Origin of the sequence: Mangrovimonas sp. TPBH4, from assembly GCF_001280505.1 — a bacterium.
GTDB lineage: Bacteria > Bacteroidota > Bacteroidia > Flavobacteriales > Flavobacteriaceae > Mangrovimonas_A.
In genome coordinates this window covers 57,672-173,014 of sequence record NZ_LBIO01000037.1, presented here as the reverse complement: position 1 = coordinate 173,014, position 115,343 = coordinate 57,672, and the positions used below count along the sequence as shown (strand labels likewise).

Here is a 115,343-nt window from a genome sequence, read left to right as displayed (position 1 = left end):
TGCCTATGCTTTTCCAAAGTGTCCAGAATTTTAAGGCATCGTTACGCCTGCCACATTGCAAAGAGATTTTGCCAAGGTTGAATTCGTCCCCATCTGTTTGGTATAAATACTCCGCATCATTTGAAAAGGACAAGTGCAGGTCTTTTGTGTCTTGTGTAACAATAATGGAACAGCTCAAAGGTGTGCCTAACATTTTGTGGGCATTTACACTAAAGGAATTTGTTAGTTCAACCCCATTTACTAGATGTTTGAATTTCTTACTGAAAATTACCGAGCCACAATAGGCGCCATCCAAGTGCAGCCATAGATTGTATCTACTACTAACTTTGTGGATAAGGGGGACATCATCGAAGGCTCCCATGACAGTAGTGCCGGCGGTGCAGTTCACAAAAAACGGATGATTGCCTACTGCAAGGTCTTTTTTGATTTTCATTTCAAGGTCATCTGCCAGCATTTCGCCATGGCTGTTGGTTTTCACCTCTCGTACTTGATTTCGTCCTATTCCCATTAAAGCGGCATTTTTGCTGATGGAATAGTGTGATACTTCTGAGGTGTAAACAATCATTTTGGAATTGATACCTGTATTGCGTGATGTTATATCGTATTTGTCACGGGCCATTACCATGGCCATAAAGTTGCTCATGGATCCTCCGGGGGCAAAAGTGCCATCACTTTGCGGACCGTAGCCTATCATGCTACAGATTTTCTTAAGGATGATTTTTTCTATTCCTATTTGAGGCCCTCCTACCTTATAGGTGTACATGCTATTGTTAAGCATAACGGCTAAAAGGTCTCCTAGGGTTGCTTTACTTATACGGCCACCATATAATTGATTGAAAAAGGCGACCGAAGCCGTTTTTGGCGTGTATTTGATGATTTCTAGAAGTGAAGCCTTAAAGTCTTTGCTTAGTGTTGGTGTATCAGGAAGTTCAAGATCTAAGCTGTCAAATAATTGGTCTGTGTCAATAGGTTTTGCCACAGGTTGACGTTGTTCTTCTTCCAAAAGGATTTCGACCAACTCGTTAAATAGCTTTAAATCTTTCTCCATGAATTGCGTTTTGAAAGCCTGAAAATACAAGCAAGCTTAAAATTATTAAAAAATTAGGTCATAAACCATTGAAATACAGAGAGAGTTTTTTGGTGGGAATTTGAGCTTGGCTAGTTGATGTGTTAAAATACCTCAGTGGTATTATAGTGCACCGAACGTTTATTGAGGGGTTTAATTGGTGATATTCACAGAAGATCCTTCCCCAAATCCGATAAGTTTATCGTAACGCGCTCCCAAATCACGATAATAGACCAACACTTTATAGTTGTTTTCGGTTTGGTAATAATTACCGCAAATGGCACCTTCGTCCAGTTGTCCGTTTTCATCACGAATTACATATTTGTAATTATAGAAACCTTGTTTCATTTTTATTACACTTTCATAAATACCTTTTGTTGGGTTATAAGCCATTTGGTTGCTTTCGTCTGTAATGTAGTTGTTGTAATTTCCGTAGACATAAATGGATTGGCCTGGTGGAAGTTCTGTATGTAAAAGTGAAAAGTGGATATTGGTGTAGTCTGCCTCAATAGATACATTATCGGTATCCAGAGCTGTGATTACAAAATTTCCGTTGATATCAGGGTTGTAAGTATATGGTTGTCCAGCTCTAGCTGTATTGGTGAAGAGGAATCCATGATAAATATCCCGTAGGTCAATAAACTGGACACCTACATTGGCAGCTCGCACGTCTTTGTTCTCAAAAAACAAATATTCATTGCCGCCCCAAAAGCTGGATTCTGTGGTGTATTTGTAGATAAGTTCTTTTCCCATGGTGTATTGGGGCTTAAGATTGGGTATGGCGGTGTTAAGGTTGTTGTTTTGAATAACTAAAGTTTTAATGGTTTCGTTGGGGTTGTTCAGGTTCAATCCTCTGGAATTGATAATAAAATCAACCGACTGCTTTTCGTTAATAACGCTTACATCTCTGGAGCGCTTTAGGGTAATGCCAACACTTACTAAATCTTCATAAACCATAAATTTTCTGGAAAACATCAGTTCTTCGTATTGGTCATAAATAGAAATAAGGTAATTGCCACTCTTTAAAATATCCCCGGTTTGATTATTTGGGATTTCAAGGGTGTAATGTGAATAGATTTGATAGGTGTTAAATGAATTTTCGTAATCGCGTATGCGCTGGTTGTCAAAACCTTTCAAATATTCAGATTTAACAAGCTGCGAAGGCGTCCAATCAAAATTAAAATGTTCGATAACATAGTAGAAATCCTCCTCATCTCCCGTTAGGGCATCAAATTCCAAAACCAAGGGTTGCCCCAAGGGTAAAATAGGAAGTTGACTTTCTTGGGTGTCGCCTTTAAAGGTGATGGTTTTGATGAAATCTGGTGGGGCAACTTCGCTAACTTGTGAGAAAATAATGTAGGGAAATAGAAAAATGTATGCGAAGAGGTTGAGTTTTGATGTCATTAAAGTCTTATTTTGATGTAAATATAGTTAAATTTATAGGACGCAAAATTCAGCTATTTAGAATTGTTATAAATAAATAAGTAGCTATTATTTCAAATATAATTTAGGTATTAATTCGTAAATTTGCGTCGATTTTTAGACAATTAATTTCAATATCAAACATATGTCCAACGACATTAAGATTAAAAAAGGTCTGAATATAAACCTAAAAGGTGAAGCTGATAGGTCCACAGAGAATGCGATCATCAGTAATTTCTGCACCATCAGGCCAGAAGACTTTCACGGCGTTACCCCAAAATTAGTAGCAAAAGAAGGCGCAAAAGTAAAGGCAGGTGAAACTGTTTTTTATGATAAAGCGAATGAACTTGTGAAATTTGTGTCTCCAGTTTCTGGAGAGATTGTTGAGGTACAACGCGGTGCAAAACGAAGAATTTTAGCAATTAAGATCCAAGCGGATAAAGAGCAATCTTACCTAGATAGCGGCAAATTGGATGTGGCTTCTGCGAGTGCGGAGGCAATCAAATCTCATTTGATGGCATCAGGTTGTTGGCCATTTATTAAGCAGCGTCCTTACGATGTGATCGCCAATCCAGACAAAAGCCCAAAGGCTATTTTTGTATCGGGATATGCGTCGGCGCCATTGGCAGCAGATTATGATTATGTGCTACAAGGTAAGGAAACTGAGCTTCAGACTGCGATTACCGCTCTTGGGAAACTTACAGAAAGTACGGTGCATGTCTCTGTAGGAGCTGGTTCTAATTCGCCTTTAGCAGGTCTTTCAGGTGTAACATTACATAAAGTGTCCGGTCCACACCCTGTGGGGAACGTAGGAACACAAATCAATAAAATTGATCCTATCAATAAAGGAGAGGTGGTTTGGACCGTATCTCCTCAAGATCTTGTTATTATTGGAGAAATGTTGCTTACCGGGAAGTTCAATGCGGAGCGTATTGTTGCTTTGGTAGGGTCTTCGGTTAAAAAACCTAGATACTTCAGAACCAAAATTGGTAGTGAAGTAGCCACTATGGTTTATGATAATGGAATTGATAAGAATAGCAATTGTAGAATCATCTCAGGAAATGTACTTACAGGAAACCACGTAAAGCCAGACGGATGTTTGGATTACTACAGTAATACAGTTACTGTAATTCCTGAAGGAGATGACTATGAGCTTTTTGGATGGAATAAACCTGTTTTTAACAAAATATCAACGTCTAGAGCAATGACTTTTTCATGGTTGAACCCTAAGAAGAAGTTTGATTTAGATACTAATACTAATGGAGAGCATAGAGCATTTGTGGTAACTGGAAATTATGAGGAAGTATTTCCTTTAGACATCTACCCAATGCAAATTCTTAAGGCTTGTATGTATAAGGACCTTGACGAAATGGAAGCCTTGGGTATGTATGAAGTTGCTCCGGAAGATTTTGCTTTGACCGAATTTGTTTGTGTGTCTAAACAGCCTCACCAAAAGATTATTAGAGAAGGTTTGGACTTAATGATTAAAGAAATAGGATAGCCATGAGTTTGAAAAGTACATTACATAACTTAAAAGAAAAGTATAAAGGCACCAAAATGGCGCCTGCGTTTAACGCATTGCATACCTTTTTATACTTGCCTAACGATACCACTCATGGTGGAACCCATATTAAGGCTGCCGACGACTTGAAGCGTACCATGAATACAGTGATCATGGCATTGGTGCCGTGTTTGATTTTTGGTATGTTCAACGCAGGTTACCAGCATTTTGTTGCCGTTGGAGAGCCTGTAGCATTCTTGTCCTGGGATGCCTTTTCTATTGGATTGATTAAAATATTACCACTACTTATTGTGTCTTATGGCGTAGGACTTGGAATCGAGTTCTTGTTCGCCATCATTAAAGGACATGAAGTAGAGGAAGGTTACTTGGTAACTGGAATGTTGGTGCCACTTATTGTACCAATTGATTTGCCATTATGGATGTTGGCCGTGGCCGTAGCATTTGGTGTGGTAATCGGTAAAGAGGTATTTGGTGGTACAGGGATGAACATCCTGAATCCAGCATTGACAATCCGTGCATTTTTGTTCTTCGCATATCCAACTTGGATGTCTGGAGATAAAGTATGGGTACACGGTGCTGTAGAGCGCGCCAATGAAATTGCTGGAGGAGCTAATGTTGATGTGATTTCCGGAGAAACCATTTTAGGAAGTTTAGCGCAAGGAAATGAGGCAGGCTATTCTGTTGCCGATATGTTCTACGGATTTATCCCCGGTTCTGTTGGGGAGACCTCTACCTTCTTGATTCTGTTAGGGGGATTGTTCTTGATCTTCACTAAAATTGGAAGCTGGAGAATCATGTTGTCTTCTGTAATTGGAGCATTGGTTATGGGATTAATCTTTAACAGTGTTGTAGATGCTGGTTGGATAGCTGAGAGCAGCAAATTCTACGGATTAATGAGCACTGAATTCTGGCATCATTTATTGATTGGTGGTTTTGCCTTTGGTACTGTGTTTATGGCTACAGATCCTGTAACGGCATCTCAAACCAACAAAGGAAAATGGATCTATGGATTCTTGGTAGGATTCATTTCTATCCTAATCCGTGTGTTCAACCCGGCTTACCCAGAAGGTGTAATGTTGGCCATTTTATTGATGAACGTATTTGCACCGACCATTGACCACTATGTGGTACAGGGAAATGTTAAGAAAAGAATGAAACGTTTAAAAGCAAAAACAGCTTAAGATGAGTAATAAAACAGATAGTAACGTATATACCGTATTGTTTGCCATTGGTATGGTAGTGGTAGTAGGAGCCTTGTTGGCCTTTACTGCGGCGTCACTTAAGGGTACAATTGGAAAAAATGTGGAGTTGGAAAAGAAACAAAACATTTTGTACGCTATGGGTGTGAATGAAAATGATGAAAGTAGTGCTGTTTTTGTTGATAAATCTGAAGCTCCAGAATTGTTTTCTAAATATATCACCAAGCAATTGGTAATGCAAGGTGGTGAGGTTTCAGAAGATGAAAACGCTTATTTAATTGATATCAAAAAGGCTAAAGAAGCTGCTGAAGGAGACGCTTCCAAAAGACAGTTGCCAATTTTTGTAGGGGAGAAAGATGGAAAAACTTTCTATATCGCTCCTATATATGGTAAAGGACTTTGGGATGCCATTTGGGGCTATGTTTCTATGGACGAAAACATGGTAGTTCAAGGGGCTTATTTTGACCACAAAGGAGAAACTCCTGGTCTTGGAGCCAACATTAAGGAGCGTTTCTTTATGGACGACTTTATTGGGGAGCATTTATTGGACAGCAACGGAAATTTCAAAGGAGTGGATGTTGCCAAAGGAAATGCCGATCCAAAGAACGAAAACAAAACTGATAACGAGGTAGACGCCATTGCGGGGGCCACTATTACTGGTAATGGTGTAGCTGCAATGTTGAAAAGCGACTTACAGTTGTATAAGCCTTTTTTCGATAACTTAAAAAACAACAAATAAGATATGGGACTTTTATCTAAAAAAGACGCCAAGTTAATTACAGACCCATTAGCGGATAACAACCCTATTACCATTCAGGTATTGGGTATATGTTCTGCCTTGGCGATTACAGCTCAATTAAAAGCGTCTATCGTAATGGCTGTTTCGGTAATGTTTGTATTGGGAATTGGGAACGTCGTTATTTCATTGATCAGAAACATCATCCCTTCTAAAATTAGAATTATTGTTCAGTTAACCGTGGTTGCTGCGTTGGTAATTATCGTAGACCAAGTACTGAAAGCTTTTGCATACGAACTAAGTAAAACCCTATCGGTATTCGTTGGTTTAATTATTACCAACTGTATCATCATGGGACGTTTTGAGGCCTTTGCCCTTGGTAATGGCCCTTGGAAATCCTTTCTGGATGGTATAGGTAATTCCTTAGGATACGGAGTCATCCTTATTATCGTAGGATTCTTTAGAGAACTTTTAGGTTCTGGAACCTTATTAGGATTTAAAGTGTTGGGAGACCCAATCGAGAAAACAGGATTATATGCTTTAGGGTATGAAAACAACGGATTTATGTTGTTATCTCCAATGGCATTGATCGTGGTAGGTATCATTATTTGGGTACAACGTAGCAGAAACAAAGATTTAATTGAAGATTAATCCTTAAGGGTTACTTAAAAAGATAGATTATGTTAGAGCACATAGAATTATTTTTCAAATCGATATTTATAGACAACATGGTATTTGCCACGTTCTTAGGAATGTGTTCGTACCTGGCAGTGTCTAAAAAAGTGTCTACAGCTGTAGGTCTGGGAGCTGCCGTAATATTTGTATTGGCGGTGACTGTACCAGTAAACTGGTTGTTGGACCAATACATTTTGCAACCTGGAGCTTTAAAGTGGTTAGGATCAGAGTATGCAGATTACGACTTAAGCTTCCTGTCGTTTATTATGTTTATTGCCACTATTGCTACCATGGTACAATTGGTAGAAATTGTAGTAGAAAAGTTCTCTCCTGCATTGTATAACTCCCTTGGTATTTTCTTACCGCTTATTGCTGTAAACTGTGCAATTTTGGGAGGATCATTATTTATGCAATCACGTGAGATTCCTACTATAGGTTTGGCACTTAATTATGGATTGTCGTCCGGTATTGGTTGGTTCTTGGCTATTTTGGCCATTGCAGCTATCCGTGAGAAAATTAGATATTCCAACGTTCCTGCACCTTTAAGAGGATTGGGAATCACGTTTATTATTACAGGTCTTATGGCTATTGGTTTCATGAGTTTTGGTGGTATGTTGACTGGAGGTGATGAAGGAGCTAAAGTAGAGGCTAAAACTGCCAAGGTAGAAACTGTCAAGGAAGACACAGAGAATAAGTTAGCTAACAATACAAAAGTAAACGAGTAACATGATATTAGCAGCAGGTACAGTAGGAACCATAGTAGCAACGGTAGCTGCCTTTTTGGTAGTAACACTTTTATTGGTGGCCTTGTTATTGTTCGTAAAACAAAAATTATCTCCTTCAGGACCGGTTAAGATTAAAATTAACGGGGAAAAGGAAATTGAAGTAGCCTCTGGCGGAAGTTTATTGTCTACTTTAGGAAATTCAAAAATCTTCTTGCCTTCCGCTTGTGGTGGAGGTGGAACTTGTATCCAATGTGAGTGTCATGTTTTGGCCGGTGGAGGTGAAGCACTGCCAACCGAGACACCTCACTTTACTCGTAAAGAGTTACAACATGGTGCACGTTTGGCGTGCCAGGTGAAGGTAAAACAAGACATGGAAATCACCATTCCAGAAGAAGTTTTTGGTATTAAGAAATGGGAAGCTGAGGTTGTACGTAACTACAACGTAGCCTCTTTCATTAAGGAATTCGTAGTACGTATCCCAGAAGATATGAACTATAAAGCTGGTGGATATATTCAAATTGAAATCCCTCAGTGTGAAATTAAATATTCTGATATCGACATTACTGCCCACCCAGAAGAGCACGAAACTCCAGATAAGTTTCAAGCTGAATGGGATAAATTTGGTCTTTGGCCATTGGTAATGAAGAATGATGAAACTGTTGAGAGAGCTTACTCTATGGCTTCTTACCCGGCAGAAGGGCGTGACATTATGCTTAACGTGCGTATTGCCACTCCACCATGGGATAGAGCTAAAAATGGTTGGATGGATGTAAACCCAGGGGTAGCATCATCTTATATTTTCTCCAGAAAACCGGGAGACAAAGTAATCATTTCGGGACCTTATGGTGAATTCTTCATCAACGAGTCAGACGCTGAAATGTTATATGTAGGTGGTGGAGCTGGTATGGCGCCAATGCGTTCGCACTTGTATCACTTATTCAAAACTCTTAAAACGGGTAGAAAAGTGACGTATTGGTACGGAGGACGTTCTAAGCGTGAGTTATTCTACATTGAGCACTTTAGAGCTTTAGAAAGAGATTTCCCTAACTTTAAGTTCTTCTTGGCGTTATCTGAGCCACTTCCAGAGGATAATTGGAAAGTGAAGAAAGATATCCATGATGAGGCTGGAGATGGATTCGTAGGATTTATTCACAACTGTGTAATCGAAAACTACTTGGATCATCATGATGCTCCTGAAGATATCGAATTATATTTCTGTGGACCTCCGTTAATGAACAAGGCCGTAGAAAAAATGGGACAAGATTTCGGTCTTCCAGATGAAAACATCCGTTTTGATGACTTTGGTGGATAAATACTTAATAATCATATTTTTAACAATCCGACCCTTATAGGGGTCGGATTTATTTTTTTAACCAACTTAAATTATTTTTATGAAAAAAGCTTTATTATTTGCAGCTGCATTAGCCATGTTTAATTGTTCCTCTGAGGATTCGTCAAATGATAATGATCCTAACAATGGAAATGGAGGAGATGTGCTCAAATCCGTTAAAACTTATTCTTCCGGAATTTTACAGTCTATCATGGAATTTGAGTATAATTCTTATGGCGACATTGTTCAACAAAACTATACTGATGGTTATGGGGAAACGGTGGAAGCAGAATTTTTTTATGATGAGAATAATAAATTAACACATTTTACCGAAGTATATACGGATGCTTGGGGAGATGTCACGAATGAAATTAATGAATTCACCTTTGAGGGGGAATTGATCACTCAAATTTGTATTGAGGAAACTGAAGAGGATGGTGATGTGTATAACGATAAGATTGTTTTTACTTATAACGGAAATGGCTTTGCTACCATGATTGAACATTATAGTAGAGATCTTGCTGAAGACAGTGATTGCTCTACATTAGAGTATGTGGATACTACAGAATTGATTGATTATAATCTGGATGGTAATATGACACAATATCAAAATGATAGTTTTACTTTTTTTGGTGAATTGTATTATACATACACTTATGATGATAAGAATCATCCTTATAAAAATGTTGAGCCTGAAGCGTACAGAAAAATTTTGGGGTATTCTACTAATAATAATATTGTTCAAAATGTGGAGTTCGACTTAAACACAGATGAACAAGAGGGATCGACTTCTTATGAGTATGAATATAATGAGAATGATTTTCCTACTAAATGTACCAAAACATATACTAATGGTAGTTTATCTCAAGAAACTGTTATTAGGTTTGAATATTATTAAAGATTATGAAAGAAAAAAGCCGATTCAATTGAATCGGCTTTTTTTTTTGATGATTCCTAAAATTATGTAAGGATTTCTTGTTGTGACTTTTCAAAGTCAAACAAAGCAGAACAGTTCATCACATTGTCAATTCCATCCAATTCACACAATAATTCCACTACGACACTTAAACCAGTAAATAAAACACTCTTATCAGTGGGGTATTTTGGCTTTTTATGTTTATGATGTAAGGGTAATTTAAAACCACAGGCCTTTAAAAAGGTGGCCTCAATTTGTAATAATTCTAATGGTGTGTATCCATTAAATTTCCGTCCTAGGTTTTGATGTACAATTCCAAGATAATTCAATTGTAATGAACCGTGGTCGTTTGACAAATGCTTCCAAGCATCCTTATTGTCCAAAATGTTTCCTACGGCACATTGCTTACAACATTCAGGATGTAGACGGTCGTTATGAAAGGCCTTATATAGCTTTTTAATAGCCTGCTCAAATCTATAAGTGTTTGCCATGATATTGATATTTCTCTTAAGTTACTAAAAATTAGGTCAATTAATGTCTTTTAGATGTTAATTGGCTTTCTATTAAGTATTTGTTCTCATTTTAGAAGGCAAAGGAATTCTGTAAAGTTTTATTTCTTAAATTAGAATATCCTATTCTGTTTCATGAAGCATTTCTATTGGCATTGGATGTTGGTTTTTGTTCTTACTCTAATTTTTGGAGGGGACGCTTTTGCCCAAGTATCACTAGACACTTTGCGTGTTGGACTTTATGAATCCCCTCCCTTTGTTATGTTTAAAGAGGATGGAAGTATGCATGGGGTAAGTGCGTGGTTATGGGAGCAAATAAGGCAAGATCTCAATCGTCCTTTTAAGTTGGTGCCTTATTCGTCAGGACAGCCCTTAAAAACGCTTTTATATGATTTGGAAACAAGCAAAATTGATTTAGCCATCAACCCTATCACGATTACGAGTGATAGGAACCGTCAAATTAATTTCACCTATCCTTTCTACGTGGGGAATCTTACCATTGCAGAAAGAAAGGGCTCGAGAATGGATTCCATATTTTCAGTGCTTAAAGCTATTTTCAGTATTCGCTTATTGTACTTGGTATTAATTTTGTTTGGCTTGGTAATTATGTTTGGGTTTTTGATTTGGTTGGTGGAAAAGCAAAACAACCATTTTGAAAGAGGGAAAAAGGGTTTGGTAAGTAGTTTTTGGTGGTCTGCCGTAACTATGACAACCGTAGGCTATGGTGATAAAGTGCCTGTTTCCAATCTGGGGCGATTCATCGCTTTAATTTGGATGCTTTGCTCCCTCATTATCATTTCTATATTTACTGCCAGTATCACTTCTAGTCTTACGGTTCATAAGCTTACACAAGTAACAGATAGTTTGGAGAATTACAGAAGAGCCAAGGTAGGTACCGTAGAATCATCAGCAACCGATGGTTTTCTTCAGAGGAATTTTTTTCGTGATGTCCATACATACCCTGAATTCATTTCTGGTCTAAAGGAACTTGAAAACAATAATTTAGAGTATTTTATCTATGACGAACCTTGGCTGGACTATCAGTTAAATAACAATCCGGAATTCAACTCACTGCGATTGCTTCCCATGCGATTTAATGTGCAATTGTACGCCATGCCAATGGCAAAAACACTTTCCGAGGATTTACACGATCAAATTTCCGCAGCCTTATTGCAGTTAACCGAAAGTCATGATTGGGAATTACTTTTGGATGAATACCAGCTCAAGGAATATTAGTTTGGTTTAAAATAGATAGTTGCTCATTTATATAAATTCCTATTTTGTGATACCTTTGCAGCATGAATAAACCATTGTCCACACAAGAACTTCACAACCTTGCCATGAACCATGTAGGAAGGGATTTGGAACAACGAGGATTTGAATTTGTTGCCGTTAATAGTCAACTCAAACGCCATCCGCAATTTGTGTGTATCGATAAAAACAGCCAATATTATTTTGTAATTGTAAGGGCCGTTTTGTTGCCAGATAACCCTAATAATTATGATGTGGTTTGGATGGAGACCTTCAAAAAGCACGCGCGCGAAAAAGATGCCAAGGTGTTATATGCTGGCGTAGGCTTAGGAAATCCCAATGGTGAAGATCTTCCCTTATATTTGAATGAAGAATATTTAATTGAGTACAACGGTATTCAAGTAATCGATACCCATTTAAACTAAACACCCTAACCCTAAATAGCAACCTTATTTATTTCGCCCTATTATGATTAAAAAAGCTTTGGTATTCACTTTATTGATCGCCCTTTGTTTTTCCTGCAGTAAACAGATAAAGAATACAAAACTAACAGGATCCGTTTTCGGAACAACCTATTCGGTGATTTATGATTCCGATGAGAATTACCAACCTCAGTTTGATAGTCTGTTTACCGTGATTAACAAATCGATGTCTACCTATATATCGGATTCAGATATTTCTAAAATCAACAGAAATGAAGATGTGCAGATGGATGAGCATTTTATAAAAGTGTTCAATACGGCGAAAGCCATTTATAGATATACCGAAGGAGCTTTCGATCCTACTATTGGAGCAATGGTTAACGCTTGGGATTTTGGGCCGCAAGGAAAAATAAACCATATAGACAGTCTGCAAATTGACAGCTTGATGCGTGATGTTGGTTTCAATAAATTGGGACTTAGGGACGGGAAAATCCAAAAGCGACCTAATGCCTTTTTAGACTTTAATGCCATTGCCAAAGGTTACGGGGTAGATGTTATTGGTGAATATTTGGAAAGTCAACACGTAGCCAATTATTTGGTTGAAATTGGAGGAGAAGTAAGAGGACGAGGAATGAATATTGAAAAGGAGCAACCTTGGAAAGTGGGGGTAGAGATGCCACATTTTGATGGCACCCAATCCATTTTACAGGCCATAGATTTGGTTGATGAAGCCATGGCGACTTCGGGAACATATAGAAAGTTCAAAATTGATGACAACGGCAATCGCTACTCACATATCATTGATACCAAAACGGGCTACCCAAGTAAAACGAACTTGTTAAGTATTTCTGTAATTGCGGAGGATTGTATGACGGCAGATGCCTACGCTACAGCCTTCAAAGCGATGGGGATTGAAAAAGTGGAAGCGTTTTTGGGAAAACACCCAGAATTAAAAGTGTTCTTGATTTTTGAAAACGACAAAGGCGACTTTGAAACCATGGCTATAAACGGTTTCCCGGCAGAATAAATTTGAGTGCATCTATTTTTTTACCACGGGAATAATTTCTCCCTTGGCAAGGCAATAGGTCTCAATGTCATTTTCTGAAAGTCTTGCTGTATAGTCAACTTCTTCTACGGTAAATCCAATACTTCGGAGTTTATCAAAATAATCCCTGCCGTATACCCTTACATGGTCATACTGCCCAAAGATTTTGGCACGTTCCTTCTTGTCCGTAATGGAGTCGTCTTCAAACGTAACTTCTCGATTAAGGTCTTGCGGGATTTGAAACACTCCAAAACCGCCTGGTTTTAAAATGCGATATAGTTCTTGCATGGCTTTGGTATCGTCCGGAATGTGTTCCAAAACATGGTTGCATAGAATGATATCAAAAGAATTATCTTCAAAAGGCAAGTTGCAGATGTCTGCTTTTACATCGGCCAAAGGCGAATTGAGGTCTGTGGTAGTATAGTCCAAGTTGTCCATGGCTCTAAAACGTTTGTAAAAGGCCTGCTCTGGTGCAAAATGAAGTACTTTATGTTGTCCTGTGAAAAAGTCGGTTTCATTTTTTAAATACAGCCATAACAGTCTATGACGTTCTAGGGACAAAGTGGAAGGTGATAATACATTGCTTCTTTGATTGCCATAACCGTAGGGTAGAAATGTTTTAAAACTTTTCCCGTCAATAGGGTCTGTAAATTGATTGCCTTTAAGGTAAGCGGCCAAAATTGGTCTAACCGCATAACTTAAACGAATAAGTACTGGTCTAGGAACGGTATTTAAAACTATTTTGAAAAGCTTCTTCAAGGGCAAATTACATTTCAATTGGTTGGGACAATGTAATCAATTCCGAAATGCTGTCCCAAAGTTGTATGCGGTGTTGGAGGGCCAATTTGGCCACTTCCAAAGTCTCTTCCCATTTTTGCGAATCGTCACCACAAAGTTCGGCAATCATCTTTAAGGATAAAGGTCCATGCTCGTCACCATCCAATTCAATATGACGGTTCAAATAGTAAGTCAATTTACTACAATCGGTTTTTTCTGTCTCCGATTGATTGATGATTTGGAAGAACATATCAGGAATCACATCTTCACGACCAAAAGTAAAAGCCGATGCAATTTTGTGAGCTTCATTACTGGCAATCACCTCAAAGGTGAAATTGATAAACTTTAAGGTTGCTTCTTGTAGAGACATTTTTGTTGCAGCATCTTGAATAGTAGCTCCTTCACATATATCGTTAACAAAAGCTTCTATTGGTGATGTATTGGCGCCAATTTGAGACATGGCATCCAAGTACATTTCGTAATGGCTTTTAGGTTCTCCAAGTTCATTGACATCGCTTTCCTCTCCCAATACAATTTCATTAATGAATCGTGCAGTAGCTGGATTTTTGGCAGGTACCCAAGGTAATGTTACCGTGGTTAACAGGTTTTGCAATGCCTTTAATAGCGACATAAAGTCCCAGACAGCAAAAACATGCTGCTCCATAAAGATTTTTATGTCTTCAATAGAGGAAAGGTTGCGATATAAATGGTGGTTATTGAGGGTGTCTCGAAGAGGCGTGAGTTCCTGTTCGATTAAATCAATTCTATTCATAAATCTGATTAAAGGACTAATGCTTTTTGTCTGAATTCATTTTCTTCATCGCTTTCGATGCCCAATGCTTCGTAGATATAGGCAAACGTAGAAAGGATTTCAGGTTTTCCGTCAATAATGGCCACGTCATGTTCAAAATGTGCAGATGGTTTATTGTCTAAAGTGGTGATGGTCCAACCATCTCTATGTTGTTTGATACGGTGGGTTCCCATATTGATCATAGGCTCGATAGCCACCACTTGACCTTCAATGAATTTTTTCCCGCGACCGCGTTTTCCATAATTGGGCATTTCTGGATCTTCGTGCATTTTGCGTCCAATACCGTGGCCAACAAGCTCACGAACTACCCCGTAACCATGAGATTCACAAAACTGTTGAATAGCAAATCCAACATCTCCTACGCGGTTACCAATTTTAAACTCTCTAATTCCTATGTAAAGAGATTCTTTGGTAACGTCCAATAGCTTTTGGGTTTCAGGATCAATTTCACCTACAGGAAACGTGTAGGCATGGTCTCCGTAAAAATCATTCTTGATAGCACCGCAGTCAATGGAAATAATGTCTCCTTCCTTTAAAGGTTCGTCGGTTGGAAATCCATGGACAACTTGAGAGTTAGGACTCATACAAAGCGTATTTGGAAAGTCGTATAATCCCAAAAATCCAGGGATGGCACCTTGTTCCCTAATATATTCCTCCGCCATTTTATCCAATTGCAAAGTGGTTACGCCAGGCTTTACTTCCTTGGCCAACATTCCTAAAGTTTTGGATACAATCAAGGCGCTTTCGCGCATCAGTTCTATTTCCTCTCTTGTTTTTGCTATAATCATGATTCAAAAAAATATGTGCAAAGATACTTAAAATAAACTAGCTATCTTACATTGGTTTTTGCACTGACTTTGGTCAGTGTGGGTTACAGTTTTATTTAATTACTTTGCAAAGAGAATTAATGAGAAGCGTTATGTATAAGTCAGTTACAGCAGAAGAAGCGGTTAAAATAGTAAAGTCCAACGATAAAGTATATTTACAGGCAGCAGCAGCAGCACCTCAAGTGTTGATTAAGGCTTTGACGGAAAGACATGAGGAACTTAAAAATGTTGAGATTTGCCAATTGCATACAGAAGGTGAGGCTCCTTATGCCAATCCTGAGTTGAGAGACAGTTTTCATGTGAATTCCTTTTTCCTAGGGAAAAACGTGCGCCACACCCTGCAGGCAGGAAATGGATCTTACACACCTGTATTTTTAAGCGAATTGCCTTTGTTGTTCAAACGGAATATCGTGGACCTGCAAGTAGCGCTTATTCATGTGTCCGTACCCGACAGACATGGGTATTGTTCTTTAGGAGTTTCGGTGGAAGCTACTTTAGCAGCTATTGATAATGCAGACTACGTGATTGCGCAAGTAAATCAGCAAATGCCAAGAACTTTTGGGGATGGGATTATTCACGTTTCTGAAATTGATGCTTTTGTGGATTGCGATGAACCTTTGCCAATTCATCATGTTGCCAAACCTTCCGATTTGGAAAACACCATAGGCGATTATGTGGCTAGTTTAATTGAAGACCGCAGTACATTGCAAATGGGAATTGGTAATATTCCAAATGCGGTGTTGACGCGATTGACGTCTCATAAAGATTTGGGATTGCATACCGAAATGTTCTCAGATGGAGTTATTGATTTAATATTAAGTAATGTCATCACCGGAAATTATAAAGGCATCGATCCAGGAAGAGCCTTGGCTACTTTTTTAATGGGATCACAACGCTTGTATGATTATGTGCATGACAATCCGTATGTGGAATTGCGTTCTTCCGATTATGTAAACGATGTTTCGGTTATTAAGCAAAACCCAAGAATGGTGGCTATTAATTCTGCCATTGAAGTGGATTTAACAGGACAGGTATGTGCGGATTCCTTCGGGACAAAAATGTATTCCGGGGTAGGAGGACAAATGGATTTTATTCGAGGCGCTTCCTTAAGTGAAGGAGGAAAAGCCATCATTGCTTTGCCTTCGGTTACCAAAAGCGGCATCAGTAGAATTGTACCAACACTAAGGCCTGGAGCAGGGGTTGTAACAACACGATCCCATATCCATTACGTGGTAACAGAATATGGGATCGCGAATTTATATGGTAAAACTATTGCCGAAAGGGTGAAAGCTTTGGTGAATATTGCACATCCTGACCATAGGGAGTCTATAGATAGACAATATTTTGAACTTTCAAGAGGCTGTTAGCGTCTTAAGAAAGAAAAAATACCCTTTTTTTGCTTTTCTTTTAATTGTTGAGGCATTTCGTTGGTGATGAGTTGATAGACTTCTCCCCATCCTAAAACACCGCCTATATTGCGGTCGTCTATAAAGATGTCCGCATAAATTTTTCGGCTCTTGGTATAATCAAATTGTTCTTCAGGGAAACTTTTGTTTACGGCATAGAAATGAATGCCGTTTTCTTCACAAAACTGTACAGCTTCTTCCAACCTCACGCCGCTGCGGTAGGTCCACAAGATTAAGCGGTGCCCATCGTTTTGTAGACGCTTTAGGGTTTCAAAAGCGAAAATCCGAGGTTTCCCAATTTTTGGGTAGGCGTCCTCAACGATGGTACCGTCAAAATCAACTGCAATAATTAGCTTTTCCTGAAAATTCATCCGTCAATATTTAGGTCGCTAAAATATACAAAATATATTTCATCAGCCTTATTCAACAAGAGAATGGCGCGTCATAGCTTCAGGTTGTGGCACTCCCATCAGTTTCAAAATGGTAGGTGCAATATCTCCTAAAATACCATCGGTAATTTTAGTTTTATCCTTGTCAATTAAAATAATTGGCACTGGGTTTGTAGTATGTGAGGTGTTTGGAGAACCATCTGGATTGACCATTGTTTCACAGTTTCCGTGATCTGCAATCAAAATGGTGGTATAGTCATTTTCCAAAGCTGTTTCCACCACTTGTTTCACGCATTTATCGACAGCTTCACAGGCCTTAATGGCTGCTTCCATCACTCCTGTGTGCCCAACCATGTCACCATTGGCAAAGTTAAGGCAAACAAAATCGGCTGATTTTTGCTGTAGTTCAGGAACCAATGCATCAGTTAGCTCGTAGGCACTCATTTCTGGTTGAAGGTCGTAAGTGGCAACTTTCGGTGAATTTTTAAGAATTCTCTTTTCGCCTTCAAACGGTGTTTCCCTTCCTCCAGAAAAGAAAAAGGTGACGTGAGGATACTTTTCAGTTTCGGCAATTCTAATTTGAGTTTTGTGGTGTTTTTCCAAAACTTCACCTAAAGTCTCACTTAAATTATCCTTGTCGAACACCACGTGGATTCCTTCAAAAGAATCGTCGTAGTTGGTCATCGTTACATAATGTAACTTTAGTTTGTGCATGTTTTGTTCGTGGAAGTCTGTTTGAGTCAAAGCTTCGGTAAGCTGTCTTCCACGGTCTGTTCTAAAATTGAAAAAGATAATGACATCCCCGTCTTGGATTTTAGCTATAGGCTCTCCCGCATCATTAGTGGCAATGATTGGTTTGATAAATTCATCGGTGACGTCATTTTCGTAACTGTGATCAATAGATTTCAATACATTTTTGGAGTGTTCTCCCGTTCCGTGTACCAAAGCGTTATAGGCTAATTTCACACGTTCCCAACGCTTGTCCCTGTCCATGGCATAGTAACGCCCTGTCACCGTAGCAAGTTTGGTGTTGGTGTTTTCAATATGTTCTTCAAGTTCAGTGACAAAACCGAAACCAGATTTAGGGTCTACATCTCTTCCATCTGTGAATGCATGCACATAGGAGTGCTGTACGCCACAATCATTGGCAGCGTCAATCAACCCTAACAAATGGTTGATATGGGAGTGTACACCACCGTCACTTAGCAATCCAAGGAAATGGATAGGCTTGTTGTTGGTTTTGGCATATTCAAAAGCTTCTACCAGTGCAGGCTCGTTGCGAAGGGTTTTATTTTGGATGGCTAGGTTGATCTTTACCAAATCTTGGTATACAATTCTTCCTGCTCCTAAATTCATATGCCCAACTTCACTGTTACCCATTTGTCCTTCAGGAAGTCCAACATGGAGTCCGTCTGTCCTCAAACTAGCATTGGAATAGGTGTTGTAAAGTGAATCTATAAAAGGTGTGTTTGCGTTGTCTATGGCTGAGACTTTTGGGTCTGGAGATTTGCCCCAACCATCAAGAATCATAAGGATTACTTTTTTGTTCATGGTGCTTTTTATTTTATTCTCAAAGATAATTCTTTCTAATAGGACGTCGAAATTTCAAGGCCATAAATTCCAGTAAAACTCAGTGTTATCTTAAGGTGAGTTGCAAGTGGGAAAATTAATATAACCTTAACAAATTTGTGTTTAAATAGTTAAAAATGTGTTATATATGATTTTTTTGTGTAACAAATCGAAAATTTATCCGTCTATTTACTGTAATCAAAAAACAATCATTAATCAAATCATTAAAATCTTTCATCATGAAAAAATCGGTAATTATTATTGCAGTTGCATTGGGATTTATGGTAAGTTCCACCTATGCTACAACTTCATTCAAAACAATTGACAATTTTAGAACTGTAAAGGTTAACACTTCTGTGAATCCTTTTTGTGTGGCAATCGCTAAAGGGGATATCCAAACAGTTCAAAAACTTATTGAGTTGGGAGCAGATGTTAACGAGAGATCCAACGGAATGACTCCATTGATGTATGCAGCAAAGTACAACAGAGTAGCCATTATTAAACTTTTGGTGGCTAATGGAGCAGATATTAACAAAAAAAGTGAGGACGGTTTAACAGCGGCACATTATGCAGAGCGTTCCAACGCTCAAGATGCCATGTCTGTCATTGAAGACTTAGATAAAGCATAAAAGTAACACTAGTAATTGCTTTTCAGCATTTATTATTAGTTAGTTGGTTAGTTAGTTTAGTTAGAGAAAAAAACTCCCTATATGGGAGTTTTTTTGTATTTGGCAATGGCCGCTTTTATTTTTTCAATCCGGTTATCGGGATTGGGGTGTGTGCTTTGGTATTCGGGAACACTGTTAGGACCTGCAGCTGCTTTTAATATTTCCATCACACCAATCATTTCTTCGGGTTCGTAGCCTGCATCTATCATCAACATAACCCCAAGGTCATCGGCTTCCAGTTCATCCCCTCTACTGTTGGTGAGTAATTTTTGCTGACCAATGCCTCCAATCAATTGACCCATATCGGCCCCAACGGATGCTCCTGTGGTCACGGTTTTCCAGAATTCAGTTTCGGCAATGCGCTCTGCAGAATGCCGTCCCAACACATGGCCAATTTCATGACCTAATACTCCTGCCAATTGAGCTTCATTTTCAAGTCTGGAAAATAGGGCATAGGTAATGAAGACTTGCCCGCCCGGAAGTGCAAAAGCGTTGATAGTATTGGAGTCTCCCAGGAGGTGAAAATGGTAATCGTACGGGGTTTGACTTGCAATACTGCTTTGTACCAATTTGTTGCCCACTTGGGTCACAAAGGCTTGGTATTGGTTGTTGGGATGCAGACCTCCAAATTCTTGTTCCATTTCTGGGGCACTTTGCAATCCAATGGCAATTTCCTGATCGGCTGTCATGTTAATAACCTGATCCTTTCCTGTATAGGGATTGGTTTCCATACTGCTACATCGCTTTATAAACGCAAAGGCAACAATACAAAGCCCTAGTAGGAGTCTTATTTTTAATCTACCGCTTCTCATAATCAAATAGTTGTGAAAACTAAATTTACGAAAATTTTAGCGTAATAATTCAGGATTGATATCTAAAACATGCTCCTTTTTATAGGATGAAAGAAGCTCAGGAGTTAGGAATTCAGCCCCTAATAAGTGCTCATTTTTTAAAACTTCATATAAATCCAATTCTCTGTAGGATTCCAAGTAGGTTTTTGAAAGCGGTTTATAGCTATAATGCCAAGGTTCGTATTTAAACCCTTTTCTGGAAGGATCATTGGTGTATACCAGAAAAAATCCAAACCGATTGGCATTGGCATTCATCCATTGCTTCAGTTTATGAAATGCTCCCTGGCCTTCAAAGTGTTCTTCCAATAATAGGTCTCCGGTAGGCTGAACGGCATTACCGTCAATAATATCAAGGTCAGTTCCCCAATGGTGTCTTGATGTCCCAGGAATAGTAGAATATTCTATAATGGACTTGATAGCTTCTGGTCCAGCCATGCCCCTAGAGGTGAGCAGGTTGTACTTTCGGTTCCAGATACGTTTTTGATGCTCAAAGTCGCGATAACTCGACACCACTTTAATATGGATGCCTGCCTTTAAAGCGTCTGCCGTCATCTTCAAAAAGGATTCATGTGCTTCCTGAAGCAGTTTGTATCCGTTACCGTAAAAGCTAGGGCTACCTTTGCCCATCAATAATTCACATGAAATGGAATTGGTAGCCCATATTGAATGCGGAAAGGTAGAAAGTGCCATTCCTAATAAGGAAGCCGATTTTATGAAATGTCGTCTTTTCAAAGCAATTTATACATGGTGAAATGTAAGCCTATTTTTGGAATATGGAAAGGTTCTCCAATGATTTCGAAGCCATTTTTCTTATAAAAGGGAACCGCTATTTCTCTGGCATTGCACCAAACAGCATCAGCTTTTAAGTTTCTAAGGATAGTTTCCCCATGTTTGGTTAAGGCTGTGCCCAAATTGTGACCTTGCAAATCCTCAAGAACGGCCATCCCGCGCAGTTGGTATTGTGAGGTATTTGACAAAAGAGGCGAACCGTTTTTAAGGTAAGTGACCACTCCAGATAGCTTATTTTTGTGAAAAAGCCCTAGATGGAAGGTTGTATCTAGCTCGTCCTTGTCAAAAATACAGTCTTCAATAGGGCGTCCAGATCTCAAAACCGGGTGCCGAACAGCATGTGTTTCCTGAGCAGTAATAATTTTTATAAAAAAATCTTCTTTTGAAGTTTGAATCAAAATATTTGAAAAATAATGGGTTAGATAAAAAGGGAAACAAACTTAAATAAAAAGTTGAATAAAATGAATTTTTCTCTTTTGTACATTGAATAGTTTGTATATATTTGCGCCAGAATTGCGGGAGTAGCTCAGTTGGTAGAGCGTCAGCCTTCCAAGCTGAATGTCGCCGGTTCGAACCCGGTCTCCCGCTCAAAAAGCTTCACTGAAAAGTGGGGCTTTTTTATTAAATAGTAGTTAGGGTAAAAACGGAGCCAGTTTCTTTTTGGAAATTGTCTCCGTTTTTTATTTGGTGATTATTTCAAATGAGATACATCTGTTCCGGTTGGAACTTCATAAGGTTCTTTTCCATGTTCAAAAATCCTGGCATCCAAACTACCTTTTAAAGTAATCGTGTTTCCCGATACGTGCAGCCAGCTGCCTTCCCTAAGTCCAACCACTGGTTGAGTGTTGAATTTGTGGAATTCTTGAATTCTGGTCTCTCGGGTTTCACCCATATGGGTACTGCTAGGATCTGGATCCAAATAATGCGGATTTAGATTGAAAGGCACAAATCCAAAGGTTTTGAAACTTGGTGGATATACTATAGGCATATCATTGGTGGTGTTCATCGTCAATCCACAGATATTGCTGCCGGCACTGGTGCCTAGGTAAGGCGTTCCATTAGAAACCGCTTCCTTGATAACTTCAATAAGCCCATGTTTGTAAAGTTGGCTCACCAATACAAAGGTGTTGCCACCTCCAACAAAAATGGCTTTGGCTTGCTTAACGGCTTCGGTAGGAGAGTCAAATTCGTGGATGCCCTTTACGGTTTTGTTTATTTTGGCAAAAGGTTCGCTTACTTTGGCAGTATATTCATCGTGCGAAATTCCTCCAGGTCTGGCATAAGGGACAAATAAAATTTCATCTGAGTTCTTAAAAAAGGTGCTTAATTCCTCCAAAAGATATTCCAAAGGACCGCTTCCATGCAGGGTAGAGGTGCTGGCAATAATTATAGTTTTCATCATTCATTAATTTGTTGTAAATTTAAGTAAACATCCCCTTTAACAAAAGTTTATCTAATCATTGAAGTTTATTTAAGACAAGATGTCGTTACTTTATTACATAAAACCAAATTTTATGACTAAAGCTATTTTGCTCATCAGTTTTTTGTTGCTAAGTGTTCAGGTGCAATCGCAGCAGCTTAACAGAATCATGGTAAATGGAAGGATAGTGGTGGATAGCGATGATATTGAAGGGGTGACCGTTTTTAATAGAAACTCCAATAAGGGAACTATTACCAATGAAAAGGGGGAGTTTTCCATAAGAGTGGCTGTAAATGATGTTTTGGTGTTTGAGGCTTTGCAGTTTCAGGAGTTTAAAGTAGTGATAGATAAAGAGGTTATCCAATCTAAGCAGCTAACCGTTTTTTTGGTAGAAGAGGTCAATAAATTAGATGAAGTAGTGGTGTTACCGTATGACCTTTCAGGAAATTTAATGGTAGATATTGAAGGTGTTCGTATTTATAACGCAGACTTAAAGCGACTTGATTTAGGTTTGGAAAATATGGAGGAATTCGAGTTTCGAGACAATGCCGATGTTGGAACCGAAAACCTTGTGAAGCATTCCCAAGCGCAAACCATGAAAAACGGCTTGAACATTAAAAACATTGTAAGCTTGTTGTTGGTGCCTTTGTTTGAATCTCCCAATAATACAAAAGAGGATAAGGTTGATGCAGTGGAGGTTCCTATGAGTACTTTTAAGAGTCAGTATAGTGAAGAATTTCTTGAGCAAAATTTTGGGATTCCCAAAGATCAGGTGGATAGTTTTATCATTTATGTGGAAGACAGTGGCTTGGATTACAGTTTACTGGACGAAGGCAAAGAATTGCAATTCCTTGAATATATCAATGACAAAAGCAAACTATTTTTAAGTACACAGAGTGGTAAAAATTAGGAGGCTTTTTTTACTGTGCTACTTTGCTGGTACGGGAATGCTCTGTGCTCAACAAAAGGTTTTGGAAGGTCTTGTTTCCGCAAATGGTGATGTTGAGGGGATTCATATTATCAATAAAACAGCAAGTAAATTTTCCAAAACAGATGAAAACGGGAGTTTTGTAATTCCGGCAAGCCTTCAAGATACCTTGCAAATCACAGGTGTTAAGTATAAAACCAAGGAAATAATTATCACTACGGAGATTTTCAATTCAAAAACAATTAAAGTCGCTCTAGAAGACCAAATCAATGAATTGGATGAGGTGATTGTCGGCAAGGTCTTGACGGGCAATTTAATGCTGGATGTAGAAAATTCAGAAGCCAAACGCGATATCAATTTTTACGATGTGGGCATCCCGGGTTATACCGGGAGGCGCAAAACCCAAAGTGAACGTAGGCTTTATGAAGCAACGACAGGTGGCGGGATTGTGCCGCTTAACCCAATCATGAATTGGATTTCTGGACGTACCAAAAGGCTTAAATATTTAATTAAGTTGGAACGTCAGGACCAATACATGGATCAAACCATGTCTGAGTTTTCGGAGATGCTTATGGAAATTGATGAGTTGGAGGAATCCCAGAAAATGGAGTTTTTCTATTTTGCTTCGGAAGATGAGCGCTTCATGGAACTCTATAATTTGAATAATGATATGTTGATGTTTGAATTTCTCAATGAAAAATTGGAAGTCTACAGAAAACGTCTTACTGAGAATAAGAATTGACCGTTAAATATTTTTGAAACACTGAGCATCTAAATAAACTACTTAGTATATTTGCATCGTGATACTATCAAGAACATTTTTATTTATAGGGACTACCGAAGTCATGTTCATACTATTTATTGTAGTCATGGTGTTTGGTGCCGATAAAATTCCTGAAATAGCGAGAGGGTTGGGGAAAGGTATGCGCATGCTTCGCGATGCCTCTACCGATATCAAATCGGAGATTACCAAAAGCGCCGAAAAAAATGGGATTGATACCAGTATTACCCAAGATGTCCAAGATGAACTTACCAAAGTTAAGGACGATTTGGAGCAATTCACAGGCTCTGTAAGACGTAAGATGTAAAGTTTTATAGCTGTCCACTAGTTTTCTTTTCTAAAACTTAATGCCCAAATTCATTTTAAAACTATTTTGGTCAAACGTATTGTAGTGATAGACGTTACTTGGTAGCTCATTGAATCGATAGCTGTAGATGAGGTTTAGATATAGATTGTTATTTGGCATATACTCAAAACCGGTAGAAGCATTGATACCGAAACTTCTGTTGCCTGTCCCCAACGAGTCATAGATGTCCAGTTTGGGGCCAATCAAAAAACTGAAAGTATCAGAAAGGGGAATACGTTCGAGAGCACTAAATTCCGTAAGGGTGGTTTCTGCAGAATATGAAACCTCAATTCTGTGATATACGCCAATATTGTCAAGGAGCATCCCTGTTCTAGCCAAGCCCAAACTTGGGTCTTGTTGTGAGCTAAAAGGCAAATTTTGTCCTGCACAAAGACTTGTCTTAAAAAGGAATATCACAATGAAATAATAGCGAAACCTGTATAACATTTTGACGTGAAAAAGGTTATACATTAAAGATAGAAAAAAGAGATTACTTTTTACGGAAAAACAACAATCAGATTAATTGATTGTTCCTACAGCTTTCGGCTTATGGTTAGGCCGTCTCTAATAGGGAGTAATACGGTTTCTATACGTTTGTCTTCTTTCAATAGTTTATTGTATTCCAAAAGTGCCAAGGTTGAAAGGTCATCCTCTTTTACCTGTTGGATCACTTTACCGCTCCAAAGTACATTGTCGGACAATAAAATGCCACCTTTGTTAAGTCGCTCCACAATTAAATGGAAGTAGTTGACATAGTTGGGCTTGTCCGCATCAATAAACACCAAATCGTAAGTAAGGTCCAATTCAGGAATAATTTCCGTAGCATCTCCTAAATGTTGGTGGATTTGAGCGCCATAAGGAGACATGTCAAAATATTTACGTTGGAAATCCACCAACTCTTCATTGATGTCAATCGTGTGTAAAACCCCATGTTCCTGAAGCCCTTCTGCTAAACATAGGGCCGAATAGCCTGTATAAGTGCCGATTTCCAAAATGCTCTTGGGGTTGATAATTTTTGAAATCATACTCAACAATCTCCCTTGGTAAGGGCCACTCAACATTCTTGGCTGCAAAATCTTTTGAAAGGTTTCCCTTGTAAGCTGTTGCAGCAATTCCGGTTCGTCCTCCGTATGGGCAACTACATAGTCGTCTAAGGCTTCAGGTATAAAATGCATTATGATAGAATCTTGTTGATTAAAGCTTGCTTTTTGGATTCGTCGTCACCAAACAGCCATTGTAGGACGTTGTCTTCCCACATGGCGTCTTTTTCCTGTTCGTTGATAATCTTTCTTTCAATGGCCAAATCCAAGATTTTCCCTGGATAGGAAGATTGTGTGGCACTTTCCATTTCTCCCAATGGATAAGGGTCGTCCAAGCCCATTAGCACTTGTTTGGAAGTCTGGTTTTTGATCAAGAGTTCCAAAGAACCCGTGTCATGAACCAAAGTATCAAAGAAAATGTTCTTATGGCCAACGGCTTTTCGTGGATGCACTTTGCCTTCAAACAAATCGTGTCTACCGTCAAATCCTTGAATACGTCTTCCTAGGTTAATTTGTGCCAATTGGCCACCGTGCGCAAAACAAACCCGCATGTTCGGGTACTTTTCATAATAACCATTTAAGGTCAAGAAATGGTAGGCATCCGCACATTGGGCCAGCATCCAAATTAAGTGGAATCTCCAAGACGTGTTTTGTAACTTAATGAATTTTTCTCCATCATAAGGATGGATTTCCACTGCCAAGTTGTACTTGTTGGCCAATTCAAAAATAGGCTCGTTTTCTTCATCAAAAATACAGCGCCAGGTACCAATGGTGTCCATGTAGTGTGTTGGCAAACACAATAGGTTCATGCCCAATTCCTCAACACAACGTTCAATTTCCCAACAAGCACCTCTCACAAATCCTGGGTGTACCACAAATCCACAGGTAAATTTACTTGGATTTTCAGCTTGGATTTTTCCGTTGAAATCATTTTGGAATCGTAAGGCCTGCTTCATTTCTTCCAAGCGCAAACCATTACCGTACAGTTGCGATAAATTTAGTACTACGGCATGATCGATATTAAAACGATCCATCCATTCCAATTTCTCCTTCAAAAAGAAACTAGAGTCCGTAACCGGTCGGCTCCAATCTTTCTGAAGCATATATTTTCGGTCCTTGTCTACCCAAAAAATACCTTTGTCTTTCATAAACTGAGGAATCTCTTCTGGATAGGGAAGTAAATGGGAATGGCCGTTAATGCGAAGTTTGCGTTTTTCCATGGGTGGGTGATGAGCTAGTGTTTTGGTTTGGGGTTATTCTTCGGTTTTTACAGGTGTTGGTGGTTGCATAACGTGCCCGCAATTGTTGCAAGTGCGCTTTTCCAAATCGCCATAATATTTATCAAAAATTACAGGCATATCGGTTTCAATGTTATCCAACGGAAACTCTTCGCGATACAGTTGCTCGTTGCAGTTTTCGCAATACCATTCCAAGGCATCATTCACACCTTCGGCCCTTGGGTATTCAATCACCAAACCAACCGTATTGGCTTTACGTTGAGGCGAATGCGGCACACCCGGAGGCAACAAATAAATGTCTCCTTCCTTGATTTCAATATCTTCTGGTTGGCCATCGTTCATGATGCGCAATACCATATCGCCTTCCAATTGGTAGAAAAACTCAGGTGTTTCGTTATAGTGATAATCTTTTCTACTGTTGGGGCCGCCAACAACCATCACTATATAGTCGCCATTAGGCCATACACATTTGTTGCCAACGGGCGGTTTTAATAAATGACGGTTTTCGTCAATCCACTTTTTAAAATTTAATGGGCTTACCAATTTACTCATTACAATATATTTTGGGCGTGCCCCTTACGGGTCGGGTTTTTCGTGCTACACGGTAGCTTGCTTCAACCCCTCACGCGGGTTTCTATAAAATTACAAACTTTTTGTGCGTCCACCATCAACAGGAAGGTTAATTCCGTTGATATAGCTGGCACATTCACTGGCCAAAAACGTTACGGCATAAGCCAACTCTTCTGGCTGTGCAAAACGTTTTGCAGGAACGGCTTGTTTCATGGCATCGGCAGCTGCTTCTTCACTGGTGCCAGTTTTAGCCGATTTGTTTTTGATGATTTCTGTCAAACGCTCAGTTCCGGTAGCACCAGGCAATACGTTGTTTACCGTAATACCAAATTGTCCCAATTCATTGGCCAAAGTTTTACTCCAGTTGGCAACAGCCCCGCGAATGGTATTGCTCACACCAAGTCCGTCCAAAGGTTGTTTTACCGAGGTGGAAATCACATTGATGATACGTCCAAAACCTTCGGCTTTCATAAATGGAACCGCCGCTTGTGCCAACACATGGTTGCACTTTAAATGATTGGTAAAGGCACTTTCAAATTCTTCCAATTTGGCAGCGAAAACAGGGCCTCCAGCTGGACCACCTGTATTGTTTACCAAAATATGGAAGCCATGATGTGCTGAAATAAAATCAGTCACCTTTTGTTGCAGTGCTTCCGGATTGGAAAAATCGGCAACGATATAGGAGTGGTTTTCGCTGTTTGGTAATTCGGCAAGAACTGCTTTTAATTTATCTTCGTTTCGGGCTACCAAAGTAACTTTGGCACCTTCCTTTGCTAACTCAATGGCTGTGGCTTTTCCAATACCTGCGGTACTCCCACAAACCAAAGCGTATTTATTGTTTAAGTTTAAATTCATGTTTAAATTTATTTTATAATTGATGTCAGGTCTAGCGCTGTAGCGACCTTAAGACTTGTATTTTGAATGTATGATGATTCGACATTTGGATAATATTTGAAGCAATTTAATGGCTTCGTTGACCAAAGCTAATTTCTTTTCAAACTAGATAGCGTGTTCGATATTATTAAAGTTTTGGTGACCCCCGTGTAGGTAAGATTATCTGAGCACAGTAATATGTAAACAAAATACACTTTCATAATTTTAACCTCTCGACTGCGCTCGAGGTGACAGAGTTTCTTTCTAATATTTAATACATACATTCTTGGCTTCGGTAAAGAAACGCAAGGCTTCAAAACCACCTTCTCTACCAACTCCTGAAGCTTTAACACCGCCAAAAGGCGTGCGCAAATCTCTCATCAACCAGGTGTTCACCCAAACGATTCCTGCTTGTAGTTGTTGACTCATACGCATAGTGCGTTTTAAATCGTTGGTCCAAAGGGTAGAGGATAAGCCGTAGGTAACTTTATTGGCCATCTGTAGTACTTCATCTTCCGTGTCAAAAGGCATGATGGTCACCACCGGACCAAAAATTTCTTCTTGGTTTACGCGACATTCGTCAGTAGGGACTTCTATAACGGTTGGTTCTAAATAATAACCATTTTCATAGCCTTCAACAGTTACTTGCTTTCCTCCGCAAAGAATCGTGCCGCCTTCTTCTTTGGCAATGTCAATATAGCTCATAACTTTCTCCATATGGGGTTTGGATACTAAAGCCCCAATATTGGTTGATGATTCAGATGGATGGCCGATTTTAAGGGCCTTTACTTTCGCAACAAAATCGGCTTTGAACTTTTCGTAAATAGGTCGTTCCACAAAAATTCGGCTACCGCATAAACAGATTTGTCCTTGGTTGGCAAATGAAGACCGAACGGTTGTTTTTAGCATATCCTCATAATCGCAATCTGCAAAAATGATGTTTGGATTTTTGCCGCCTAATTCCAGCGAGAGTTTTTTGAACATTGGTGCTGCAACTTTGGCAATATGCGCTCCGGTAGCAGTGCCTCCCGTAAAGGAAATGGCTTTGATGTCTGGATGCTCAATAATGGCTTGTCCAGTTGAGGTTCCCAATCCGTGGACAATATTTAAAACACCTTTTGGCAAGCCTGCTTGGTTACAAATAGCTCCCAAAAGGTAAGCTGTCATAGGGGTGATCTCACTGGGTTTGGCAACTACGCAGTTTCCGGCTGCAATAGCTGGAGCTATCTTCCAAGTGAATAAATATAAAGGCAGATTCCAAGGGGAAATACAGCCTACTACACCAATAGGTTGACGTAGCGTATAGTTCACAGCTTGTTGGCCTACGCTTTCGTGACTTTCACTAGCGAATTGCGTAATGGCATTTCCGAAGAAACGGAAATTGCTGGCCGCTCTTGGGATGTCAATGGATTTGGCTAGACTTAGCGGTTTTCCATTATCGATACTTTCAGCTTTGGCAAGATCTTCCAAATTGGCTTCTATCAGTTCTGAAATTTTTAGGAGAATTCTGCTGCGTTCTTCCAAAGTGGTTTGCGACCACGTAGGAAAAACCGATTTGGCTGCGATATACGCATTTTCTACATCTTCTTTGGACGAGTTTGGAATTTGACCATAGACTTCACCATTGGCTGGACAATAATTGTCTAACCAACTTTCTGAGGAAGGTGGGAGGAATTCACCGTTGATATAATTTTGGATATTCATTTCTTTAACAGATAGAAGAACTAAGTTGAAAGGTTCTATATGATTCTTGGTTGTATGTCTTTATTCCGAAGCCTTTTTATAAGCCGTTACTTTTATTTCAATCAACAAATCCGGATGTGGCAATTGGTGTACGGCCACAGTGGTTCTTGTAGGGCCAGTGCCCTTGTCGAAAAACTCGCCATAGGCTTTGTTGTAGCCTGCAAAGTCATTCATGTTTACCAAAAATGTGGTAACGTCTACCACATCTTTTAAGCTGGCTCCAACGGTTTGTAGGGTTTTATCAATATTCTTTAAAACCTCTTGGGTCTGTACTTCAATATTGAAAATTTTGGTGTTCATTTCATCTACCAATTCTACACCGGCAATGGAGTTGTCTGGTCTTCTGGAACTGGTTCCGGAAACAAAAATAAAATCGCCAACTACCTTTACGTGTGGGTAGGCGCCTCTAGGGGTTACTTTCTTTTCTTCGCTCATGCTTATTGTTTCATTCCCGCTATTCTGTCGTCTTCCAAAATGTTCTCGGTAGCGGTTTTTATGTGTTCTAAGGTTTCTTTAAGTTCTGCTTCGGTCATGTCTTCAACATTGGAAATAATGCCGTCGGCCAACATATTTAAGATGGCCTTGTCTTGGGCTCTTCCACGTAACATGGCTTCTTGATAGCCCAATTCTTCATTGAAGGTTACTAGGGAATATTTTGAGGAATATTCAGTTGGGAAGGTTTTTTCAAGGGCCATTTCCAATTGGCGTTTTTCCCTGAAATTGGCCTTGTTCACGTGGCCTTTCATTTCAAAGAAATTGTCGATGGCCAAATCGGCTATGGCATCGGTATCTTTTTTTCTGTTGGCTTCGTAGATTTTAAAAATGGTTTCCCAATCGGTGTGGCCTTCTTCCAAAACCTTATCCAATTCGGTGACATCTTCAAAAGAAGCATTCATGCCCTGTCCATAAAACGGTACAATGGCATGGGCGGCATCTCCCATCAATAGGGTATTACCTTTGTAATGCCAAGGTGAACATTTTACGGTACCAAGTGGCGCTGTTGGGTTTTCAAAAAACTCTTCAGCTAGATTTGGCATCAATTCCAAAGCGTCCTTAAAGTAGGTTGAGAAGAATTCTTCAACACGCTCTTTTGTGGTTAAATTATTGAAATTGTATTCGCCTTCATCAAAACTTAAGAATAGTGTTACCGTAAAACTACCATCTAAATTTGGAAGGGCGATGAGCATAAAGGCATCACGACCCCAAATGTGAAGGGCGTTTTTGTAGGTTCTAAAACCACCGTCTTCGGTTGGAGGAATACTTAATTCCTTATAGCCATGCGTTAGGTAATTCTGTGAAAAGCTAAATAGGAACTTTTTGCCTAAATAATAGCTTTTTCTCATGGCAGAACCGGCGCCATCCGTGGCGAAGATGACATCGGCATTTGCTTCAAATTCGGTATTGGTATCGTAGTCTTTAAAAAGTGCTGTGGTATTTTCAAAGTCAACCGACTTGCATTTTTTGTTGAAATGAATGGTGACGTTTTCATGCTTTTCGGCTTCGTCCAATAACAAAGCATTTAGGCCTCCTCTTGATATGGAATTGATGTACTCATGTCTTCCACTATAGGGAGAGAAAGACGTGTTGCCTTCCAAGTCGTGGAGCATTCTCCCGTTCATTGGAATACACAAGGGCTCAATTTGGTCTTGAATACCTACCATATTCATGGCCTTGATGCCACGGTCTGAAAAGGCTAGGTTAATGGAGCGTCCAGCACTAATATCTACTTTTCGCAAATCGGGGCGCATTTCATAAACGGTTACCTTATAACCTCTTTGTCCAAGACGAAGGGCTAAAAGACTTCCGCAAAGTCCGGCGCCAATAATCAATATATGTTGTTGTGTGTTATTCATTTTTAGTTGTCAAACGTCAGACGGTGTGTTTAATTTAAAATAGCTTTTAACTTGTCTACCATGTGGTACACATCTTGAAAAGAATTGTAAAGCGGCACGGGAGCGCAACGAATCACGTCGGGCTCTCTCCAGTCGCTAATCACACCAGCTTCGGTTAATTTTTTATGTAGATTTTTATCGGCATTTTTTACTTGAATAGACAATTGGCAGCCACGCTCGTCTGGATTTTCTGGAGTGATGATTCTAATGGTGTCCTCGCCAAGTTCTTTCAACAAAAATTCAAAATAGCCAGTTAGTTCTTTCGATTTTTTAGATAGTTTTTCGATGCCTACTTCTCCAAAGATGTCCAAGGAGGCCTTGATAGCCGCTAAGGAAAGAATAGGAGGGTTGGACAATTGCCAACCTTCTGCTCCCGGTAAGACGTCAAACTCATGACGCATGTTAAAACGTGTTTGTTTATTATGACTCCACCAGCCGGTAAAACGGTTGAGGGTTTTGTCATGGGCATGGCGTTCGTGCACAAAGGCACCTGCCAAACTTCCTGGTCCTGAGTTGAGGTACTTATAGGTACACCAAACGGCAAAATCGGCTCCCGAATCGTGAAGGTTGAGTTGCACATTTCCGGCTCCATGGGCACAGTCGAAACCAACCATACAACCATGTTGATGCCCCATTTGCGTGATACGTTTTAAATCGAAATATTGTCCTGTATAGTAGTTGACCCCTCCAATCATGATCAAGGCAATCTCATCGCCATGGCCGTCCAAAATTGCTTGTAAATCTTCATAGCGCAGCAATTCTTCTCCTTCTCTTGGAGTCCATAAAATCAAACCTTCCTTATCGTCATAACCATGGTGGCGTAGTTGTGACTCTACAGCATACTTATCACTAGGAAACGCATCAGATTCGATGACAATTTTATAGCGTTTTGGGGTAGGTTTGTAAAAGGACACCATCATGAAATGTAGGTTGGCAGTAAGGGTGTTCATGGTCACTACCTCGATAGGTTTGGCGCCAACAACTTTAGCCATGTTTTCCGTTAGGAATTCATGGTAGGGCATCCATGGGTTTTTGGCATCGGTATGGCCTTCAACCCCTAGATTGGCCCAATCTTCCAATTCTTGATCAATGTAAGATTTTGTAGTTTTGGGTTGTAGTCCTAGTGAATTTCCGCAAAGGTAAATTAGCTCGTTTCCTTGTGAATCTTTTGGGATGTGAAACTGGGTTCTGTATTGTGCGAGGTCGTCATTTTGGTCTAGTTCTTTGGCAAAATTCAAACCTGATTTATATGTAGACAATTGTAAAAATATTTTGGGTTGTTCACAAAAATAGGAATTATAAATCTAGGAATGAAGTGTAATTGAGGGTAGATTTCAACATGAAATTTGTATCTTTAAGAAAACCTGTAAGTATGAGTGCTAGAAAGGAATATACCAATGGCGAGGTGACTATCATTTGGGAGGCAGAAAAATGTATTCATTCCGGAATTTGTGTGAAGGGCTTGCCTGATGTTTTCCAGCCTCAGGATAAACCGTGGATTAAGATTCAAGCTGCGAGTACATCAAACTTGGTAAGCCAAGTAAAAAAATGCCCTTCCGGAGCGTTGAGCTTTTATATGAACAATACAGAACAAGATAATAGTACAATTATGGAAACCGAAGTTGAAGTCATGGAAAATGGCCCCTTATTAGTACATGGCACCTTAAACGTGACCCATGCGGATGGGAAAAGTGAAACCAAGGATAAAACAACAGCTTTTTGTCGTTGTGGGAGCTCCAGTAATAAACCGTATTGTGATGGCACCCACAGAAAGATTGATTTTGAGGGATAGTTCTTAAAGGAATATGTAAAGAAAAAGCGCTTCGACCAATGGTAGAAGCGCTTTCAATATATATAGACGCATACAGCGGGATATTTATAATATATACGGTTGAAGCATTAGGTTTGGATGGTTTTAACCCAAATTTTCTTGAAAATGAGCACTTTAAATCGGTGTCTTGTGGCTGTATTCTTCTGAAAATCAGTAAATTAAAGTTAATATTTGTTGTCTAACGGTTTTATTTTGTTGACGCATTTTTTAAAATTAGTTTAGATATATGAAAGTCGAGCTGAACTTAGTTCGCAATTCTTTCCAATAAAATTTTATTAATAGCAAACAAGCACCAACATCTTCTGTGATTGTGTAGAATTTTTGCTATCAATTAAACACTATTTCGAGGTATTTATGTTAGAGGCAAAGCTCCAATAGCTGTTGACTTATATTTTCTTGTGTTTGGTTTTAGAACCTCATTCATCTATCAGGGATTTACCTAGGCATTATTTAATAACCAATTTAATTCTAAGACCAATGAAAACACAAACAACAATTTTTGGTAAAGAGTACTGTGCAATACCGTTACTCGAAAACATTTCTTTTCCTCAATTATTATATTTTATCTTAAAAAGGACAATGTTGATCATCGTTCTTTTTTTTACGACCATTACTTTTGGGCAAGGAGATATCACTTTTCCTCCAGACGATATTTCTTGTACCTCTAAAGATTTGGAATTAGTTGGGGCTGCATTACCCGCACCAGATGAGGATCCTTGTAATTGTACAGGGACAAGATTATTGGAGTTGTCTATTTATAATAAAACAGGATCAACTCGTACATCATTCGCATTTTGGGGCTACTTACATAGGTATGATTCGGAGGGAGACGAAATTGGAGAGCCCGAGCCTATTTTTGCATGTGTGGGACCGATACCTCCGAATTCAACGACAACACTAGTATCTTCAACAGAAATTGAAGTGACTTGTGATACCTCTTTGGAGATTACTGATTTGTATTTAGCCTGGACTTCAGCTAGTCCTAACGCTACCTGTGAATCCTTAGCCAATGATCCAGGAGGAATTAATCCCAAATGTGGAACTTTAGATGCAATAACAGTGGAAACAGGTGTAAACGGAACTTTAAGTGTTGTAGACGCTGATTGTACAACAGGAGGTTCTATTCAAGTGTCTCCTTTTGGTGGGGTTCCACCGTATTCCGTACAATTGAATGGAGGTACAGGTGTTCAGTTGCAAGTAGGAGGGTCGACGACCTATTCTGCATTGGCAGCAAGTACTTATACGGTTCTTATTACAGATTCTAGAGGGTGTACCAATACTTTTATGAGAACCATTAGTCCAGCAATTCAACCAGTGGCAGAGGCAGGTTCTGAAATGGAGCTTACCTGTACAACGACTTCTGTGACCTTGGACGGTAGTGGAACCAGTAACAATCCAAGTGCGTCATTGAGCTATGAATGGAAAGATAGTTCAGATGCTACCATTGGTACCAGTGAAGATGTTACTGTGAACTCCCCTGGGACCTATTCCCTCACGGTGACTGATAGTAACAATGGGTGTTCCGATACAGATTCAGTGACGGTAACTCAAGATGTAGAATCGCCAATGGCAGAAGCAGGTTCAGATATGGAGCTAACCTGTACAACGACTTCCGTGACCTTGGATGGTAGTGGAAGCAGTGACAATCCAAGTGCGTCTTTAAGCTATGAATGGAAGGATAGTTCAGATGCTACTATAGGTACCAGTGAAGATGTTACTGTGAGCTCCCCAGGGACCTATTCTCTTACAGTGACGGATAGTGACAATGGATGTTCCGATACAGATTCAGTGACGGTAAATCAAGATGTAGAATCACCAGTAGCAGAGGCAGGTTCTAATATGGAGCTAACCTGTACAACTACATCCGTGACCTTGGATGGTAGTGGAACCAGTGACAATCCAAATGCGTCATTGAGCTATGAATGGAGGAATAGTTCAGATGCTATCATCGGTACCAATGAAGATGTTACTGTGGATTCTCCGGGGATCTATTCGCTCACAGTAACGGATAGTGACAATGGATGTTCCGATACGGATTCTGTGACGGTAAATCAAGACGTAGTGTCACCAGTGGCAGAGGCAGGTTCTGATATGGAGCTTACTTGTGCAACTACTTCTGTGACCTTGGACGGTAGTGGGACCAGTGACAATCCAAATGCGTCATTGAGTTATGAATGGAAGGATAGTTCCGATGCTATTATTGGTACCAATGAAGATGTCTCTGTGAGCTCCTCTGGTATCTATTTTCTTACTGTGACAGATGGTGACAATGGCTGTTCTGATACGGATATGGTAACCGTGACATCAGATACAGATCCTCCTTCTGCACCAACAATTTGTGTGGTTGAACCTTCTTTGTGTGGTCCAGATACCGGAAGTATTACTTTTTTAAGTCCATTGGGTGGTGATTATGAATATAGTACTGATGGAGGGGCTACATACCAGAGCAGTCCAGAATTTATGGATTTAGCGGCGGGATCTGTATCTGGGATTTTAGTGCGTGACACAACTACAGGTTGTGTGTCCTCAAGTGTTTCATGTGGTGATTCTGATTGTCTAAGTGCGGAAGCTAGAATGGCCAGTACGGCTATTCCTGAAGACACTTCCATAAAACAGCTCCCATCCAAAACCATTATCAAAGCATATCCAAATCCATTTAACGATCAAGTGAACTTTAAGGTTTTGGCACCCGAAGATTCTAAGGGAAGTTTGGAATTGATGAATTTACTGGGGCAACGTGTTAAAATGGTTTTTGAAGGAGATTTAAAGCAGGGTGAAAACTCATATAATGTCAACTTACCAGCCTTGCAAAACAATACGCTCATTTATGTGCTAACAGTGAATGGAGAGCGTGTGACAGGTAAATTAGTTCAATCTAGGCGATAATTGTTTAATAGTATACTGTTATTGCAGCTTAAAGCCCACTTTCTTGGTGGGCTTTTTCTGTTGAATTTAATCTTTATTCATCATCATTTTTGATGAGCATAGGGCATGTGCGTTTGAAATTTTCCAAACGGCGTTGGGAGACATTTTTGATGTAAGGGTGATTGGGGTTTCTCTTTTCAAAATCTTGATGATAGGCCTCGGCTTCCCAAAATTTTTGGAAAGGCATGATTTCAGCAGCAATTTCAGTGTTTAGCTTTTTGGCCCAAGCAGCTTTTTTGTCAATGGCTATTTGTTTCTGTTCATCATTTTGGTAAAAAATAATGGAGCGATATTGGCTGCCTCTGTCAGGTCCTTGCCCGTTAAATTGGGTTGGATCCTGTGAGTTAAAGTAAACATCGATCAAGGTTGCAAAATCTACTACTTTAGGATCGTAAATGACTTCAATAGCCTCGGCATGACCTGTGCGCCCTGTGTTGCTGTCTTCATACGTAGGGTTTTCTGAGTGGCCGCCAGAATATCCGGAAATAGCTTCTTCTACGCCTTTGACACTTTCGTAAATGGCTTCGGCACACCAAAAGCATCCGCTGGCAAAATAGGCGCGGGCCAAACCGTTTTCCATTGGGACTTCAACAGGTTCTACATTCATTAAGGCTTGTTGTTTCGGGTTTATCTGCGCATGGTTGTTGCAACTAAAAAACAAGAGGGCAATGATAAAGGTGCTGATGGATTTCATGGTGTTTTTCTTTTAATAGTCGTGCGATTTTGGAAAACCTTATTTGAAACTATAAGAAAGTGGTCACAAAAAAAATCCCTAACCGATAGGCTAGGGATTTTTATATGAAGTTTTATGATGGTCTAAAGTTTAGAGAACAATTTTTCCATTTTCTCTCTTTGTTCATCGGCTAACTGCGCATCTACCAAAATACGTCCACTGTGCTCGTCTGTAATTACTTTTTTACGAGAAGCAATTTCAACCTGAATTTGCGGTGGAATTGTAAAGAAAGAACCTCCTGAAGCGCCTCTTTCAATTGGCACAACGGCCAATCCGTTCTTTACATTGCTACGGATTCTTTGGTAAGCTTTTACCAATCTAGAGTCAATCTGCTCTTGGTATTCTTCAGATTTTTGAAGTAAAGCTTGTTCTTCTTTTTCAGTCTCGGCTAAAATAGCGTCCAACTCACTGCGCTTGTGCTTAAGGTGGGTTTGACGGTCTTTAAGACGGTCTTTGGTTTCAGCAATGATTTCTTTTTTCTGCTCAATTTGCGCCTTGAACTCTTTAATGTGTTTTTCGGCCAATTGAATTTCCAATTCCTGAAACTCTATTTCTTTAGTCAATGAGTTGTATTCTCTGTTATTTCTAACATTTTTTTGTTGCTCACTGTATTTTTTAATCAAAGCTTTGGCTTCTTCAATTAAATTTTTCTTCCCTTTGATTTCCTCATCAATCATTTCAAGATTTGAACCTAATTTTTCAAGTCTTGTATTTAATCCTTCTACTTCATCTTCAAGGTCTCTTACCTCCAAAGGAAGCTCGCCTCTTAAGTTTCTGATCTCGTCTACTCTGGAATCGATTAATTGTAAATCGTATAACGCTCTTAATCGTTCTTCAACAGAAGCTTCAGCTTTTTTTGCCATAATTATAAATACTTTACTGGATTGGTATTTGTCATCGATAAAACGACTGCAAAATTAGTAATTTTTTTTGATAGATAGTCCGCTAAAAATGTTTTTGTGTGCTGTTCGCTCTCGTAATGACCTATATCTGCCAAAATAATTTGGTTTTCGGCCAAAAAGAAGTCATGATATTTTAAATCTGAAGTAATTAGGATGTCAGCTTTGGCTGCTTTGGCTGCACCAATGGCAAAACTTCCGGAGCCCCCTAACACCGCTACTTTTTTGATAGGTTTTTGTGGGAGTTCGGTATGTCTAATTGCCGATACATTCATTTTTTCTTTGACATAGTTTAAAAAAGGAATGGGATCCATTTCTTTTTCCAATCGCCCAATCATACCTATGCCAATGGTTTGGTTGATATTGTCCAGAGTTTGCACTTCATAGGCTACTTCCTCATACGGATGAGCCGAAAAAAGTGCCTTTAGAGTACTTGATTCGTGATGTTTTTGAAAGGTTACCGAAATTTGGGTTTCTGGTTCGTAATGCAATACTTCCTTTTCTCCTTTGGTAGGGCTGGAGGAGGCATTGCCTTTAAAAGTTCCAGTGCCTTCTGTATTAAAACTGCATTGATCGTAATTACCTATGCTGCCAGCTCCCGCTGCAAATAAAGCTTCCCGTAACTGAACGGCAGATTGTGTTGGAACATAAGTGGTCAGTTTTTTTATGGTGCTTTTTTGCGGAATCAATATTTCTTTGGAATGTAATTCTAATTGATTACAGATAATATCGTTCACTCCCTGCAGAGCATTGTCTAGTGCTGTATGGATGGCATAAATGGCAATATTGTGCTGAATGGCTTTTATGACCACGCGCTCTACATAGCTGTTGCCATTTAACTTTTTCAAGCCTTTAAAAATGATGGGGTGGAAACTTACAATGAGATTGCAGTTGTTTTCAATAGCTTCATCGACCACCGCTTCCAAGGTGTCTAAAGTTACCAAAATACCTTTTAGGGGAGTGTTTTTGTCTCCAACCAAAAGGCCTACATTGTCAAAATCTTCTGCATAGGCCGTTGGGGCCAAATCTTCCAAATGCGCAATGACATCTTTTATCAACATAAAAGTAGAGTTTTTTCAAAGATAAAAATAAAGTGAAACGCTCCACAGTTTTGTAAGGCATAGAAATTGGAAAGAGGCATGATTTAAATATTGATTATATTGCCAAACCAATTCAATGCTGTTTTAAATAGTCATTTATGCACTTACTCCGAAAGCTCTTGTTACCTTTTGTTCCTGTTTACTATGTGGTCACTTGGTTGCGTAATAAATTGTATGATGTTGGTGTTTTTGAATCCACGGAATATAATTTTCCAGTTATAGCAGTTGGTAATTTAAGTGTGGGAGGTACTGGTAAAACCCCCATGATAGAATATTTGGTAAGGTTGTTAGGGAAAGAAAAATCTCTTGCAACTTTGAGTAGGGGGTATAGAAGACAAACCAAGGGCTTTCTTTTGGCCAATGACGACACGAAAGTGGAAGATATCGGTGATGAACCTTTCCAGTTTCATTCTAAGTTTGAAGATCTATTGGTTTGTGTAGACGAGGACAGACGTCATGGGATTGCTAAATTACGCCAGTTAAAAAATGCTCCTGAAGTTATTTTGTTGGACGATGCCTTTCAACATCGAAAAGTAAAGGCTGGGTTCTATGTATTGTTGACTTCGTATTCCAAATTATACGCGAATGATATTTTGTTGCCTACAGGCGATTTAAGAGAGCCAAGATCTGGTGCCAAACGAGCCGATGTGATTGTAGTAACCAAATGTCCAAAGAATTTGGATGAGGTTGAAAAAGCAACAATCATCAAGCAATTAAAACCTAATGAAGGACAGGAGGTGTTTTTTAGTTCCATAGATTATGCTAAAGAACTTAAAGGCAAAAAGGAAGAAATGTCTCTTGATTTGTTAACAGGCAAAACGTTTAGCTTGGTTACGGGTATAGCCAATCCGAAGCCTTTATTGGAATATTTGGAATCCTTTCAGTTAGAATTTAAACACTTAAATTTTAAGGATCATCACGATTTTTCCGATAGTGAGATTGACATGTTGAAAAACGAAGGATTAATCATCACTACGGAAAAGGATTATATGCGTCTATCTCCACATTTTAAAAATCAAGATAACTTGTTCTATTTACCCATAGAAGTACAGTTGGATAAACCAGAATTGTTTAATTCAAAAGTGAACACCTTCGTTAGCCAATTTTAAAATTAAATGGTAGAAGCCTGATTCTGGTTACTTAGGGCGTTGAATAACTTCTTCTCAAAATCTTCCTGCTTAAACGGTTTTGAGATGATATCGTTGAAACCGGCTTCATCAAACTCATGCATTTTGTCTTCCAAGGTTACAGCTGTAAGGGCAAATATGGTAAGTTCTTTGTCAAAAGTTCTTATGATTTTGGTGGCTTCCAATCCGCTAATTCCTGGCATGTGGATATCCATTAAAACAACACTGTAGTTCACTTCTTTTACTCTATCAACGGCATCTTCACCATTGTCCACGACATCGCAATGAAGGTTCATTTTGTTCAAAATCTTCTTCGTGATCATTTGGTTAATTTTGTTGTCCTCGACAACTAAAATTTTAACGTTGCTTAAATCCAATTGATTGATGTTATTTGAATAGTTTGGCTTCGCGATGGTCTCAAGCTTTTCAGCATAAGCCATTGGCACTTCAAAAATGAAGGTAGATCCTTTACCGAGCTCACTCTTCAGGTAGATTTTTCCTTTTAGGATTTCTATAAGGCCTTTCACAATGGAAAGTCCAAGCCCGGTTCCTCCGTATTTACGGTTTATTTGAATGGAGCCTTGAGAGAAACTTTCAAACATGTGCTCCTGTTTTTCTTTGGTGATTCCTATACCGTTGTCCTCCACTTCAAATCTTACACCATAAACACCGTCTTTTTCATTGATTTTGGTAACACGAACCCAAATATCTCCATCTTTGGTAAACTTTATGGCATTACCAATAAGGTTGATCAAGATTTGTGAAATCTTAAGTTGATCGGCCTCAAAGGTGCGAGGAAGGTCTTTGTCGTACTCAAAGTGCATGGTAATGTTATTGTCTACAGCCGAATTGTTAAGGGCAGAAATAACATTGCCAACTTTCTTCTTCAAATCAAAAATTTCAGGGTCTAAATCTACTTTATTGGCTTCAATTTTATTGATCTGCAGAATGTCGTTGATGAAGGTTAAAAGATAATCTCCAGAAAATTTCAAGGATTTCAAGTGAGGTATCTGTTCTGGTTTTGGGTGTTCTTCCAAAAGCATATTGGTTAAACCTGTCACGGCATACAAAGGTGTCCTTAGCTCATGGGTTACGGTTGAAAGGAAATTGGCTTTTGTTTTGGAAGCCAATTCAGCCTTTTCCTTAGCCAATACCAACTCATCATTTTTCTTGTGAAGCATGTTGTTGGTCTTAAGCCTAATATTGTTGTTTTTGTATAGCGAAAGAGTTAATAATGAAAGAATGGTAATAAGGGCAATACTCAAAATAGTGGTGATTTTGGTAAGGTTGCTATCGGCATTCTTTTGCTCCATTTGAGCTTTTAACTGTTGGTTTTCCGCATCTTTATATTCACTTATAAATTGTGTGCGTTTTTCAGGGCTTAAGTTCTCACGCTTGATATCCAATATAGAGTCTGATAACTTGATATGCTTGACAAGAAATTCGTTGGCAAGCTTATAGTTGTTTTCAGATTGGTAAATGTCACTCAATGTAAGGTAACTTTCATTCAAACTTTCAATAAGCTTGTTTTGTTGAGCAATTTTTAATCCATCATTGGTTGCCGAAAGCGCTAAATCGCTATTGCCAAGTTTTTGCAGCACTTTCCCACTGTTGATAAGTGCGCTACTTAAAATATTACTTTGATTGTATTTTTTGGCAAGAACAATGGCTTTTTCCAATTGGGCTTTGGCCTGTTTGTAGTCTTCCATTTTTATGTACACCTTAGCCTCGTTAAGGCATACCTCTGGAATGTATTCTTCTAGATCCTCCTCTTCAAATTTGGTTTTTGCTGAATGGAAATAATCCAAAGCTGTTTGGTATTCTTTATTACTGTAGGAGATAACCCCCCAAACATTGTATGTAATGGCCAAATTGGCGTAATCTTCAATCTCTCTTTGTATCTCGGCAGCTCTTAAAAGAGAGACCATGGCTTCTTGAGGTTCTTGGATGGTATATTGCAGTTTGGCAATCTTTGTGTGGATGATACCTTCGCTTTGTTTATTGCCGATGGTTTTTGCAATTTCCAAGGCTTTTGTAAGATTTTCCTTTGCGCTGTAATAATCACCACGGCTATTATTTAATGAAGCATGGGTGATAAGATTTTCAATGCGCATTTGCAATAAATCACGATCATCAGCATTGTTTTGCGCTCCCAGCTGAAGCCAACAACTGAAGCCTAAAATAAGGATGAAGTACTTAATTTGGGACATATTCAGACCACTTTTATTGTAACAAATATAAATATTTATTCGATAAAAGTTATGATTTGTCCGATAAATTGCAAATTAAATCCAAAATTCTTGAAGAATATCCAGTTTCGTTATCATACCAGCCAACAATTTTTACCATGTTTTCTATCACGGAAGTCATCTGGGAATCGAAGATGCAACTATGGGGATTTCCTACAATATCGATGGATACGATGGGGTCTTCGGTGTATTCTAAAATGCCCTTGAGGTGTGTTTCGGAAGCTATTTTAAACGCTTCATTAATCTGTTCAATTGATACGGTATTTTTTACATTAAAAGTGATGTCCGTCAATGAACCATTGGCAACAGGTACTCTTATCCCACAACCTCCAATAACATTGGAAAGGTCGGGGAAAATTTTGGTCAATGCTTTGGCAGCACCTGTGGTCGTTGGGACAATAGATTGTCCGGCAGCGCGTGCTCGTCTTAAGTCTTTGTGGGGTTGGTCGTGTAGGCTTTGATCGGTGGTGTAGGAGTGAACGGTGGTAATATAGGCCTGTTTAACTCCGCAAAGTTCCTTGATAACTGCCATCATTGGGGCTGCATTGTTGGTAGTACAGGAGGCGTTGGAAATAATTTTCTCAGTGCCATCCAATAAATGATCGTTCACACCCATCACAATGGTCTTGATGCTATCATCTAATGGGGGAACCGATAGAATCACTCGATCTGCACCATTTTTTAAATGCCATTCTAAATCTTCGATGGTTTTAAACTTTCCACTAGATTCAATAGTGAAATCTACATCATATGGACTCCAATCAATTGCTTTGGGGTGCTTGTGATTGAGTAAAGGAATTAATTGACCGTCGACAATGATATGCTTGTCATCCCAAGACACTTCGTTTGGTAATACGCCATGAATACTGTCATATTTTAGCAAATGGCTTAAGGTATGGGCGTCTGCTAAATCATTTATGGCAACTACACTTAGGTTGGGGTGATTTTGTATGAGTCTGAACACGCGTCGGCCAATTCGACCAAACCCATTAATGGCAACCCTAATCATGACTAGTGGATGTGTTTTTGCGCATGGTAGGAAGATCTTACCAAGGCACTACTTTCAACATGTCTGAAACCTAATTCCAAACCTATAGTTTCATATTCCTTAAACTGCTCAGGAGTAATAAATTCTTGGACCGGAAGATGTTTTTTACTTGGCTGTAAATATTGACCAATGGTTACAACATCTACATCATTTGCTTTTAGGTCATGTAGGGTTTCAATAACTTCCTCCCTAGTTTCTCCAAGACCTAACATTATTCCAGATTTCGTGCGACGTTGTCCTTGTGCTTTTAAATATTTCAAAACACCCAAACTACGGTCGTATTTCGCTTGGATGCGTACTTCTCTGGTCAATCGTCTTACGGTTTCAATATTGTGCGATACCACTTCTGGAGCAACGTCAATAATGCGGTCAATGTGTTGTTCGATACCTTGAAAGTCTGGAATCAAAGTTTCCAAGGTGGTTTCTGGGTTCATACGGCGAACTGCCTTTACGGTTTCTGCCCACATGATACTTCCCATATCCTTAATATCGTCACGATCTACGCTGGTCAATACAGCGTGTTTGATGTTCATTAACTTGATGGAGCGTGCCACTTTTTCAGGTTCGTCCCAATCCAAGGTTTCTGGGCGACCTGTTTTTACACCGCAAAATCCACAGGAACGGGTACAGATATTTCCTAAAATCATAAAGGTGGCGGTACCTTCTCCCCAACATTCTCCCATGTTTGGACAGCTTCCAGAAGTACAAATGGTATTCAATTTGTATTTGTCCACCAAGCCTCTAAGCTCTGTATACTTTTTACCGGTAGGCAATTTCACTCGTAACCATTTCGGTTTTGGCTGTCTTTCTGTTACCGTATTTGAAGCAGTTTCTGTGTTCATGTAATCTGTAATTTGCAACCGCAAAGATACAAAGTATAATTGTAATACCTTGCTATATCGTACTAAGATACCACGCGCTAAAACCTATAAGAAAAACAATCCCCAATAGGCTCCAAATATGAATAAAGGTGGAAGGTCGCCATTCTTTTGGTGTATGTTTACTACAGATAAGAACATAATTGGCAATCGCGAAAAATGGCGCCGTTAAAAAGGAAAGTATAGTCGCAATTTGGATAAGCAGACCCATTTCTGAAGCCCAAAAGAAAAAGATAAAAATGGTTCCAAAAAGTAGAAGGAGCATCCAACTAAAATATCCCTTCATCTGCGTTTTCGGAAATAGAAGCTTTATGCTATGTGCCATGGAACGAGGTGAGGCATCCATAGTAGTAAGTGTGGTACTGAACATGGTTGTTAAAGCTGCAATTCCTATGATGGGATAGGTCCATGCTCCCATATGTTTGGAATACATAGTGATTAATTGATTTGAAAATTCACCCGCTTTTGAGCTGAATGAAACTCCGCTTTGGTGCATGACGAAAGCTCCTAAGGCTAAAAATCCCAATCCTATGAGAATGGTTCCCAAAAAACCAATGTTGAAATCAAATAAAGAGGATTTTACGGTTAGTCCCTTAACCTGTTTGTTCTTCTCAATGGTCCATAAGGAATGCCATATGGAAATATCCAATGGAGCAGGCATCCATCCCATAAAGGCTATTAGGAAGCCTATTTCCAAATGGTTTTTTGGGAGTATTTGAAAAAAGGAAATAGATTTTGAATTGTCGGTAAATGCTAGTCCAACAGCAATAAGAGTACTAATAGTTAGGGTGACGACAATTACTTTCATTATCCTGTCTAGAAAGTTGTATCTTCCTTTTAAAAGAATAATAACGCATATTGAAAGAATAATCACAGTCCACATTTCTAAGGAAATAAGGTCTCCAAAGAGGTTGTGGGCCAATCCAGCGGTAACAATTGTTACTGCTGTTTGAATGGTGAACATGGAAGCCAATGTTACCATTGTGTATGTGAAAAGTACACCTTTGCCCAGTTTTTTGTAGCCATCCAAAAGGCTTTCCCTAGTAGCCATGGCATAGCGAGGTCCAAATTGAAAAAAAGGATATTTAAAAAGGTTCACCAACAATAAGGCCCAAACAAGTCCAAAGCCGTAATCGGCGCCAGCTCTGGTAGACTGTACTAAATGTGATACGCCTATTGCTGCACCAGCAAAAAGTAACCCCGGACCTAGCTTTTTAACATCGAAGGGCATTATTTTTTAGTGATGATTTCTGCCAATAGTTTTTTTGCCCGCAAGAGTTTCACCTTAACATTGTTAATGGGCTCTTGAAGTTGTTCTGAAATTTCCTTGTAGCTCAGTTCTTGAAAATATCTAAGGTTGATAATTTCTTGGTAATGAGGCTTTAGCTTTTTTATGTCTCTTAAAAGTTTGGCTAAATTCTGTTCGGTGATAAGCTTATCTTCGGGGGAAGGGGACTCGTCAACTATATTGTAAAACTCATTTTCATCATCATGGGCTGTGGTGCTTGTGATGGATGATTTTCGTTTGCGCAACAAATCAATATGAATGTTTTTTGAAATGGCGATAAGCCAAGTCTTAAACACGTAATTGTCATCATAAGTGTCTATTTTGTCGAAGGCTTTTGAAAATGTTTGAATGCTAATATCTTCAGCATCGTTTTCATTTTCGGTACGTTTCAATTGAAAGCCATATACATCGTTCCAAAAAGTGTCCAACAAAAAATTGAATGCCATTTGGTCATTTTTTTTGGCTTTTTCAATGGCTTCTTTTACTTCCAATGATGAGGTTTTGCGATTAGATTTTTTATAAATATAAAGAATTGTGCCACAATTAAAAACAACTCCAAGAAAGGAAATAGCACTATAAGGTCTGTTTCATTCAACTTTTTTGCAGACAGGCCTAGAATGGTGCTGGTTATCACAAAACGTAAGCCTACCAAACAAGTAACAACAATCCACTCATGTTGAAAAGACAGTAATAGAATGGCTAATAACCAAAAAAGAAATTGAGAAACATAAAATAGACCCAAGGCAATTTTGTGTTCGGTTTTGTAGCGTTGGGCAGTACTTACATGGCGGCGTTTTTGTAAAATCCAACTGCTAAAAGTGGTTTTTGGTTTTGAAAGTGTAAAACTATCAGGGGAGGTACATACAGCGGTATTGTCAGATGTTGCAATTTCATTTACAAATAGGTCGTCATCTCCAGAATTAAGGTCGATATGGCTCATAAAACCTCTGGCTTCGTAAAAGGTGTCGCTTTTATAAGCCAAGTTCCTTCCAACGGCCATATAGGGAATCCCAATTTTTGCGTAAGAAAGATATTGTGTTGCGGTTAAAAGGGTTTCGTACCTTATGAGTTTATTAAGCAGTGACCCTTTAATTTTTTGGTAGCCCCCATAGCCAATCACAATGGTTTTACTATCTGAAAATTGACTGCACATTTCTGTAATCCATTGGTTGGATACCGGCTTACAGTCGGCGTCTGTAAATAATAGATGTTTATTTTTTGCGGCTTTTATACCTAGGGTAAGCGCATATTTTTTGTTGCCCCAAAAGGCTTCAACGTTTTTAACGTCTACAATTTTAATGAAGTCATAGGTGGTTTTGAATGTTTCCATGACTTCCAATGTGTCGTCATTGGAACTATCGTTGATAAGAACCACTTCAAAATTGGGGTAGTCCTGTTGCAGTATGGAAGGAAGGAATTCTCTAAGGTTCTGCGCTTCATTTTTAGCACAGATGATCACCGATACCGGAAAACTCTTCGGGGAGCCTTTTGGTGCTTTTGAAAAAGAAAACTTTTGAAAAATCCCTAAATAATAAAACGCTTGAACAATGATAACTACAATAAAGCTGTAGAATAGGATATCAAATATCAGCATTAAAAATTAGGAGTGTTGAGGTTCGTTGCAGTTATCAAATTGGTCTGGGGTCTTTCCACAAAAACCACAAGCTTCACCACTTTTGTTAAGCATTGGGTTTTGGCTAGCACATGTCCCGGCAAATTTGCCATCCTTTTTAGCCCATATTTTTATGGCAATTCCTGCGATTCCCAATCCTAAAAGGATTAGTGTAATGAGTAACAATTTCATGCGTAAAAAGTTTCTGCAAAGGTAAAGATTTTGATGTAAACTGACTAATTCTACAGGCAGATGTTAACAACTGTTGGTAGTTTGTTTGGGGATTTTGTGTCAAGAGGTTACATGGAAAGAAAAATAATGTTAAATTTAAAACACTAACTATTAACACTATAACTTATGAAAAAAATACTTGCTGAGTTTTTTGGAACCTTTTGGTTGGTTTTTGGAGGGTGCGGCAGTGCCATTTTTGCAGCCGCTTTTCCTGATTTGGGTATTGGGTTTGCAGGAGTGGCTTTGGCCTTTGGACTCACCGTGCTTACCATGGCCTTTGCTGTTGGTCATATTTCCGGGGGGCATTTTAATCCGGCGGTAACTTTTGGGTTGTGGGCTGGAGGAAAATTTCCTGCTCAAGATTTGGTTGGTTATCTTGCTGCTCAAATTATTGGGGGCATTGCTGCTGCGGGAGTGTTGTATATCATTGTTTCTGGACAGCCCAATTTTACAGACGTGGGGAGTTTTGCAGCCAATGGCTATGGAGAGTTGTCTCCAGGAGGCTATTCCAAGCTATCTGGGTTTGTGGCCGAATTTATACTTACCCTATTTTTCTTATTGATCATTTTGGGAAGTACCAATGAGAGAGCTCCTAAAGGATTTGCACCTATAGCGATTGGGTTAGCCTTAACATTGATTCATTTAATCAGTATTCCCATCACCAATACCTCAGTAAATCCAGCCCGATCTACGAGTCAGGCCTTGTTTGCAACTGGGGCTTATATATCTCAATTATGGATGTTTTGGGTAGCGCCTATTTTGGGAGCCGTAGTGGCAGGTTTTATTCATAAAGCACTTTTTGAAAAGCCTGATGTGGAATTGGAATAAAAAATAAAAACCTCGGAACATCCGAGGTTTTTATTTCTGTACAATTAATTATTTAATTGTTTTTCAAAGAGATTTCAGCGACTTCGTTTTCTGCGGAAGCAGTATTGCCATGGCCTTCCTTGGGTTCTATGGTAATGCTAAGTCCTAAGGCATCCTCCATATAAGGAATTGGTTTTAATTTGCGGTCTGAAGCGTCCAAAATACCTAGGTTAACCATTTTTCCCTGTAATTCGGCCCAAATTTGATAGGTCTGGTCTTCCGGTAGTTGTGGAAGGGAGACTACGTCAATCATGGAGGTTTTGTCTACGGCATTAATGTAGGCTACAGTTTTTAAGTCTTTAGCTCTATCATTGCCACGTAACACGTACTTTTCAGTTTCTGGGTTGTTCAGTTTCATGAATTGCCTCATGAGGTTGTCCAGTTTTTCATTGTTATCGTGGATGTCATTTCTCAAATCAAATATTTCATCCACAACCACTTGGTTTTCCTGTTTTAAAAGGATGTTCTGCTGGTACAGTAAAAATGCGGCACTAGCAAAGATAAAGGCTACGATGCTTGCAGCAATACTATAGCGATACCAAGTTTTTTTGCGTCTTACATGGGTGTGTGTCAAACTGATAACAGGTGTCTCCTTTTTGATTTCCTCTTTTTCGATGGTTTTGTGAATGGAATCCAAAATGAACTGGGGAGCTTCAACAGCATTGGATTTAGCAAGGATTTCTAAATTGTCCTGCAATCTAATGTACTCGTCATGGGCTTCTGGGTATTTGGAAATAAAATGTTCTACTTCTAAAATCTCCGAAGCATCAGCTGTTCCTAGGATGTACTTATCCAATAGGTCAGACTTCAAGAAAGATTGTAATGTTGTTTCCATTGCTTTTTGCATTAATGAACATAAAGTTTTTTCAATTCTCTAAGTCCAATTTTTAATCTAGACTTTATGGTACCTAAGGGAATGTCCAGTTCTTCACTGGCTTCCTGCTGCGTCATGCCTTCAAAAAATAAGGCTTTCAATACAATCTGGTACTTCTCGTCCAATCTTCCAACGTGCTCTTTCAAATCAAGGACATCTTGGTTTAAACTTGCTGTTGGTAATATATATACGTTGGATTGATCGATTTGGACTTCCTTTTCAAACCGATTGTTGAAACTTCGCAATTTGTCGATGGCTGTGTTTCTGGCAATTCGGTATAACCAAGTAAACAGTTTTGCTTTTTTGGGGTCGTATTTTTTAGCGTTTTTCCAAACTTTCACAAAGGTTTCCTGGAGGGCATCCTGTGCAAGTTCTTCATCGTTTGTGACCTTTAATATGACACCATAAAGACTATCGCTATAATATTTATAGAGTAAATTTATGGCGGTTTTGTCTTCTTTTTCTAAAAGTTCGACAATATGCTGCTCAATAGATGTGCTCAAAAGGTTTGTGTATTAAGGTTTTAAGAGTACTTCAGTGACATCTAAAAGTCTTCTTTAAAACGTATATAAATAAAGGTAGTAAAAATAGCAAAATATTACTATTACAAACATTGCTGAAAAACCTTTTAAAAGATACTATAGTTAAAATGTTTTCTTTCCTAAACAGATAAAGGTTAATAGCGCAATTACATTTACTATAGAAGGGAAGCCCCGAAAGATCGGGGCTTCTTTTATATAATGTTGACTTCCATCTCTATAGCGATTCCGAAAAGTCTTTGAACAGTGTCCTGAATAAGTTGTGCAAGTTCCAAAATATCTTGGCCCTTCGCACCACCATAATTTACCAAAACCAAAGCCTGTTGCTTATGGACTCCATAGGTTCCAAAGGTTTTTCCCTTAAATCCAGCGGTTTCAATAAGCCATCCCGCAGGCACTTTAACCTTCTCTTTAGAGACAACATAGCTTGGTATGTTTGGGAAGTTTTCCTGTAATTGTTTAAAATGCTCTTTTGAAATCACAGGGTTTTTAAAGAAACTACCGCTATTGCCAATTTCTTTGGGGTTGGGCAGTTTGCTTTCCCTTATGGCTATTACGGCATTGGAAATGTCCCTAATACTTGGCGTTGTAATATTGTCTTGTTCCAATTGCCCTTTAATGGCTCCATATTCAGTGCGAAGATTGTGCTTTTCTTTGGTTAATTTTAAAGTGACACTACAAATGATAAAGCGTCCTTTAGCTTCCTGCTTGAAATAGGATTCGCGATATCCAAACCGACATTCTTCCTTTGAAAAACTTACAAGCTCCTGGGTGTTGATGTCAATAGCTTCGCATCTTTCAAACACGTCCTTTAGTTCTACACCATAAGCACCAATATTTTGAATAGGTGCCGTTCCTATATTTCCCGGTATCAAGGACAGGTTTTCTACACCTCCAAAACCACGGTCTAAACACCATAGTACAAACTCATGCCAGTTTTCCCCAGCATAGGCCTTTACTAAAACATGGTTGTCCTTGTCTTCAACAATTTCTATTCCCTTTAAATTGACATGAATTACCAAATCCTTTATGTCTTTGGTAAGAAGCATATTGCTGCCGCCCCCCAAAATAAATGGTTTGGAATCTTGGTTGTTTACCAAAACACTTTTGAGAGCTTCCAATGAAGCCACGGACACAAAGTGGTGAGCAGAAACATCAATGCCAAAAGTGTTGTAGGGCTTTAGGGATATATTTTGTTCTATAAGCATTTAGCTATTGTAAACTTTTAGGGCTTCTTTCAATATGTTTACAGCCTTGACAAGACTGTTTTCATTAAGTACGTAAGCTATGCGTATTTGGTTAAGACCAACACCTGGGGTAGAATAGAACCCTGCGGCAGGGGCCACCATTACGGTTTCGCCATCAACATCAAATTTTTCCAAAAGCCATTGTGCAAAATTATCGGCGTTTTCTATAGGTAGTTCTGCAATACAGTAGAATGCTCCATTGGGTTTGGCTACCTTTACACCTTCTATTTTTTCCAATTCTCTGATAAGTGTATTACGACGATGTACATATTCTTCATTCACATCATCAAAATAGCTCTGTGGCGTGTTAAGGGCCGCTTCACTGGCAATTTGCGCCAAAGTTGGAGGACTTAAACGTGCTTGGGCAAACTTTAAAGCGGTTTGAATAACGGTTTTGTTCCTTGAAACCAAATATCCAATCCTGGCACCACACATGCTGTAGCGCTTGGAAACCGAGTCGATCATTATGGCATGGTCCTTTATGCTATCTTCCTGCATAATGGAATAGAACGCATTACCGTCATAAACAAACTCGCGGTAAACTTCATCGGCAATTAAAAAGAGGTCATGCTTAATGACTATTTGTGCCAATTGTTGGATTTCTTCCTTTGAGTATAAGTACCCAGTAGGGTTTCCAGGGTTACATATTAAGATGGCCTTGGTTTTTGGAGTGATCAATTTTTCAAACTCCTCAATGGCTGGTAAAGCAAAGTTGTCCTCTATTTTAGAAATAACAGGCACAATATTAATATCAGAAGCCTTTGAAAAGCCATTATAGTTGGCGTAAAAAGGTTCTGGAATAATGATCTCATCGTCTGGGTCCATTATACTTCCGAAAGCAAACATAAGGGCCTCACTACCTCCGGTGGTTACAATGATATCGTCGTGTTTTACGTGAATATTGTTTTTTTCGTAGTAGTCTGCAATTTTTTTGCGGTACCCTTCAGAACCTTCAGAGCGTGTATAGGCCAAAATATCCAATGAATGCACCTTTACGGCATCCAACGCAACTTCAGGAGTTTTGATATCGGGTTGGCCAATGTTTAGGTGATAGACAGTTTTTCCGTCTTTATAGGCTTGCTCTGCGTAAGGAACAAGTTTTCGTATAGGGGATTCAGGCATTTCATGCCCTTTTTTTGAAATAGATGGCATTGTTTTCTTGATTTTAGAGGGCAAAGGTCTGAAAATTATCTTAAAGTTTTTTTAAAAACAAACCATAAAAAATGATAATATCTCAAAAGGTTGTAAATTGTATATAGTCAATTAGTTAATATGCGAATTAGGTGGGTTTTTATATGGTGTTTCTTAACGCTGGGTATAAACCTAAATGCCCAGGGTAATTTTAACATGCCTTCCCGAGATAATGTCAAGGTTAAATTTCAATTAATAAATAACTTAATTATCATTCCTGTGGAGGTTAATGGGGTGGAATTGTCATTTTTGTTGGACTCTGGAGTTAGCAAGCCCATTCTCTTCAATATTTTCAATCTTTCGGATTCTTTGCATATCAATAACGGTGAGCGCATTTATCTTAGAGGCCTTGGGGGAGATGGTGAAATTGAGGCGCTAAAATCCAACCACAATAAGCTTAAAATAGGAGATGCGGTTAACGTGAATCAGGATATTTATGTGGTCTTTGACAATTCCATCAATTTCACTCCGCGATTGGGAGTAAGTATCCACGGTATTATAGGCTATGATGTTTTTAAGGACTTCATTGTGGAAATTAACTATAGCTCTAAATATTTAAAACTTCATAAGCCCGAAACCTATGTCTATAAAAAATGTAAGAACTGTGAGACTTTAGACTTGGTTTTGTTTAAGAACAAGCCATATATAGATGCAATGGTGTGTGTGGATTCCGTTGAAATACCGGTGAAATTATTGGTGGATACGGGAAGTAGTGATGCCTTGTGGCTTTTTGAGGATACCTCTCAACAAATATTGCCCCAGGATGATAATTTCTTTGAGGACTTTTTAGGAAAGGGACTTAGTGGAAATATTCATGGCAAACGCTCCAAGGTAAGACGATTCACCCTCAGCGGGTTTGACCTAAAGAGAGTTAATGTGGCATTTCCCGATTCGGTGGCAATTTCCGAGGCTAGGAATTTTAAAGAGCGTAACGGGAGTATTTCAGGGGAATTGCTCAAACGCTTCAACATAGTTTTGGATTACCACAATTTTAAAATGACCATTAAAAAAAACGGGAACTTCAAGAAGCCGTTTCATTATAACAAAAGCGGCATTGTGCTGGAACAAAATGGGGTGCGGGTTATTAAGGAGGAAGAACCAGTTTTTGACTATGCTACTGAGGATAGCGAAAAGAATGCTTCCAACAGGGTCATGTTCAATACAATTTATAAGTTTGCTTTAAAACCAGCTTATACCATTGTTGAATTGCGGGAGGATTCTCCGGCCTTTAAAGCGGGCTTGTTGGTGGGCGATGTTATTTTGTCCATTAACAATAAAGGAACCCATACCATGACTTTGCAAGAGTTGAGTCAGCGGTTTTATGACGAGGAGGAAACCAACATTAAATTGGTGGTGGACCGCGGAGGAAAGTCCATGGTTTTTAAATTTAAGTTAGAAAGCCTATTAAACTAAAAAAACTCCCTGATAAGGGAGTTTTTTAGTTTGTTAAAGTAACGTTTTTATTGTTCCATAACGCTTTTGTCCTTTTTCTCTAGAACACTGTTTTTGCTAGAGTCTACAACTAAACCTTTAATTTTTAAGGCTACCGTTGGAGTGTCCGCATTAGAAGTTACTGTAATGGTTTTTCTAATTGGATTTACTCTATTGGTGTCGTATTTTACAGAGATTTCCCCTGTTTCCCCTGGCATAATTGGTCCGTCTGGTTTTTTAGGAACAGTACAACCACAAGTGGACTTCACGTTAGAAATGATCAAAGGTGCATTTCCTGTATTGGTAAATTCAAATACGCGTACACCGTCCGAACCTTTTTCAATAGTTCCGTAGTCTATAGTTGTGGTCTTAAATTCAATCTTAGCTACTTTTTCTTGTGCCATGGCACCAAGGCTTACAAGGCCTACGAATAAAATCAGTACTAAATTTTTCATCACTTAAAATTTAAATTGATAGTCAAAACTACTTACTTTTTGGCATTCAGCAAAATTAATTAGACGTATTACACTATTGTTAACGCTCACCAAGCTTAAAACAAGGGGATTATTTGGTCTAATAATTTCACGAAAAAAGAAATATAAGTACTTTTGTCAGTTCATACACAAAAACAGTACCAAAGGCTATGTTTTTAAGAGGGATTTTCAATGAAAAAAATACTTAGTGAAGGCCTTTGGAAGTCAAAATAACAGAGAAAATAAGATACTTAGGATATGGCAATTCCAACACAATATGTAGCCACAGAGGTAGAGCAAAAGTGGTACGATTACTGGATGAAACACAACTATTTTCATTCAGAGCCCGATGAAAGAGAACCTTACACCATTGTAATTCCGCCGCCAAACGTAACAGGGGTTTTGCACATGGGGCATATGCTGAACAACACGATTCAAGATGTTTTAATCCGTCGTGCGCGTTTACAAGGTAAAAATGCGTGTTGGGTACCGGGTACCGACCATGCGTCTATTGCTACCGAGGCAAAAGTTGTGGCCAAGTTGAAAGAGCAGGGGATAGATAAAAACGATTTGTCTCGCGAGGAGTTTTTAAAGCATGCCTGGGATTGGACGCATGAATATGGTGGTGTGATCTTGGAGCAGCTTAAAAAGTTAGGATGTTCCTGCGATTGGGACAGAACCAAGTTTACGATGGATGACGACATGTCTGAAGCCGTAATAAAGGTGTTTGTTGATTTGTACAATAAAAGCATGATCTACCGTGGTTATCGTATGGTAAACTGGGATCCGGAAGCAAAAACAACCTTGTCTGATGAAGAGGTAATCTACGAAGAAAAACAAGGGAATCTGTATTACTTAAACTATAAAATTGAAGGTAGCGAGGATACTTTAACCATTGCAACCACGCGTCCCGAAACTATTTTTGGAGATACTGCCATCTGTATCAATCCAGCAGATGAGCGTTTTACACACCTTAAAGGTAAAAAGGCCATTGTTCCTATTTGTGGTCGTGTGATTCCAATTATTGAAGATGACTATGTAGATGTTGAATTTGGTACCGGATGTTTAAAAGTAACGCCTGCACACGATGAAAACGATAAGGTGTTAGGTGATAAGCATAATTTAGAAGTAGTTGATATCTTCAATGAAGATGCAACACTTAATAGTTATGGATTGCATTTCGAAGGTCAAGATCGTTTTGTAGTGCGTAAGGCCATTACCAAAGAATTGGAAGAAACCGGAGCCTTGGTAAAAACAGAAGTTCACGTAAATAAAGTAGGAACTTCAGAACGTACTAAAGCCGTTATCGAGCCTCGTTTAAGCGATCAGTGGTTTTTGAAAATGGAAGAATTGGTGAAACCAGCTATCGAAGCGGTTTTGGGTGAAGATAACGATATTCAATTATTCCCAAAGAAATTCGAAAATACCTATCGCCACTGGATGGAAAACATCCGCGATTGGAATATTTCGCGCCAGTTGTTGTGGGGACAACAAATTCCTGCCTATTACTACGGTGACGGAAAAGAGGATTTTGTAGTTGCCGAAACCGCTGAAGACGCGCTAAAATTAGCTGTTGAAAAAACAGGAAAAGCTAATTTAAAAGCTGAAGATCTACGTCAGGAAACGGATGCTTTAGATACTTGGTTCTCTTCTTGGTTGTGGCCAATGAGTGTATTCGACGGTATTCGCAATCCTGAAAACGAGGACATAAAATACTATTACCCAACAAATGATTTGGTTACTGGGCCGGATATTTTATTCTTCTGGGTAGCGAGAATGATTATTGCCGGCTACGAATATAAAGGTGAACGACCATTCAACAACGTGTACTTAACTGGACTTGTTCGCGATAAGCAACGTCGTAAAATGAGTAAATCTTTAGGGAACTCTCCAGATGCCTTAAAACTGATTGAAGAGTACAGTGCCGACGGTGTTCGTGTGGGATTATTGTTGAGTAGTGCTGCTGGTAACGATTTATTGTTCGACGAAGCTTTGTGTCAGCAAGGAAAAGGATTCGGGAACAAAATCTGGAATGCCTACCGTTTAATTGATGGATGGGACATTGATGAAAGCATTCCTCAGCCGGAATCAAGCAAAATTGCTTTAGACTGGTATGCCTCTAAGTTCCAAAAAGCCTTAACTGAAATTGAAGATCACTTTAGCAAGTATCGTTTAAGCGATGCCTTGATGGCGATTTACAAATTAATCATGGATGATTTCTCTGGTTGGTTATTGGAAATCGTGAAGCCTGCATATCAAAAGCCAGTAGATGCTGCAACTTATAAGGCATTAATCGCTGCATTTGAAGATAACTTGAAGATTTTGCATCCATTCATGCCATTTTTAACGGAAGATATCTGGCATTATATTGCAGAGCGTACTCCAGAAGAGGCTTTAATTGTAGCAAAATGGCCAGAAGCTAAACCGGTAAACGAGACATTGATTGCTGAGTTTGATTTTGCTTCGGAAGTGGTTTCGGGAATTAGAAACATCAGAAAAGAAAAGAACATCGCCTTTAAAGATGCCATTGGTTTTTCTGTAATCAACAACGGAAACACCAGCACAACCTTCGATGCTATCATTCAAAAGTTAGGGAATTTGGAGGCAATTGAATATGTGAAGGAAGCTGTAGAAGGTGCCTTGACGTTTCGAGTGAAATCCAACGAATACTTTGTGCCAATGGCAGGAAGTATAGATGTAGATGCTGAAATTAAAAAGTTGACCGACGAGCTAAGCTATACTGAAGGGTTCTTGAGATCGGTTCAGAAAAAACTATCCAACGAGCGTTTTGTAAGCAATGCGCCTGAACAGGTAGTGGCTTCAGAAAAGAAGAAGGAAGCCGATGCTTTGGCAAAGATTGAAACTTTAAAAGCCAGTCTAGCGAGTTTACAATAGGAACATGTAGAATTCCTATAAATCATATATAGTGCTTTAACCCTGTCCCTTTTATTCGGACAGGGTTTTTTTATGGGGAAAAGTCATAAGCTGCTGAAAAAGTGTTTGTTAGTAAATTAAATTCTGTAACTTTAAATGTTAATAATGAGCAGTTTAACTTTTAAAATCGAGGCACTTATGGACACAGCATTACGATTTGGAATTATAAGAAGCATATGGATGTTCAGTATGTTACTTTTGGCAATTCCTACTTTGGCCCAAGAAACTGAGGAAACTATGGAAGTTGAGGTTGAAATGGAGCTAGAGGAAGAGGAGGAATTTCGCCGTAACAAATTGGCATTTTATGCAGGCTATTCTTGGATTCCTGAAGGACGGGATATTGATACCGGAGAAAAGGAAGTCATCATAGCGCCAACCTTTGGGTTTTCCTATGAGTATTGGATTTCTGAGCGATGGGCTATTGGTACTTATAATGATGTGGAAATTGTGAATTTACATGTTGAAAATAGTGAAGGAGACTTCCTAGAGCGTGAAAATGCTACCGTATTATCTTTGGCTGGTACTTGGGAAGCCTTGCCTAGATTGACGGTGTCTTTGGGAGGTGGTTTAGAAACCGATGCCCATGAAACCTTGGGGATTGTCCGTTTAGGTTCGGAGTTTATACTTTTGGAAAAACATAATTGGGAACTCTCGGTAGGTTTCAATTATATATACAAAGATGTGTATGATATTTTTGGTCTGGGGTTTGTATACGGTTTGAAATTCTGACAGCGTTGTTGTTCAATATATTCGTCTAAAAAATAGGTTGAATTATGAGCTTTAGTATATCTCGCTTTAGCTTCTGAAAATGCTGCGAGACCACAAATTCACGAATGTAATACTATTAAAAGATATAAATATTTGTGTATTCGTGGCGAAATTAAGCCAATGAAACGGCTTTGAGTCTAAGGTCAAACTTTTAAGTACATAGCGGTTTTATTAGAAAGAAACCTCCCATTGAACTCTAAATCGCCATTTTTTATCAATTTGTTGGTCAAATCGTTCGTAGTCAAAATGACTGACTTCTGCCGTTAACTTGTTTTTATGACCTCTGAAGAACCAATTGAGGGCCCAAGAGAACTCATCCTGATGATCTTGATCCAATACCGAATCTGGGTGATATGTAGAATACCGTGTCGCTATCTCTAGTGGTTTTGGCCACCATGAAATACTCCCTTGGGGAAAATATCCTGCCTGAACATAGAACCCACTCAAAAGTCTATTGGGTTCATCGTTGTACATATCTTTAATTTTTTTGTGGTGCCATTCACTTTGCCATGTAAAACCCTTGTAGACAAAGGCAGTCTCTATATTGTATTGTTCCACTCTATATTGGCCGTTTTCAGCATCTTCAAAACCGGGGAGCTCTCCTCCTCCAGAAGAGGAAAATCGGGTGTAGGGGCTTCTATTGGTAACACCGGCAATGGCTATGATGGCCGCAGGTTTGGTATGGAAGTCCAAATCACTACTTTTAAAGCCCATATCTTCACCCAGCGGATTCCATTGCAATCTTCCAAAGTACATGAAATGTGCATCATCATTGGTACTGTGTCCTCTTCCTGTACCGGTAAGCACTGCTACCCAATAACTGAAATCCAAAAGTGATTTTCCATCCAAGCGCCCATAGAGTTCAACTCCTTGTTGACGATCTACCGTAAAGGGGCGGTTAATGATGGAGCGGTCTACCAATTGTTGTTCACCACTACTAATGCGTCGTTCACGAGAATATTCTAATTTCCATTGCCCAAACTTCAAACTAAGCCATTTCCACTTTTCAACCATGACCCTAAAGTCTAAAAGGTTGGAGTTTACCATGTCGTATTCCCAATAATATTTTAACCAAGTTCTGTAGGCATTACCACCCACTTTTAATCTAGCACGATTAATTTTAAATAGGTGTGTACCTTCTTCATCATAATCATCAAAGGTGATGGGGTCTTGGTCGTCTGGTGTCGCAAATCTGAACTGTAATCTGCTTTGTATTTGTAGCTTGTAGAGGTCGTCGCTGGATTTCAATTCAAATCCTTTACTGCTGTACCCGATGTTCCATTTGGGGAGGGAATCTTCGGCTTTTTCTTCTTGTGCATAGGTGTTGGAGTGATTGAAGAGAAGACATAGAATTATGAAGAGGTGGATATAACCATATTGTTCCACTTGTTGGCTTAATTTTATGATTAGGTAGCTCTTCATTATTCTTTTAGCTTTCATTTTTATATTAGAAATTAGCTGACTTGCTAAAACGCATAATTGACCGTAAAGGTTGGTCCGTTATAGCCCCATTTAAAATAGCCATCCAAATGTTTTCGGGTGGTCTCCACCTTGATGTCCAAACTTGTAAAACCAGCTTTCAGGCTCAATCCCTTGTATAGTTGGTAGGCCAATGTAGCATTGGAACTGAAAATGCGGCCCTTGATATTATCAATGGTCAGTCCTAGATAATTAATATTGGTATATAATGAAAAGCGTTGGGACAACAGGATGTCAAACCAAACCCCAATATCGGGGACGGGTGCAATAAAATCAAAACTGTCATTGAGTTCAGCTTCTACATTTCCAGAATCTGCTTTAATACCCACATCGGTAAACAATACATGGGCACCAATCAAGGCGCCAATCTCATATTTGGGTTTTGCAAAGATGGTATAGCTGTAATAGAGCCTGTAGATATTCATGTTGAAATAGGCTTCCAAATTGGCATCTACGGGGTATACGTTGTCACCAAATTCTATTTCTTCTTCTAGGGTATAGGTCGATTTTCTGTTTAAATAGAAAAAATCCAAGGCCAGGCGTGAGCGTCTGGAAATACGCCATTCGGCATTTGCAAAAAAGGAAAAGGTGGTTTTCTCAAAACCGAGGTCGTCTTCCAAATTAATAGTAGTTCCAAAGTCATCGAAATTGGTGCTGCCAACCCTAACTTCGGTATCGTTCCATGGAAAAAACAGGCCAGCCGAAATCTTGAATCGTTTCAGTCTCCAATCTGGATATGCAACACTTTGGTCTGTGTATAACGCTTGTTCAGGCGCATCGACGGTACTGTCCAGACCCATCAAATCTGGTTCCTCTTGCGCATATAAAGACCCAAACATTAAGAAAATGACAAGATATGTAAGGGTCTGTTTCATTAGGATTTTGAATTATTTGGGAAACAGTAAAATGACATTTAGTCTAAAACCAAAACTAGGATTCAATGGATTATTACCGTAGTAAACTTTTGGTCCTCCACCTAGTTGCACTGTTTGCTTGGATATTTGTATCACTTTGGCATAATAGACGCCTATAAACCCACCAAAGATTTTGTTGTGCCAGCTCTGGGTGTTTTCGGAGGCTATGGTATAGGAAGCTCCGTTGGGCGTAGCATAGGTGAAAAATGGCTGAAAAAAAGAGGCGCTAACGTCATCTCCCTTTCCTGCGTAGGACCACATATGGTTGACTAGGGCACCATAGGTAAGCTGTCCGTTTAATTTTAACACTACGGCACTGGGGCCAACAGCCCAAGTATTGAGTCCGAAAGCATCTTCCATGGCAGTATTCAACAGAAAAATAGGGCCAGCTCCCCAAATAAGACCTCCTTTGGTTGGGGCCTTGGGAGAAAAGAAAAAGCTTTGCGCAATGTCGCCAACCCCGTGGGCTGAGCTCCCGTCATAAAACACATCTGTTTGTGTAATAAAGGGCACGATGGTTCTACTAATCAGGTTCCAATCTTCATTTAAAGTGAATGGCAGTACGGGTTGAATGTTCAAATTGTAACGAAAGCCCTCATTGGGGCCCACATTGAATTCGAAATTATTTTGAAAAGGCACGCTAATAAGATTAGCAACGGGATTGGCCAATTGTTTGGCCAAATCTTCAGCTGAAGGGCCGCCTGTAGAAACGGGTGCTTCGGCTTCCTGTGCATTGACACTTATTGACAATAACAATAGTATGAGATATCCTATTTTATAAAACTGCTTCATAAAGTTTAGTGTTTTTGGCCTTGAAGGCAACCTCCGTGTATTTTGGAGGTTGCCTCATGGCCATTTGTTTTAGCATTGTTTTTATTAACTAAGAACTAATCACGTCCTTTCTTGACGACATTATCCATTACAGAAGACATATCAAAACTCTTACCACCCTGAACAGGAGGGTAGTCTATCAAGGTTTTGATATGGGCGTTCATCTGCTCTCCCATGGGAGCCATCAACCAAGAAACCTTTTGCATAAGGTGTCCATAGGCATCTTCGGTATCATAGCTTTCAAAGGGGTCCATCCTTAAATTGAAAATTAAAGGGGCCGTTCTCGCTTCGGCAGTTCCATAGTAAGTTTCCTTATAGATGAAGTGGAATTTCCAAGGGCCCATCCGCACGGCATTAAGCTTGCTTTCGTAGTAATAGTAGAACATGTCCCTAGCCGATTTTTCACTTTGGCCTTTCCAGTACGGCAGGTTGTTAACCCCATCGATGTATTGTTTTTTCTCTTTCATCAAACGTTCGGCAGCATTTGGAACTCCAGCAGCAGCAGCCAAGGAGGTGAACATATCCATATGGGCTTGGATCCCATTTTTAACCTGTCCAGGTTGTAGGACGCCAGGCCACATAATCATACTGGGTACTCTTACACCACCTTCGGTGGTTCCCATTTTTTCGCCGCGGAACGGGGTAGTCCCTCCATGTGGCCATGAATTGTGCTCTGGACCGTTATCGGTAGAATACCAAATAATGGTGTTTTGATCCATGCCATTAGCTTTTAAGAAGTCTAAAACCAAACCTACATCATGGTCGTGTTGTAACATTCCACTACCATATAAATCGGCTTCGGAAGTATAGTTTTCAGCCGCATAGCGCCATTCGTCATTTAAACGGGTATAGAGGTGCATTCTGGAAGTGTTCAGCCACACAAAAAATGGTTTGCCATCGGCTTTGGCACGTTTCATAAAATCTTCAGCCTTAGGAATCACTTCCCCAGCATCAAAATTCTTCATGCGCTCTTGGGTTAATGGTCCGGTATCTGTAATACGTTGTTTGCCAACTTTACCAAAACGAGGATCATCTGTATTGTCCATTTTATCGGTAGCCCAAGAATGAATTACCCCACGGGTTCCAAATTTCTTTTCATAGTCTTCCAAATTACCAGAATAGGCTTTGGCGAAGTTTTGGTAATCGCGCTGTTCAGATTCTTCTTGAGTATTCAAGTGATACAGGTTGCCATAAAATTCATCAAAGCCATGGGCTGTTGGCAAGTGTTCGTTACGGTCGCCTAAGTGGTTTTTACCAAAGTGTCCCGTTGCGTAACCTTCGGCTTTCAATACTTCTGCCAAACAAGGAGAAGCTGCTTGAAGTCCAAGGACATCACCAGGTTGACCTACGGTAGTCATTCCACTTCGTATAGGATATTGTCCAGTGATAAAGGACGCTCTACCGGCCGTACAGCTAGGCTGTGCATAGTGGTCGGTAAACTTAATCCCTTCATTTCCAATTTTGTCAATGTTGGGCGTGGTGTAGCCCATGGTGCCCATACCATAGGCACTTACGTTTTGCCAACCCACATCATCTCCCCATATTACTAAAATATTTGGCTTTTGTTGACTCCATACCAATACCGGCAGTAATAGCAGTATTGGGAGAATGGTCTTCTTGCGAAAAAAAATGCTCATATTTCTGGTTTTTAAATTATTAATGTCGATTTTATATTTTTTTTACATCTGGGATATCATAATTTTCATCTAAAACAATCTGTTGCGGTTGGTATAACCTCAGAATGATATAGAAAGGCCCTTTATTAGCAGGGATCCAATTGTCTGTGTTTTCGGGTTGTTGGTTCGAAATTGTAATATCGAAAGAGCCGTCGGCATTTTTTTTGAATCCCTCGATGTCCGGACTCATTTTGTAACGATTTAATGGGTTGTCTACAAACATTTTAGTTTTGGCGTTCCAAAGCGTAAGGGACCAAAAGGCATCTACAGGAGGTTCTTCTTTAAAATGAATTTTATAGGTGTTATTTCCATCTAGGGTGTTTCCTTCAGAGTCCGTATATCGAACAGGATATAGGGCTTCTTCGGCCCCGTTTCCTCCTAAATAGGGACCTGCAATCATAGAACGTAAGGTGTAATCCCAACCAAAGTCGCTCAGTTTGGTAACAAAATTCCAACCGTTTTTCACATAAGAACTTGTTTTTATAGATGCCATAATAGAAAGTGGGGCCTGCAGGGTTGCATCATAGAGTGCCTTTTTTTGAATGTCATTAAGCACACTTTCGTCAAATTTTCCAGGAGATAGGCCTATGGACTCAAATTGTCCTACCAGTGCTTTGTCCACATCTATAACTGGATTTTGAGTCATTGCCCATGCTAGTTGTTTGTAAAAGGCTAAAGGATCTGTTTTAGGATACGTAGGCATTTTGGGTAAGTTAGTTGTTTTATTTGGGCTTGTACCTCCTTTAAACTCATTGAGAGTTTGTAGTTTAAAATCCTTTTGGAGCGCTATTACGGGAGCTGTATCTTCTCCTTGTTCTATGCGTAATCGTCCCCATAACCATACTTTTGGAGTTTTTACATGGATAGTTTTATTAATGCTTGTAGGTAGTGTTCCTTCCCAACCAGGAGGAACAATTGCATAATTTCCAGCTTTGGTTCCGGTTTCTCTTCTTCCAATATAAGCCGATAAATTTTGGTACATATCAAACACATTGATCACATAATAACGATCATGTGTGTCCGGTACAGAAACAACATAGGGTTCAGTTAAATCTACTACGGCACTCATATAGTATGTATCTCTGTTGGCGGAGGGCATATCGGTATCTTTTGCCGTAGGCAATTCAGTGGCCCACCCCATTTGGTTTAGGGGGGCTCTGTAACTGGTAGCGGGTTTTGGATTAGGTACGTTAACGTATTCTCTCATTATAGATTCCATACGTACTAGGGCATAGCCCCATTCGTATGCCAAAATTGCTTTGGCATTGGCACCATAGTAGTCGCCTAGTTTCTGGTTTTCATCGGTACTAGGGATATCTACAACAGGATTATCCATTTTAGCAACTTTGGCTAAAGCGTTCTCGGTAGCTTTAGTTGAACTTGCAGTTCCTTGACTCCATCCTAATAGCGGCATTACGAGCAGCATTGAGAGTATGGTCCTTTTTTTTGAAAAATTGCTCATAATTCCCTGGTTTATATATTACTAATTAATTTAATAGCCATTTTTGATTGATGATGTTTGGTTATTGATATCTTGGATAAATCACTTTCCAGTCCTTTTTCATGTCCACTAAGGTCCAGCCACGTTTGGTAGCTTCATCCAATCCTTTGTCCAAACCACCAATATGTGATCCTCTGTCGTAGGCCCATTCGCGCTCGGCATCGGTGTGGTGTACATAGAGCATAAAACTGTTCAGTTTGTTGGAGGCTGTCCATTGCAGCATTTGCAAATCCCCATCGGAATTCCCTGCGGCAAACACCGGTTTTTTTCCTATGATTTTTTGAATGTTCAGAGGTTTCCCTTCTTTGTCATCAATAAAGTCCATCTCGGGTAAGACTTTAATAGATGGTTTATTGCCGTCATTAGTCCACTCGGTCTTAAATCGAGTACCTATAATTTGTTCTTCTGGAATACCATAAATGCTGGGTAAAAAGGCTCTCATAAAGTTGACACCGCCACCCGAAACGATGTAGGTTTTAAACTGGTTGGCTCTTAAATAGTGCAACAATTCGAGCATGGGTTGAAACACCATATCGGTGTAGGGCACATTTTTGGTAGGATGTTTGGCAGTGCTTGCCCATGACTTTACCACAGCATCAAATTCTTCAACGGTCATGCCTGTATGCGTGGTCGCAACTATTTGTAAAATGCCCTTCATGCCACTTTGTTTTAGGGCTTCCATATCATTTTCCAAAACAGCTTTATAAGGTTGTTGGGTTTTCCATTCAGGATGGTCCTTCGCCATGGCTTTTACACGATCTATGGCAAAAAACAATTGAAAATAGGCAGGTTGCTCACTCCATAGGGTGCCGTCATTGTCGAAAGTGGCAATGCGATCTTCCACAGGAATAAACTGGGAGCTTTTGCTATTGGTGGCATTGCTAACAAATGCTATGATAGCCTTTTTAGAGGCTCCGTCATTCCAAGAGGGTAGCGGGTCTTTTTGAGCAACGGTTTCGGCATTGGAAAGAGCTGTTGTAACGTCTGCTGTGAATGCTGTAATTACAAAGAAACATAAGGCTAATGGAAGGATTTTAAAAAGGTGCATAACATGATTGTTTTTAAGGTGAAAAGGAACTGGAATACTGTTCGTTTTTCAAGCTCCAAGTTGTTTTGCTTATATGTTATCTAGTTTTTGCTAGTGGGAGTTAATTTTCTAAGCTCTTCATCAATATCGAACTCCATACTTTTCATTCGAGGCGGGTATTCTTTTAGAGACTCCATAAACTCACTTATTTTTCCAAAAGCAGGGGCATAAGTCCATGCTCGATCTTCCAACCATTCATTATAGCCTCGAGAATCAATGAAGCGTTCAAAGGGGTCTAATTTTAAGTTCACAACAATAGGGGTAACCATATCTTGTTGTACACCATTAAACCATTTGTCTTGTTTTTTGAATAAAAATTTGTAGTCTCCATAGCGGACTCCATGAAGCGTGGTTTCTGTGAAATAAAAGAACTCTTTCCGCTTGGATGGGCCCGTGTTTGTAATTAGGGCTGTTTGGTCATAGCCGTCCAAATGAATTTTTTCGTAGCTTCTGTTTCCTGCTTTGTAACTTTTAAGCATGTTGTCTTTAAGGTTAGGTTCTCCCAATTGCGACATGATTGTTGGCACCCAATCCTCCATAGTCATAAATTCACCAGTAGTGGTACCAGGGGGAATGACGCCTGGCCATTTTACCATCACGGGAACTTTAAAACCGCCTTCATAACCACCTACACCTTTTTCTCCACGAAACGGATGGTTACCACCATCAGGCCAAACATAGCTATAGGCCCCGTTATCTGTAGAGAACATTACAATGGTGTTGTCATCAACATTCAATTCTTCCAATAAGCTGAGAAGTTCTCCAACAATGTCGTCCATTTCCTTTACGCCATCAGCGTACAATCCATAGCCGGTAACACCATCGTATTTTTCAGAAAGGTGGGTATGCATGTGCATACGGGTTAGGTTATGCCAAACAAAAAATGGCTTGTCTGCTTTTACTGCATCTGTGATAAAGCGTTTGGATTCTTTTAAAATTTCCCAATCCAATGTTTTTTGACGCTCTGCTCCAAATTCGCCTTTGTCTTCTATTTTTTGGCTGCCGTTTGATTGCGCCCAGGAATGAATAACCCCGCGTTGCGCAAATTGTTTAGCGACTTCCGGGTCTTTTGGGAAGTCGTAAAGTTCGGTGTATTCCCCGGCGTTTAAATGGTATAGAATACCAAAGAATTCATCAAAACCATGATTGGTAGGTAAATGGTCGTCACGATCTCCTAAATGATTTTTACCAAATTGTCCCGTAGCATAACCCATTGGTTTTAGTAACGTGGCTAATGTTGGGTCTTTGGTACTCATACCTTGAGGAGCTCCTGGCAGACCTACTGTGGCTAATCCTACACGAATGGGATATTGTCCGGTAATAAAAGCTGCTCGCCCGGCGGTACAGGAAGGTTGTGCATAATGGTCCATAAACAGCATCCCTTCATTGGCAATTTTATCAATATTAGGTGTAGACCCTCCCATCATACCGCGATGGTAGGCGCTAAGATTCCACATTCCCACATCATCTCCCCAAATAATCAAAATGTTGGGTTTGTCTTGTGCTATGGTTAATAAGGGCAGTAGCAATAGTATGCCTAGCATCTTTAAAAAGTATGCAGTGTGCTTCATAATAAAATGTATTTAATGGTATTATAATTGGACTTTAGAAGTTTTTTAATTGTAGAACTAGCATGGTTTTGTAGGGTGTCAAAACCATTTGTAAATAGCATTTGTAACAATTGGGAGGGCTGTTTAATCTGGGTAATTACCGCATAAGGAGAAACCAACCAAGGGTGGTTGGGGTGGGATCCCAAAACTGAAAAACCGCTTGGGAACGATTGATAAGAAAGCTCTCTCAACATCTATGCACTTATTTGTTGTTGGCACCACAGATAAGGTCTTGCCTTTATCTATGGGTAAAGTGTTAAAGTTAGGGGTATTTGATTCGCTATCAATCAGTTACTAATGTACGAATTCTACGTTTAAAAAGGAATACTTCTGTAGTTATTTTTGAAAATGTAGATTTTGTAGCTGAGGTGTATTTATTTTGAAACAAGGTCCTTATGGAGTAGTTTGGAATGTGATGGGGAAAGGTGAGATTCAAATCAATATGGAAGGACAATGTCTTGTCAAACCAGTGGGCTATTTCAGCCGTTCCAATCGTCCTTTACGCTTTACAATGTTTTTATAATCCCATTGAATGCGTTTGGAGGTTTCCAACCAGCGTTTTAAAGCTTCAATATCGATGTCGTTTATGGCATTGTAAAAAATGGAGGCGTCTTTAAATTTGCCACCTAGAATGTTTAAATCGGGTTCTTCAAAATCTGCACCACTCCAAAACATCAGACGCAATCCCTTCTTTTGTTTGCTGTAACCTACAATGGGGTTGCCTTCCAAAAACCAAACAGGGTGTCCATGCCATAGTTTGCTTTCGGCTTCTGGCAATTGCGTATCAATAATGGTTGCCAATACATCACAGATGGCTTGGTCTGTTTCGCTTTGCTGTGCATTATAGTTTTGAATGTCTTTATGTGGCATGGCTTCGCAAGTTGAAATTTATATAAAAAGAATCATCAGGTTGCCTAGTTTTTCGAAAGCTATTGAGAAACATTGTATCGAATCCAAAAGGCTTCATTTCCCTCTATTCTCGATACCACATGTTTTCAAAATGTCACTTGAATTGAAGGTTTTGGGCTTTGGTTTATTGTATGGATTAGCATTCTTAAAGATACCAAATTTTCTTCCTTAAGAAATATTCTGTTCTATTTGGTCGCCAAGTTTTTTCAGCCCTCGAATGCTGGCATAGCGTATTTTTTCCTTGTGCAACAACCAACCGCCAAGGGCTCCCAAACCACTACCGATTAGGATTTCCCAAAAGCGAAGGGCAATAAGCGCATTGGGATCGTTGATGATGGGGTTGGCAGCTTCCGATAGAAAGATGGCCAAAGGCGTAATGAAAATCACGGCCATGGCATAATTTCTAATGATGAGCAACTCCACAATCAATTGTAACACTATGATGAACAGGCAAAGCATTAAAGGGGTGTTGGCTATCTGGAGCAACAGCCAACAAAGGCACAAACCTAAAAAAGTGCCCAAAATACGTTGGAATGTGCGCTGCCAAATATGATAAAGGGAGGCGCCTTGCATCACGGCCCCACAGGAAATGGGAATCCAATACGGGTTTTCAAGGTTTAGCCAATAACCGATGGCCAGGGAAATGGCCATGATGACACCGGTGATGATGGCTTCCCAAAAATCGGCATAGGGGTTCTTTTTTAGCAGGGGTATTGGATCATTCTGTGGTGCTATTTTTTGGGTGGCCGATAACCATAAAATATAGGCCAAACCCAAGGTGCAGGAAAACATGGTGCCCAAACCAACCAGGCCAACCTTGGTAGGAATGGTACTTAAATTGAAGGGCTGGCAAATGGAAATGGAAAGGATCATGATAAAAAAGAAACTCCTAGGTGGAGCGGTTTTATAGTAGAGAATGATCCAATGCACGATAAGAGAGTACAGTCCAAATACAATTACCGAAACCGTGGGGGAAAAACTAAAAAACTGCCCCAAAGCAAAGGATACCATAAAGCCAAATGAACTTACCAACAGGGTGGTAATTCTATTGGTAAACGATCCGGAACTGGGAAGGTAAAGGATGACCAAGCCGCTTAAACAGGCAATAAGGGCATAGCGAAGGTTGTCAACATACAAGCCCACCAATAAAGGAAACCCAACACAAAGTGCTGTTAACATTGGGGTGTGCCAAGTTCTTGTGGAATCCTTTAGGGTTACCAATTGGCTAAGTTCCTTCTGTATGGTGTTTTTTAATGCCATTATGTTTTGAGCTTCTAAAAGGATGCGAAAAATATGGCACAAAGATAGCAAAAGTGGAGGCGTTTCACTTTTGTGATTCCTAAGGATAAAGGGAAAAATAACCCTATTCTATACGTTTGCCTTGAGTAGTGAAAGAAATGCCTTGTTGTCCTGATGTGGAAATCATGACGCTTTCAAAAAGTGGTTCATGGGTGTTGGGGTTTATGAACCAATCAAAAAGGAAATTGGCGCCCGTGCCACCTTCCTGGTCCTGTTCGTCAATCACAATTTCCACGGTTTCCATTGGCGCGATGTAAATAGGTCTAGCAAAATACGTCCTGATGGCATGTCCCCTGGTGTTGAAATACTCCGCCTTATTGATAAATACCGTATCTGCAGTATTGGTGTTTCGCATGCTTACGGTGACGGTCAAGTCGTGGGTACGGTGTTCGGATTCGCTATAGATTTGGGAGTAGACAGAAAGGTAAGTGCTGCCATGTGTGAGGGAGTCGCCTAAGGGATGCTGAAGGGTTCTGTTGTTCCAATTCACGGGATGTATAGAGCTCACTTGCCCATTGTCTTGACAGCTTTGTATTGAAAAATATAAAAAAAGAAGTATGATGAACTGTTTCATGAGTAATTCAATCCTAGGAGTTTAAGATTGAAGATATTAAATTTTCAGAAACTTACAACGCTAATGCTACCTGAATATCACCTAGCAGCTTGGCCCTTGCCAATAGTCATTTCTTAATAAAAAGTACCTAAAATCCATCTTTTCCGTATTGGGGATTTGTGTTTTAATATAGAAGCGCTGTGCTTCTTGGTCCCAATCCAAAATGAGACTTCTGTATTCAATAGCATGGTAGAGATAAAAGATGAATTTTAGTTGTCTTAATTGTGCAGAAAGCTTGTCTAGACTTTGAAAGGCTTTGCTTGTATGGTTTGGGTCAATCAAAGAATTGATGAGTTCAAGATCATTTTGGTCAATGCTATCATGGGTGGATTCTGCCAAGTAATCCAAAGTTTTTTTGTCTTTAATTTTAGAAGCTAGATAGTGGATATCGTTCAAGTTTTGGCTCTTGTCACTCTCCGAGTATTTATAAGTAAGAGGTGAATTGGAGAAAAAGTTAATGCCAAAGGGAATTGGCTCCAGAGTTACTTTGGTTTCTGTTCCTTTTCTTGGGATATGGAGGTTCAAGAAAAAGATAGCCTGATCCAATGGTAATTTTTCAGTGGTCAAACTTGGTATAAAAGTATTGATTCCAAAGCCTTTTGGAAGGACTAGATCCATTGGTCTGTTAGAGTGTAGTTGCCTTTCGGAGGAGCAGCTCCAAGCTTCATTAATCAATAGGGTGTAATCCTTGTTCTGTTGTTTGTAGGCACCTGCAATATTGCTGCAGTAACACCCACAAGTTGGGTAGCTTAGGTTTAATTGGATGTAGCCATTCTTCACATCGTAGATGTTCTCTTCAAGCTCAAATACATTTAGCTTTTCAATTTCATGGGGATCCAATTCGCTAGTCAGCGCCTCATAGCAAGGGGATACACTTTCCCAAAGAAGCTCTTTTAGAGTATCGTTGGTTTGACAATACATATTTAAATGACAGAATAGAAAGCAAAATATCAATAAGGTTGGTTGGTATTTCATTGGTAGTTTGAGTTTGTAGGAATTATTTGAGTTTAAAGATAGCTTTTCTAAGTCACAATTTATTTCATGGTGTTTAAAAATTGATGTCTATGTCATTCCGACAAAAGAGGAACCCCTTTGCTTTCCAATAAATTCTTCATTGCGTTTCACTTCATGCTAAATAATAATGATCTGACTGTCTTCCGAAGCGAACTAATTTTTCCCATGATTACACTATATAGCTGCTCCATAGCATCCCCATATCAACCCTATAGTAACCTTATGGAAACCTATGGGGTATTTTGGGGTGAATTTGCAACTAAGAACCTAGATGAAATTAAGATTAATGTTATCAACTGAACAACAAAATCTATTTATTTAGAAATCTGCATCAATTTGGTTAACTTTATGAAAATCAAAAACATAAGTGGTTTTTGGTTTGGAATTAAAAGTTAAAACAATAAATAAACAGCCATTATGAAAGAAGCAAACCCTTCAGGGGTATTTCACGACATCCATGACATCCGTGTACTGGATAAGGATGTTCCGGAATTAACAGATGACAGCGTCATTATAAAAGTAGAAATGACCGGTATTTGTGGTACCGATTTACACATTTACCATGAAGGACTCGTTCCCAAAGGGTCGGTATTGGGACATGAGTTTTGTGGTGAACTGGTAGCAGTTGGTAAGGACGTAAAAGATTTAAAAGTAGGCGATAGGGTCGTGGTCAATCCTATGTACAATGGGGTTGGATTGGGGCCAAGCCCCGGTGGGTTTGCCAAATTGGTGAGAATAGATAAGGCCAAGGCCAACCATAATGTATTTGTGATTCCGGAAACCATTTCCAGTGAAAAAGGGGCTTTGGTGGAACCTTTTTGTATTGGCTTGGCGGCCATTAATAAAACACAGCTGACTGCCAAAGACAATGTTTTGGTATCTGGTTGTGGAACCATAGGCTTGGTTACTATCGCAGGACTGAAAAGTAAGGGTGTGGAAAATATCATTGCTTCGGATATTAGTGAGAAACGTTTGGAATTGGCCAAAACTTTGGGAGCCAAATACACGTTTAATCCGAAGACGGATGGCAGCCTTAAGGAGAGGGTGACTGAGCTTTTTGGAACTGTGATGGCCTTGGATTATTCTGGGGATCTTCCCAATTTAACGGCTGCTTTTGAATGTTCTGGGGTAAGTGCCCTGTTTGGTCAATGTATGGAGCTCCTAGCGCTAGACGGTAAATTGACCGTGTTGGCCATTTACAGCAAGGATATGACCATCAGTCCAAACCATGTGGTATACAAACGTCTGCAGATAAGAGGATCATTGTTTTACTCCGATGAGGATTTTTTGGAAGCTATCGATTTAATGGATAAGGGAATCGTAGATTTGACACCTATAGTGAGCCATCATTTTCCGTTGCAGGAATTACCAAAGGCTTTCGAAGTGCAGTCCGATAGCAGTCAATCTGTAAAAGTAATTGTGGATAGTATCTAACCTTTTTTCTATAGTATCGTTTAAAATAAAAATCGGTGGTTTCAATTAAGAAACCACCGATTTTTTATGGAAGCAATCGTATTATTTTTCTTCTGTGGTAACATCCACGATTTCATACATGTTTTTCCCGTCTACTTGTATGGGTTGGTAGTAGGTGTCTCCATATTGTACATAGGTAATGTCTCCTATTTTTACTTCTTCACCACCTTCCGGTAGGCCTGGTACAATAGTCCCTGCAGTGGCTGGTACTACCACATAACCGTCGGCATTTTTTTCATAAAAGGCGCCTCCGTAGTAATAATTGTTAGTGTTATTAACCGTGACGGTTTGCGCTTCTTGTGGGATGGAGGGCACTTGAGCGCCTACAGGTGCTTGAACTGCTACAAAACCTTCCTCCGTTTTTAGGTAATAGGTCCCATTGTCATAGTGGTATTCTTCGTTGTCATCACTGGCTGCGTCGATAATACTCACCACAATGGCAGTGGTGGCTAAGGTAGTCACAAAATAGCCCCAAGGATGCCAATAGCTTCCCCAATAAAAAGGACGGAAAGGATGGTAATAGTAAGGATGGTAGGAGTAATAAAAATGACCTCCGTAATGGTGGGGCGGTCTATGGTATGGCCTAGAATTATGGCGTACATAGGTATTGTGATGGTTCCTATTATTTACGTTAATATTAATATTGGTGTTGCCCCCAGGACGATTGTTGTTATTCCCTGGCCTATTATTGTTGTTCCCTGGCCTGTTATTGTTATTCCCCGGACGGTTGGCATTATTCCCAGGTCTGTTATTGTTGTTATTTCCAGGTCGGTTAGCGTTATTGTTTCCAGGTCTGTTGGTAGTATGGTTTTTTACATTGGATGTAGGTCGGTTTGTTGAGGTGTTTGGCCTATTGGTTGTGGGCCTTGTAGTAGTAGGTTTGTTGGGCGTTTTGGTAGTGGTGCTAGGTCGTGTTGAAGGTCTAGTAGTTGTGTGCCCTCCATTAATGGTAGGCTTGGATGTTGTTGGTCGCGTGGAGCGATTGACTTTTGGAGTCGAGGCTGGGCGACTGCGACTAGGTGTGGTTCTTGCCATAGACCGTCCTCCTCCTGCAGGGCGATGGCTGAGACGTTGTGACAATACAGTGGTTGGCAAGCTTAGTGCTATTAGCATAACCAAGGCACTTAAATAAGATTTTATTTTGGGAGATATTGATATAGATGGTTTCATAATAATAGAAATGTGAGGTTATAATTTGGACATGACACTAATAAGTTTGGAATTGGCCGGAGCTGTAAAAACAAAGGTTTCATCGGGAATGACAGGGCTGAGGTTCCAATTGCTAAACACACTTTCGTATTGGCGGTTATGCTCATCTTTATGGGTGATTAAAAAGCGTTTGGGCATATTGGGGGCATCTTTAGAGACCCAAATTTCAACCTGCATTTTGTCATTGTCCGCAATAACATGGTCACAGTTCTCTCCATCGATCTTGGCACTGCCTTTATATTTAACAGATTGGAATTCGTCTAAAATATCGTCTACAAAATGAGGGTAGAAGAAGTCTGCACCTGGAAATTCGAAGTCGAAGCGTTTGTGCATGGCATCGATCATTTCCAATGTGGTATTGGGCGTCTCCAAGGTGATATAATTGTTTTCGTCGTAGGAGTAGTAGGTAAGGAAAGAACCATCGTACCAATAGCCTTTATGCCCTGTGTCTCCTTGCATTAGTATGAGTAATTTGTCCGGTCCCGAAAACTTTACATCACTGGTGCGGTGATATTTGACGAGCTTGTTTTTGGCGTTAAGGCTGTCTATAGCGTTTTTTACATGGACACTGCATGAGGTCAATTCACTAATAACATCCGTCATTTGGTCTAAAACGCGGACGGCTTCAGCGTCAATGTCCTTGGCTGATTGGGCATGTCCGTGCAGTGGAAGGATAACAAGCGTTAATGCTAATAGAAGTATGTTTTTCATAATTGGAAGTTTACAATTGAAAAATAGTCGAGTAGGCCTAGAAGAGGGGCAAAGTCTTTGAAGGACTTTAGAATTTTAAAGTTACTTAAAAAATGTGAATTACAACAAGATGTTTTGTGTGTAAATTCTTGATAATTAAATATATAAAGTTTTTTGTTGCTTTGTTTGGGTGAGCTGTTTAAAAAGCCTCTGTAAAATTAAAGTACAAGCCAGAAGATTCCCTTCCGATTCCAAAATCTATCCTGACATTCATGCGAGGTTGCACCTCAAAACGATAGCCAATTCCAAAGTTGGGGATCCACTCTTCAATACTGTCGGGGTTATAGGCTATGGTGCCAGAGCCCAACCATGTCACCATCCCGTGTTTGCTCATGTTTCCATCCTGTTTTAAAAACATATGCCGCCATTCTGTTAGAAAATAAAGCCCCGTACGGTCTCTGTAATGACCTTCAATATAGCCTCGCAAGCCATCACCGCCTCCTAGTTTGGTGAGTTCTTCATAAGGGATGTCCCCACTTCCAAACCGGCCATATAGTTTTAGGGCAATGGTGTTACCCGGTCGGTGGATTTGGTGGTAGGTCCTAAAGTCGAGTTCGTAAATGTTGTACTTGTTGTCACCGCCCAAATAATCTCCGTAGAAGCCGGCTGCAAAATTGAAGAAGTAGCCTTTATATGGATTTACGATGATGTCTCTACTGTCGTAATTCACGGTAACGGTTAAACCGGAATTAAAATTATCTGGCCCAAATTGATTGTAATACGCATCTTCCGCCATGACTGGGTTGGTTTCCAAAACTTTTGTGGAGTTAAAATCGAAGCCACCACCCACATACAGGTGTTTTATGGGTTGGTACATAATAAGCGGTTTGACAATGAACTTCTGCCGTTTGAAGGCCGTGGTGGAATCGCCCTCTTCCAATTGTTTGATAGACGAAAATCCAACTCCAAAATAATTGTCGTTGGCTACCGAAAATTTCGCCAATATATTTACTCGAAGCTTATCTTCCAGCCAAAAGGTTCTAAGGTTGGAGTTAAAGCCATAGTTCCCTTTGGTACTAATAAACCCCATAAAAGGCACCGAAGAACGTTGTATCAGGCTGTCCTTTCGATTGGTTTTAAAGGTATAGATCATACCTGCTCCCACCAACAGGCCATTTTCAGGAGTATAACCGGGACCTGCAATAATGCTCATAAAGGGACGGCCCTCAGCAATGGCACTGTCTTTTTTCTGTTCCCTTTTTTCCATGTAGCGTTTAATGCCTTTTGGTTGGCCTTGTGCAGTCATTACAAGTAGGATGGCAAGAAGGGCGAAAAGAAATTTTGTGTGCATAGCGTTACATTTTAAAATCCAAAGCTGTGGTTAAGTCATAATTGGGCGCATTATTGTAGGAGTTCTTTATAAGATCTTTTTTTTATGCCGAAGCGGTATTGGAGCCCGGTCATTAAAAATCGTTGGGAATCGGCCACTCCATATTCTCCACGAAGCATCCAATGTTTATTCAGTTGAAAATTGAAGCCAAATTGGAAGGTGATGGACTGAATCAGTTCTTTCCTGATGAAATAATTAAAACTCGTAGTAAACACGCCACTATCGTTAACTCTCTCCTGAATGGTGTTAAGTGCTTGGTTTTGGGCTTGCAATTTTAATTTTTGGGCAGGAGGGGTTGTAGGGTTGTCTATTAGTTCCTGGTTAGCGGCAATTTTATTGGTGATTCTTTCATTGAAAGTGGCATCCAAGTCTGGGAAAACCTCATGAAGGTTTATTTGCCCACTGCTACCATCGGATCCCACAAAGTCACGGTACATCATTCCCAAGTATGGGGCTATGAACATGTCTTTTTTTCGATGGCTCAGCCTGAAGGAATGGCCCAAACGGGCAGACAGGGTTAAATAGCCAATTTGTTCTTTTAGTAAATCGGTATCGGTACGGGAATAATTTAAATCGATACTGGAGAAATACCTATTCCACCCAAAAACCAAGGTGGTCCCTACACCATAGGCTAGGGCATCAAATTTTACTTCCGATGAAAACTGGGGGAGTTGCAGCATGATTTCTCCCGTGCTGTCTTTCCAAGTGGGCTGTAAACTCACATTAGTGCCTCCTTTTACCGTAGAAAATAGGGCGTAAATGTTTAAAAAGGGCAATACCCAAGCATCGGCTCTAAAGTTGACGCCATTGGTGGTACCACTTACTTCCTGGAAATTCAAGGTTTCTGTATTGATGATTCCTGTCAAGTCTGTATTGTTGCCAAGCAATAACTCAAATTCTGTAATTTCCAGATCAACGAAGGCATTTACGTAATTAATATTAAGACCAAAAGGTAGCTGCATTTGGTCCGCGAAGCCTCGTTCTTGAACCTTTTGGCCCCAAGCGGGCAATACGTAGGGGTAGGTGTTGGCAATAATGCTATCTTTTGTTGTTGGATCTGTATAGATTTCTTGGGACTTACATTTAAAAGAGCCACTAAGCAGTATAACTATACCTATTAATAAGCTTTGAAGACAGAAACTTTTATTGTTGGGTGAAATTTTGAGGGTCATGGAATTTTAATATTTACTAGTTAATAGGTTAAGGTGTAGTTGTGGACGAAACAGAAGGCAATAGTTTGTTGAAATCTGGAAATTTACCAAAATCATGCAGGGCGTTCATGGCTTGCTTCATAGTAATGGGGAAGTATTCGCATTCAGATTTCAATACATATCTAATTTGTCCCGCATCCATTTTTGGGGCATCGGGTAAATACAGAGCCAAATAATTGGGGTGTGTATCGTCTGTAATAAATGCAATAGTATAATGGTGGTCTTCTTTTAATAAAATAGCTTGCCATAGGTCTGAGTTTTCTAGTTGGGAGTCATCCAAAAGGCGGTATTTAAGCATTTGAAACGAGGGGAAATGAAAGAAGAGGCGCTGCTCTGTTTGTGGGCTCCATTTCGTTACAAAGCCCTTTTGTAAAAACAATCCCACGGCAGCACAAATAAGAAATAGCAACACAATGCTCATTAGGGTCACTGACGCAGTCCCAAATACCGAATGAAGATCAAAAATATTGGATAGTGTTTTTGCTAAAGGCAAAATAAGTTTCAAGGCCTTTCCAAATAACATGATCACAATTAGGGCAGGAACCATAAAAAACAAACCTCCAATAAGGACACTTCGTGAAGATTTTTTGATAAATGACATTGTATTGATTCTTAAGGTGATACATAAATGTACGAAAAGATTTATTAACCCTAAAGAATTGTATGTCAGTAATTACGCTGTAAAATTGGAGGGTGTTGGTTTACCTCACAAAAAGCCTGTTTTTATTGAGATTTACGAACAGATAAAAAATTACCACTCATTTATTTTGTTGGAGTCCAGTTTAATGAAAATGAATAACAGGATTGTAAAGCCCCATAGACCGGAACCACCGTAACTAAAAAATGGCAAGGGAATCCCAACCGTAGGAATCAGTCCCATAACCATTCCTGTGTTTATGGTGAAATGCACAAATAAAATGGAAGCTACACAATAACCATACACCCTACTAAATTGACTTTTTTGGGTTTCGGCAAGGTAGAGGACTCTCATTATGAGAGCCACAAATAGAACAACCACCATGGTAGTTCCTAAAAAGCCCCATTCTTCACCAACGGTACTAAAAATGTAATCGGTGTGCTGTTCTGGAACAAATTTCCCAGTAGTTCGGGTACCCTGTAAAAAACCTTTTCCTGTCAATCCTCCAGAACTGATTGCTTTTTCAGATTCGTTGAGGTTGTAGAGGATGGTTTTTTTCATTTCCTGCAATTTATCCGGATCCTTTTCGAGACGTAACCAAAGACTGATACGATCCTTTTGGTGTGCCTTTAGGACATGGTCATAAAAATTGCGTACGGCAAAGGAGAAGCCAATACAAAGTGCCAATATGGTCAAGGGCATTAGGAATGAAACTTGCTTCTTTTTCTTAAAGAAGTAAAGTCCTAATATAATGAGTGCGGAGAATAGTGAGGTGGGCAATACACCAAATTTTAATGAAAGCACCGATAACACCATAATAATCACACCAATGATGAGGTAAATCTGTTGCAGACCTTCTCTGTAAAACACAAAGAAGAAAGAGGCGTAAACAATGGTACTTCCAGCATCGTTTTGCAGCAGAATCAATAGTGCCGGGATAAAAATGATGGCAATGGTTTTTAATTGGTCCTTGAGGAATTTCATATTGGTTTGCAAATCGCTGATATGTTTAGCGACTGCAAGTGAAGTTGCAAATTTGGCAAATTCACTGGGTTGGATGGTCATGCCTCCAATGCCATACCACGAGGTAGCGCCATTTACATTTTTTCCAAAGACAAATAGCCCTGCAAGGGAAATGAGGGACACCAAATATATAACACTGGCAAAGCGTTCGTAAAACTTGGCTTCAATAGAGAGGATAATGACAATAAGGGCCAAAGTCATCATGATAAACATTAACTGTTTGCCATAGGGTTGGTCCATATCAAAATAATTGGTAATGTCTCCCATGTGCGAAGCCGACATAATATTGATCCATCCAAATCCAACCAAAATTAAAAACAGTATAATGGTAATCCAGTCAAATCGTAATCCTATGTGTTCTCTGTGCATGCGTTAGTGGTTCTATCTATGGAAGCGGGGTCTCAGAATTGGTTGTATTGATATTTGGGGTGTCTCGATAATTAGGAATGACTTGAAGCGTGGTTTTCCCGTTGATCTGGAATGGTTCTCCAGAATAAGGTTTGTTGTATTCGTTTTCCAAACTATGGGTTAGAATCCAATTTTCCATATCGGTTCGGGAAATAGTGCCTCTCAGGTATTTTTCAATCATTAAACTAGCGATACGCCCAGCAAAGCGACTTCCCCAGTAGCCGTTTTCTACAAATACGGCAATGGCAATTTTAGGATCGTCTTTTGGAGCAAAAGCTACAAAAATGGAATGGTCTGTCAATTGAGTTTTCACTCCGTCTATTTTGGTAAAGTTCTCCGCAGTTCCTGTTTTTCCACAGATTTCTATGCCGGGAACCTGCAAGTACTCGGCTGTTCCTTTATTGTATACGTCAAACATCCCTTGAATGACAGGTTCAAAATGAACCTTGTCTATAGTGGTATTGTGACGGGTTAGATATTTGCTGTCTATTGTATCGTTTTCAATTTCTTTTATAATGTGAGGCGTATAATAGAAGCCTCGGTTACCAATGGCGGCCGCCATATTTGCCAATTGGATAGGGGTGGTCAATACTTCTCCTTGACCTATGGCATTGGACAGGGTAAAGGTGGTGTACCAGCGGTTTTTTCCATAGGCCCTATCATATGTAGAGGCATCCGGTATTTTACCGGGCTGACCAATACGAAGGTCGTAACCTAAGTAGTCTCCTAAACCAAAGCTTTTAATATGGTTGCTCCAGACATCCATGCCTTGGGCAGGCGTTTCATATTTGTCCATGATACGTCTATACACATTGGCAAAATAGGTGTTACAGGATTTGTAGATTCCAATGTCCATATTAGCAATACCTGAATGTCCATGGCAGCCCATTTTCCTGTTTCCATAGCGATAGCCATGATTGCAGGTAAATCTGTCTTTTGGAGTTACCACGCCTTCTTGTAGGCCAATAAGGGCATTCAGCACCTTAAACGGCGATCCAGGAGGATACATAGCTTGGAGCCCGCGATCGTATAAGGGCTTGGCCAAGGTGTCTCGGTACAGTCTTGTGAAATTTTTAGAACGGTCTCTACCAACCAAAAGATTGGGGTTGTAGCTAGGTGCGGATACCATGGTCAAAATTTCACCACTGCTAGGTTCTATGGCAATAATTCCGCCTCGCTTGTGTTTCATCAATAACTCTCCATATTCCTGAAGTTTGGCATCAATGGTAATGGTGATGTCCTTTCCGGGTTGGGGCAAGGTATCATAAATACCATCTTTGTAAGGGCCAATATTTCTGTTGAAACGATCCTTCTGTATGAACTTGATTCCTTTTACGCCGCGTAAAACTTCTTCATATGAAATTTCAACGCCCTGTTTTCCTATAAGGTCTCCCATTTTGTAATAGGGTTGCTTTTTGATAATGGCGTTGTTCACTTCTCCGATATCACCCAATACGTTCGCCCCAATGGAAGTTTGGTAATCCCTCAAGGAGCGTTTTTGGATATAAAAACCTTCAAACTTGCGCATTTTCTCTTGAAGGATGGCATAATCCTTTTTGGATAATTGAGGAACAAAAACCGAAGGGAGCCTAGGTGAGTAATGGTAGGCTTTATCGTAAAGCCTCGTAAAATCTTCTTTGGTAATTTTTAATAGATTGCAAAACTCAAGCGTATCCAGAGGTTCTACTTCACGAGGTATGACCATCACATCATAAGATGGCTGGTTGGCCACCAAGAGGGTGCCATTTCTATCGTACACATATCCTCTCTTGGGGTAGTCGTACACCTTTCTAATGGCATTGTCTTCAAGGAGGTTATAGGCGGTCTGATTGTAGACTTGGAGATAAAATAACCGGGCAATAAAGATAATTCCAACAAGGAGAACCGTTGAAAAAAGTAATAGTTTTCTCATCGACGTTTTCTGCTAAATAATACCGTAATCAATAGGCTTAGTATTATAGTAAAAATACTTGAGAATAACGTCTTTTGCAGGATTAAAATTATTTTAGAAATGTTAAAAACTTCTAAAGAAAACATAATGAAATGATGGATGAGGGTAGCTATCGAAAAATAGACCAAGCGTCTTCCAAATTCAACCTGGCTGAATTTGATACTTTGGTGTTCGTAAACCATTCCAAATGAAAATTTTAAAATCGTAGGACGAATAAATGCCAAGGTGACACAGGCCGCTGCATGAATGCCTCCCGAATCAGAAAAGAGATCTACCATAAATCCTAATAGAAAACTTAAAAATATAATAAGGGACCTGTTGGCTCTTACCGGAAATAACAATATGAACAGGATGTAAGGGTAGGGGTTGATGTACTCCAAAAAGTTAACGTTGTTGAGCACCAATACTTGGACCAATACCAAAGTGAAAAATTGTAAGATTGTATAAATGGTACTGTTATTCATCGACCGATTGTTCCAAGGTTCTTATTTCTTCTGCATCGGTATTCTCGATGATGTACACATGGCCAAGATTGGTCATGTCGTTAAAGAGTTTTACGTCTATGGTATAAGTGTCGCCACTTATATCTGTTGTAAAGGCATCGATGGTTCCAATGGGAACGCCCTTAGGGAAAATAGTAGACTGCCCTCCTGTAATAATGGTATCGCCAACTGCAATTGAAGCAAATTGGGAAATGTCGATAAGTTGCACCAAGGAATGCGATTTGGTGTTCCAGACCAAGGAGCCTATGTGATTGGAGTTTTTAAGCTGGGCGTTAATCTTACTCTTGGTATTCAAAATTGATAGTACCGTAGCGTATTTATTGGAAGTATTTTCAATAATTCCTACAATGCCCTGTGAAGTAATAACACCATAATCCTGTTGCACACCATCGCGTTTCCCTTTGTTGAGCATCAAGTAGTTTTTGGTGGCCGAATAACTGTTTTTATAGACCCTGGCAGGGATGAAACGAAATACGCCTCCATAAAAAGAGGTGTCCTTTTGAAACTCTTGAGTAGTATCGGCAATTTTGGAATTGTACAGTAAGGTTTTTAATCTTACGTTTTCTTCCACTAACTGTTCGTTTTCCGTCCTTAAATTGAAATACTGACCTATCCCGTAGGCTTGTTTGTAAATGCCTCCGGTAAAGAAATTGGCCGAACTGATAAATTTACTTTTATGGTAGGAATGGGACTGAATGGTTAAAGCAAGCGAGATACCAAATAAGAGCAAAAACAAAAGCACGATTTTGTTGCGTATAACAAAGTTTATGATTTGCTGCATTTGGTATTACTTATTTTATCAATACACTTTTGAATCTAGGTAGGTTTTTAAGTGTAATTCCTGTTCCTCTTACAACAGCACGTAAGGGATCTTCGGCGATGTAAACTGGTAAATCTGTTTTTTGTGATAAACGTTTGTCCAAACCACGTAGCATACTTCCTCCACCGGCTAAATAGATTCCGGTGTTATAAATATCGGCAGCCAATTCTGGTGGTGTTTGCGAAAGGGTTTCCATAACAGAATCCTCAATCCTTAAAATGGATTTGTCCAAAGCTTTGGCAATTTCTCTAAATGAAATTTGTACCTGTTTTGGTTTTCCCGTTAGCAAGTCACGTCCTTGAACGCTCATATCTTCTGGAGGTAATTCCAAGTCTTCGGTAGCAGCCCCTATTTGGATTTTTATTTTTTCAGCGGTACGTTCTCCAACGTAAAGGTTATGTTGGGTGCGCATGTAATAAATGATGTCGTTTGTAAATACGTCACCCGCAACTTTAACTGATTTATCGCATACAATACCTCCTAAGGCAATCACGGCGATCTCCGTGGTCCCACCACCTATATCCACAATCATGTTTCCTTTAGGTTGCATGATGTCAATCCCAATACCAATAGCAGCCGCCATAGGCTCGTGGATCAAATAGACCTCTTTCCCGTTAACACGTTCACAGGATTCCTTTACCGCACGCATTTCTACTTCCGTAATTCCTGAAGGGATACAGACCACCATGCGTAGGGCTGGAGAAAATAACTTCTTTTTAAGCGCAGGAATGTTTTTAATAAACATACTTATCATTTGCTCAGAGGCATCAAAATCGGCAATTACCCCATCTTTTAAAGGGCGGATGGTTTTGATGTTTTCGTGTGTTTTTCCTTGCATCATGTTGGCTTCTTTTCCAACGGCAATGATTTTTCCAGATACACGGTCTCTGGCAACTATGGATGGGCTGTCTACAACAACTTTATCGTTATGTATGATGAGTGTGTTTGCTGTTCCTAGGTCTATAGCTATTTCTTCAGTTAAGAAATCAAAAAATCCCATGTGCTATTTTGTAATTATTTGGGTTTATATCTATCTGTTTTTTCACATTGTTGTAAATGTAATAAAACTTGCTAAATATACAGACTTAAATTGGTATTCTAATGAAATGAAAAATAAAAGGCACTCATGCGGTACGGAGACCTACAGGAGTGCCAATTTTATGATAAATTCCACCAAGTGGAAGCTTTTATTAGTGCTTAAAGTGGCGCGTTCCTGTAAATACCATAGCTAGACCATGTTCGTTGCAATAGTCTATGCTCAATTGGTCTTTTATGGAACCTCCTGGCTGGATCACAGCTGTGATACCTGCATTATCTGCAATTTCTACACAATCAGGGAATGGGAAAAATGCATCACTCGCCATTACTGCTCCTTTCAAATCGAAGTTGAAAGATTGGGCTTTGTGGATAGCCTGGTTTAAGGCATCTACACGGCTAGTTTGTCCCGTTCCGCTAGCACACAATTGCTTGTTCTTTGTCAATACGATTGTGTTGGATTTGGTGTGCTTACAAATTTTGGAAGCAAAGATCAAATCGTCAAGTTCGGTATCGGTTGGCGCTTTGTCGGTTTTGGTTTCAGTACCCTCTTTAGTGTCCGAAACATTGTTGCGGTCTTGTACTAAAACACCGTTAAGACAAGTTCTCACGTGCGTTTGGGCCAATTCGGCATCGTTTTGTACCAAAAGGATACGGTTCTTTTTGCCTTTTAGAAGTTCTTCGGCTTCCGCAGTAAAACCTGGAGCAATCACTACTTCACAGAACAATTGGTGAATTTCTTCGGCAGTCGCCAAGTCAATTTCCTTGTTGGAAATCAATACACCACCAAAAGCAGAAACTGGATCTCCCGCCAAGGCATCTACATAAGCTTGGTGAAGGGTGTCGCGTTGTGCCAAACCACAAGCGTTGTTATGTTTTAAGATGGCGAAGGTTGGTGCATCATTTTTAAATTCATCCATCAAGTTTACGGCAGCATCAACATCCAAAAGGTTGTTGTAGCTTAATTCCTTTCCGTGAAGTTTGGTGAACATGGCATCAAAATCGCCATAGAAGAATCCTTTTTGGTGAGGGTTTTCTCCGTAGCGCAACACTTTGCCTTTGGTTTCGCTTACTTTCAGTGCTGGGATGTCTAGATCTTGGTTGAAGTAGTTGAAAATGGCAGAATCGTAGTGAGACGATACGTTGAAGGCTTTGGCAGCAAAACGCTTGCGATCGGCTTCTGAAGTTTCTCCCTTTTTGGATTGTAACAATTCCAAGAATTCGGCGTAGTCTTCAACAGAAGATACACACACTACATCGGCGTAATTTTTGGCTGCAGCACGGATCAATGAAATTCCTCCGATATCAATTTTTTCGATGATGTCTTGGTTGGAAGCTCCCGAGGCTACAGTTTTTTCAAATGGATACAGATCAACAATTACTAAATCGATTTGAGGGATGTTGAACTCTTCAAGTTCGGTTACATCGCTCTCATTGTTTTGACGGTTCAAAATCCCACCAAATACTTTAGGGTGTAAGGTTTTTACACGTCCTCCCAAAATCGATGGGTAAGAGGTCACATCTTCAACAGGGACTACATCTATCCCAAGGTCTTTGATGAAAGTTTCAGTACCTCCGGTAGAATAAATGGTTACGTTTTGGGCGTGAAGTTCTCTCACGATCGGTTCCAAACCTTCCTTGCTAAAAACGGATATCAATGCCGATTTAATAGTTTTGTCAGTATTCATTTTGTTCTTGTTTAGTTTCCTTTTCTTACGGAAATGACAGTTATTTTTGTTAGCTTCCATCCCAATTGAAAGCCTCAATTTTTTTAAAGTGCAAAAATACACATTCTTAAAGAAATTGCCGCCAAATTATAAAGGGTTTATTTTAGTTTTTTTGTAACACAAATACCTTAAAAACGTCCTATCTTTAAATCAGTAAAAAATCATCTCTATAAATGCTGCTTTACCTAAGGTTATTAAAAGAAAGTTTTGGATTTGCCTTAAATGCGCTTCGTAACAATAAACTCCGTACAGCCCTGTCTTTGTTGGGGGTTACCGTTGGTATTTTTTCAATCATCGCCATTTTGGCTGCGGTAGATTCTCTAGATCATAAAATTCAGGAAGACCTTTCCGGCTTGGATAAAAATACCATGTACATTACCAAGTTTTCTTTTGGGCCTACCGATGTGCCGCGGTGGCAGCGCGAGCGATTTCCACAAACGGGATATGATGATTATGAATTTATAAGAAGAAATGTCCCTAATATTGCTGCCTCAGCTTTTGTGATTTTTGGTGGCAATGAAACGATTCGTTATGAGGGGGAGACGGTTTCCGGAGTGAATATTACGCCTGTGACTAACGAAATTTATGAAATTGAGAATTTAAATCTGGAGCAGGGACGTTTTTATACCGAATCAGAATCAGTTACTGGGTCGCCAGTAATTGTGTTGGGGCATGATTTGTCTGAAAGTTTGTTTGGGAATCTAAACCCTATTGGTAAGCAGATTCGTGCCTATGGGAGAAAACTGACCGTCATAGGTGTGTTGAAAAAAATTGGGTCCGGTATCGGGGACTCTCCAGATGAAAAAGCATGGGTGCCTGTAAATTTTGTAAGGCGTTTTCAAACGGGAGGCGTTGATGGTATTCCTGGGGCCGTTATTGTAAAGCCTGAAAAAGGAGTGGATTTAGGAGCATTTGAACAGGTGTTGAAACAAAAGTTTAGAAATTATAGAGGGCTTAAGGCCGACCAACCCGATGACTTTTTTATCAATAAATTATCGGGAATGACCAACATGATCGACAATATTTTGGGGACCATGAATATTATGGGATGGGTCATTAGTGGGTTTTCACTTTTGGTTGGTGGCTTTGGAATTGCCAATATCATGTTTGTAAGCGTTAAGGAGCGCACGCATCTTATCGGGATTCAAAAATCACTGGGTGCCAAAAACCGATTCATCTTGTTGCAGTTTTTGTTTGAAGCCGTTATTTTGGCAGTCTTTGGTGGCTTGGTAGGTTTGGTGTTGGTATGGATAACCTCAATTATAGCTTCGCAATTTACGGGAGATTTCAAGTTTATTCTATCCATTCCAAATATGATGTTAGGCTTCTCTCTTTCTACAGCAATTGGATTGATATCTGGAGTGATACCTGCTATTTCGGCTTCAAAATTGAATCCGGTGGAAGCTATTAGAACTGGAATGTAGTTTTCTTTCTAGGAAAGAATTTTGGAAACCTGAGCGCATACGTACTCCAAAAAGCGTTCGTCTGCTTCGGTAAATGGATCTGGTGTGTTGGAGTCGATATCTAGCTGTCCAATGTTTTCACCATTTACAAAAATAGGAATCACAATTTCGGCCTTCACCGTAATGCTACAAGCAATATAATTGTCCTGTGCTGAAACATCTGGAACCACAAAGTTTTGATTGCTCACGGCTACTTGCCCGCAAATTCCTTTTCCAAAGGGAATAATAGTGTGGTCTGTTGGCGCTCCCACATAAGGTCCTAATTTCAACTCTTCCTTATCACCGTTTCTAAAATAGAATCCCACCCAGTTGTAGTATTCAACATTGGCTTCCAAAAGGGAGCAGATAGTCAATAGTTTTTCGTCTACACTTGAAGATCCTTGGATAATACTGTCTACTTGCGGAATAAGCTGGTTGAAATTCATAATGTTTAAAAGTTTTTGTAAAAGTATTTAAAAGCGGTTATACCAAAACTTCAATTTGTATAAATTTAACAATTCAATTTTTAGGGATTAGTGAAGGAATTATTGCTGAAATACAAAGACGTTGTCAAGTTTATTGTCACGTTTTTAGCGGTGTACGCGGTGCTAGTAATTGGTTATAGAATGTACTTGCAATATAGTTCAGGGGATAGCTATTACCCAGATTATATCACCAATTTGGTAGCAAGACAAAGTAGGGAAGTGGTAGAAAATTTTGGTTACAATGCGAGGATTGAGCCCCATCCAAATGAACCCTCAATGAAAATGATTGTTAATGATGTGTTCTTGGCACGAATCGTTGAAGGGTGCAATGCTATAAGTGTTATCATTTTGTTTGTGTCATTTATAGTGGCGTTTGCAGGACGGTTAAAACCTACCATTATTTATTTGTTGGTGGGGAGCATCTTGATTTATGCCGTGAATGTTATAAGGATTGCCCTTTTGGCTGTGGGCTTATATCATTATCCCGAAAGCCAGGAAGTGTTACATTCGGTGGTATTTCCCTTAATTATTTACGGGATGTTGTTTTTGCTGTGGATTATATGGGTGAATCGCGTGTCAGTTTCAAAAAAGGAAGATGAAGAAAGTAACTAAATACATCCTGATAGCTATTTTGATAGGACTTTTGGTCTTGATTCGTTTTTTTGAAAATGAAATCTTCTACGATCCTTATCTGGAATTTTTCAAAAACGATTACCTATATATGGACAATCCTAGACAGGAAGTTTTTAAACTGACGCTGTCTACAACTTTGCGTTATGTGTTGAATAGCATAATTTCTTTGGGGATTCTTTATGTGGCATTTAAAGATTGGAGTATTGTAAAGTTTTCGGCAGTAATGTATGCTATTGCGTATGTGATTTTAATTGGCTTATTTCTATATTTTGTCTTATCTCCAAAACAGTCACAATATTATCTGTTTTTCAATATTCGAAGGTTTTTAATTCAACCTATAGGTTTATTGTTGCTGTTGCCTGCATTTTATTACCAACGGTTAAAACGATAAATGTTAAGTCTATTTTAAAGTGATGGGTTTCTGTACTAATTTTAATACATTTGTGCTGTGAAAAAGGAACAGTTACATAAAGTGTTTTCTGTAGCAATGGCCATTTTGGTGTTGTTGTCAACCATTTCCTTAACGGTTGTAAAGCATTATTGTGGCGATAATCTTATTGATGTAGCTGTGTTTACCGAAGTTGAAAAATGTGGAATGGAAATGAAAGACCATACTCAGGCTTTGGTAGAAAAAAAGTCCTGCTGTAAGGATGAAGTAGAAGTGGTGCAAGGACAGGACAATCTAAATACTTCCGATTTTGATAAACTCGATTTTGGGCAAAAGGTCTTTTTGTCCAGTTTCGTTTATAGTTACATAAATCTTTTTCAAGGGGAAACCAAGGCGAATGTTCCCCATGAATATTACACTCCCCCAAGCTTGATTGCAGACATGCAGGTGCTCAATCAGGTATTTATCATTTGATTTTGGATTACTAGCGCAATAGCGCATGGAATTTATTTTTTAATGCTTCATCTTGAGGCAACATAATCAATTGATATCATCATGAAATACCTTATATATATATTGATGTTTCCGGTATTCGCTTTTTCTCAACAAGAGATTAAAGGAATGGTCATGGAAGCAAATAATGAAAATAAACATATCCCTTTGGCGGGTGCCAATGTGTATTGGCTTAACACCTCCGTTGGAGCTGTTACGGATATTGATGGAGTCTTTACGGTTCCCTATGAAAAGAAATATACCCAATTAGTGATAAGCTATGTTGGGTATAAAACAGATACCTTAACTGTTACTGAGCCCAGAATGATTCACCATTGGCTACAGCCTACAAGTGAATTGGATCAGGTAACGGTAACGTCTAGAAAGCAGGCGACTTCAAAATCTTATTTGCAGGCTCAAAATACCATGGTGGTGAGCAGCGATGAATTGCTGAAAGCGGCCTGTTGTAACCTCTCTGAGAGTTTTGAAACCAATCCTTCCATCGATGTGAATTTTGCCGATGCCATTTCGGGAACACGTCAAATTAAAATGTTGGGATTGACCAGTCCTTATATTTTAATTGCGATGGAAAATATTCCAACGGTAAGAGGAGCGTCCCAAGCTTATGGCTTGAGTTTTACGCCAGGTACTTGGGTGGAAAGTATTCAAATCACCAAAGGAGCCGGAAGTGTGGTGAATGGCCATGAAAGTATTGCAGGACAAATCAATGCCGAATTGCAAAAGCCTACAAAAGATGACAAACTATTTGTAAACCTATACGGTGCTAGTAGTGAACGTGTGGAATTGAATACGCATTTCAATACGAAGCTCAGTGATAAATGGAGTACAGGTCTGTATCTGCACGGGAATAGCCATAACAAAAAGCACGATGTCAATAACGATGGGTTTTTGGATATGCCTTTGTACAAACAGATCAATGTCATGAACCGTTGGCAGTATACAGATGCAGAAAAGGGGATTGTGAGCTTTTTTAACTTTAGATATTTGGATGACCAGAAGCAAACTGGTCAGTTGGACTTTGATCCAGAAACCGATAAGTTGACTACCAATGCCTGGGGTAGTGAGATAGATACAAGACGCTTTGACTTTTCAGGGAAGTTGGGTTATGTAAATCCAGAATTACCTTGGCAAAGTTTAGGTTTGCAATTTGCGGTGAGCAATCATCAGCAAGATTCTTATTTCGGAACTCGGGTTTATGATATTGAGCAAAGCAGCATTTATTCCAACCTTATTTATAATTCGATCATAGGGGATTCACGACATAAAATAAAGACAGGAGTAAGCTTTACGTATGATCATTTTGATGAATTGGTAGAGGCTACAAATTATGCGAGAATTGATAATTCGGTTGGGGCCTTTTTTGAATACAATTTTGACAATCTGGAAAAGCTGAATCTTACTGCGGGTTTACGTGTGGATCAGCATAATCGCTTGGGCCTTTTTATGACGCCTAGAGTGCATGTTCGCTATACGCCTTGGGAGAAATCGGCGTTTAGAGCTTCTTTTGGAAGAGGGAAGCGTTCGGCCAACATTTTTGCTGAGAACCAAAGTCTTTTTGCCTCTTCTAGACAAATCCAAATCCTCAATTCAGTAGGGCATATTTATGGTTTGGATCCTGAAATTGCGTGGAATTATGGAGTGTCCTATCTCCAAGGATTTAATTTGTTTGGTAGAAAAGCAGATGTGACCTTGGACTTTTATCGCACCGATTTCCAGAATCAAGTAGTGGTGGATTTTGAAAACCCGCAGATAGTAACCTTTAGTAATTTGGATGGGGACAGTTATGCCAATAGTTTTCAAGCTGAATTGAACTATAATTTGTTTGAGCATACGGATGTGCGCTTTGCTTATAAATATTATGATGTAAAGACCCAATATCAAACTGGTAAAAAAGAGAAGCCGTTAACTCCAAAGCACCGTTTGTTTGCAAATGCCAGTTATGAAACCCACATGAAAGACAATGGAGGGCAATGGAAATTTGATGCGACCTATAATTGGTTGGGAGAACAACGATTTGCTTCAACAGGTAGTAACCCAGTTACTTATCAATTATCCGATTACACGCCTACCGTAGGTACCTTGAATGCCCAAGTGACAAAAGTGTTTTCTCCAAAATTTGAAGTATATTTAGGAGGTGAAAATATCACTAATGTAAGGCAGGATAATCCTATCTTGGCGGCCGATGATCCATTTGGGCCTTATTTTGATTCAACTTATGTGTATGGTCCAATTTTTGGAAGTATGTATTATGTTGGGTTGCGATTTAGAATTCAATAATTAATGAAAAAAATAACTTGTAGAAAGATGAAAAAATTAATAATGGGCCTAATGTTTTTGGTGGGAATTACTGCCATAGGCCAAAATAAAAATGCAAAAGCTTCTTTAGAGGTAGATGGTGTTTGTATGATGTGTAAGGAGCGAATTGAAAAGGCGTGCATACAAACGAAAGGGGTGAAGTCCGCAGTGTGGAATGTTGATACCCATGAGCTAAAGCTGATTTACAATGAGCGTAAAACCAATTTGGATAGCATTCAAAAAAATATCGTGGCCGTAGGGCATGATACTAAAGAGATGACAGCAACAGAGGAAGCGTATAATAGTGTGCATGCCTGTTGCAGGTATCGGGATCAAGATGTAAAGGAAGATCATCAAAACTAGAAAGCGTTAATGTTTAAATATGGAAAAGCGCAGTAATTAATTACTGCGCTTTTTTTATAGTCGCACATTGATAAGTTGTTGTTATTAGTGGTGATTTAGTTGTTTTGTTGATAATTTTTGTAAAAGTCGTAGCGTTTGCATTGGGATATTGTGTTTGCCTTCAGGGATTATTTTTTTTATTTGTGAAAACCTTAAATGTAACTTATGGTAGCAACCGATGATTGGGTAACCTATATGTGGATTCTTTTGGCGTGTTATGCTTTTGTAATCCTTTTTTTTGTAATCCGTGGCGCTAAAAAAGCAAATAGCATCGCCGATTATGCGGTTGGAAATATAGGTTTCTCTCCTTGGGTGGTGGGGTTGTCCTTAGCGGCTTCCATGACCAGTGCAGCCACCTTTATTATCAATCCTGGTTTTATAGCCTTGTATGGGGTTTCAGGGGTGATTTCGTTTGCGGTTGTCATGCCCATTGCCATTTTTGGTTCTTTGATTATGTTTACCAAAGGTTTTGCCAAACATGGCAACGTGGTAAAGGCGACCACTATGGCGCAATGGATAGGAAGACGTTATGAGAGCAAAAACTATGCGTTCTTTTTTGCGGTTACCGCCATGCTGCTCATAACTTTTATTGTGCTCATTAATGTTGGGGTGACTCAGGTAATTTCAAAATCCTTGAATGTAGAGCCTTTTTATGTGCTATTGGGGATTACGGTATTTGTGTTTGGGTATATGATGTTTGGAGGCGCCAATTCCATGGTGTATACCAACACCATTCAAGCAGTCATCATGTTTGTTGTGGCCATCATAATGATTACTTCTGGTCGCGAATATTTTGAAGGGGGTGTAACTGGAATACTGAATGACCTTTCCAATATAGATCCTAATCTGTCTAAGGCCACAAACAGCCAAAGTTTTTTATTTCGCGATTATTTCGAAATCGTTGTAGTTCAAATTGTAATTGGAATAGCTATTGTGTGTCAGCCTCATATCATAACGAAATCTTTGCTGCTCAAAGATCAAACCAAAGTGAATTCGTATCTGTTTAGTGCCATTGCGGTCATGGTGGTATTTTTTATGGTGGTAGTAGTTGGACTGTATGCGCGCTTAACCTTTCCTGAGTTGACAGTAATGGGGAAGACTTTGAAAATGGACGAGATCATTCCAACTTATGTCGTTACGAAGTTTTCGGTAGGAGTGGGTATGGTAATCGTGGTGGGACTGATTTCAGCAGGATTGTCAACCTTAGAGAGTTTGATTCAGTCACTTTCCATAACGGTGACTTCTGATATTTTGGAGCCTATTTTCAAAGGTAAGGTGACTAACAATTCATTTATGATCAATAAAATTGTAATATTGATATTAGCCAGTGTAAGTTTTGTGTTGAGTTGGCAGCAAATCAAGTCTCCCAACGTGAGTGTTGCCATATTCGCGCAAAATGGGGTGTATGCCTATTTTGCGGCAGCCTTTGTTCCGGTGCTTTTTGGAATTTTCTTAAAAGAAGTGCCAGTGAGTGCTGTGTTTATTGCTAGTGTTACGGCCATTGTAGTGCATTTTGGAATTTATTATGGACGTTTAACGCCATATATGCAGGAGCCTGTAAATAACCCTGGGGTATCGGCTGCAATAGCTATTGTGGTATCCTTGATAGTGGGATATGTTTTATATAAGTTGAATAGAAAACCTGTCTTGGTATGAATGTATTGGACTGGATAGCAAAATGGGCTGATTATACGCCTTATAAAGTGGCATTGACTTCTTATGCCTCCAATGAAAAGTATACCTATAAAGATGTGCATATTTATGCCAATAGGTTGATTGAGAAATTTCATGAGGCCGGGTATCGGGAAGGAGACAGAATTGCGGTGATTGCGGAGCATAATGTAGCTTACATTGTGTTGTTTGCGGCGTGTCAGCGAATGGGGCTAATTCTAGTGCCACTTAATTATAGAATGGCATCCAGGGAATTGGATAAACTGGTAAAGGATTGCAATCCAAGAATTTTGATTTTTAGTGAAACATTGCGTTCTCAGTTAAACGAACTCACTTTGGAAGGCATTGAAACCGTGAACATGGAACGTGTCATCGAGGCTTATAAAGAAGAGGTTTCTGTTGCTGAACGGGATTACGATATTAAAGAAGACAATCCCTTGTTTATTTTTTATACGTCAGGTACAACTGGATTGTCAAAGGGGGTCATTTATACCAATAAAATGTTGTTCTGGAACAGCTTAAATACCTCCATGCAATTGGGGATCACTTATAGGGATTCAACAATTAATACCTTACCGCCCTATCATACTTCTGGATGGAATGTGTTCATTACACCGCTCTTGCATAAAGGTGGCCACATTGGAATGATGGAAAAATTTGACGCCCAAAAAGCACTCTGTTTATTGGAGCTTGAAAAAACAACCTTGTTCATGGCATTACCCACAATGCTCTTGATGATGCAAAAGACGGAAGTTTTCAAACGGGTAAATTTAAAGAAGCTACGATATATTATTTCCGGGGGTGAAAAGGTAAATGCAGAATTGGTGTCCTTTTGGAAAAAAGAAAAGGATATCTATATCCGCCCAGGCTATGGCCTGACGGAAGCAGGGCCGAGCATTACATCGCTGCATCATGATATGGCTCTTTTAAAACCGAATTCCATTGGGAAATCAAATTTCTATTTGGATTTAAAAATCGTGAATGAAAATGATGAGCCTTTGGGTGTTGGTGAAATTGGGGAGTTGTGTATTAAGGGGGATATTGTTACTCCTGGATATTGGAACAATTCCGTGGTCACTAAGAGTAAGATTGTTGATGGTTGGTTGCATACGGGAGATTTGGCTTTAAAGGATGAGGAAGGCTTTCTGTATCTAAAAGGGCGCATAGACGATATGTATATTTCGGGAGGGGAAAATATCTATCCCCAGGAAATAGAATTGTTGTTGGAAAATTATCAAGGAGTTACCAAAGCTTCAGTTTTCAGTGTCAAATGTGAGCGTTGGGGTGCCTGTGGAATCGCTTTTGTGGAAAGTAAGGATAAGGCAGTGACCAGTGAAGTGCTTCGGGCGTATTTAAAAGAGAATATAGCCGATTTTAAGCAGCCTAAATACATCTTTGTTTTGGATGAAATTCCGCTTACCAGTTTAAGCAAGGTGTCTCGTAAAAAGCTCAACAAGTATTTTAATACGTTAATATTATAGTGATGAAATCGTTCCTTTTTTTGTCTGTTTTTTGTCTGTTGTCTATGGTAGGAATTTCTCAAAACAAAGCGCTTAGTATGAAGGAGCTGCTTTCAGATTATGAATATAAAACGCATTACGTTACTTTGGATAGTTTGGAAGTGGCCTATGTAAAGGAGGGGAATCATGAACAAACGTTGTTGTTTGTTCATGGCTTGAGCAGTAATGCCGATGCTTGGTCTAAAAATATTCAGGAGCTTAAAGATAAGTACACTTGCATTGCTTTGGATTTGCCTGGTTTTGGGAAATCTTCCATTGTTGAAACCCAATATACCTCTACTTTTTTTGCGGATGTGGTGCATCAATTTATCCTTGAGCTAAAGCTTAAAAATGTGATTTTGGTGGGACATTCCATGGGAGGTCAGGCCAGTGTAAAATTGGCGGTAAATCATCCTGAAGCTATTTCAAAATTAGTACTTGTGGCACCGGCGGGAATTGAACGCTTTTCCGAAGCGGAGGCCAATCTTATGAAAGGTGCAATGACCGAAGCGGTGGTAAAAGGAACCACCGATGCTCAAATAGAAAGAAACTATGCGCTCAACTTTTTTCAGCAACCAAAAGAGGTGGATAAAATGATAGCGGATAGAAAGCGTATTAGGGATGCGGCCGATTTTGATATGCACTGTAAAGCGATTGTAAGCAGTGTTTGGGGGATGTTGGATGATCCTGTGTTTGAGGATTTGAAAAGGATTGAGCAACCCGTGTTGGTTATTTTTGGCAATAACGATAAATTGATTCCAAATGGCTATCTTCATCCTCAATTAACCACACAAGCTGTAGCGCAAACGGCTCAAGAGGAACTGAAACAGGCTGAGGTGAAAATGATAAATGAGAGTGGGCATTTTGTGCAATTTGAAAAGCCAATGGAAGTGAATGCTTATATTTCGCAGCTTGTAGACACGCCCTAAAGAATGAAGGTTAAACTTAAAAAGTTTACAGAATTTAGTAAAAGTATCTTGCCCAATGAAGCCAAATATTTGGCTTCGTTAAGTCATCAAATTCAAGATGACGAAAAAATGCAAATCCTTACCCGAATTATCGATAATGCTGTTTTAGAAACAGGTTTTGTAGACTTTGATGTTGCTATTGACAAGCGAAAGTATACCTATATAAAAAATTGGGTAGACAAAAAGCTGGAGGCTATAGATGTCGATAAAAACATTGTGTGGTTGCTTCGGTTGCGCCAATTGATTCTTACCGATGCCATAAGTTATGAGGATGAAAAAGAGTTCCTGCATTTCCTGCATCATTACAAGCATATCGATTATTACTTTCAGAATTTATTTGAGTTGGTAAAGGAGTATCAGTCCTACCTTCTTATAAGGATGCGATACCGAGACCATAAAATAGTAGCCGATTTTCTTCAGGCCTACAGGGAGCATTATGAAAGGGCTATTCAAATCCATGAGAAACTTTATAATGCTACCGAGGAAATCACCAGTCAATACACCTTAAATAATAAAGAAACCAAATATTGGGAAGATTGGTTGTTGGAAGTGTTTAGGTCTAACACCGTTGATGGGAAAAATAGGTATCAGGCTTTTGTATTGCTCACTTTTATGTACACCAATTATAATGAAAAGCTGAAACTGAGATCTCTGTTTGATGAAATTGATGTGTTTTTTAGTCAGGGTGAAATGTATTCCCGTCGTTTACTTTCCAATTACTACGCCAATAGGGTGCTGATGCATTCTAAGGACAATGAGCTTCAGAAGGCTGAATATTATGGGTTTTTATCAATCCGTCAGTATAACGACGATACCCTAATGTATCTCAATAACCTTGTCGCTATTACGTTGAGGAATAAGAAAACTCAACTTGCTTTTTCTTTGCTAGAAGAGTACAAGCCATTGTTTGATACAACTCATAACAACCACCAGAAAAACAGTTATGTGTCCTATAAAGTTAGGGTGTTGACAGATCTCCATAAATACCATGATGCCGAAACTTTGGCTAGACTGTTTTTAAAACATAATAAAACGGAAGTGTTCAACCATAGATGGCATCATTTCTTCACGTCCTATATTAATGTGTTGGTCATTCAGGAAAAGTATGCAGAGGTTTTAAAACTTACCAAGAAGTTCAATTTGAAGGAACGGGAAATTGAACGCAAACGGAAGAGCAATTATGTGCCTAATATTTCGTGGAGTATTTCCTTGTCTCGTTATATGGAGGGAGAGATTAATTCCAGTAAGTTATTGGAGGAAATTAAGGAGCCAATTCAAGGAATTGAAGCGACCGATAACCAAAAATTGTTGATGACCCAAGTTATCGATAAGCTGTCAAATAACCTTCCTGAAGCTTTTTTATACCTAAAGTCACACATGCAATTGTAGTTGGTTTATTTAAGGTAAATTAACTGTTTTTGTGCTTTCGGGAAATTTTGAGGTTTAAAAGTCGCAGCAAAATGCTAAAAATCCAGATAGGCCATTAAATTATTTTCATGATAGATTGCGGTAATCTAATTAACTATTTATGAAAACAATGAAGAAATTTTTTGCGCTTATCACTTTGTTACTTTCTTTTTATGCTTCCGCTCAAGATTCTGGAAGTATTAAAGGATTGACTCTCGATGAGAACAATGTGCCGGTTTCTGGTGCAACGGTTCTTATTGAAAGTTTGAACAAAGGAGTGGTTTCTGGCTTTGATGGAGCATACATTATAGAAAATGTTCCAGCGGGCACTTACAATGTTGTATTCTCTTATTTGGGATACGAAACAATTACCAAATCAGTCTCGGTAGAGGCGGGACAAACGGTTGAGGTGAATGTGGTTTTAGCGGAGTCTACAAGTATGCTTTCGCAAGTGGTGGTGACGGCCAACAAAAAACCTCAAAAAATGACAGATGTGCCGGCGACGGTTAACGTGATAACTTCCAAAGACATTAAGGAACATGTAGGTTTTAATGTTGGAGAATTGGCTGCTCGTGAAAAAGGGGTTGATTTTGTAAGAACTGGGGTTTTGGGAACAGGAATCAACATTAGAGGATTCAACTCAGCCTTTAATTCTAAAAACCTTCAGGTGACGGATGATAGATTATCCACCTTGATTGCTACTGGTTTACCATTAGGAACATTCGCTACGGTAACTACAGATGATATCGAGCAAGTTGAAATTTTGTTGGGACCTAACGGAACCCTTTACGGGCCTAATGCCCACAATGGTTTGATTAGTACAAGAACTAAAAATCCGTTTACTTCAGAAGGGACAACTTTGGCCTTGGGAGGTGGAAACCAAAATGTATTCACAGCCCGTGCTCGCCATGCGCAAGTGGTTAGTGATAAGTTTGCTTTCAAGTTCCATTTTGAAAGATCTCAAGGAGAGGATTTTGAATATGTGGATAGTGTGTATGTGGGAACAACTGCTTACAAGGAATTGGAATTGGATAGAGATTTCGATACTCAGAAATATGGGGCAGGTTTATATTTCAGACCTACGTCTAGTTCAGAGCTTATTGGGTATTATGGTCACAGTAACAACAATAATTTAGCGGTTACAAACGCTGGAAGAAACCAAATTAAGGATTGGAGCATTGACGTGGCTCAGTTAAAATATATTTCCAAGCATTTCTTTGCCAACGTAAACTATACTTGGAGTAATACTGACGATACGTATGCTATTAACCAAAGAACACAAAACTATGTGTCCTTCATAAATAATGGATTTTCTGAAGAAGAGGCTTTGGCAAGATCGTATACGGAGCAATGGTTTCCAACAGGGCCGGATACTGGTATTGTATTGCCGAGAGGTGCTGTGTTTAAGGATGCTTCCCAACGTTTCAATTCGGAATTGCAGTACAACAATAGCTGGGGGAATTTTGATTTAACGGTTGGTGCGCAGTACCAATTGGATATGGCCGATTCTAAAGGGACATACCTTTTGGATGAAGGAGGAATTGATATTGGACAGACAGGTTTTTATGCGCAAACGGAGTACAGTTTGCCTGATTCTGGATGGGGATTTCTTCTTGGAGCTAGATTGGATAAGCATGATTTATATGGTTCCAATTTTATACCAAAGGCTGCTATTACTAAAGCGCTTGGAGAAGGACAGCTTAGGGTGACTTATGGAAAAGGAATTGCTGTGCCGTCTATTTTGAACTTAAAAGGAAACCTTTTTGGAGGTTTGGTATTGGGTAACGGAGAAGGGTTTACCTTGTCTGATGGAAACAAAGTATCTCCTTTGGATGTGGAGTCTATCAACACTTATGAAATTGGGTACAAAGGAAAAATTGCCAATAAATTGTTTATCGATGCCAATGCCTATTATAACCAATCAGAAAATTTCATCAGTCCACTTAGAATGATTACGGATGCAGCCAATGGTGTTGTGGTAACGCATGTGGGTGATAAGCCAATCGATGAAGTGGTGCCTGGATCTAATGGTGCGGTAGTTTTAACCTATCAAAACTTTGGTAAGGTGGATACTTATGGATTTGATGTTGGCTTGAATTATTACTTCTCAGATGCGTTTAGAGCAACGCTTAATTATTCTTACTTCGGAAGGGATTTGGATAAAAACGATCCTGCCAACGATGGTAACTTGGATGGACAAGTTTTGGAATCTGAATTGCCTGTGAACACACCGGCAAACAAGTTGGCTCTAGGATTGCATTATTCTAAAAACAAATTCTATGGATCCATTTTTGGAAGGTGGGTGCAGGATTACGATTTCTTCTCAGGAATTTATACGGCAGCAGAAACCCAAGATTTGAATGGGGATGGTGTGGATGATGTTATTGAGAATGCCAGAAATGGAAGGTCTTGGAACTATGGTCCTCTAGGTGGATTTACAGTAGATGCCAATGTAGGGTATTACATCACTGATGAGTTATCTGTTGCTGCTAGTGTAACCAACTTGTTCAATGCTGAGGTTCGTGAGTTCGTGGCCTCTCCTGTAATAGAGACTTTGTTCTCTGTGGAGTTGAAATATCAAGTGAATTTCTTCAAGAAAAAATCGGCTACTAACTAATCCACTGCAAATGCCTTTTTTGAGAGTAAATAATATCGACCTAAGCTATAAGGTGTCGGGAGAAGGTGAAGTGCTTTTGTTACTCCATGGTTTAGGTTCAACAAAACAAGACTGGGATGCACAAGTCCCAGTCTTTTCAAAGGAATTTAAAGTGATCACGGTTGATCTTAGAGGACATGGGGAAACTTCGAAACCAAAAGAAGGTTATGGGGTGGAGTTCATGACCGAGGATATTAGGCAATTCCTGGAGCAACTAAATATTGAGAAGCTTACAATTGTTGGGTTTTCCATGGGAGGGGCGGTAGCCTTTCAGTTCGCATACCAGTATCCCAAAATGGTGGACAAATTGGTGATTGTAAATAGTGGTCCAGATTTTAATGCCATGGGGGAAATAGGCGATCAAATGGTTGCTGAACGAACCAAATCCTTAAATGAATTTGGGATTGGTCCTTTAGCGGAACAAATTGCTTTCAATATGTTTCCTGAAGAAGGTCAGGAAGACATGCGAAAGGCCTTTGAAAAGCGTTGCAAACAAAACGATTTGAATGCCTATTACCAGTCTTTTGTAACCTTGATGAAATGGGGATTGGGAGATAGAATCCACAAAATTAAAGCTAAGACTTTGGTGATGGCTTCAGATATGGATTATACGCCTGTTGATTTTAAAAAGGCCTTTGTCAAAGAGCTTCCAAATGCGGAATTGGTTGTGATCAAAGATTCAAGACATGGGGTGGTTATGGATCAAGCGGGGGCATTTAATTATGAACTTTATAAATTTTTGAAACATGGATAAAGTGGCGTTGGTAACTGGAAGTACCAGTGGTATCGGGCTTGGGATTGCGAGACAATTTGCAGCCAATGGATATCATATAATGTTTCATGGTTTAGAAGCTAATGGAGCAGAGATTGCTAAAGGAGTTGCTGAGGAATTTAATGTGAAGACTTCCTTTTCCAATGCAAATTTATTGGAAGCGGATGAGGTGAAACAATTGGTTCGGGATGCTGTGGCGTATTTCGGGACTATTCATGTGTTGGTGAACAATGCAGGGATTCAATTTGTGTCGCCCATAGAAGAATTTCCTGATCAAAAATATTTGAATATTATAGCTATTAATCTTAATGCTGCTTTTTTTGCCAGCAAGGAAGCTTGGGGGTATATGAAGGCGCAGAAATTTGGAAGAATCATTAATGTGTCTTCTGTGCATGGTCTCAGGGCGTCTGAATTTAAAGTGGCCTATGTGGCTTCCAAGCATGGCGTGATTGGGATGACCAAAGTGTTGGCATTGGAAGGCGCCGGATGTAATATTACGGTGAATGCCATTTGTCCTGGGTATGTGAAAACGCCTTTGGTTGAAGGTCAAATAGAAGATCAAGCCAAAGCTCATAATATGACCCCGGACGAGGTAGTGACCAAAGTCATGCTAAAAAAGCAAGCGGTAAAAGATTTTGTTCCGGTAGAGGCCATTGCGGATATGGCTTTATTGTTGGCAAAAGAATCTTCAAAAACCATTACCGGCTCGTCCTTTACTTTGGATGGTGGCTGGACGGCACAGTAAATGAATAATTTTGTTTGAGTTGATTTTTGTGAATTAGGGCCTGAATATTAGTTCAGGCTCTTTTTTTTGGTCACAATTCTTTAGAACTCAAAATTGAAGCCTTTTTCTGTGAGTTTTTTGTAGATGGCATGGTCAAAACGGTATAGTTTGGCAGCTCTATGCGACACGTCTTGCTGTTTTTCGTCCAAAGCTTCCAGGAGTTTCATCCTTAAGACTTTTCTTCTAAAATTCGATTTGTCCATTTCAATCCCTAAAATTTGCTCGTAAAGTTGCATGAGTTGTAGAAGGGTGAATTTTTCAGGCAATAGGTTGAATCCAATGGGGGCTTGCTTGACTCTGTTTCGTAACTGTTTAAGGCTGAAATTGATGATTTTGTTGTGGTCGTAAATCAGTTCAGGGATATCAGCGACATCATACCACTTAGCATCCGAAGCTGTAAAACCAGCCGTAATGTTGTAATCTTCAATTTTAATAAGGGCATAATAGCCTATGGTGATAACGCGTCCCAACGGGAAACGGTCGGGGTCACCAAAAGCTTTTAGCTGTTCAAGGTAGATGTTGTCTAGGCCAGTCAGCTCTCTAAGCAATCTATGGGCTGCGTTGTCAATGCTTTCTTCTTCCTTGATCCATCCACCGGGAAGGGCCCACTTTCCTTTGCTGATACCTTCGGCGTGCTCTACTAATAATACTTTCAGGCTCCCTTTGTCGAAACCGAAAATAACGCAATCGATTGTAATAGCATTCATGACAGAACGTTCGATTACTTTTCCAGACTCTTCGTCTATAAATTTCTTAACCATTGGCATGATAGAGTAAATGTTGTAATTATAACATTGTTGGTCATGGATGGGTAAAAGTCCTTAAGACCATCAAATGGCAAAATAAGATATTTTAGGATTAATCAAAAGGTTGGTGAACAAGAAAAACTGTTGGACCTCTTATTGATTTGACTTCAAAGATATTACGAAATGCGCATTTATTTAAATTTTTTTTAAGAAAACTGAAAATTAAACATTAATTTTTTGTTAAATTGAACAATCTTCAGTATACTTGTAGTCAAATTAACCATAAGAATTAGTTCGGAGGCATAATTGTTGAAATGAGGGAGTTACGATGTGTGTTGGGCAAATAATAATGGTCTTTTGAACTATTTGAAACTAAATTATATCTATCCATGTACTTTTTAGGAATAGATTTAGGAAGTTCTTCAATAAAAATGTCCGTATTCGATGGGGACAAAGGAACTGTATTGAAGACAATTTCTGTACCTGATTTCGAAACCGAAATCGTTGCGCCGCGTTTAGGGTGGGCTGAACAAGATCCCAATCTTTGGTGGGGGTATATCAAAGGCGGAATTTCACAATTTAAAGATAGGTATTCCATAGATGTTAAGCGAATCGTAGCAATCGGTGTAGCTTATCAAATGCATGGTTTGGTGCTTACGGATAAGGAATTGAATCCGGTACGACCTTCTATTATTTGGTGTGATGGTCGAGCTGCTGAGATTGGACGACAATATTATGAATCCATAGGGGTGGACTTTTGTCAGGAACAAATTTTGGGGTCGCCGGGAAACTTTACGGCCTCTAAGCTTAAGTGGGTGCAGCAGCATGAACCGGAAGTGTTTGCTAAAGCCTCTTATATGATGCTGCCAGGAGATTTTATTGCGGCTAAATTTACTGGGGTGCCGCAAATAAGTACTTCAGGTTTGTCTGAAGGTGCCTTATGGAACTTTAAAGAGAATAGGCTGGCCACTGAGATTTTGGATGGAATGGGCTTGCCAGTAGATAGAATTCCGGAAATCGTGCCAACTTTTGGTGAGCATGCAACTATTGATGCAGCCGTGGCCGCCGATTTAGGATTGGATCCTAAGGTGAAAATTACCTATAGGTCGGGCGATCAGCCAAACAATGCCATGTCCTTGAATGTGCTGAATCCTGGTGAAATTGCAACTACAGCGGGAACGTCGGCTGTGATGTATGCAGTTACTGATCAAAACCATATTGATCAACAGAACAGGGTGAATACCTTTTTGCACGTCAATAACACGGAGCTTGAAAAGCGCAACGGTGTGCTGCTGTGTATAAATGGTTCCGGTATTTTATATCAGTGGTTAAGGAAGATCATGTCTCTGGGAAATGATGAATTGGTTTCCTATGACCTTTTAAATAATGCTGCCGCCAAGGCCGAAGTAGGGAGTAAGGGCTTGAAGTTCTATCCTTTTGGTAATGGCGTAGAGCGCATCTTTGATAATAAGGAGGTAAACTCCGGAATTGAGAATTTAAACTTCAATATCCATAATTCCAATTATTTGGTTAGAGCGGCCTGTGAAGGTATTGTGTTCGCCATGAATTATGGGTTTGATGTCATGAAATCCATTGGGGTTTCTGGAAACATCGTAAGGGCTTCCAAAGGGAATTTATTCTTAAGTCCTGTATTTAGGGAAATTTTTGTGAACACCACCAAAACCTCATTAGAGCTTTATAACAACTCCGGGTCTGAAGGCGCTGCAAGAGGTGCAGCCTATGGCTTTGGGTTTTATAATTCTTTATCGGAGGCTTTTGGTAATCTTGAATGTATTGAGCGGTTGGAACCTAATAAGGAACTGACAGCCCAGTATCAAGACATATATTTTAACTGGAAAGAACAAATTAAACTTCAAGAAATTTAATTATGAGTACAAATAGCCATAAGGCTTATTTTAAAGGTATCGATACTATTAAGTATGAAGGAAGAGAGAGTGATAATCCTCTTGCCTATAAATGGTATGACGAGAATAGAATTGTAGATGGTAAACCTTTAAAGGAACATTTACGATTTGCAATGGCGTATTGGCATACGCTGTGTGATAAAGGAAATGATCCTTTTGGTAAGGAAACCTCTGTTTTTGCTTGGGATAAAAGTGAAGATGCAGTGCAGAGAGCAAAAGATAAAATGGATGCCGGTTTTGAATTTATGTCCAAAATGGGAATTCCATTTTATTGTTTTCATGATGTGGACCTTGTAGATGAGGCGCCAACATTAGCTGAATTTGAAAACAGAGTTCAACAAATGGTAGAATACGCGAAGCAAAAACAAGCAGATACCGGAATTGAATTGCTTTGGGGAACTGCCAACTTGTTTGGAAATCCAAGGTATATGAACGGAGCTTCTACGAATCCTAATTTTGATGTGTTGGCCTATGCGGGCGCTCAGGTTAAAATCGCTATGGATGCTACCATTGCCTTAGGAGGACAAAACTATGTGTTTTGGGGTGGTCGCGAAGGATATATGAGCTTGCTAAATACCGATATGAAGCGTGAGCAAGAGCACATGGCGCGTTTTTTAACCATGTGTAGAGATTATGGACGCAGCCAAGGTTTTAAAGGGAATTTCCTAATCGAACCTAAACCAATGGAGCCATCAAAACACCAGTATGATTATGATGCTGCAACCTGTGTTGGGTTTATGAGACATTACGGTCTTGACAAAGATTTTAAATTGAATTTGGAGGTGAACCACGCCACCTTGGCAGGGCATAGCTTTGAGCATGAATTACAAGTGGCGGTAGATGCCGGTTTATTGGGAAGTATCGATGCTAACCGCGGGGATTACCAAAACGGATGGGATACGGATCAGTTCCCAATTGATATTTATGAGACTACTCAAGCCATGCTTGTGATTCTTGAAGGAGGCGGAATTCAAGGAGGAGGAATCAACTTTGATGCCAAGGTAAGAAGAAACTCAACAGATCTAGAAGATAGATTCATAGCACACATTTCTGGTATGGATGTATTTGCCAGAGGGTTGATTTGTGCCGATCATGTTCTTAAAAATACAAACTATAAAAAATTAAGAGCGGAGCGTTACCAATCATTCGATTCTGGAAACGGTGCTAAGTTCGAAAAAGGACAGCTTAGTTTGGAAGACCTTAGCAAAATAGGTAGAGCCAATGGCGAGCCACAGCAAATAAGTGGAAAGCAAGAGCTGTTTGAACAAATCATAGCAAACGCATACTAATTAACATTTAAATAAATCAATTAAACTAACCTTTTTCATTATGAGAAGTAAATTTTATGACTCTTCTGGAGTGTTGGCCATTTTGGTGGCAATTTTACTTTGTGCGTTCAGTACACAATCTATGTTCGCGCAAAGTGAAATCACCGTGTCCGGAACAGTAACAGATGTTGCCGATGGAATGCCAGTTCCCGGTGCCTCTATTATTGTGAAGGGCAACGAGACAAAAGGAACCTCCACAGATTTTGATGGGAACTATTCTCTTGCAGTATCGCCAAATGCTGTTTTAATAGCCAGTTATGTAGGATACAAGACACAAGAGGTCAGTGTTCAAAACAGAACCACACTTAACATTCAATTAGAAACCAATGTTGAAGAATTGAGTGAAGTTGTAGTGGTTGGTTACGGTGTTCAAAAGAAAGAATTGACCACAGGAGCCAATCTTCAAGTTGATGGGGAAGCCCTTCAAAAGCAAAGTACCACCAATGCGCTTCAAGCTATGCAGGGGCAAGCGGCTGGGGTACAGATTACCTCTACTTCAGGGCAGCCTGGAGAATCTATGAATGTTGCAATTCGTGGATTGGGGTCAACAGGTAGTAATGGGCCTTTATATGTTGTAGATGGTGTGCAAACGGGAGATATTTCGTATCTTAATAATGCAGATATTGAAAGTATCTCTATCCTTAAGGATGTTGCCTCTTCTGCCATTTATGGTTCGCAATCGGCGAATGGTGTTGTATTAGTAACTACCAAAAAAGGTAAGGCCGGTAAAGCGCAAATTACCTTCGATCAATTTTATGGTGTACAAACATTAGCAAAAAAGATAGACATGCTTAATGCTACAGAGTATATGACCATGATTAATGAAGCTAGAATCAATTCTGGTATGACTAGACAGTTTTCTGATGAAGATATTGCCAATGCAGGTAATGGTACAGATTGGATGGACGAAATGTTCGAAACCGCTCCAACAGAAAATTATACTTTAGGAGTTAAAGGCGGGTCTGAAACTTCAACCTATTCTTCTTCTTTATCTTATTTGAACCAAGCGGGTATTGTGGGGGGAGCTGACTATTCTTACTACGAGCGTTACAATTTCAGATTCAACTCAGAACATAAATTGTATGGAGACAGAATCAAGTTTGGTGAAAATTTCAGTTTCGCTTGGATTAATAATAATGGTATCGGTGTTGGAAATCAATACAATAACTCTTTAAGAGGTGCTTTTCAAACCAACCCATTGTTTCCAATGTATGACGCCAATGGAGAGTATTTTAACTCTACGGGCTATAGCGAACCTTGGTTACAAGGGGTATCTAACCCTTATGCACAAATGGCATATTCTAATCAAAATGAAAATGATACACAAAAGTTATTGGGAAATGTGTACTTCGATTTTGAACTTTTGAAAAATTTAAATTTTAGAACCAATTTGGGGATAGATTATTTTGCAAGTCAAGGACACAATTTTACTCCAATTTATGAATTATCTATTTATGCTTTTAGCAACCTTAGAAAGGTTACTCAAAATATGAGTAAAGGCAAAAGCTTGATTTGGACTAATTTATTGACTTATGAATTCGATTTAGGAGAAAATCATCATTTTACTACAATGTTGGGTGCAGAGGCCTATAAATATGACGGACACTCAATGTATGGCGAGAATACTGATTTGATTTATGATGACCTTAATCACGCATGGTTAAGTAATGCTACCAACACGGATGGAGCACAAATTGCGCTTTCTGGAGGACCTGATCCTATTGCTAAAAGAATGTCATATTTCGGTAGATTGAACTATAACTATAAAGGTAAGTACTTGTTGAATGCCACTTTTAGAGCTGATGGATCTTCACAATTTGCGACTGGACACCGTTGGGGATATTTCCCATCTGTATCTGCCGGTTGGATTATTACGAAAGAAGATTTTATGGGTGATGGAGATTCTTTCATGAACTACTTCAAGTTGAGAGGTAGTTGGGGACAAGGTGGTAACCAAAATATTGGTAATTTCCAATTCTTAGGTTTGGTTAGAACTTTCAATACTAACTATATTTTTGGGGATCAAGAAGGGGTCTTGACTCCTGGAGCCTACCCATACAGATTAGGAAATGAGTATTTACAATGGGAAGCAGCAGAAGAGTTGGATTTTGGATTTGATGCCAGATTCTTGGATTCTAAATTAACCTTTGCTTTCGACTGGTATCGCAAAACTCAAAAGGATTGGTTAGTGGTACCTCCGTCACTGGGTAGTTGGGGTGCAGAGCCTCCTTATGAAAATGGAGGTAATGTGGTTAATACAGGAGTTGAATTCGTGGTGGGATATAATAATCACGTAAATGAGGATTTTAGCTATAACTTTAGTTTCAACGGAGCTTACAACAAAAACGAAGTTGGAGACATTCCAACAGAAGATGGTATCATTCACGGAGCTAGTGGTCAATTATGGGATAATTCACAGGAGTTTTATAGAGCAGAAGAAGGATATCCTCTTGGGTATTTCTGGGGATATGAAACTGGAGGGGTGTTCCAGACGGAAGACGAAATTAACAACTATGTTAATTCAGATGGGAGCTTATTGCAGCCAGATGCACAACCAGGAGATTTAATTTATGTAGATACCAATCGTGACGGTGTTATTGATGGAGATGACAGAACAGAATTAGGAGATCCCAATCCAGATTTCACTTATGGATTCTCCTTAGGATTTAACTACAGGGCATTTGATTTTTCTTTACAAGCCAATGGTGTGGCTGGAAACCAAATTGTACAGTCTTATAGAAACACAGCTGCTAACCAAAACTGGACGGGTGCTATTTTAGATCGTTGGCACGGGCCGGGATCTTCAAATACGCTTCCTAGGTTAACTGTAGATAACAAAAACTACAGTACGTTTTCAGATATCTTTGTTCATGATGGGGATTTCTTAAGAATCAGTACGGCGACACTTGGCTACGATATTGCTAGAGGAGCTAAGAAGAAAGATTTCTTTGCTGAACAATTCCGTTTGTACTTCTCTGTATTGAATTTGTACACCTTTACAAATTATGACGGTATGGATCCAGAGGTAGGGTTTGGTATTTCCGATAGTGGTTATAACTTTTCGAGAGGAGTGGATGTAGGATATTATCCTAGACCTAGAACTTATATGTTAGGGTTAAACGTTAAATTTTAAAAATTGAACCATGAAAAGAATTAATAAATATATTGTCGCTTTGGGAATGCTTGCTATGTTCAGCTGTGGCGACGACTTTTTGGATACGGAACCCATTACTGATGCTACGGATGAGAGTTTTTACCAAATTCCTGAGCATGCCTATTCGGCTTTGATTGGATGTTATGACGGTTTACAGGTAGTAACAGGAGCCTCAGGAAGAACTTTCTATACCGCTTCGGAAGTAATGTCAGATGACTGTTTCAGTGGCTTGGGGTATACTGATAATCCAGATTATCAGGCTATTGACGAGTTTGATATGAGTGTAGCTCCTGGGTATCAAGATTTATACAATGATACTTGGAATAAGTATTACCAAGGAGTATATCGTTGTAATGTGTTGTTGCAGAGAATTGACCAAATAGATTGGTCTGGACAAGAAACATTACGAGACCGTTATATTGGTGAAGCTCGTTTCCTAAGAGCATATCTATATTTTGATATGGTGCGACTTTGGGGAAACATTCCATTGTTGACAGAACCTTCAACAGAAAATATTCCACAGGCCGATCCTGCAGATGTATATACTGTGATTGCAGAAGATTTATTGTATGCAGCTGAAAATATTCCAAATGAAGCTTATAATGCAGTGCCTAATGGGCGTGTAACACGTTGGGCAGCTAAGGCCATGTTAGGACGCGTGTATCTATATTATACAGGATACTATGGGGCTTCAGATTTGGTTGGTTTGGTATCTCAAGCTGATGCTTTGGCACATATGGAAGATGTGATTGCTTCCAGTGGTCATACCTTAGTGTCTGATTTTGCGAATTTATGGCCAGCTGCTTCAACTAATGAAGATGGGTCTACTTATGCTGGTGAAGCTAATGAGGAAGTTGTATTCTCTGTAAAGTATACTTATACTAGTGATTACAATGGCAATACAGATGGAAACCACTGGATGGTATTGTTCGGTATGCGTGAATTCATGAGCTTCCCTTACGGAAATGGTTGGGGAATCACTGCAACCCAAAAATTGTACGACCTGTATAGCGATAGTGATTCCAGACGTTTTGCAACCGTTATTGCTATAGAAGAGGAGGGCGTTCCTTTTGACAATTTTGAAGGGCAGAGAGAGTATACAGGATATTACAACAAAAAGTATACACCAATGTCTGAATATAACGATGCGGGTGAATTGGTAAGTTCTGCCATCGCTGCTGGTAACGAAAGTTTCCAAATTGGACAGTTCCAAGATTACTTTGCTATTAGATATTCAGATGTGTTATTAATGGCTGCTGAACTTGGTAGTGGAAGTGCGCAAAGTTACTTCGACCAAGTAAGACAACGTGCTTACGGTAATAATTTTACACCATTGGCCTTTAATGCTGAAAACCTTTTAAAGGAAAGACACAAGGAGTTTGCATTGGAAGGGATTAGATATTGGGATTTAATGCGTCAAGGTGTTGGGGCTGCAGCTGCAGAACTTGAAGAAAGTACAACCGTCCTAACTGGTAACATTGAGGAGCCAAAAACTATTTCTGGAGCCAATTTCCAAACGACTCAAGGCTTGTCTCAAATTCCAAATACGCAAATTACATTATCGGGTGGTGTTCTTCAGCAGAATACTGGTTGGTAATTAACTAATTAATAGAAAATTATGAAAAGTACTATTAAAATCTTTATGTTAATTGGGATCTTAATGACCTTCTTTACTTGTAGTGAAGACTATGAGTTGGGAAGAAAACTAGATCCTTCAGAACTTGACTTCTCGGTAGTTCAGGATTATTCTATCGATCCGGGAGGAAATACAGTGATCTTGATCAATAACACGCCGGAAACGGTGCCTGTTTGGGATTATGGAACAGGAAAATCCAACAGAGCTATTGATACGGTACGTTTTGCATTTGCGGGAGACTATACCATTAAGTTTTCTGCGGTAACTGCTGGAGGAGTGGTTGATGCAGAACCGATAACCATTACAGTAGATGAGGATAATTTCAACTACATAAATCACCCTATTTGGAATATGTTGTCTGGAGGACAAGGAAACTCTAAAAAATGGTATTTAGACTTGAATGCCGAAGGTGTGTCTAAGTATTTTGCTGGTCCTATGTATTTCTATGGTACCGATAACGGTTGGTTAGAAGGTGGTGATGAAGGTTGTTATGGAGACGATTGCTGGTCATGGGCTCCAGATTGGGCAAGTAACACTTGGATTATGGATGCTGCCGATTATGGGTATATGGAGTTTAATCTTCAAGGAGGGCCATTCGTAACTGTAGATCACTTGACCTTGCCTGATTTGGGAGTTCAAAACGGAACTTACAATTTGGATTTGAATAACTATAAGTTGTCAATGTCTAATGCGCAAATGATCCACAATGTTGGGTATGATACGTGTTCTTCAAATTGGGGTAACCTTACCATTTTCTCTATTACAGAGGATGCTATGCAGCTAGGGGTGATTCGTGAAGCTATAGGATCCTGTTCCTCAGAAGGACCAGCTATGATTGTCTACAACTTCATTTCTCAAGAGTATAGTGATAACTGGGTGCCAGAAGAAACTGGACCAGAAGAACCAACCTTGCCAGGTGGATGGGAAGATATCATTTCTGAAATTACAACCACAGCTATTGAATGGAAATTGTCTGAAAGCAATCCGTTGGATTGGGCAACCTTAAGCGGAACAATGATGAACGGATGGCAGTCGCCAGAGGATTATCCTGATTGGTTAGGAACTCCGGATCCAGCAGTGTATGGAGATTTCTCTATGACTTTGGATTCTGCAGATAATTCTGTAGTGTTCGTGTCTCCTGATGGAACAACCACCGAAGGAACTTATTCAATTAACAGTTCAGGGATTTACTCTTTCTCAGTACCGGTACCAACTTTTACATTGATTAACTGGGCAAGTTTTGCTCCAGATGCCAATAACGAGTTACGTATTCTACAAATAGGAACAGATGAAAATGGAAACGTTTCCGATATGTGGCTTGGGGCTGTTGATGATGTAGACAACCCTTCTCAATATACGGCGTTCCACTTGGAGCCAAATGCTGGCTCTGGCGGTGGAGAAGGCGGCAATGAAGAAACAGAAGTGGCTTTTGACAATTCAAAATTGTTATTTGGAAATATTGAAGATGCTAATGATAATTACCGTATAGAGATTTATAATGATTTTGGAGATACGGTAAATGATCCAGGATTAAATACCAGTGATTTAGTATTCAGCAATGGTATCGAAATTACTTTCACCTTGGATGGAATCACACTTAATGAAGGAGCTGCAGGAAGTTATCAGGCCGCCCTAAGTTATGCCGATGCCGATTGGTCTTTCCAATATTGGGGAGATGGTACTGGTGCAGGAGCTGCTACGGTAACCGGTAACGGGACATACACAGTAACTCTTAACCCAGGTGCGGATGTTGAAGGTGCAGTTGTATTTGTAATAGATCTTTTGGGTATGGTGCCTGATATTGCAGATCTTGAAACTGTAACAGCTAATATCGACAGTATTGTAATTTACTAATCTATCACCATCGGTTTGGACCGATAAAAACAGAAACATCATGACAATTGCAATTGTCATATTGAATTAAAATTATGGTAAGAAGCAGTGTGTTTTACTGCTTCTTACCTATTTATAAATAGTAACACAAACAAAATCCAATTAGAGCAATGTTCAATTTTTTTTCGCTTAAATCGATAAGTGTATTTTTAACAATTTTGGTTGTCGGAGCTTCTTGTCAATCGCCAAAAGTTTCTGGTGAAACCTCTGCAAGAGAAGTGAATTTTAGCAATAATTGGCAATTTTATTTAGCCGCTCAAGCTTCCGATTCTATTTCGGAACACACCAATTGGCGTACTTTAAATGTACCGCACGATTGGAGCATTGAAGGCGAGTTCAAAAAAGACCATCCTGCCGATTTAGGTGGCGGGTATTTACCAGGAGGTTTAGGTTGGTACAAGAAAACATTTACAGTTGAAGATGCCAACAAAATGACGATTATCCATTTCGACGGTGTGTATATGGACAGCGACGTATGGATTAATGGTCATCATGTAGGACATCGTCCCAACGGTTATATTGGGTTCGAGTACGACCTTACACCTTACCTAAAATACAGTGGTCAAGAGAACGAAATTTTAGTAAAAGTTGATAATTCCAAACAACCTAATTCCCGTTGGTATTCCGGATCTGGAATTTACCGAAATGTATGGTTGAAGACCATAGACAAATTGCATGTAGATACTTGGGGAACCTTTATTACGACTCCTAACGTGTCAGCAGCGCAGGCTGAAACCGTTTTGGAAATCAATCTTAAAAATGAGGATGCCGAAGCAAAAGAAGCTACGGTCATTACAAGTATTTATAAAGGCAATGTAGAAGTGGGGACTGCTACTGCTTCAGTAAGTATCAATGCAAATGACAGCAAAACCATCACTCAAAATATCACAGTGGAAAATCCGCAATTATGGTCTGTGGAACATCCTGAAATGTACACCGCCAAAACCGAAGTTCAGGTTGCAGGGCAAACCGTAGATGAGTATACAACGCCTTTTGGCATCCGAACTTTTAAGTTTGATTTAGACAAAGGATTTTTGCTGAATGGCGAACAAGTAAAAATTAAAGGGGTTTGTAATCACCACGATTTAGGGCCTTTGGGTTCTGCTGTAAACACACGCGCTTTAGAGCGCCAATTGGAGATCATGAAGGACATGGGGGTGAATGGCATTAGAACCGCCCATAACCCACCAACGCCTGAACTGTTAGAATTGTGTGATACCATGGGCTTCATTGTGATGGATGAAATGTTCGATATGTGGAACAACACAAAATCCCCTCATGATTATGCCAATTACTGGAAAGAATGGCATCAAAAGGATTTGGAAGACTTCATTATTCGTGATCGTAACCACCCGAGCATATTCATGTGGAGTGTCGGTAACGAAATTCAGGAGCAGTGGAATGAGCAAGGTGTTACCACGGCTAAGGAATTAAAGGCGATTGTTCGAAAATTGGATACTACTAGACCAATTACCGTGGCCATGAACCCACCGGTAAACATGCCCAATGCCGATGTAACGACGCAGTTTGATGTAGAAAAAGCGAGTTTAAATCCAGTAGCGGCTTCAGGAGTTTTGGATTTGATAGGTTATAACTATGCCCACAATACATTTCCTTTTCACCAACAGAATTTCCCAGAGACACCGTTCATTGCAACGGAGACAACTTCGGGTTTACAAACTAGAGGTTATTACGATAAAAAATCGGATACTTTAAAGCGTTGGCCGGTGCGTTGGGATTTGCCTTTTGATGGGGGAAATCCTGGAAACACCGTGTCGGCTTATGACCAGGTAAGCACCCCTTGGGGCTCCACCCATGAGGAAACTTGGAAGATCATTAAAAAATACGATTTCCTTTCTGGAATGTACATCTGGACAGGTTTCGATTATATAGGAGAGCCTACGCCGTATGTATGGCCATCTAGAAGTTCTTACTTCGGAATTGTGGATTTGGCAGGCTTTCCAAAAGATGTCTACTATATGTATCAAAGTGAATGGACCGATAAAGATGTGCTTCACATATTCCCACATTGGAATTGGACTGAAGGGGAAACCGTAGATGTTTGGGCTTATTACAACAATGCAGATGAAGTGGAATTATTCGTCAACGGAACATCTCAGGGCATTAAGAAAAAGGAAGGAGACGATTTGCATGTTATGTGGCGAATTCCTTTTGAAGCAGGAACAGTGAAAGCTGTTTCCAGAAAAGATGGGCAGGTAGTCCTTGAAAAAGAACTAAAAACAGCAGGGGAAGCAGCAACGGTTAAATTGACAGCCGATAGACAAACCATTAACGCAGATAGCAAAGACCTGTCATTTATCACGGTAGATGTGGTAGATGCCGAAGGGAATTTTGTGGCAACAGCGCAAAATCAATTGAATTTTTCAATAGAAGGAAACGGGGAGATATTTGCTGTGGGCAATGGAGACCCAACCAATCATGAATCGTTCAAGGGGAAGACTCACAAAGCTCTTAACGGAAAATGTTTGGTAGTAGTGAAATCTACAGATAAGGCCGGAATTGCCACACTGAAAGTGACTTCGGATGGCTTGCAAGAGGCGACAATTACGGTGACAACGAAGTAGAATTTAAATGTATTTCAAATCATAAATTAAGGAAGAAAACACAATCACAATGAAAAGAAACAAAATATACCTGGGTTTATTAACGGGTTTGCTTTTTGCCTCTTGTGCTAAGGAGGAACAACTGTATCAGAAAACGACTGATGGTATTGTTGTTAATTTGAAGCAGGCCAACAACACCGATGTACATAAACTGCGACTGCAAGTTTTAGGGGATGAATTGATTCATGTGTCGGCAACTCCCGATCAGGAATTTCCAAAAGATTCTAGTTTAATTATTCTTCCAAATATTAAGACCGTTCCGTTTGACCTTGCACAAACCGGTGATTCCATCACGCTTTCAACAAAGGCTCTAAATGTGTTGGTGTCTAGCATTGATGGAGGAATTACATTTAAGGATAAAAATGGAAAGGTAGTTCTGTCCGAACAAGCCGGAGGCGGAAAAACCTTTGAGCCTATAGAAGTTGAAGGAACCAAAGGTTACAGCGTTCGTCAAATCTTCGATTCATCAGCAGATGAGGCGTTCTATGGTTTAGGACAGCACCAATCCGATGAATACAATTACAAAGATAAAAGCGAAGAGTTATTTCAATATAACACTAAAGTTTCTGTACCATTTATTGTATCGAACAAGAACTATGGATTGCTTTGGGACAGTTATGCGTTAAGCCGTTTTGGTGACAGCCGTCCGTACCTGCAATTGAACGAAGTGTTTAAACTTTATAATAAAGAAGGCAAGGAAAATGCGTTAACTGGAACTTACAAAACAGCCGATAATGGCGGGCAAACTATTGTAAGGGATGAACCTTCAATTTTCTTTGAAGACGTTAAGAGCATTAAAAACTTACCGGCCAATTTCCCGTTAAAAAATGCTGAAGTGTTGTATGAAGGGGACATTGAAGCTGCTGAAAGTGGTGAGTTCAACTTTATCTTGTACTACGCAGGATACATTAAAGTATTCTTGAATGATGAGCTTTTGGTACCGGAGCGTTGGAGAACGGCTTGGAACCCTAACAGCTATAAGTTTACCTTCAATATGGAAGCTGGTAAGCGTGTGCCATTGCGTATCGAGTGGCAACCAAACGGAGGAAGCTCTTACTGTGGTTTACGTGTAAGAACGCCGCAACCGGAAGTTGAAAAAGGAAACCAGGTTTGGTGGAGTGAAATGAACAA

The 115,343-nt window shown here is 39.6% G+C and carries 105 protein-coding genes and 1 tRNA gene (2 of these 106 cut by a window edge); 45 read left to right on the top strand and 61 right to left on the bottom strand.

What is annotated here, in order from left to right; translation table 11 throughout:
- Positions 1-1,048, bottom strand: the 5' portion of a protein-coding gene (locus ZA05_RS02195) for a pyridoxal-dependent decarboxylase (RefSeq protein WP_053990213.1). 323 nt of this gene lie to the left of the window's left edge; 1,048 of the gene's 1,371 nt are visible here — the first part of the coding sequence; the start codon lies at positions 1,046-1,048; its stop codon lies beyond the left edge, outside the window.
- Between the two features lie 171 nt (positions 1,049-1,219).
- On the bottom strand, positions 1,220-2,470 hold the full coding sequence (locus tag ZA05_RS02190; RefSeq protein ID WP_053990212.1) for a DUF5103 domain-containing protein: 1,251 nt from the start codon (positions 2,468-2,470) through the stop codon (positions 1,220-1,222).
- Between the two features lie 163 nt (positions 2,471-2,633).
- Here ZA05_RS02190 and ZA05_RS02185 point away from each other — a divergent pair, with 163 nt between their 5' ends.
- The 7 genes from ZA05_RS02185 (at position 2,634) to ZA05_RS02155 (ending at position 9,573) form a co-directional block, all read left to right on the top strand.
- On the top strand, positions 2,634-3,989 hold the full coding sequence (locus tag ZA05_RS02185; RefSeq protein ID WP_053990211.1) for a Na(+)-translocating NADH-quinone reductase subunit A: 1,356 nt from the start codon (positions 2,634-2,636) through the stop codon (positions 3,987-3,989).
- 2 nt (positions 3,990-3,991) lie between these two features.
- A complete protein-coding gene (locus ZA05_RS02180) occupies positions 3,992-5,191 on the top strand; it encodes an NADH:ubiquinone reductase (Na(+)-transporting) subunit B (RefSeq protein WP_053990210.1) in 1,200 nt (399 codons plus the stop codon).
- 1 nt (position 5,192) lies between these two features.
- Complete coding sequence (locus ZA05_RS02175; protein WP_053990209.1) at positions 5,193-5,948, top strand: Na(+)-translocating NADH-quinone reductase subunit C; 756 nt, start codon at positions 5,193-5,195, stop codon at positions 5,946-5,948.
- Positions 5,949-5,951: 3 nt separating this feature from the next.
- Positions 5,952-6,596, top strand: a complete 645-nt coding sequence (locus ZA05_RS02170) for an NADH:ubiquinone reductase (Na(+)-transporting) subunit D (RefSeq protein WP_053990208.1) — start codon at positions 5,952-5,954, stop codon at positions 6,594-6,596.
- Between the two features lie 29 nt (positions 6,597-6,625).
- Positions 6,626-7,345, top strand: a complete 720-nt coding sequence (nqrE, locus tag ZA05_RS02165; protein WP_082333647.1) for an NADH:ubiquinone reductase (Na(+)-transporting) subunit E — start codon at positions 6,626-6,628, stop codon at positions 7,343-7,345.
- Between the two features lies 1 nt (position 7,346).
- Complete coding sequence (gene nqrF / locus ZA05_RS02160) at positions 7,347-8,657, top strand: NADH:ubiquinone reductase (Na(+)-transporting) subunit F (protein WP_053976022.1); 1,311 nt, start codon at positions 7,347-7,349, stop codon at positions 8,655-8,657.
- Between the two features lie 115 nt (positions 8,658-8,772).
- Complete coding sequence (locus tag ZA05_RS02155; protein WP_157514491.1) at positions 8,773-9,573, top strand: hypothetical protein; 801 nt, start codon at positions 8,773-8,775, stop codon at positions 9,571-9,573.
- A 62-nt stretch (positions 9,574-9,635) separates the two neighbouring features.
- On the opposite strand, the gene ZA05_RS02150 is transcribed toward ZA05_RS02155, so the two are convergent.
- The gene (locus tag ZA05_RS02150; RefSeq protein WP_053990205.1) at positions 9,636-10,082 is read right to left on the bottom strand and encodes a hypothetical protein; all 447 of its coding nucleotides are present in this window, start codon (positions 10,080-10,082) and stop codon (positions 9,636-9,638) included.
- Between the two features lie 153 nt (positions 10,083-10,235).
- Here ZA05_RS02150 and ZA05_RS02145 point away from each other — a divergent pair, with 153 nt between their 5' ends.
- From ZA05_RS02145 to ZA05_RS02135, 3 genes are all read left to right on the top strand, one after another.
- Positions 10,236-11,336, top strand: coding sequence for a transporter substrate-binding domain-containing protein (locus tag ZA05_RS02145; protein ID WP_053990204.1), 1,101 nt, complete (start codon positions 10,236-10,238; stop codon positions 11,334-11,336).
- A gap of 62 nt (positions 11,337-11,398) precedes the next feature.
- Positions 11,399-11,776: a hypothetical protein gene (locus ZA05_RS02140; RefSeq protein ID WP_053990203.1), complete on the top strand. Its 378-nt coding sequence runs from the start codon at positions 11,399-11,401 to the stop codon at positions 11,774-11,776.
- A gap of 43 nt (positions 11,777-11,819) precedes the next feature.
- Complete coding sequence (locus ZA05_RS02135) at positions 11,820-12,800, top strand: FAD:protein FMN transferase (RefSeq protein ID WP_053990202.1); 981 nt, start codon at positions 11,820-11,822, stop codon at positions 12,798-12,800.
- Positions 12,801-12,812: 12 nt separating this feature from the next.
- On the opposite strand, the gene ZA05_RS02130 is transcribed toward ZA05_RS02135, so the two are convergent.
- The 3 genes from ZA05_RS02130 to map are packed head-to-tail and all read right to left on the bottom strand — an operon-like array spanning position 12,813 to position 15,194.
- The gene (locus ZA05_RS02130) at positions 12,813-13,577 is read right to left on the bottom strand and encodes a class I SAM-dependent methyltransferase (RefSeq protein ID WP_053990256.1); all 765 of its coding nucleotides are present in this window, start codon (positions 13,575-13,577) and stop codon (positions 12,813-12,815) included.
- A 7-nt stretch (positions 13,578-13,584) separates the two neighbouring features.
- Positions 13,585-14,367 carry a DUF3050 domain-containing protein gene (locus ZA05_RS02125; protein WP_053990201.1) on the bottom strand — a complete coding sequence of 261 codons (783 nt, stop codon included), beginning with the start codon at positions 14,365-14,367 and terminating at the stop codon, positions 13,585-13,587.
- An 8-nt stretch (positions 14,368-14,375) separates the two neighbouring features.
- Entirely contained in the window at positions 14,376-15,194 is an 819-nt protein-coding gene (gene map, locus ZA05_RS02120; RefSeq protein WP_053990200.1) for a type I methionyl aminopeptidase, read from the bottom strand.
- Positions 15,195-15,325: 131 nt separating this feature from the next.
- Here map and ZA05_RS02115 point away from each other — a divergent pair, with 131 nt between their 5' ends.
- Positions 15,326-16,600, top strand: coding sequence for an acetyl-CoA hydrolase/transferase family protein (locus ZA05_RS02115; protein ID WP_053990199.1), 1,275 nt, complete (start codon positions 15,326-15,328; stop codon positions 16,598-16,600).
- Here the strand turns inward: ZA05_RS02115 and ZA05_RS02110 are convergent.
- Entirely contained in the window at positions 16,597-17,010 is a 414-nt protein-coding gene (locus ZA05_RS02110; protein ID WP_053990198.1) for a BT0820 family HAD-type phosphatase, read from the bottom strand. The two genes, ZA05_RS02115 and ZA05_RS02110, sit on opposite strands and share 4 nt — an antisense overlap.
- Before the next feature lie 48 nt (positions 17,011-17,058).
- Positions 17,059-18,579 (bottom strand): 2,3-bisphosphoglycerate-independent phosphoglycerate mutase, encoded by a 1,521-nt coding sequence (gene gpmI, locus ZA05_RS02105; protein ID WP_053990197.1) that lies wholly within the window; start codon positions 18,577-18,579, stop codon positions 17,059-17,061.
- A gap of 257 nt (positions 18,580-18,836) precedes the next feature.
- On the opposite strand from gpmI, the gene ZA05_RS02100 reads away from it, so the two are divergent.
- The gene (locus ZA05_RS02100) at positions 18,837-19,226 is read left to right on the top strand and encodes an ankyrin repeat domain-containing protein (RefSeq protein ID WP_053990196.1); all 390 of its coding nucleotides are present in this window, start codon (positions 18,837-18,839) and stop codon (positions 19,224-19,226) included.
- 77 nt (positions 19,227-19,303) lie between these two features.
- On the opposite strand, the gene ZA05_RS02095 is transcribed toward ZA05_RS02100, so the two are convergent.
- The 3 genes from ZA05_RS02095 to ZA05_RS02085 are packed head-to-tail and all read right to left on the bottom strand — an operon-like array spanning position 19,304 to position 21,303.
- Positions 19,304-20,077 (bottom strand): M48 family metalloprotease, encoded by a 774-nt coding sequence (locus ZA05_RS02095; RefSeq protein ID WP_053990195.1) that lies wholly within the window; start codon positions 20,075-20,077, stop codon positions 19,304-19,306.
- 36 nt (positions 20,078-20,113) lie between these two features.
- Positions 20,114-20,848, bottom strand: coding sequence for a M15 family metallopeptidase (locus tag ZA05_RS02090; protein ID WP_053990194.1), 735 nt, complete (start codon positions 20,846-20,848; stop codon positions 20,114-20,116).
- Positions 20,845-21,303: a GNAT family N-acetyltransferase gene (locus ZA05_RS02085; RefSeq protein ID WP_231632404.1), complete on the bottom strand. Its 459-nt coding sequence runs from the start codon at positions 21,301-21,303 to the stop codon at positions 20,845-20,847. Before ZA05_RS02085 ends, ZA05_RS02090 begins: the two co-directional genes overlap by 4 nt.
- A gap of 117 nt (positions 21,304-21,420) precedes the next feature.
- On the opposite strand from ZA05_RS02085, the gene ZA05_RS02080 reads away from it, so the two are divergent.
- Positions 21,421-21,493, top strand: a tRNA-Gly gene (locus ZA05_RS02080).
- Between the two features lie 103 nt (positions 21,494-21,596).
- Here the strand turns inward: ZA05_RS02080 and pepE are convergent.
- Positions 21,597-22,304 (bottom strand): dipeptidase PepE, encoded by a 708-nt coding sequence (pepE, locus tag ZA05_RS02075; protein WP_053990193.1) that lies wholly within the window; start codon positions 22,302-22,304, stop codon positions 21,597-21,599.
- A gap of 115 nt (positions 22,305-22,419) precedes the next feature.
- Here pepE and ZA05_RS02070 point away from each other — a divergent pair, with 115 nt between their 5' ends.
- From ZA05_RS02070 to ZA05_RS02060, 3 genes are read left to right on the top strand one after another with little or no spacing between them, the layout of a single operon-like run.
- The gene (locus ZA05_RS02070) at positions 22,420-23,235 is read left to right on the top strand and encodes a carboxypeptidase-like regulatory domain-containing protein (protein WP_197276037.1); all 816 of its coding nucleotides are present in this window, start codon (positions 22,420-22,422) and stop codon (positions 23,233-23,235) included.
- Positions 23,236-23,272: 37 nt separating this feature from the next.
- Positions 23,273-23,995 (top strand): carboxypeptidase-like regulatory domain-containing protein, encoded by a 723-nt coding sequence (locus ZA05_RS02065; RefSeq protein WP_053990191.1) that lies wholly within the window; start codon positions 23,273-23,275, stop codon positions 23,993-23,995.
- Positions 23,996-24,053: 58 nt separating this feature from the next.
- A complete protein-coding gene (locus tag ZA05_RS02060) occupies positions 24,054-24,341 on the top strand; it encodes a twin-arginine translocase TatA/TatE family subunit (RefSeq protein ID WP_082331919.1) in 288 nt (95 codons plus the stop codon).
- 30 nt (positions 24,342-24,371) lie between these two features.
- On the opposite strand, the gene ZA05_RS02055 is transcribed toward ZA05_RS02060, so the two are convergent.
- From ZA05_RS02055 to kynU, 9 genes are all read right to left on the bottom strand, one after another.
- The gene (locus ZA05_RS02055; RefSeq protein ID WP_053990190.1) at positions 24,372-24,827 is read right to left on the bottom strand and encodes a hypothetical protein; all 456 of its coding nucleotides are present in this window, start codon (positions 24,825-24,827) and stop codon (positions 24,372-24,374) included.
- Between the two features lie 86 nt (positions 24,828-24,913).
- On the bottom strand, positions 24,914-25,555 hold the full coding sequence (locus tag ZA05_RS02050) for an O-methyltransferase (RefSeq protein WP_053990189.1): 642 nt from the start codon (positions 25,553-25,555) through the stop codon (positions 24,914-24,916).
- Complete coding sequence (locus ZA05_RS02045) at positions 25,555-26,640, bottom strand: amidohydrolase family protein (protein WP_053990188.1); 1,086 nt, start codon at positions 26,638-26,640, stop codon at positions 25,555-25,557. The genes ZA05_RS02050 and ZA05_RS02045 overlap by 1 nt, the downstream gene beginning before the upstream one ends.
- Positions 26,641-26,673: 33 nt before the next feature.
- The gene (locus ZA05_RS02040; protein ID WP_053990187.1) at positions 26,674-27,210 is read right to left on the bottom strand and encodes a 3-hydroxyanthranilate 3,4-dioxygenase; all 537 of its coding nucleotides are present in this window, start codon (positions 27,208-27,210) and stop codon (positions 26,674-26,676) included.
- A 90-nt stretch (positions 27,211-27,300) separates the two neighbouring features.
- Complete coding sequence (locus ZA05_RS02035) at positions 27,301-28,083, bottom strand: SDR family oxidoreductase (protein WP_053990186.1); 783 nt, start codon at positions 28,081-28,083, stop codon at positions 27,301-27,303.
- A 282-nt stretch (positions 28,084-28,365) separates the two neighbouring features.
- Complete coding sequence (locus tag ZA05_RS02030; RefSeq protein WP_053990185.1) at positions 28,366-29,805, bottom strand: aldehyde dehydrogenase; 1,440 nt, start codon at positions 29,803-29,805, stop codon at positions 28,366-28,368.
- Between the two features lie 60 nt (positions 29,806-29,865).
- Entirely contained in the window at positions 29,866-30,279 is a 414-nt protein-coding gene (locus tag ZA05_RS02025; RefSeq protein WP_053990184.1) for a RidA family protein, read from the bottom strand.
- Positions 30,280-30,281: 2 nt separating this feature from the next.
- Positions 30,282-31,697 carry an NAD(P)/FAD-dependent oxidoreductase gene (locus ZA05_RS02020; protein WP_053990183.1) on the bottom strand — a complete coding sequence of 472 codons (1,416 nt, stop codon included), beginning with the start codon at positions 31,695-31,697 and terminating at the stop codon, positions 30,282-30,284.
- Between the two features lie 29 nt (positions 31,698-31,726).
- Positions 31,727-32,995 (bottom strand): kynureninase, encoded by a 1,269-nt coding sequence (gene kynU / locus ZA05_RS02015; protein ID WP_053990182.1) that lies wholly within the window; start codon positions 32,993-32,995, stop codon positions 31,727-31,729.
- A gap of 80 nt (positions 32,996-33,075) precedes the next feature.
- Here kynU and ZA05_RS02010 point away from each other — a divergent pair, with 80 nt between their 5' ends.
- Together ZA05_RS02010 and ZA05_RS02005 are read left to right on the top strand one after the other, a co-directional pair.
- On the top strand, positions 33,076-33,528 hold the full coding sequence (locus tag ZA05_RS02010; RefSeq protein ID WP_231632402.1) for a (4Fe-4S)-binding protein: 453 nt from the start codon (positions 33,076-33,078) through the stop codon (positions 33,526-33,528).
- 618 nt (positions 33,529-34,146) lie between these two features.
- Positions 34,147-36,453 carry a T9SS type A sorting domain-containing protein gene (locus ZA05_RS02005; protein ID WP_053990181.1) on the top strand — a complete coding sequence of 769 codons (2,307 nt, stop codon included), beginning with the start codon at positions 34,147-34,149 and terminating at the stop codon, positions 36,451-36,453.
- Between the two features lie 73 nt (positions 36,454-36,526).
- On the opposite strand, the gene msrA is transcribed toward ZA05_RS02005, so the two are convergent.
- From msrA to ZA05_RS01990, 3 genes are all read right to left on the bottom strand, one after another.
- On the bottom strand, positions 36,527-37,186 hold the full coding sequence (msrA, locus tag ZA05_RS02000; protein ID WP_053990180.1) for a peptide-methionine (S)-S-oxide reductase MsrA: 660 nt from the start codon (positions 37,184-37,186) through the stop codon (positions 36,527-36,529).
- A gap of 122 nt (positions 37,187-37,308) precedes the next feature.
- Complete coding sequence (locus tag ZA05_RS01995) at positions 37,309-38,088, bottom strand: zinc ribbon domain-containing protein (protein WP_053975993.1); 780 nt, start codon at positions 38,086-38,088, stop codon at positions 37,309-37,311.
- 2 nt (positions 38,089-38,090) lie between these two features.
- Positions 38,091-39,185: a Nif3-like dinuclear metal center hexameric protein gene (locus tag ZA05_RS01990; RefSeq protein ID WP_053990179.1), complete on the bottom strand. Its 1,095-nt coding sequence runs from the start codon at positions 39,183-39,185 to the stop codon at positions 38,091-38,093.
- A gap of 137 nt (positions 39,186-39,322) precedes the next feature.
- Here ZA05_RS01990 and lpxK point away from each other — a divergent pair, with 137 nt between their 5' ends.
- The gene (gene lpxK / locus ZA05_RS01985) at positions 39,323-40,333 is read left to right on the top strand and encodes a tetraacyldisaccharide 4'-kinase (RefSeq protein WP_053990178.1); all 1,011 of its coding nucleotides are present in this window, start codon (positions 39,323-39,325) and stop codon (positions 40,331-40,333) included.
- A gap of 2 nt (positions 40,334-40,335) precedes the next feature.
- Here the strand turns inward: lpxK and ZA05_RS01980 are convergent, their stop codons facing one another.
- Genes ZA05_RS01980 through ZA05_RS01950 form a run of 7 tightly spaced genes read right to left on the bottom strand, consistent with a single transcriptional unit; the run spans position 40,336 to position 47,618 of the window.
- Complete coding sequence (locus ZA05_RS01980; RefSeq protein ID WP_053990177.1) at positions 40,336-42,561, bottom strand: ATP-binding protein; 2,226 nt, start codon at positions 42,559-42,561, stop codon at positions 40,336-40,338.
- A gap of 49 nt (positions 42,562-42,610) precedes the next feature.
- Positions 42,611-43,609 carry a type I glyceraldehyde-3-phosphate dehydrogenase gene (gap, locus tag ZA05_RS01975; RefSeq protein ID WP_053990176.1) on the bottom strand — a complete coding sequence of 333 codons (999 nt, stop codon included), beginning with the start codon at positions 43,607-43,609 and terminating at the stop codon, positions 42,611-42,613.
- A 2-nt stretch (positions 43,610-43,611) separates the two neighbouring features.
- Positions 43,612-44,490, bottom strand: coding sequence for a lipoyl synthase (lipA, locus tag ZA05_RS01970; protein WP_053990175.1), 879 nt, complete (start codon positions 44,488-44,490; stop codon positions 43,612-43,614).
- Between the two features lie 52 nt (positions 44,491-44,542).
- A complete protein-coding gene (locus ZA05_RS01965) occupies positions 44,543-45,757 on the bottom strand; it encodes an Nramp family divalent metal transporter (RefSeq protein ID WP_053990174.1) in 1,215 nt (404 codons plus the stop codon).
- A complete protein-coding gene (locus tag ZA05_RS01960; protein ID WP_082333645.1) occupies positions 45,757-46,305 on the bottom strand; it encodes an RNA polymerase sigma factor in 549 nt (182 codons plus the stop codon). Before ZA05_RS01960 ends, ZA05_RS01965 begins: the two co-directional genes overlap by 1 nt.
- Positions 46,296-47,408 (bottom strand): glycosyltransferase, encoded by a 1,113-nt coding sequence (locus tag ZA05_RS01955; protein ID WP_053990172.1) that lies wholly within the window; start codon positions 47,406-47,408, stop codon positions 46,296-46,298. The genes ZA05_RS01960 and ZA05_RS01955 overlap by 10 nt, the downstream gene beginning before the upstream one ends.
- 6 nt (positions 47,409-47,414) lie before the next feature.
- Positions 47,415-47,618, bottom strand: a complete 204-nt coding sequence (locus tag ZA05_RS01950) for a membrane or secreted protein (protein ID WP_053975984.1) — start codon at positions 47,616-47,618, stop codon at positions 47,415-47,417.
- Positions 47,619-47,783: 165 nt separating this feature from the next.
- Here ZA05_RS01950 and aqpZ point away from each other — a divergent pair, with 165 nt between their 5' ends.
- Positions 47,784-48,485 (top strand): aquaporin Z, encoded by a 702-nt coding sequence (gene aqpZ / locus ZA05_RS01945; protein ID WP_053990171.1) that lies wholly within the window; start codon positions 47,784-47,786, stop codon positions 48,483-48,485.
- Positions 48,486-48,537: 52 nt separating this feature from the next.
- Here the strand turns inward: aqpZ and ZA05_RS01940 are convergent, their stop codons facing one another.
- The 4 genes from ZA05_RS01940 to ZA05_RS01925 form a co-directional block, all read right to left on the bottom strand.
- Complete coding sequence (locus tag ZA05_RS01940; protein ID WP_053990253.1) at positions 48,538-49,359, bottom strand: anti-sigma factor domain-containing protein; 822 nt, start codon at positions 49,357-49,359, stop codon at positions 48,538-48,540.
- Between the two features lie 11 nt (positions 49,360-49,370).
- A complete protein-coding gene (locus ZA05_RS01935) occupies positions 49,371-49,901 on the bottom strand; it encodes an RNA polymerase sigma factor (protein WP_053990170.1) in 531 nt (176 codons plus the stop codon).
- A 230-nt stretch (positions 49,902-50,131) separates the two neighbouring features.
- Complete coding sequence (gene murB, locus ZA05_RS01930; RefSeq protein ID WP_053990169.1) at positions 50,132-51,145, bottom strand: UDP-N-acetylmuramate dehydrogenase; 1,014 nt, start codon at positions 51,143-51,145, stop codon at positions 50,132-50,134.
- Positions 51,146-52,336, bottom strand: a complete 1,191-nt coding sequence (locus tag ZA05_RS01925) for a pyridoxal phosphate-dependent aminotransferase (RefSeq protein ID WP_053990168.1) — start codon at positions 52,334-52,336, stop codon at positions 51,146-51,148.
- A gap of 195 nt (positions 52,337-52,531) precedes the next feature.
- Here ZA05_RS01925 and ZA05_RS01920 point away from each other — a divergent pair, with 195 nt between their 5' ends.
- Entirely contained in the window at positions 52,532-53,788 is a 1,257-nt protein-coding gene (locus tag ZA05_RS01920) for an aspartyl protease family protein (protein ID WP_231632400.1), read from the top strand.
- Positions 53,789-53,835: 47 nt separating this feature from the next.
- Here the strand turns inward: ZA05_RS01920 and ZA05_RS01915 are convergent, their stop codons facing one another.
- Entirely contained in the window at positions 53,836-54,261 is a 426-nt protein-coding gene (locus tag ZA05_RS01915; RefSeq protein WP_053990166.1) for a DUF1573 domain-containing protein, read from the bottom strand.
- A gap of 276 nt (positions 54,262-54,537) precedes the next feature.
- Between ZA05_RS01915 and ZA05_RS01910 the strand changes: the two genes are divergently transcribed.
- Together ZA05_RS01910 and ZA05_RS01905 are read left to right on the top strand one after the other, a co-directional pair.
- Complete coding sequence (locus tag ZA05_RS01910) at positions 54,538-57,174, top strand: valine--tRNA ligase (RefSeq protein ID WP_053990165.1); 2,637 nt, start codon at positions 54,538-54,540, stop codon at positions 57,172-57,174.
- Positions 57,175-57,318: 144 nt separating this feature from the next.
- Complete coding sequence (locus ZA05_RS01905) at positions 57,319-57,942, top strand: hypothetical protein (RefSeq protein ID WP_157514490.1); 624 nt, start codon at positions 57,319-57,321, stop codon at positions 57,940-57,942.
- Positions 57,943-58,152: 210 nt separating this feature from the next.
- On the opposite strand, the gene ZA05_RS01900 is transcribed toward ZA05_RS01905, so the two are convergent.
- From ZA05_RS01900 to ZA05_RS01840, 12 genes are all read right to left on the bottom strand, one after another.
- Positions 58,153-59,403: an OprO/OprP family phosphate-selective porin gene (locus tag ZA05_RS01900; protein ID WP_082333651.1), complete on the bottom strand. Its 1,251-nt coding sequence runs from the start codon at positions 59,401-59,403 to the stop codon at positions 58,153-58,155.
- A 44-nt stretch (positions 59,404-59,447) separates the two neighbouring features.
- A complete protein-coding gene (locus ZA05_RS01895) occupies positions 59,448-60,335 on the bottom strand; it encodes a hypothetical protein (protein WP_053990163.1) in 888 nt (295 codons plus the stop codon).
- Positions 60,336-60,347: 12 nt separating this feature from the next.
- Entirely contained in the window at positions 60,348-61,166 is an 819-nt protein-coding gene (locus ZA05_RS01890; protein ID WP_197276036.1) for a hypothetical protein, read from the bottom strand.
- A gap of 95 nt (positions 61,167-61,261) precedes the next feature.
- Complete coding sequence (locus ZA05_RS01885) at positions 61,262-62,842, bottom strand: arylsulfatase (RefSeq protein ID WP_082333643.1); 1,581 nt, start codon at positions 62,840-62,842, stop codon at positions 61,262-61,264.
- Positions 62,843-62,873: 31 nt separating this feature from the next.
- Positions 62,874-64,343: a DUF1254 domain-containing protein gene (locus ZA05_RS01880; protein ID WP_082333642.1), complete on the bottom strand. Its 1,470-nt coding sequence runs from the start codon at positions 64,341-64,343 to the stop codon at positions 62,874-62,876.
- Positions 64,344-64,404: 61 nt separating this feature from the next.
- A complete protein-coding gene (locus ZA05_RS01875; RefSeq protein WP_053990161.1) occupies positions 64,405-65,430 on the bottom strand; it encodes an HAD family phosphatase in 1,026 nt (341 codons plus the stop codon).
- An 80-nt stretch (positions 65,431-65,510) separates the two neighbouring features.
- Positions 65,511-67,040, bottom strand: coding sequence for an arylsulfatase (locus ZA05_RS01870; protein ID WP_082333641.1), 1,530 nt, complete (start codon positions 67,038-67,040; stop codon positions 65,511-65,513).
- Positions 67,037-67,273 carry a hypothetical protein gene (locus tag ZA05_RS01865; protein ID WP_053990160.1) on the bottom strand — a complete coding sequence of 79 codons (237 nt, stop codon included), beginning with the start codon at positions 67,271-67,273 and terminating at the stop codon, positions 67,037-67,039. Before ZA05_RS01865 ends, ZA05_RS01870 begins: the two co-directional genes overlap by 4 nt.
- Positions 67,274-67,553: 280 nt before the next feature.
- Complete coding sequence (locus ZA05_RS01860; RefSeq protein ID WP_053990159.1) at positions 67,554-67,949, bottom strand: DUF1801 domain-containing protein; 396 nt, start codon at positions 67,947-67,949, stop codon at positions 67,554-67,556.
- 207 nt (positions 67,950-68,156) lie between these two features.
- A complete protein-coding gene (locus tag ZA05_RS01850; RefSeq protein ID WP_053990157.1) occupies positions 68,157-69,248 on the bottom strand; it encodes an FUSC family protein in 1,092 nt (363 codons plus the stop codon).
- Between the two features lie 103 nt (positions 69,249-69,351).
- Positions 69,352-69,795, bottom strand: coding sequence for a DUF3124 domain-containing protein (locus tag ZA05_RS01845; RefSeq protein WP_369793829.1), 444 nt, complete (start codon positions 69,793-69,795; stop codon positions 69,352-69,354).
- A gap of 147 nt (positions 69,796-69,942) precedes the next feature.
- Positions 69,943-70,875, bottom strand: coding sequence for a hypothetical protein (locus tag ZA05_RS01840; RefSeq protein ID WP_197276035.1), 933 nt, complete (start codon positions 70,873-70,875; stop codon positions 69,943-69,945).
- Between the two features lie 204 nt (positions 70,876-71,079).
- On the opposite strand from ZA05_RS01840, the gene ZA05_RS18525 reads away from it, so the two are divergent.
- Both ZA05_RS18525 and ZA05_RS01830 read left to right on the top strand, forming a co-directional pair.
- Positions 71,080-71,214 carry a hypothetical protein gene (locus ZA05_RS18525; protein WP_255350049.1) on the top strand — a complete coding sequence of 45 codons (135 nt, stop codon included), beginning with the start codon at positions 71,080-71,082 and terminating at the stop codon, positions 71,212-71,214.
- Positions 71,215-71,331: 117 nt separating this feature from the next.
- Positions 71,332-72,348, top strand: coding sequence for a zinc-binding dehydrogenase (locus tag ZA05_RS01830; RefSeq protein ID WP_053990153.1), 1,017 nt, complete (start codon positions 71,332-71,334; stop codon positions 72,346-72,348).
- Between the two features lie 81 nt (positions 72,349-72,429).
- On the opposite strand, the gene ZA05_RS17975 is transcribed toward ZA05_RS01830, so the two are convergent.
- From ZA05_RS17975 to purH, 11 genes are all read right to left on the bottom strand, one after another.
- Positions 72,430-73,557 carry a DUF6515 family protein gene (locus tag ZA05_RS17975; RefSeq protein WP_082333640.1) on the bottom strand — a complete coding sequence of 376 codons (1,128 nt, stop codon included), beginning with the start codon at positions 73,555-73,557 and terminating at the stop codon, positions 72,430-72,432.
- Positions 73,558-73,575: 18 nt separating this feature from the next.
- Entirely contained in the window at positions 73,576-74,307 is a 732-nt protein-coding gene (locus tag ZA05_RS01815; RefSeq protein ID WP_053990150.1) for a DUF2092 domain-containing protein, read from the bottom strand.
- Between the two features lie 178 nt (positions 74,308-74,485).
- Positions 74,486-75,637 carry a BamA/TamA family outer membrane protein gene (locus tag ZA05_RS01810; RefSeq protein ID WP_082333639.1) on the bottom strand — a complete coding sequence of 384 codons (1,152 nt, stop codon included), beginning with the start codon at positions 75,635-75,637 and terminating at the stop codon, positions 74,486-74,488.
- Between the two features lie 50 nt (positions 75,638-75,687).
- On the bottom strand, positions 75,688-76,848 hold the full coding sequence (locus tag ZA05_RS01805; RefSeq protein ID WP_053990148.1) for a hypothetical protein: 1,161 nt from the start codon (positions 76,846-76,848) through the stop codon (positions 75,688-75,690).
- 28 nt (positions 76,849-76,876) lie between these two features.
- Positions 76,877-77,488 (bottom strand): hypothetical protein, encoded by a 612-nt coding sequence (locus tag ZA05_RS01800; RefSeq protein WP_053990147.1) that lies wholly within the window; start codon positions 77,486-77,488, stop codon positions 76,877-76,879.
- A gap of 150 nt (positions 77,489-77,638) precedes the next feature.
- Positions 77,639-78,916 carry a rod shape-determining protein RodA gene (gene rodA, locus ZA05_RS01795; protein WP_053990146.1) on the bottom strand — a complete coding sequence of 426 codons (1,278 nt, stop codon included), beginning with the start codon at positions 78,914-78,916 and terminating at the stop codon, positions 77,639-77,641.
- Between the two features lie 16 nt (positions 78,917-78,932).
- A complete protein-coding gene (gene mrdA, locus ZA05_RS01790) occupies positions 78,933-80,867 on the bottom strand; it encodes a penicillin-binding protein 2 (RefSeq protein ID WP_053990145.1) in 1,935 nt (644 codons plus the stop codon).
- Entirely contained in the window at positions 80,864-81,370 is a 507-nt protein-coding gene (locus ZA05_RS01785; RefSeq protein WP_053990144.1) for a hypothetical protein, read from the bottom strand. The genes mrdA and ZA05_RS01785 overlap by 4 nt, the downstream gene beginning before the upstream one ends.
- On the bottom strand, positions 81,363-82,151 hold the full coding sequence (gene mreC / locus ZA05_RS01780) for a rod shape-determining protein MreC (RefSeq protein WP_369793831.1): 789 nt from the start codon (positions 82,149-82,151) through the stop codon (positions 81,363-81,365). Before mreC ends, ZA05_RS01785 begins: the two co-directional genes overlap by 8 nt.
- Positions 82,152-82,200: 49 nt before the next feature.
- Positions 82,201-83,229, bottom strand: coding sequence for a rod shape-determining protein (locus ZA05_RS01775; protein ID WP_053990142.1), 1,029 nt, complete (start codon positions 83,227-83,229; stop codon positions 82,201-82,203).
- A 190-nt stretch (positions 83,230-83,419) separates the two neighbouring features.
- Positions 83,420-84,952, bottom strand: a complete 1,533-nt coding sequence (gene purH / locus ZA05_RS01770) for a bifunctional phosphoribosylaminoimidazolecarboxamide formyltransferase/IMP cyclohydrolase (protein WP_053990248.1) — start codon at positions 84,950-84,952, stop codon at positions 83,420-83,422.
- A gap of 212 nt (positions 84,953-85,164) precedes the next feature.
- Here purH and ZA05_RS01765 point away from each other — a divergent pair, with 212 nt between their 5' ends.
- On the top strand, positions 85,165-86,415 hold the full coding sequence (locus ZA05_RS01765) for an ABC transporter permease (RefSeq protein ID WP_053990141.1): 1,251 nt from the start codon (positions 85,165-85,167) through the stop codon (positions 86,413-86,415).
- 8 nt (positions 86,416-86,423) lie between these two features.
- Here the strand turns inward: ZA05_RS01765 and ZA05_RS01760 are convergent, their stop codons facing one another.
- Positions 86,424-86,879, bottom strand: coding sequence for a GAF domain-containing protein (locus tag ZA05_RS01760; protein WP_053990140.1), 456 nt, complete (start codon positions 86,877-86,879; stop codon positions 86,424-86,426).
- Between the two features lie 90 nt (positions 86,880-86,969).
- On the opposite strand from ZA05_RS01760, the gene xrtF reads away from it, so the two are divergent.
- From xrtF to ZA05_RS01700, 12 genes are all read left to right on the top strand, one after another.
- Positions 86,970-87,530: an exosortase family protein XrtF gene (gene xrtF / locus ZA05_RS01755; protein ID WP_053990139.1), complete on the top strand. Its 561-nt coding sequence runs from the start codon at positions 86,970-86,972 to the stop codon at positions 87,528-87,530.
- Positions 87,514-87,942 carry an exosortase F system-associated protein gene (locus tag ZA05_RS01750; protein ID WP_053990138.1) on the top strand — a complete coding sequence of 143 codons (429 nt, stop codon included), beginning with the start codon at positions 87,514-87,516 and terminating at the stop codon, positions 87,940-87,942. Before xrtF ends, ZA05_RS01750 begins: the two co-directional genes overlap by 17 nt.
- 57 nt (positions 87,943-87,999) lie before the next feature.
- On the top strand, positions 88,000-88,413 hold the full coding sequence (locus tag ZA05_RS01745) for a hypothetical protein (protein ID WP_231632398.1): 414 nt from the start codon (positions 88,000-88,002) through the stop codon (positions 88,411-88,413).
- Positions 88,414-88,494: 81 nt separating this feature from the next.
- On the top strand, positions 88,495-90,729 hold the full coding sequence (locus tag ZA05_RS01740) for a TonB-dependent receptor (protein ID WP_053990137.1): 2,235 nt from the start codon (positions 88,495-88,497) through the stop codon (positions 90,727-90,729).
- Positions 90,730-90,756: 27 nt separating this feature from the next.
- The gene (locus ZA05_RS18295; protein ID WP_082333653.1) at positions 90,757-91,110 is read left to right on the top strand and encodes a heavy-metal-associated domain-containing protein; all 354 of its coding nucleotides are present in this window, start codon (positions 90,757-90,759) and stop codon (positions 91,108-91,110) included.
- A 204-nt stretch (positions 91,111-91,314) separates the two neighbouring features.
- On the top strand, positions 91,315-92,805 hold the full coding sequence (locus tag ZA05_RS01730; RefSeq protein WP_053990135.1) for a sodium:solute symporter: 1,491 nt from the start codon (positions 91,315-91,317) through the stop codon (positions 92,803-92,805).
- Positions 92,802-94,301, top strand: coding sequence for a class I adenylate-forming enzyme family protein (locus ZA05_RS01725; RefSeq protein ID WP_053990134.1), 1,500 nt, complete (start codon positions 92,802-92,804; stop codon positions 94,299-94,301). The genes ZA05_RS01730 and ZA05_RS01725 overlap by 4 nt, the downstream gene beginning before the upstream one ends.
- 2 nt (positions 94,302-94,303) lie before the next feature.
- On the top strand, positions 94,304-95,248 hold the full coding sequence (locus ZA05_RS01720; RefSeq protein WP_053990133.1) for an alpha/beta fold hydrolase: 945 nt from the start codon (positions 94,304-94,306) through the stop codon (positions 95,246-95,248).
- 3 nt (positions 95,249-95,251) lie between these two features.
- Positions 95,252-96,676 carry a hypothetical protein gene (locus ZA05_RS01715; protein WP_053990132.1) on the top strand — a complete coding sequence of 475 codons (1,425 nt, stop codon included), beginning with the start codon at positions 95,252-95,254 and terminating at the stop codon, positions 96,674-96,676.
- A gap of 148 nt (positions 96,677-96,824) precedes the next feature.
- On the top strand, positions 96,825-99,311 hold the full coding sequence (locus tag ZA05_RS01710; RefSeq protein WP_053990246.1) for a TonB-dependent receptor: 2,487 nt from the start codon (positions 96,825-96,827) through the stop codon (positions 99,309-99,311).
- Positions 99,312-99,321: 10 nt separating this feature from the next.
- On the top strand, positions 99,322-100,104 hold the full coding sequence (locus ZA05_RS01705) for an alpha/beta fold hydrolase (protein ID WP_053990131.1): 783 nt from the start codon (positions 99,322-99,324) through the stop codon (positions 100,102-100,104).
- Entirely contained in the window at positions 100,097-100,867 is a 771-nt protein-coding gene (locus ZA05_RS01700) for a 3-hydroxybutyrate dehydrogenase (protein WP_053990130.1), read from the top strand. The genes ZA05_RS01705 and ZA05_RS01700 overlap by 8 nt, the downstream gene beginning before the upstream one ends.
- An 80-nt stretch (positions 100,868-100,947) precedes the next feature.
- Here the strand turns inward: ZA05_RS01700 and ZA05_RS01695 are convergent, their stop codons facing one another.
- Positions 100,948-101,667 carry an NUDIX domain-containing protein gene (locus tag ZA05_RS01695; protein ID WP_053990245.1) on the bottom strand — a complete coding sequence of 240 codons (720 nt, stop codon included), beginning with the start codon at positions 101,665-101,667 and terminating at the stop codon, positions 100,948-100,950.
- Between the two features lie 374 nt (positions 101,668-102,041).
- Between ZA05_RS01695 and ZA05_RS01690 the strand changes: the two genes are divergently transcribed.
- The 7 genes from ZA05_RS01690 to ZA05_RS01660 all read left to right on the top strand — a co-directional run.
- Complete coding sequence (locus ZA05_RS01690; protein ID WP_053990129.1) at positions 102,042-103,538, top strand: FGGY-family carbohydrate kinase; 1,497 nt, start codon at positions 102,042-102,044, stop codon at positions 103,536-103,538.
- A gap of 2 nt (positions 103,539-103,540) precedes the next feature.
- Positions 103,541-104,866 carry a xylose isomerase gene (gene xylA / locus ZA05_RS01685; protein ID WP_053990128.1) on the top strand — a complete coding sequence of 442 codons (1,326 nt, stop codon included), beginning with the start codon at positions 103,541-103,543 and terminating at the stop codon, positions 104,864-104,866.
- Between the two features lie 40 nt (positions 104,867-104,906).
- Positions 104,907-108,038, top strand: a complete 3,132-nt coding sequence (locus tag ZA05_RS01680; protein WP_053990127.1) for a TonB-dependent receptor — start codon at positions 104,907-104,909, stop codon at positions 108,036-108,038.
- Between the two features lie 10 nt (positions 108,039-108,048).
- On the top strand, positions 108,049-109,656 hold the full coding sequence (locus tag ZA05_RS01675) for a RagB/SusD family nutrient uptake outer membrane protein (RefSeq protein WP_053990126.1): 1,608 nt from the start codon (positions 108,049-108,051) through the stop codon (positions 109,654-109,656).
- A 21-nt stretch (positions 109,657-109,677) separates the two neighbouring features.
- Positions 109,678-111,549 carry a hypothetical protein gene (locus tag ZA05_RS01670; RefSeq protein WP_157514489.1) on the top strand — a complete coding sequence of 624 codons (1,872 nt, stop codon included), beginning with the start codon at positions 109,678-109,680 and terminating at the stop codon, positions 111,547-111,549.
- A gap of 149 nt (positions 111,550-111,698) precedes the next feature.
- Complete coding sequence (gene galB, locus ZA05_RS01665; RefSeq protein WP_053990124.1) at positions 111,699-114,173, top strand: beta-galactosidase GalB; 2,475 nt, start codon at positions 111,699-111,701, stop codon at positions 114,171-114,173.
- Between the two features lie 49 nt (positions 114,174-114,222).
- Positions 114,223-115,343: the start of a TIM-barrel domain-containing protein gene (locus ZA05_RS01660; RefSeq protein WP_157514488.1), read on the top strand. The gene runs 1,753 nt beyond the window's last position; only the first 1,121 of its 2,874 coding nucleotides appear in the window; the start codon lies at positions 114,223-114,225; the stop codon falls past the right edge of the window.

Coding starts and splice junctions, on each gene's coding strand:
- ZA05_RS02190 (WP_053990212.1), bottom strand. CDS start 2,470: ATGACATCAAAACTCAACCTCTTCGCATACATTTTTCTATTTCCCTAC.
- ZA05_RS02185 (WP_053990211.1), top strand. CDS start 2,634: ATGTCCAACGACATTAAGATTAAAAAAGGTCTGAATATAAACCTAAAA.
- ZA05_RS02180 (WP_053990210.1), top strand. CDS start 3,992: ATGAGTTTGAAAAGTACATTACATAACTTAAAAGAAAAGTATAAAGGC.
- ZA05_RS02175 (WP_053990209.1), top strand. CDS start 5,193: ATGAGTAATAAAACAGATAGTAACGTATATACCGTATTGTTTGCCATT.
- ZA05_RS02170 (WP_053990208.1), top strand. CDS start 5,952: ATGGGACTTTTATCTAAAAAAGACGCCAAGTTAATTACAGACCCATTA.
- nqrE (WP_082333647.1), top strand. CDS start 6,626: ATGTTAGAGCACATAGAATTATTTTTCAAATCGATATTTATAGACAAC.
- nqrF (WP_053976022.1), top strand. CDS start 7,347: ATGATATTAGCAGCAGGTACAGTAGGAACCATAGTAGCAACGGTAGCT.
- ZA05_RS02155 (WP_157514491.1), top strand. CDS start 8,773: ATGTTTAATTGTTCCTCTGAGGATTCGTCAAATGATAATGATCCTAAC.
- ZA05_RS02150 (WP_053990205.1), bottom strand. CDS start 10,082: ATGGCAAACACTTATAGATTTGAGCAGGCTATTAAAAAGCTATATAAG.
- ZA05_RS02145 (WP_053990204.1), top strand. CDS start 10,236: ATGAAGCATTTCTATTGGCATTGGATGTTGGTTTTTGTTCTTACTCTA.
- ZA05_RS02140 (WP_053990203.1), top strand. CDS start 11,399: ATGAATAAACCATTGTCCACACAAGAACTTCACAACCTTGCCATGAAC.
- ZA05_RS02135 (WP_053990202.1), top strand. CDS start 11,820: ATGATTAAAAAAGCTTTGGTATTCACTTTATTGATCGCCCTTTGTTTT.
- ZA05_RS02125 (WP_053990201.1), bottom strand. CDS start 14,367: ATGAATAGAATTGATTTAATCGAACAGGAACTCACGCCTCTTCGAGAC.
- map (WP_053990200.1), bottom strand. CDS start 15,194: ATGATTATAGCAAAAACAAGAGAGGAAATAGAACTGATGCGCGAAAGC.
- ZA05_RS02115 (WP_053990199.1), top strand. CDS start 15,326: ATGTATAAGTCAGTTACAGCAGAAGAAGCGGTTAAAATAGTAAAGTCC.
- ZA05_RS02110 (WP_053990198.1), bottom strand. CDS start 17,010: ATGAATTTTCAGGAAAAGCTAATTATTGCAGTTGATTTTGACGGTACC.
- gpmI (WP_053990197.1), bottom strand. CDS start 18,579: ATGAACAAAAAAGTAATCCTTATGATTCTTGATGGTTGGGGCAAATCT.
- ZA05_RS02100 (WP_053990196.1), top strand. CDS start 18,837: ATGAAAAAATCGGTAATTATTATTGCAGTTGCATTGGGATTTATGGTA.
- ZA05_RS02095 (WP_053990195.1), bottom strand. CDS start 20,077: ATGAGAAGCGGTAGATTAAAAATAAGACTCCTACTAGGGCTTTGTATT.
- pepE (WP_053990193.1), bottom strand. CDS start 22,304: ATGAAAACTATAATTATTGCCAGCACCTCTACCCTGCATGGAAGCGGT.
- ZA05_RS02070 (WP_197276037.1), top strand. CDS start 22,420: ATGACTAAAGCTATTTTGCTCATCAGTTTTTTGTTGCTAAGTGTTCAG.
- ZA05_RS02065 (WP_053990191.1), top strand. CDS start 23,273: ATGCTCTGTGCTCAACAAAAGGTTTTGGAAGGTCTTGTTTCCGCAAAT.
- ZA05_RS02055 (WP_053990190.1), bottom strand. CDS start 24,827: ATGTTATACAGGTTTCGCTATTATTTCATTGTGATATTCCTTTTTAAG.
- ZA05_RS02050 (WP_053990189.1), bottom strand. CDS start 25,555: ATGCATTTTATACCTGAAGCCTTAGACGACTATGTAGTTGCCCATACG.
- ZA05_RS02045 (WP_053990188.1), bottom strand. CDS start 26,640: ATGGAAAAACGCAAACTTCGCATTAACGGCCATTCCCATTTACTTCCC.
- ZA05_RS02040 (WP_053990187.1), bottom strand. CDS start 27,210: ATGAGTAAATTGGTAAGCCCATTAAATTTTAAAAAGTGGATTGACGAA.
- ZA05_RS02035 (WP_053990186.1), bottom strand. CDS start 28,083: ATGAATTTAAACTTAAACAATAAATACGCTTTGGTTTGTGGGAGTACC.
- ZA05_RS02030 (WP_053990185.1), bottom strand. CDS start 29,805: ATGAATATCCAAAATTATATCAACGGTGAATTCCTCCCACCTTCCTCA.
- ZA05_RS02025 (WP_053990184.1), bottom strand. CDS start 30,279: ATGAGCGAAGAAAAGAAAGTAACCCCTAGAGGCGCCTACCCACACGTA.
- ZA05_RS02020 (WP_053990183.1), bottom strand. CDS start 31,697: ATGAATAACACACAACAACATATATTGATTATTGGCGCCGGACTTTGC.
- ZA05_RS02010 (WP_231632402.1), top strand. CDS start 33,076: ATGAAATTTGTATCTTTAAGAAAACCTGTAAGTATGAGTGCTAGAAAG.
- ZA05_RS02005 (WP_053990181.1), top strand. CDS start 34,147: ATGTTGATCATCGTTCTTTTTTTTACGACCATTACTTTTGGGCAAGGA.
- msrA (WP_053990180.1), bottom strand. CDS start 37,186: ATGAAATCCATCAGCACCTTTATCATTGCCCTCTTGTTTTTTAGTTGC.
- ZA05_RS01995 (WP_053975993.1), bottom strand. CDS start 38,088: ATGGCAAAAAAAGCTGAAGCTTCTGTTGAAGAACGATTAAGAGCGTTA.
- ZA05_RS01990 (WP_053990179.1), bottom strand. CDS start 39,185: ATGTTGATAAAAGATGTCATTGCGCATTTGGAAGATTTGGCCCCAACG.
- lpxK (WP_053990178.1), top strand. CDS start 39,323: ATGCACTTACTCCGAAAGCTCTTGTTACCTTTTGTTCCTGTTTACTAT.
- ZA05_RS01980 (WP_053990177.1), bottom strand. CDS start 42,561: ATGTCCCAAATTAAGTACTTCATCCTTATTTTAGGCTTCAGTTGTTGG.
- gap (WP_053990176.1), bottom strand. CDS start 43,609: ATGATTAGGGTTGCCATTAATGGGTTTGGTCGAATTGGCCGACGCGTG.
- lipA (WP_053990175.1), bottom strand. CDS start 44,490: ATGAACACAGAAACTGCTTCAAATACGGTAACAGAAAGACAGCCAAAA.
- ZA05_RS01965 (WP_053990174.1), bottom strand. CDS start 45,757: ATGCCCTTCGATGTTAAAAAGCTAGGTCCGGGGTTACTTTTTGCTGGT.
- ZA05_RS01955 (WP_053990172.1), bottom strand. CDS start 47,408: ATGCTGATATTTGATATCCTATTCTACAGCTTTATTGTAGTTATCATT.
- ZA05_RS01950 (WP_053975984.1), bottom strand. CDS start 47,618: ATGAAATTGTTACTCATTACACTAATCCTTTTAGGATTGGGAATCGCA.
- aqpZ (WP_053990171.1), top strand. CDS start 47,784: ATGAAAAAAATACTTGCTGAGTTTTTTGGAACCTTTTGGTTGGTTTTT.
- ZA05_RS01940 (WP_053990253.1), bottom strand. CDS start 49,359: ATGGAAACAACATTACAATCTTTCTTGAAGTCTGACCTATTGGATAAG.
- murB (WP_053990169.1), bottom strand. CDS start 51,145: ATGCTTATAGAACAAAATATATCCCTAAAGCCCTACAACACTTTTGGC.
- ZA05_RS01925 (WP_053990168.1), bottom strand. CDS start 52,336: ATGCCATCTATTTCAAAAAAAGGGCATGAAATGCCTGAATCCCCTATA.
- ZA05_RS01920 (WP_231632400.1), top strand. CDS start 52,532: ATGCCTTCCCGAGATAATGTCAAGGTTAAATTTCAATTAATAAATAAC.
- ZA05_RS01915 (WP_053990166.1), bottom strand. CDS start 54,261: ATGAAAAATTTAGTACTGATTTTATTCGTAGGCCTTGTAAGCCTTGGT.
- ZA05_RS01910 (WP_053990165.1), top strand. CDS start 54,538: ATGGCAATTCCAACACAATATGTAGCCACAGAGGTAGAGCAAAAGTGG.
- ZA05_RS01905 (WP_157514490.1), top strand. CDS start 57,319: ATGAGCAGTTTAACTTTTAAAATCGAGGCACTTATGGACACAGCATTA.
- ZA05_RS01900 (WP_082333651.1), bottom strand. CDS start 59,403: ATGAAGAGCTACCTAATCATAAAATTAAGCCAACAAGTGGAACAATAT.
- ZA05_RS01895 (WP_053990163.1), bottom strand. CDS start 60,335: ATGAAACAGACCCTTACATATCTTGTCATTTTCTTAATGTTTGGGTCT.
- ZA05_RS01890 (WP_197276036.1), bottom strand. CDS start 61,166: ATGAAGCAGTTTTATAAAATAGGATATCTCATACTATTGTTATTGTCA.
- ZA05_RS01885 (WP_082333643.1), bottom strand. CDS start 62,842: ATGAGCATTTTTTTTCGCAAGAAGACCATTCTCCCAATACTGCTATTA.
- ZA05_RS01880 (WP_082333642.1), bottom strand. CDS start 64,343: ATGAGCAATTTTTCAAAAAAAAGGACCATACTCTCAATGCTGCTCGTA.
- ZA05_RS01875 (WP_053990161.1), bottom strand. CDS start 65,430: ATGCACCTTTTTAAAATCCTTCCATTAGCCTTATGTTTCTTTGTAATT.
- ZA05_RS01870 (WP_082333641.1), bottom strand. CDS start 67,040: ATGAAGCACACTGCATACTTTTTAAAGATGCTAGGCATACTATTGCTA.
- ZA05_RS01865 (WP_053990160.1), bottom strand. CDS start 67,273: ATGTTGAGAGAGCTTTCTTATCAATCGTTCCCAAGCGGTTTTTCAGTT.
- ZA05_RS01860 (WP_053990159.1), bottom strand. CDS start 67,949: ATGCCACATAAAGACATTCAAAACTATAATGCACAGCAAAGCGAAACA.
- ZA05_RS01850 (WP_053990157.1), bottom strand. CDS start 69,248: ATGGCATTAAAAAACACCATACAGAAGGAACTTAGCCAATTGGTAACC.
- ZA05_RS01840 (WP_197276035.1), bottom strand. CDS start 70,875: ATGAAATACCAACCAACCTTATTGATATTTTGCTTTCTATTCTGTCAT.
- ZA05_RS18525 (WP_255350049.1), top strand. CDS start 71,080: ATGATTACACTATATAGCTGCTCCATAGCATCCCCATATCAACCCTAT.
- ZA05_RS01830 (WP_053990153.1), top strand. CDS start 71,332: ATGAAAGAAGCAAACCCTTCAGGGGTATTTCACGACATCCATGACATC.
- ZA05_RS17975 (WP_082333640.1), bottom strand. CDS start 73,557: ATGAAACCATCTATATCAATATCTCCCAAAATAAAATCTTATTTAAGT.
- ZA05_RS01815 (WP_053990150.1), bottom strand. CDS start 74,307: ATGAAAAACATACTTCTATTAGCATTAACGCTTGTTATCCTTCCACTG.
- ZA05_RS01810 (WP_082333639.1), bottom strand. CDS start 75,637: ATGCACACAAAATTTCTTTTCGCCCTTCTTGCCATCCTACTTGTAATG.
- ZA05_RS01805 (WP_053990148.1), bottom strand. CDS start 76,848: ATGACCCTCAAAATTTCACCCAACAATAAAAGTTTCTGTCTTCAAAGC.
- ZA05_RS01800 (WP_053990147.1), bottom strand. CDS start 77,488: ATGTCATTTATCAAAAAATCTTCACGAAGTGTCCTTATTGGAGGTTTG.
- rodA (WP_053990146.1), bottom strand. CDS start 78,916: ATGCACAGAGAACACATAGGATTACGATTTGACTGGATTACCATTATA.
- mrdA (WP_053990145.1), bottom strand. CDS start 80,867: ATGAGAAAACTATTACTTTTTTCAACGGTTCTCCTTGTTGGAATTATC.
- ZA05_RS01785 (WP_053990144.1), bottom strand. CDS start 81,370: ATGAATAACAGTACCATTTATACAATCTTACAATTTTTCACTTTGGTA.
- ZA05_RS01775 (WP_053990142.1), bottom strand. CDS start 83,229: ATGGGATTTTTTGATTTCTTAACTGAAGAAATAGCTATAGACCTAGGA.
- purH (WP_053990248.1), bottom strand. CDS start 84,952: ATGAATACTGACAAAACTATTAAATCGGCATTGATATCCGTTTTTAGC.
- ZA05_RS01765 (WP_053990141.1), top strand. CDS start 85,165: ATGCTGCTTTACCTAAGGTTATTAAAAGAAAGTTTTGGATTTGCCTTA.
- ZA05_RS01760 (WP_053990140.1), bottom strand. CDS start 86,879: ATGAATTTCAACCAGCTTATTCCGCAAGTAGACAGTATTATCCAAGGA.
- ZA05_RS01750 (WP_053990138.1), top strand. CDS start 87,514: ATGAAGAAAGTAACTAAATACATCCTGATAGCTATTTTGATAGGACTT.
- ZA05_RS01740 (WP_053990137.1), top strand. CDS start 88,495: ATGAAATACCTTATATATATATTGATGTTTCCGGTATTCGCTTTTTCT.
- ZA05_RS18295 (WP_082333653.1), top strand. CDS start 90,757: ATGAAAAAATTAATAATGGGCCTAATGTTTTTGGTGGGAATTACTGCC.
- ZA05_RS01730 (WP_053990135.1), top strand. CDS start 91,315: ATGGTAGCAACCGATGATTGGGTAACCTATATGTGGATTCTTTTGGCG.
- ZA05_RS01725 (WP_053990134.1), top strand. CDS start 92,802: ATGAATGTATTGGACTGGATAGCAAAATGGGCTGATTATACGCCTTAT.
- ZA05_RS01720 (WP_053990133.1), top strand. CDS start 94,304: ATGAAATCGTTCCTTTTTTTGTCTGTTTTTTGTCTGTTGTCTATGGTA.
- ZA05_RS01715 (WP_053990132.1), top strand. CDS start 95,252: ATGAAGGTTAAACTTAAAAAGTTTACAGAATTTAGTAAAAGTATCTTG.
- ZA05_RS01710 (WP_053990246.1), top strand. CDS start 96,825: ATGAAGAAATTTTTTGCGCTTATCACTTTGTTACTTTCTTTTTATGCT.
- ZA05_RS01705 (WP_053990131.1), top strand. CDS start 99,322: ATGCCTTTTTTGAGAGTAAATAATATCGACCTAAGCTATAAGGTGTCG.
- ZA05_RS01700 (WP_053990130.1), top strand. CDS start 100,097: ATGGATAAAGTGGCGTTGGTAACTGGAAGTACCAGTGGTATCGGGCTT.
- ZA05_RS01695 (WP_053990245.1), bottom strand. CDS start 101,667: ATGGTTAAGAAATTTATAGACGAAGAGTCTGGAAAAGTAATCGAACGT.
- ZA05_RS01690 (WP_053990129.1), top strand. CDS start 102,042: ATGTACTTTTTAGGAATAGATTTAGGAAGTTCTTCAATAAAAATGTCC.
- xylA (WP_053990128.1), top strand. CDS start 103,541: ATGAGTACAAATAGCCATAAGGCTTATTTTAAAGGTATCGATACTATT.
- ZA05_RS01680 (WP_053990127.1), top strand. CDS start 104,907: ATGAGAAGTAAATTTTATGACTCTTCTGGAGTGTTGGCCATTTTGGTG.
- ZA05_RS01675 (WP_053990126.1), top strand. CDS start 108,049: ATGAAAAGAATTAATAAATATATTGTCGCTTTGGGAATGCTTGCTATG.
- ZA05_RS01670 (WP_157514489.1), top strand. CDS start 109,678: ATGAAAAGTACTATTAAAATCTTTATGTTAATTGGGATCTTAATGACC.
- galB (WP_053990124.1), top strand. CDS start 111,699: ATGTTCAATTTTTTTTCGCTTAAATCGATAAGTGTATTTTTAACAATT.